This window comes from Cohnella sp. GCM10027633 (assembly GCF_042675445.1).
Classification (GTDB): Bacteria; Bacillota; Bacilli; order Paenibacillales; family Paenibacillaceae; genus Cohnella.
On record NZ_JBHTGV010000011.1, the window covers coordinates 111,513 to 193,186 of the forward strand.

Below are 81,674 nucleotides of genomic sequence, written 5' to 3' on the forward strand. Positions count from 1 at the left end.
CCGAAGCCGTCGAAGCATCGGAAGAAGCTGCCGAAGCGGTAGCCGAAGAAGCCGACGCCGTGGCAGTGGCGGAAGCCGACGAGCCTGCGCTGGCTGAAGTTGCCGCCGACGAAGCGGAAGCAGCGGGCGAAGAGTCCGCCCAGGACTAATTCGTCTATAACCATGATTCATTGGAAAGGGGCTTTCCCGTAAGGTCGAATCGACCGCGGAGAAAGCCCCTTGACGTTAATTGGAAAATAATTCTCAAATCGGTTACTTGGAACCGTTGCTTCGCAACCAAGCCCGAATCGCCCACTTGCGCTCGTGGCGCTTCATGTACCTCGGCAACGTACGGTACAACTGAGCACATTCCCGATAGGCGATCGCCGCGTCTTCGGTTCTGCCGAGACCGGCATAGATCGCGCCGAGGCGATAATAGGCTTCGCAGGAAGAGGAATTCACTTCCTTGAATCGCTGCAGGAAGCCGATCGCCTTCTCAGGATCCGGCTTAGAGAACGATTCGGCCAATCGGATATAAGGTTGCCCGTATTTCACGCGCGGACTAATCTCGATCGCCCGCAGCATCGCCTCTTCGCCCTCCGCCAGCCTGCCGAGCGCCAGCTCGCACGTGCCGAGATCGCTCCAGAACTCGGCGGAGTGGTCCATCCGGTCTTCGATGCCGGTCAGAATTCCTCGCGCCTCCGCATAGCTCTTGCGCTCGATCAACAGCCTGGCGAGCTCGGACTTCGCCGAGACGTCGTGCGGGCTCATCTGAATCTGGCGTTTCCACCGCGCGATGGCGCTTCTGCGCTTCAACGGTCGAATCAAGCTCGGCGTCAAGCCGATATATCGTCTCTCCAAGAAGTAGAAGATCAAGAGCAGCACGATGATCGCAATGAACGGATTGCCGAACAGCCACCATAGCGCCCCGAAAGCGAGCAATTTACTCATAACGTACGCTTGCCTCCTTGTCCGCCTTGTCCGACTCGTTCACTATACCGCGCATCGCCTTGCTACTCCTATTGTATGTCGATGACCCGCGATCCAAGACGGATTCCCCGAACGTTATCTCCGCAGCAAGGTCAGCACGGCGATGTCGTCGGATTGCGGCGCGCCGTCCGCGAACATCCAGACGTGCATGAGCAGCGCGTCGATGATCTCCGCGCTCGACATGCCCGGCGTCATGCCGAGGAATTCCTGCAGCCGTTCGGACGTGTATTGCTCCTGCGCCGCGTTCTCCGCTTCCGTGATGCCGTCGGTATAGAGCAACATCCTGTCGCCCCGCTCCAACGTCAATCGTCCGTCGTGATAAGGCACGTCCTCCATCGCGGCGAGCGGCAAGCTCTTCTTCAGCTTGACCGGCTCGATCGTCCCGTTCGCCCGGACGACGTAAGGCGTGCAATGACCGCCCTCGCTCATGACGACTTCTCCGGTCGAGCACGTGAACACGCCGCACACGATCGTCGCGAACATCGGCGGGTTGTCCCGCGACAGCTCGTCGTTGACCATCGTCAGCAGCTGGCCCGGCGTCGTTCCCGGCGTCATCTTGCCCTTCAGCAGCGTAAGCGTGACGGCCATGAACAACGCGGCGGGAATGCCCTTATCGGATACGTCCCCGAGCACGAAGAACAGATGGTCATCGTCCAGCTTGAAGAAGTTGTAGAAATCGCCGCCTACTTCCTTGGCGGACTTCAGCAGCGCGCATACGTCGTAAGGCTCCTGGGAGGACGGCATCGTCCGCGGCAGGAAGCTCATCTGGATGCCGCCGGCCACTTGAAGCTCGCTCTCCAGCCGTTCCTTGATCGCGGTCGTCTGCTGCAGCGCTTCGAGCGATTGCTCGACCTGCGCGTACAGGCGGGCGTTCTCCATCGCCACGGCCATCGGCTGGGCGACCTGCTCGAGCAGCGCCCGGTCTTTCCGCGTGAACCCGCGCTTGCCGTGCTTGTTGATGACCTGCAAGACGCCTTCGACGCGCCCGTGGTTGACGATCGGAACCGTCAGCAGGTTGCGCGTGCGGAAGCCCGTCCGCTCGGCGACGCGGTTCGACCATCGGCCGTCCGCGGCCGAATCGTTGACGACGACGCTCTCTCCTGTCTGCGCGACGTGGCCGGCGATGCCTTCGCCCGGCTTCAGCCGGATCTCCCGCACCGCTTCGCCCTTCTCGCCTTGCGCCAGTTCGAAGAACAGCTCGTTCGTATCCGGATCGATGAGCAGAACGGACGCCGCCTCTACCGGCAGCACCCGCTTCGCCGTATTCATGATCAACTCCAACTGCTCGCGCCTTCTCAGCGTCGAATTCAGCTGCATGCTTATATCGAACAGCGCGCGCATCCGTTCCATTCTCCGCTTCAGCATAACGTACAGCGCGCCCGCTCCCAGCGCGCCGCCTCCGCATGCCAGGAGCGCCGCCTCTACCCAGTTGCTATCCACGATTATCGTCCACCCGCCTATCGGCAGTTTTCGTCCCGCCTATTGCCTAGAATTGCGCTAACGCTTCTTCCGTAGACGCAGCCGTTTCCAAGATGCTCAGGAAGCCCGACATCTCGAATACGTCCCGCACTTGCTCGCTCATGCTCGCGCATACGAGCTTCCCTTGCAGGCTGCGCACCTTTTTCGCCGCGACCAACACGACCCGAAGACCCGCGCTGCTGATGTACTGCATATTGGCGAAATCCAGCACGAACTTCGTCCGTCCTTCCGAACCCGCCAGCGCCATGAAGGCTTGCTCCGCCGCTTGCGCGTGCTGACCGTCCAGGCGCCCCTCCAGGCTTACGACCGTAACCCCGCCTTGCTCCGTCGATGTAATGTTCATTCTGCGATATCCTCCTCGTCGCTACAGCCTCTTCACCATTCGAAGGCGATTGCCCGTATCCGTTCTTTCATAATGCAATTCGTCCATGAGACGCTTCACGAACATCAGCCCCAGCCCGCCGATCTCCCGCTCGTCCAACCCCAGCGTAATGTCGGGATCGTCCTTCAGCAGCGGATTGAACGGGATGCCTTCGTCCTCCAACGTCACTTCGATGACGTCCGGCAGAGAACGAACGGACAATACGATAGCGTGCTCCCCGCCTTGCGGATAACCGTACGAGATCGTGTTCGTCAACAGTTCGTCGCAAGAGAGGACGAGCTGTCCGTTCAGCTTGGCCGGCCAACCGAATCGGGTGCCGCACGTTTCGAAGAACTCATGCAAACGATCCAACTCGCCCAAGGAGTTGGTTAACCGAATCACGTCCGTCGCCTGCTCGCTTTCCCGCGTCATGTCACGCGCCACCGCCTTTGATTCGCCGGTTTTCGACACCATCTGCCTCAGCTATTCTACATCATATCATATTTCATACCATTATCTAACAACTTTGCGGGCTGAAAAGATAGAGACGATGCCTGCGCGCGGCATCGTCTCTTCATAGAATGGATCCGGTTACTTCCCGGGCGGCTTGGCGCGGCGCGTCGCCTGCGCTTCGAGCGGATCGTCGGGCCAATAGTGCTTCGGATAGCGCCCCTTCAAGTCTTTGCGTACTTCGAAATAGGCGTTGCGCCAGAAGCTGGCCAAGTCTCGCGTAACTTGCACGGGGCGCTGCGCCGGCGACAGCAAATGCAGCGTCAGCGCGACGCGGCCTCCCGCGATGCGCGGCGACTCCGGCAAGCCGAACAGCTCCTGGAGGCGCACGGCGAGAGCAGGCGCGTCGATATCCGAGTAATCGATCGGCAGGCGCGAGCCGCTCGGCACGTTCCAGTGCGTCGGCACGTACGCGTCGAGCTGCCGCCGCTGCTCCCAGCTCAGCATCTCTTCGAGCAGTTCCCTGACGTTAAGCCGCTGCAGATCCGAGCGGCTTCTCAGCCCGTCGACGTACGGCCCGAGCCACGATTCGAGCCGGGACAGCAGCGCTTCGTCCGAGAGATCCGGCCAAGAATCGTCGTGATGCTTCACGAAGACGACGCGTTCTTGATATTGGCGCGCGGCTTTCGTCCACGGCAGCAGTTGGAGTCCCTCGGTGCGAATGCCTTGCAAGAGCGCCTTCGTTACGAGGGGGGCCGGCGGCTTGTGCATCGGCACTTCCTCGAGGACGATGGCTCCGATTCTCTTCCGCGCCCTCGCGCGTACGGACTGAGATACCTTGTCCCAATAGACGTCAGTCTCTTGCATGATGGCTTCTTTGGCATGTTCGGCGAGCTGCGCGAACGAGAGGGGCGCGGCCATGCGGATCGTGCCGTCCGCGCCCGCATCGTCCACGTCGGCGACGACGATCCATTCCTCGGTCGCGAGCAGCGAACCGCCTTTGACGAACGCCGCGCCTCTGCCGCCGCTCATGAGATACTTGCCGCTCTCGCGCTGGCGGGCGATCCGGTCCGGATACGCGAACGCCAGCAGCAGGCCGCAGGCGTCGGCGTCCTTGGCGGCGTCGGCCGGGGACTGGCGGATGCCGAGCTCCCGCTTCAGCCTGCCCGCCTCGTCGAGGAGCCTGCGGCGGGCGCCTTCGTCGAGCTGCACCGGTCCTGCTCCGTGCAGCGCCTCCAGCCGGAACCGGAGGTCGCCGCCGTCCTTCGCTCCGCCCTTATTGGCACTATCCCGTTCGGTCAGGACGACGGCAAGCTCGCACGCCGTCGCTCCCAATCCGAGCGGCACCGCGCGCAGCAGCATGTGCGCGAGCCGCGGATGCGCGCCGAACTCGGCCATCCGGCGGCCGTGCGCGGTAATCGCGCCGGTGGCGGCATCGAGCGCGCCGAGCTGCGTCAGCAACTCCTTCGCTTGCTGCAGAGCCGGCGCCGGCGGCGAGTCCAGCCAAGCAAGCTCGGCCGGATCGCCGGCTCCCCAGACGTTGAGCTCGAGCAGCAACGACGACAGGTCCGCCTCCATGATCTCCGGCGCGTTGCTCGGCGCGAGCCGATCTTGCTCTTCCCGGCTCCATAGCCGGTAACACGTGCCGGGCCGCAACCGTCCCGCGCGTCCGCGCCGCTGATCCGCCGACGCCGCCGATACCGGAACCGTCTCCAGTCGGGACATGCCCGTGCGCGGGGAGAAACGCGACACGCGCATGAGACCCGCGTCGACGACGACCGTGATCCCGTCCACCGTCAAGCTCGTCTCCGCGACCGACGTCGACAGCACGACCTTGCGTTCCCCCGGCTTCGCCGGCGCGATCGCAAGGTCCTGCGCTTCGAACGGCAAGCTGCCGTGCAAGGGATGGATACGGACGTCGCTCATGGCGGATACCAGGCCTCTCAGCTTGGTCTCTACCCATCGGATCTCGCCCATGCCCGGCAGGAAGACGAGCACATCGCCCTCGTGCGCGCGGAGCGCGTCCGCGATGACGGCGGCGACCGCATCGTCCAGATACGCGCCGGCCGCGCGGGGCCGATAGACCGTCTCCACCGGATACGCCCGGCCTTCGCTCACGACGACCGGCGCATCGCCGAGCAGCTTCGCGACCGGCTCCGCCTCGAGCGTCGCGCTCATGACGAGCAGCTTCAAGTCGTCGCGGAGCAGCGCTTGGCATTGGAGCGTCAGCGCCAGACCGAGATCCGCCTGCAAGCTGCGTTCATGGAACTCATCGAAAATAACGAGTCCGACGCCCTCGAGCGAAGGATCGTCCTGCAGCATGCGCGTCAGCACGCCCTCCGTCACCACTTCGACGCGGGTGCGCGTACCGACCTTCGTGTCCATCCGGACGCGGTAGCCGACCGTGCCGCCGACGCCCTCGCCGAGCGCGGAAGCCATGTATTTCGCCGCGCTCCGGGCGGCGAGGCGCCGGGGCTCGAGCATGATGATTTTATGGCCGGACAGCCACGGCTCGTCCAACAGGGCGAGCGGCACCCGCGTCGTCTTCCCCGCGCCCGGCGCCGCGATGAGCACCGCGTTGTCGTGCGCGGCCAATGCTCGCTTCAGGTCGGGGAGCACGCTGTCTATCGGTAGCTTATCTATATTCAATGATCCTGTCGTCCCTTCGCATAAGCCAACTAGCTATCCTTTGCTCTATTATAGCAAGAATGCGGAGAAGAGGCTTGCGGTTGCAGCTCTAACGGTGCGCGGTGCCGATGCTGGGCATACCTGCGACATCCCGACTCTCTAACGGTATGTAGCGCCGCTACAGGTCGCGCCCCCCACCTCCTGACCCGAAGGGATAGTGTCCATAAGGCGCAGATCGAGCTCCCCCACCCACTGACCCGAAGGGATAGTGACCATAAGGCGCGTAACTCCCGCAACAGGCCGCGTCCCCCTCCCCTCCTGACCCGAAGGGATAGTGACCATAAGGCTCGCAAAACGAAAGAAAAAGCCCCCGCGCACGCGCAAGGGCTACGTCCTATCCGTCTACCGTTCTACGAAGCTTCCTCCGGCGATGTCAGCATAATCTTGCCGTCCACCAGCTCGAGCTTCACCTTGTTCGAATCCTTGACGCCGATCGACTCGAGGTACGCCGCCGGAACCTGAAGCCGTCCGGCGCGGTCGAGAATCGCATACTCGACGTGCGAGTCGCCCTCGGCCTGCTTAATGCCGCGCTCGAGCTCCTCGAGCTCCTCGGCATACGACTTGCGCCGCAGCATCTCAGAGGAGATCTTGCCGTCGCGGATCGCGACGACGCGGTCGACCTTCCTCGCCAGCAGCGGATCGTGAGTGACGATGACGATCGTAATGCCGATCGTCCGGTTCAACTCTCGGAACAGGTCGAGAATCTGGTCGGCCATTCGCGAATCGACCGAACCGGTCGGTTCGTCGGCCAGAAGCAGCTTCGGATGGTTCGCCAGCGCGATGGCGATCGCCACCCGCTGCTGCTCCCCGCCCGACAGCTCCTGCAGCTTGTTATGCTTGCGGTGCGACAGCCCGACCGCTTCAAGCAGCTCGAGCGCCCTCATCCGCTTGCGTCTGCCCTTCAGCAGAATCGGCAGCTCGACGTTCTCGAGCGCGGTCAAGTACGGAATCAAGTTACGCGCGTTGTTCTGCCAGACGAAGCCGACGCTCTCGCGCTTGTACTTCACGAGATCGCGCTCGGTCATCTTCAGCATGTTCTTCCCGTCGATCGTCAGTTGTCCCGCGCTCGGCTTGTCGAGTCCGCCGAGCATGTTCAGCAGCGTCGACTTGCCGCTTCCGCTGTTGCCGATAATGGCCATCAGCTCGCCGCTCTCGACCGTCAGGTCGAGCCCTTGCAGCGCGAACACCTCGAGATCCGCCGCTTTGTAGATTTTGACCAAGCCTTCGCAATGAATCATCGATTAGTCCTCCCCTAGCTTCAGCGCTTGATGGACCCGGATGCGGGAGAGCATGTAAGACAGAATGCCCAGCCCGATGAGCAGCATGACGATGACGATCGTGTACAGGCGGATGAAGTCGATCGCCTCGAACATCACCTTGAACGGAGGCACGAGACTGCTCGGATTGAACGCGATCTGGAAGTTCGGCACGTACAGGATGCTGGCGACGTTGCCGACGAGCACGCCGATCAAGATCGCGACGCCGGACGTCAGCAGTTGCTCGAGACCGAGCATGCCGATCAATTGGCGAAGCGACAAGCCGATCGCGCGCATGATGCCGTTCTGAAGCGTGCGTCCCTTGAGCGACAGAATCCAATAGAGCAGGAAGCCGACGAAGCTGATGACGATCGAGATAATGAACCCGAGCGACAGGATGCCGTTAAGCGCCAGCAGGAACGGATCGTTCTTCGCCTTCGTCAGCTCTTCTCTCGTATTGACGATGTTCGTCACGCTAAGCTTGCTGTCCTTGATGCCTTGATAGAAATCGTTCGTCGTCGCGCCCGGCTTCAGCTTCAGCCATACTTCATACGGCTCAAGTTGCAGTTGGAATTGAATGCGCGACAGATGCCCGACGATCAGCATCGGCGCGTTCGAACGTTTCTCGTCCGCCGTGTTGATCGACCCCGTCGGCGGATTCGGATTGAACGTCGGGAAATAATCTAGAATGCCGTAGACGATGAACGGCTGCGACTGAACGTCCTGCCAGCCGACGTTGATCGCATCGCCGACCTTCACGCCCTTCTGCTCGGCAAGCGTCCTCGAGACGAGCACGGCTCGCGAGTCCCCCGCCATCAAGTTCAAATATTCATTGATATGATGATCGAGCAGCTTGTCGGGGAACCAAGTCGCTTTGCCGAAATCGTCGGTATCGATGCCGATCAGCGTCGCGCTGCCCCCTCCGTCGGCGGCGTTGAAGGTCGCGGAGTCCTTCACGAACACCTTCGCCGCCTGCTCGACGCCGGGGAGCTTCGTATACGGATCGAAGGAAGGCTCGAGGTAATGGATGATCTTAGGAGCGGCTGCCCCGTCGCCTGACGCGGGAGGTCCTCCGAAAGACATCGCTTCGGGCGGCTTGTCGTTCGGCCAATTCGACGTCAGGATGAATTCCGCCCCGTTCGCGTACCGGATCCGGTCCTCCGTATTCGTATTAAGCGTTCTCGCCGCGCCCGCGCTGAACACGCCGATCGCGATCGTCATGATGAGGAACACCATGAGGAATTGATATTGGCTATTGGAGCGGCCGACCTGTATAAGCGTCGAATACAGAGAAGGCGGCCACCACTTGCGTCCGATCCAGTAGATCAGTCTTAGTAGATACGGATATAGCCTTAACAACAGCAATCCGGACCCGACGACGAACAGAGCCGGCATGACGAATTGCAGCGGATCGATGTTCAGATCGTCGGCGTTAAGCCCCAGCTTCTGAATGTCCTCCAACCGATTGCGGAACGAATACAGCCCGTAGATCGATACTCCGAGCGTCAATACGTCCAGGAACGACTTGTGCCAGAACGGCATCTTCTGCGATCGCGCCATCTGCTGCTTATGCCCGACGATCGATACCCGCGTCGCGAGCATCGCGGGAACGAGCATCATCGCGAAGGAAACGGCCGCGGCGATCGCTCCATAGAGGTACGCGTCCGAGTTGATCCGGACCGGCATCGCCGTCCGCTGGACGAACTCGAGGAAGCCGTTCGACGAACCGAGCACCTTCGTAAGCCCTAGCCCAATGAACGGACCGGCGACTAGCGCGATGCCGCATAGCAGCGCACCTTCGATCGCGAACGAAGCGAGAATCTGCCACCTTGCCGCTCCCCGGCTTCGCAGAATCGCGATCTCGTTCTTCTGTCTGTCGATGATGAGATTCGACACCATGAACATATAGAAGCCGAGCATGATGAGCACGGGAACGTTCAGCGACCACATCAGCTTGTTCAGTTGCTTCGCCCGCTCGAAGTAGTTCTCGATCGTACCCAGCGCCGGCACCGCGAATTCGGTCTGGAACACGACGATTCGTTGCTGGATGTAGCCTTTAATGTTCTTGTCCGTCGTCAGGAAGCTGTCGACGTTGCGAAGCTCCATCTTGCTGTAGTCGAGCACGAAGAACCAGCCGCTGACCGCGAGGGGGATATGGTTCCCTTTCGTAATCTCGCGGTCGAACATATCGGCGTTCATGATGAACGCGGAATTCCAATCTCCGAGACCGGCGCTGCGGAAGTACGGGTCGTCGTCCTGCTTCTTCGTGAGGATGCCGACCGGCTTGATCTTGATCGTACCCGGCACCTTGTCGTCCTTCACGAGGAATTCGGTCCCGAGCACCGTCTTGAAGTTGCTGAGCGCCTGGTCGGTCACGAGCACCTCGTAGACGCCGTCGACCGGCTCCTTCGCCGGCATGCGGCCGTCCTCGAGCTTGATATGTTCCTCTAATCCGGAAAAAGCGCGGATCGTCGCGCTCGGCTTCGACTTCTTCGGATCTTCCACGCCGGCGGCCGGAACGAACAGGAACGACTTCGTCCGCCGCTCCTTCACGAGCTCCTTGACCGGGATGCCGAAGTCGACGGCGGCGCGCGTCTCGATATAATTGTCGATCTCGTTCAAGACGCGCGTCCGTTTGTCCGCCGTCTCGTTGTAGAAGCCGACCATCGACCAGTGCGTGCCCGGATACGTTCCCTTCTCCGCTTGGTACGTCTCCAGGTCCTTGACCAGCATCCGGGACAGGATCGCCTCGGAATAGATCGGCATCGTGCTGACGAGCGCGACCGTCATGAGAATGCCGAAGAACATGCTCGAGACAAGCCATTTATTTTGAACCATTTTACGAATGATCATGACGAATAAGGCCACGGGTAAGCCTCCCTACCGTTCGGATTGCGGGAATGAATTACTGAAGAACGATCTCTTGGCCTTCTTCCAGCCCTTTGACGATCTCGACCTCGGTGGAAGTCGCAAGACCCGGCTCGACGTCGACCTCGCGCAGCTTGTTGCCTTCTTCCATGATCCGGACGAAGTTGCGGCCCAAGTACGAACGAAGCCCGCTCTTCTGGATTTTCACGACGTCCTTGCGCTCTTGGGTAATGATCTTCACGTCGGCCAGCTTGCCGATCTCGACGTTCGGCGGCAGCTCCGGCATCTCGAGATAGATCGTCCTCGCGTACCGTTCGGCGAGCTGCTTGTTCTCCGTGGTCGGAGCCGACGAAGGCGTCTGAACGACTTTGCCCGCGAACTGCTCCTTGTTGACCGTGACTTCGGCGGCGACGCCGACTTTCACTTCCGCGCGATCGCTCGCGTTATCGACCGGCAACGACAGCCGCAACCGGGTAGGGTCCGAGATGATGACGAGCGTCTGGTACGCGTCGATGAAGTCGCCTTCCTGCAGCGTGTCCGCGTAGGTTACCTCTCCGTCCATCGTGGCGATCAACTGCTTGCTGTTGAATTGCTTCTTCAACCGGTCGTACTTGATCTGCTCGATCTCGAGCTGCAAGCCCGCGATCTTGATCGTCTGCTCGTCTCCGGTACGGGCTTGCTGGAAGTTCATCTTCGCCTTCTCGAGCCCGAGCTCGGCTTCCTTCAATTGAAGGTCGAGACCGTCGAGGATGAGCTGGACGAGCACGTCGCCCTTCTTGACCGCGTCGCCGGCTTTGACGTTGATCGACTCGATGCGTCCGCCTTGGCCAGTGAACTGCGCGATCTCGGACGCGTACGATTCGAACGTGGCGCTTCCGCCGACTGTTTTGACAACCGTGCCTTTCTCGGCTTTGACTGTCGTGTAGTTTTCCTTCGCGGGCTTGACCAGAGGCGGCTTCAGCGACTCTTCTTCCTTGGGCAGCAGGGAGCATCCGGCTAAGGCGGCGCTAACGCACAGGGCAAGGCTTAGCGCGGCGGCTTGTTTAATCGTGCGCGACAATTTGTCCATCCTCCAGTTCGTATACTTGGTCGACGATCTCCATGATGGCCGGATCGTGCGTCGTAAGGGCGATCGTGATTCCGCTCTGCTCGACGAGGTCGCGGAACACTTTAATAATATGAAGACCGGTCCGGCTATCCAGCTCGGCGGTCGGCTCGTCGGCGAGAATGAGCTTCGGCTTGTGCGCGATCGCCCGAGCGATCGCCGTGCGCTGCTGCTCTCCGCCCGACAGCTCGAACGGACGGTGATGCATTCGCGGCTTCAGGCCGACCTGCTCCAGCGCGTGTATGGCGGCCGCCTTGCGTTCGCTCGCGGGCGTGCCGGCGATGCGAAGCACGAACTCGACGTTCTCGTAAGCGGACATGAGCGGGATCAGGGCGAACGATTGGAAGATCAACCCCATCTCGGTTCGGCGCACTTCGTCCCGCTCTTTGTTCGTCATCGCCGTCAAATCTTTGCCGGCGAAGACGATCTTGCCTTCCGTCGGACGATCGAGCGCGCTGAGCAAGTTAATGAGCGTCGTCTTGCCCGACCCCGATCGTCCTTTGAAAGCGACCAGCCGGCCCGCGGGCAGTCGGATATCGACGCCCTTGAGCACGGTTACCGCGCCTGAGCCCCGGCCGAATACGCGTTTGATTCCTTGGGCTTGAATGATGTCCGGAGTATCCGGAATGACTGCAGCCATCTGAATGCGTTCCTCCTTCATCTCGCGTCTCCAATGTCCGCGACCGTGTGCCGTTCCACGAGCTCCGGCGCAATCTTGAGCAATCGCCCCGGCCGCCCGTCGAGCAATTCCTGCAACAGGGGGGCGACCGACGCCTTCCCGTGCCGGATCGTCGTGAGCGGCGGCGAGAGGAACTTCGCGAGCAGGTCGTCGTCGTAACCGATCACCGACAGATCCTCCGGAATTCGATGGCCTTGTTCCCGCATCGCCTGAATGATGCCCGTGGCCATCAGGTCGTTCGCGCAGAACACCGCCGTCATGTCCGGATTCGCCGCCCGCAGCTTCGCCGCCGCTTCGGCGCCGCTCGCCGCGGTGAAGCACCCTTCCGCGACGAGCCGCTCCGCGTGCTCGATCCCGCGTTCCGCGAGAACTTCCTTGAAACCCTCGTACCGCTCCTTGCTAATCCGCAAATGCGCCGGGCCGTTAACGTATCCGATGACGCGGTGCCCGCTTCGCAGCAGCCTTCGGCCCGCGATGCGGCCGCCTTCCCTGTCGTCGGATTGAGCCGACGTGCAGCGAGGGCCGACGACGCCTTCGAAGTTGACGCACGGCACTTGAATCCGCAGCGCCTCCCGCATGATCGGGTGATGCTCGTCGAACGCCGGCAACAAGATGCAAGCTTCCAGATTGCGGGCGTGGACGCTCTCGGTCAATCGTTGCCCGTCGTAATTCGAGAAGGACACGTAATAGAAGATCGCGTCCTTCTCTTGGCTCTGCAAGCCCTTCTGAATCGACGAGAACATATCGAGGAACAACAGGTTCTCGTGATCGAACTCCGGGACGTACACGCCGATCAGGTTGCTTCGTTTGCCGACGAGTTGCTGCGCGCCAAGGTTCGGCACGTACCCCATCGCCTTGGCCTTCTCCTCGACGAGCTTCCTCGTCCCCGGATTGACGCCCGGGACGCCGTTGAGCGCTCTCGATACCGTGCTGGCGGAAATTTGAAGCGCTTCCGCGATCGCTTTGATTCCGACCTCGCGTGCGGCGAGCTCGTCTTTCCGCATACGATTCCTCCTTGCGGCAGCCTATGAACCGAAACATTGCAAACGTTTGCAACAATCACCCTTTTACTATAAATGCCAAGTCAATATCTGTCAAACCTGTTCTGCGGCAACAATTCGCCCTCTCTACCATTCAATCATCGAGGCCACCGGGCGACAAGGTGGCATCCTTGTCGTTTGCTAGGAGAATCGATAACGAATCGCGCGGCGACCGCGCGAACAACGCGTATAGGAGGGAATATCCAGGGGGATACTTTCGTCTAATCGAGGGATAAAATCCCACTGCGAGAGATCTTATGCATGAGAGCGCGGCCGCTTAGCCGCACTAGGCTTCTTTGCCCATTGTGAAAATTAGTTTCATCAATTATATTTAAAATACGAAAATAATTTAACTAAAGAGGCGCGGGGGCGAACATGAGCTTACTGAACGCCATGCAAGAAAAGTTGGAAAGCCTGCATCCGATGGAGCGAAAGCTGGCCGAATGCGTGCTAGCCGATCCCGCTGCGACCGTCCAGATGACCATTACGGACCTCGCGGGACGTTCTGGGAGCAGCACGGCGACGATCTCCCGGTTCTGCAAGCTGTTCCAGTGCCAGAACTTCCCGGAATTCAAGCGCAAGCTGGCGACGGAGCTCGTCCATATCGGCGGGACGACGAACCAATATCAGGACATCGTCGCCGGCAATCCGCTGACCGACATCGTGTCGGCCATAACGACGAACCATATGCGGTCGCTGACCGATACGACGCGGCTGCTCGACTTCGGCCAGTTGCGGACGGCGATCGCGGCGCTGCACGGGGCCGGCCGCATCGACCTGTACGGATCGGGCACGTCCGGCATGGTCGCGCAGGATTTCTTCCATAAGCTGATCCGGATCGGCAAAGCGGCCGCCGTGTTCGTCGACCCGCATCTGCAGTTGACGTCGGCAGCTTCGCTGACGCCGCGCGACGTCGCGGTCGGCATCTCCTATTCGGGCGAGACGCTGGAGACGATCCATTCGCTCCGAACGGCCGCCGAGCAGGGCGCGACGACGCTGTCCGTCACGCGGTTCGGGGCGAACTCGCTCGCCGAGCTCTCGGCGATCCGGCTGTTCACGTCGTCCGCTGAAGCCGGCATGCGCCGCGGCGACATGGCTTCCCGCATGGCGCAGCTTCATATCGTGGACATCCTGTTCACGGGACTCGTCAGCGAGCATTTCGAGGAATACGTACCGCGCCTGGAACGGTCGTTCCAGACGGTAAGACAATACACGGGCAAAGAGGAGAGAACGACGCGATGAACATTCTGACGTTCGACAGCGACGGCAAGCTTAACGAGGCGGCCGCCAACATTATTATCGGCACGGTTCAAACGACGCCGCGCGCGGTGCTCGGCCTGGCGACGGGCGGCACGCCGGTCGGCATTTACAAGGAAGTCGTGCGCGAATACGACCGTGGCATGATCAGCTTCAAGAACGCCACGGCGTTCAACCTGGACGAGTACGTGAACATACCCGCCGATCATCCCGAAAGCTATCATTCCTATATGAATCAGCATCTGTTCTCCCATATCGACCTGCCCGCGGACGGGCGCCATATTCCCGACGGCAACGCGGCCGATCCGGCAGCGGAGTGCCGCCGGTACGATTCTCTCATCGAACGCGCCGGCCAGATCGATCTTCAGTTGCTCGGCCTCGGCCATAACGGGCACATCGGCTTCAACGAGCCCGCCCACGCGCTCATCCGCGGCACTCACGTCGTGGAGCTGGCGGAGGAGACGCTCGAAGCGAACGCCCGCTTCTTCGATTCGATCGACGAAGTGCCTCGGCAAGCGTTGACGATGGGAGTAGGCACGATTCTGAAGGCGAAGAAAATTCTGCTCGTCGTCAAAGGCGCGGACAAAGCCGACATCGTCGCCCGCGCGCTGCAAGGACCGATCACGACCGACGTCCCGGCGTCTTTGCTGCAGACGCACCCGAACCTGATCGTTCTGCTCGACGAGCCGGCCGCGTCGAAGCTGACGATGGACAACAAGCAATGAGCGATCGCATGAACGTAAGCAACGGACGATGGTTGATCGACAACGCGCGGATCGTATGCGCCGACAGGACGATCGGCTGCGGCTGGCTTCAGATCCGCGACGGCATCATCGAGCGGATCGGCGATCGTTCGACCGGGGACGAGCCTCAAGCTCCCTCGCACGAAATCGTCGACGCGCGCGGCGGAACCGTGCTGCCCGGCTTCATCGACGTGCACGTGCATGGCGGCGCTGGGCACGACTTCATGGACGCCGACGCGGACGGCCTGCTGGACATTACTCGTTTCCATGCGACTCATGGAACGACGGGCATTCTCGCGACCTCGTTGACCGCGTCGCGCGACGAACTGACGGCGGTGCTCGAGCGCATCAGCGCGTTCATCGACGGCGGAATGACGTACGCGCAAGTGCTCGGCATTCACTTCGAAGGTCCGTTCATTAGCGAGAAGTGGAAGGGCGCGCAGAATCCCGCTTACATTCTTCCTCCTCAGCCGGAGTGGCTGGAGGCGTGGGTCGCCCGGTTCCCGGGCATTATCAAGATGCAGACGCTCGCCCCGGAAGCCGAAGGCGCGCTCGACTATATCGCGTTGCTGTCGCGGCACGGCATCGTTCCAAGCTGCGGCCACACCGACGCGACGTACGACCAGATCGTCCAGGCGGCAGACCATGGGCTTCGACACGCGGTCCATACGTACAACGCGATGCGGTCTTATCACCACCGCGAGCCCGGAACGGTCGGCGCGGTGCTGACCGATAAGCGTATCATGGCCGAAGTGATCGCGGACGGTCACCACGTCCACCCGGCAGGCATCAAGCTGCTGACCGCGGCCAAAGGCGACGAAGGCGTCATCCTCGTCACCGACGCGATGGCGGCCGCCGGCATGCCGGACGGCGATTACGAGCTCGGCGGCCTTCCCGTCGAGATGAAGTGCGGCGTCGCCCGCTTGAAGGCTTCGGGCAACTTGGCCGGCAGCACCCTGACGATGATCGACGCGTTCCGGTTCATGGTTCGCGAGATCGGCGTATCGCTCGAGAGCGCCAGCCGGATGGCGAGCCTGAACCCGGCGCGCCAGCTCGGCCTGGACGGCGACCGCGGCGACATCGCCCCGGGCAAGCGCGCGGACTTGTTGCTGCTCGACGAATCGCTCGCGCTGCAACGGGTGTGGATCGGCGGCAACGCGCTCGGCAAGTAACGATAAATCTCCCTCGGCTCCGGCGCTCTCGCCGGGGCTTTATTATTTTCCGACATTATAGATGGAAATCATTACATGAACCGACAATTTCACTTATAATATGAGCTAGCCATCCTAATTGATCGGAAAAAGGTGATTTACATTGATCCGAATCGTCATCGCCGATGACCAGCGGCTTATGCGCGACGGACTCCATACGATGCTCGGCCTAACGGAGGACATGGAAGTCGTCGGACTCGCCGAGACCGGAGCGAAGGCCGTCGAGCTCGTCGCCCTCCATCGCCCGGACCTCGTGCTCATGGACGTTCAGATGCCCGAGATGGACGGCATCACCGCCACGCGCCGAATCCGCCAGCAATTCCCCGACACCGAAGTGCTTATCCTGACGACCTACGCGGAAGACGAATATATTATCGATGCACTGATCTACGGAGCGAAAGGCTTCCTGCTCAAGGATCTGCCGGGCGAGACGATCATGTCCGCCATCCGAGACACGATGGAAGGAACGTTGCTGATGCCCGCCGCGATCGCGGCGAAGCTCGCTTCCAGGCTGACGTTCCTCTCCTCGTCCGCCCCTTCCGCCGCCGCTCGCGCCGACATCCCGAAGCAACTCGCGGATATCGACGGCCTCTCGTTCACCGACCGGGAGAAGGAGATCATCGCGCGAATGGCCCAAGGCAAAGGCAACCGGGAAATCGCGGGCGAGCTGTTCGTCAGCGAAGGAACGATGCGCAATTACATCAGCATTATCTATAACAAAATCGGAGTCAACGACCGCCTTAAAGCCGTCACCCTGCTCAGGGAATGGCTGCATCGGGAAGGCGGGCAATGAATGCCTGACCGGAGGGCTTAACGATGTTCGGGGTTTCGTACAAGCAATTGCTTAAAGGGCTGGGATTAACGCTATGCATCCTGCTCGGCTGGCTCGCGCCGATTCTGTTCTTGAACGAGAACGCGGACGCCAGGCTCATGAACTTGACCGAGAAGGGCGAGTGGCTCGTTCACGTCGGGGATCTCGCGTTCGACGAGGCCGGACAGCCGATGAGCGACGAGGCCGATTGGCAACCGCTGGACGATCCCGGCCTGGCGTCGAGAATGGACGAACCCGGCATCTACTGGCTCGGCATTCGGGTGCATTCCCAGGAATGGCGCGATCCCCATCTTTTCGTTCACGACCTGAAGCACTACGAGCTGTATTGGGGTTACGAGCGGTTGTTCGAGTTCAACTTCGTCGACCGCAAGTCTTGGATGCTTCCGTATTACGAGTGGAACCTCGTCTCGCTGCCGTTCGGCTACCCGAACGACCCGCTTCTGTTCCGAGTATACGCCGAGGACGGCATCATTCATCCCGGCGTCGTGCACGCGGGCAACGCCTCGGACTTCATCGTTCGCATCCTCCACCGCGACGGCGACAAGCTGCTGTACACGACGATCTTCTCGTCGATCTTCGTCGTCGCCGTGTTGTTCTACTTGAACACGAAGCGACGGCTGTACTTCTACTTCGGCCTGCTTGCCTTCAGCGCCGCCTACGGCAGCATCTGCCGGACGTTCGCGCTCGGCTTGTTCATCGACGCGCCCGCCGCGATCTACTGGCACGAGCTCATGCTTCCGCTCGGCGTCTACGCGTTCCACGGCTTCTTCGAGCAGATGTTCGGGCTGCGGGAAGTACGCGGGCGAAGGATGATGCGCTACGGGATGCTGCTGTTCACGCTCGTCTGCTTCGTCGCGAGCCTCGTCAGCTTCGAGCTGTACCATGCGCTCATCTACTCCGTCTTCCCGGTCATGTTCATCTTCATGGCGGTCTTCTCGTTCATCGCCATGCTGCGGATCTACAGAGGACGAAAATCGACCGAGACGTTCATCATGGTGTTCGGGTACTTCTCATCGACGCTGACGACGTTGGTCTCCTCCCTGCTGCTGCTCTACCCGCGGCTCCGGGAAGTGCTGTCCGAGCAAGCGCCGTGGCTGTCGCCCTACGTTCGCGAAGACCAGCTTCCGCTGTTCGTCGGCATCTTCATCTTCCTCTGCTGCATGGCGACGATCGTCATGCTGCGGGAGAACGAAGTACACCGGCAAGTGAACGCGTACGCCTCGGAGCTCGTCGAGAAGAACCGTCAGCTGGAAGCGATCGATAAGCTGAAGGACGAGTTTCTCGCCAACACGTCGCACGAATTGCGCACGCCGCTGAACGGGATCATCGGCATTACCGAATCGTTGCTCGACGGCGTCGGCGGCCCGCTGAACGAGCTGACGCGCAGCAACCTGTCCATGGTCGTCGCCAGCGGCAAAAGGCTGTCTTCCTTGATCAACGACATTCTCGACTTCTCCAAGCTGAAGCATGCCGGCATGACGTTGCACATCCAAGGCGTCGACATGAAGCGCACGGCCGAGTTCGTCGCGAACGTGCTGCAGCCGATCGCCCTCATGAAGGACATTCAGCTCGTCAACCGATTGGACGACGGCGCGCCGCTCGTCGCCGCGGACGAGAATCGGGTCATGCAGATCTTGTACAACCTGGTCGGCAACGCCCTGAAGTTCACCGAATCCGGCACGGTAGAGCTGTCCGCGCATCAGGACGACGGCTGGCTCTACGTCTCGATAACGGATACGGGCATCGGCATTCCCGCGGACAAGCTGGAAGCGATCTTCGAGCCGTTCGAACAAGGCGAAGGCTCGGCGGAACGGCTGTACGAGGGGGCGGGACTCGGTCTCTCGATCACGAGAAAGCTGCTCGATCTGCACGGCGGATCGATCGGCGTTCAATCGACTCCCGGCAAAGGCTCCACGTTCACCTTCACGCTTCCGCTGTACGGGGAGCAGGAGGCCGCCGACCTGCCTTCCGGGCTTGTCCTGGAGAGGCCGCACGCGCCGCGGCAACCGATCGTCTGGAACGCCGCTCACGCCGCCGCGGCGGACGCTGCGTCTGCGTTCGATTCGGATGGCATGGACGTCGACGAAGAACCGAAGGACCCCGCGATTCCGCTGCTGTTGCTCGTCGACGACGATCCCGTCAACCTTCAGGTGCTATCCAACTTCCTTGCGACGGAGCCTTGTACGATCGTACGGGCGTCGAACGGGCAGGAAGCCGTCCGCTTGTTCGAGCAAGGCATGCGGCCGGATCTCGTCCTGACCGACCTGATGATGCCGAGAATGACCGGTTACGACCTGTGCAGGTACATCCGAGTTACGTATCATTCCAACGAATTGCCGATCATTCTGCTGACCGCCCGCAACCAGATCGCCGACCTCGTCGAAGGGTTCGACGCCGGCGCGAACGATTACTTGATCAAGCCCGTCGAGAAGCGCGAGCTGCTCGCCCGCATCGCCCTTCACCTGACGGTCGCCCAGCTGACCCGCAACCTGGAGCGCAAGGTCGCCCAGCGGACGAAGGCGCTGGAGGACGCGAACAACCAGCTGCAGGCATCGCTTAAGGACACCGCCGAGGCGCTGGCGGAAGCTTCGGTGCTCGAGGAGCGGAACCGGATCGCCTTCGACATCCATAACACTGTCGGCCATTCCCTAACGGCGTCCATCGCGCAGATGGAAGCCGCCAAGATGCTGATCGCCCGCGGAAGGACCGATGAGGCGATTCCGAAGCTCGACACGGCGCGCGAGCTCGTCAGCAAAGGGCTTAACGACATTCGAGGCACCGTGCGCATGCTGAAGCTCGAGAGTACGGAAGCCGACTTGGCCGGCTCGCTGCGCGGCTTGATCGACGAAACCGAGCGCACGGCGGACGTCCGCATCGAGCGGCGAATCTCCCCTCTTCCCGCGCTCAGCACGGCGCAGAAGCGGGCGTTGTTCCACGCCTTGCTCGAAGGCTTGACCAACGGCATCCGGCACGGCCGGTGCACGAAGTTCCGATTCGACCTGAGCGTACGGGACGGGCAGCTCGAATTCCGGCTCGCGAACGACGGACGCCGGTACGAGCCGACGGTATTCGGCTTCGGATTGTCCGCGATGCGCGAGAACATCGCCCGGCTGGGCGGCGCTCTGACGATCTCTTCTCCCGAGGTAGACGGCACGCTGCTCGCCATCGACCTTCCGCTCGATTGGCGCGCGCAGAACCGCTTCCTCGAGAAAGCGGAGTAATCGCGCGACGACATGTTAAAAAGCGTCCCGGAGGACATCGCTTCGATGACCTTCGGGACGCTTCGCGTATGGAGACTCGGACTCGGTTGTTATACCGCTTCGTTATGAGACGTCTTGTTCTTCGCCAGCTTCAAGTAGCCGTATACGTTCTGCAGCTCGCTGTCGTCCACGAAGCGAAGGCGCATGTTGTCCGCCGCGTCGAGAATGTAAGGCTTCAGCGCCGCGGCGCCGCCGCCGAGCACGTAGAAGCATTGAATGTCGGGATACTTCTTCCAGCGTTTGCGGATCAGATCGACGATCTTCTGCGCCGCGCGTCCGAAGTACGTGTCCACGATCGGCCGAATGTCCGCTTGGCCTTCGCCGACGCGTTGGATGATGAAGTCGTGCCTGCGAATGCGCTGGATCAGCTTCGTGCGGCTCGGGAACCGATAGCCGTATTGATCCTCGATGTCGCGAATGATCGAGTCGAGGTAGGAAGCGAGTCCGAGCTGCTCGCCCGTGCTGAACTGGTTGTCGATGGCCATCCGCTTCACGACCGGGAAGTCCGTCGTCAGCGCGCCCATCTCGCAGATGCCGATAACGCCGTTGTATAGCTCTTCGTCGCGAACTTGAAGGTTCTCGTGCGTCGCCATGTTGAACAGCGCGGCCGCTCCTTCGATCGACACGATCGCGCGGCGGATGTTCACCCGCACCGTGCGCCCGCGCAGCCGCGGCGTCGACAGGAACGTCACTTCGTGCTCGCCGACGAGCCGCTCCTCGAACGTCTGGTGGTATCTCGCGTACGTGCGCACCGGCAGGCCGGTTCCGATCACGTACTCGACCTGCTCGATCGACTGGCCGGGTTGCAGCGTCTGCGCCACGCTCGTCACGCTGGCGTAAGCGAGCGCCGTCAGCGCCACGATCAGCGACTGATCGCTCGTCGCTTTGTTATCCGTCTCTTCGAGCTCCGCGTTGTCCTGGTCCTCGGAAGCGAGCAGGCCGACGAAGTAACGCTGGCTCTTCTTGCGAAGCTTCGGGCTGTAAACCATGACGTCCAGCGCTTTCAGTGGGGAGTCCTCCTCCTGAAGTACGTGTCTCTCGTACCCCGGGGAGATGATGCTAGGAATAATAATCGGTTCGTTGGAACCGCTCACGACCAATTTCACGCTATCGTTGCCGATATCAATGCCTGCTAATCTGATCATATGATCCTCCGATCTATTACGTCCGATTGTCCGAACGATTTAACCGCTCTTCGCACTTATCGTTACTGGATTCGCTTTTTTGCGACAAAATCCTCCTTTTGAAGGATGGATTGTAGCGATTTTTTTCGGTAAAAAAGGATTATACGCTTTTTTAGTCGAAGTTACTTGAAATATTAGCGAAGGATAGAAGGGCTATCAATATGCCTCTAGTCGGATGAACCCCATGAAACTCGTTGCCCTTTGCAGGAGGAAAGTCATGAAATGGAGACGTAAAAGGTTCACGTTCATGGTCATACCGGACGCGAACAGCTCGGTCATTCGATTTCAACTATCGGCGCTCGCGCTGATGATCGGTCTGGGACTGCTCGTCGCGACCGTCGCCGGCGCGGTAACCGCCTACCTGCTCTACCGGACCAATCATAGCCAGATCGGACATTTGCAAGGCCAGCTGTCTTCGGCGACCGGACAATACGAACAGATCATTCAAGGCAAGGACGATCACATCGAAGAGCTGCAGACGGAGATCGTCGGCCTGTCCGAGCAAGCCAAATCGATCAACAGCCACATGACCGACATCAAAGAGCTGGAAACCCAGCTCAAGGAGATGGTCGGCATCGAGGACGCGGACACCGCGGCAGCGAAGCAAGCGAAGAGCGGCAAGGAAGATACCGAGGAAGTATCCATGGACGGCGGCACGGGAGGAGAAGACTTGCCCGTAACCGACGAGGAGATGGACGGCCTGATCGGCGACACCCGCGACATTCTCTCCGTCTTGACGGAGCAGGCGGAGCTGCTGAAGCCCGAGCTGGAGCAGACGAAGACCGCCGTGCTGAAGATGACCGCCAAGCTTCGCGTGACGCCGACGATCTGGCCGACGGATTCTCGCCGATTGACGTCCTCGTTCGGCGTTCGCAAGGATCCGTTCACGAGATACGCGCGGTTCCATGCCGGCATCGACATCGGCGGCAGCACGGGCGATTCGATCTACGCGACCGCGGACGGAGTCGTATTGTCCGCCGGTCGGGACAGCTCGCACGGACTGAACATCTGGATTTCCCATTCGAATGGCATACGCACGCATTATTCGCACCTTAGCAAGATGCTCGCCGAGCCGGGAGACAAAGTGAGCAAGGGCGATATTATCGCCAAGATGGGTTCGACAGGAAGAAGCACCGGTCCTCACCTGCATTACGAGGTCGCGGTCAATGGCAGCAACGTAGACCCGGAACCTTATCTTAAAGCGACTAGAAGGGAAAATTGACGATGTTCAAGAATAGCAAAAAGGCGAAAATAGATCCGAATTCCACCGATACGCTCATCGGCGAAGGCAGCGCCTTCGAAGGCAGAATCAAATCCGAGGCGGGACTGCGCGTCGAAGGACAAATCGTCGGGGACATCGAGTGCGAGGGAGACGTGACGGTCGGAGAGAACGGCATCGCCCGTTCCAACGTCAAAGCCCGCAACGTCATCATCGCCGGACAAGTGACGGGCAACGTATCCGCCTCGGGCAAGCTCACGATCAAAGCGACGGGCAAGCTGCACGGCAACTTGGCGGCGCTCGAGCTGTCGATCGAGTCGGGCGGCATCTTCCACGGCCAGAGCAAAATGGACGTGAAGGATGTTCCGGCGCCCGCGCCCGCCGCGGAAGAAAAGGCGCAATCCTGGGAATCGACGGAGACGAAGCATGCGGCAGCGGCGGCCGAAAGCGCCGCATCCGTTCTCAAAACCTGGTAACCCTTACATAAGACCCGTCTCTCTTCGAGAAAGACGGGTTTCTTCATGGGCGCAAATCGTGTATGATGCATAGAGAAGACCGTACATCCGGGAGAGCAATGGAGTGAACGATATGGAAGAAGAGCTGCAGAAAGCTTACGAGACGCTCGGATTGCCGACCGACGCGACGCGCGAACAAGTCGAGAACCGCTATTTCATCCTGTTGAAGCGAGAGCGCGCGCAGCATCAACGCGCGGGCGAGGGCGACTCCGGAGACGGAAGCCAGGGCGGCACCGATCTTAGCGAGATCAGCAAGGCGTACCGTCTTATTCTCGGCCTCGAGTCGGAGAAGACGAGCACCGAACCGAAGCAAGGCAAAGTCGCGCATTTTTTCTATTACTATAAGGTTCACCTGATCGTCGGTATCATCATCCTTCTGTTCGCCGGCTACACGATCAAAGAGAGCATCGATAAGCGCAACGCGGAAGCGCGTCTCGGTCCGATCGACCTCTCCGTGGCGGTCATGGGCAATTATTACTTCGCGGACACGGAGCTGCTGCAGCAGAACATGCTGAAGCTCGTGCCGGACTGGAACCGAATCAAGACGACGCTGACGTATATTCCGACCGAGATCAAGAGCCAGCAGGATATCGCCTTGCAGCAGAAGAGCGTGCTGGTGCTCATGTCGGAGCACGACGAGATCTACTTCCTGGATCAGAAAAACTTCGACAGCCTCGTCTTCCAAGAGGCGTTCCGCAAAATCGACGATCTGCCCGGCTTCTCGGAGCTCGGCGTGCCGGAAGTCAAAATCGTCCTTAGCAAGACGGAATCGGATCAGACGAACGCCGCCGCATTCGGCATCGACGTGACCGGCAGTCCGATCTTTCAAGGCATCGAAATGACCGGCGAGCGCATCATTATGGCCGTCCGAGCCGATGACGAGGAACTTCCGAAGACGATGGAGCTGTTAAGCCGGATCGTCGCTCAACAATAAGCATTCAATAACAAGGACCTCGCCTCCGCCCAGCGGAAGTCGAGGTCCTTTTATTTCCGTTAGCCGCATTGCTTCAACGTCGGCCGGACAGCTCGCCGACCAATCCGTTCAAGGCGTGCGTCGTCTCCGCGGCGCCCCGAATCGATGCCGCGATCTCCTCCATCGAGTCGTTCTGCGCGTCCGACGACGCCGATACGACGGCGACTTCGTTCAATGCGGCGTCCGCTTCGAGCGACATGTTCCCTAGCGAAGCGGTAATCTGCTCGGCGCTCGCGGACAGCTGCTCCGACGCGGACGAGACGTCGCGGGTGCTATCGGAGATGGCGTGCGCTCTCGCTACGATATCCGCGAACGCCATGGCGGCTTCTCCGACGACGGCGCTGCCGCGTTCGATCTCCCGCGAACCTTCGTTCATCTGCCGGACGACGTCTTGCGTCGCCTCCAGCACGTTCTCGACCAGGGAAGCGATTTGCGCCGCCGATTGCTCCGACAACGACGCCAGCTTGCGAACTTCCCCCGCGACGACGCCGAAGCCTCGCCCGTGCTCCCCTGCCCTGGCCGCTTCGATCGCAGCGTTCAAGGCCAACAAATTCGTCTGCGACGCGATTTCCGCGATCGCTGCCGTTATGCCGCTAATTCGAAGCGTATCCGACCGGAGCCGTTCCGTAGCTTCGGATGCGGATCTCGACGCGTCGCGTATGGCGTCGAACTGCCGGATCGCGGTGCCGACCGCTTCGTTGCCGCGCTCGGCGCCGGACGCCATCTCGGCGGCCGCTTCGCTGACCGCCGACTGCGATTCGGCGATCCGCTGCACGCCGTGAGCCATCTCGTCCATCGTCCTCGCGCTCTCGCCGGATGCGGCCGCTTGCCGCTTCGCGCTCCCTTTCACGTTACGCATCGCCGCCATGATCTCCGAAGACTGGCGCACCGTTGCCTCCGAATGCTGCGTCAGCGAATCGACGATCCCCATCAGCTCCGACGAAGTCCCGGCGAGCTGTTCGGTCGTCGCGACGATGAGACGTTCATGCCGTTCGTTCTCCTGCCGGAGCAAGGCCGTCTGCTTGGTTTTCACCCTTATCTGCAGGATCATGAAGGCCGAAGTCAGCACGAGAAACATCGCGTGAATAAGCATCATGCCGAACGTATATTCGTGGCTTCCGAATACGAGCTCCGGCAATACGACCTCCGCGCCGAGATGCTGCGCGGCGAATATCGCCGTGGAGACGAGCATGAGCGGCACGCTCTCGTAGTAAGCGATCATGGCCAGCACCATGAAGATCGAGAAGTGGTATTCGATCATGCCGTGCGCGCCCGCGACCATCGCGATGCTGGCGAACGTCAGGGCGAGCGTATTCAGCAGCGGCAGGTACGCATTTTTCCCGGAGAAGTACGCATATGCGGCGCCGGCAAGCAAGGCGATCGGAATCGCGAGCAGCAACGCGATGATCCCTTCGTGGGACGAACCGACGTCGGCATGATGCCCCCCTCCTCCCGAATATCCGGCATAGACGAACACCGTTAACAGAACGACGAGCGAAGTAAGCTGGGTCATGAGCTTGTTTCTAGACTGATTCAACCGATAATTCCTCCGATCGGATAGGCAACCGCGTATGATGTAGGTTTTTGTCGAACATTGTCTAACATTGTATCCCTATAACCAATCTTTGTAAATGAACGAAGAGCCCCCTCTTTACAGCAGAGGGGGCTCTTCGGAACTATATCTTTACCAGTATGCGGCGAATTGCACGACGTACGGCGCGTTGTCCTTCGTCGTCTGCAGGGCGTTCCACTCGGCCGCGTCCGTGATGACGTTCGCGTTGAACGTCATTCTGTAATCCCAACCGGGCGTGAAGTAGTTTCCTTCTTGCGAAGGTTTATCCTTCAGCCGCAGCACGACCTCCGTGACGATGCGGTCTTTGTCGTTCAACTCGTCGTACGCGATCTCGATTGCTTTGCCGTCCAACTGCTTGATCGTGAACGCCGCTTCGTCGACGTTCGTTACGGGCTCGCTGAAGATCACTTTAACCCTGTCGTCGTCGAGCACTTTCGCTTCCTTCACGTAAGGAATCGGATTGCCCGCGTTGGTCCCCGCGAACGTGTCCTCGTCTTGGTCGTCGTTCGTGACGAGCGACGCGACGCCGGATACGCGGCCGAGGTAAAGATGGCCGGGCACGAACAGCTTCGGATTCTCGGACTTCGTCCGGAACTGAACGATCGCCGTCTTGTCGTCCTTGCGAAGCGCGAATTGATTCCAATCCGTCATCGAGACGCCGTTGCCGTTGTCCTTCAGAATATACAGCTTCAAATTCTTCACGTCGGCGTCGGAGATCGCGCGGTCGAACTTCACCTCGACGGTGTTGTTGTTGAGCGCCGCGAGCGATTGCAGATCGACCGGAACGTCGGGATCGGAGATGCTCGCGAACGGAATCGTCGCGTTGTCCATGACGTTGCCCGCCAAGTCCGGAATGCCGCCGATCGTCAATCTGTACAGCGTGCCGTCGCGCTGCGAGGTCGTCTTGAGCGTTACCGTGCGGCCGTCGCTTTCCAGCTTCGCCTGCGTGACGGAGAGACCCTTGTCGATCGAATAGCGGCCGGTCTGTTCGGCGATCGTCTTGTCGACCTTCTCGCTGAACTGTACCGTGATCGTGGCGGTCGGATTGATCCATGCCGATACGGTCGGCTTCGTGTTGTCGTTCGCGAACGAGCGGGTCGTCTGGTCCATCGTATTGCCCGAGGTGTCTTTGACGCCGCGGATCGTCAGCTCGTACGTGCCGTTGTTCTGCTGTTCGTTCGTCGTGATCAGCACTCTGCGATCCGAGGTCAATTCGGCTCTCGATACGCGCAAGCCGTTATTGAACCGGTAGTTGTTCGCGTTCTCCGCCGAATCTTCTTCGACGGGCTCGCTGAAGATGACTTCGACCGTCCGGCTCGTCAGTCCGTCTATGGACGACACGACCGGTTTCACTTGATCGTCAGACACCGCATTGAACCGGCTCGTTTCCTTGCCGTCGAAGTAAAGCCGATGTTCCGTGCCGCTGGCGAGCGGCTCCGTGAACAACACGACAGTCAAGCCGTCCGCGCTGATCGAAGATACCGTCACGTCGACGTAACGGCCGTTCCGGTCTCTGATCTCGACGCGGTCGTCCGTAATATTTTTGACCGATTGCTTCAGCGTGATCATGATTACCCGGTTGGAGATGACGGTGAGATTCTTGATGCTGATCGGTTGCTCGTACAGATCGGCGTAGACGGCGTAGATCGCCTCGACGAGCGCTCCGCGCGTCGCGTTCGCGGTGTAATCGCCCATCTGCTGGATTAGGCCTTTGTCGAGGGCGATACGAACGGCGGCTCTCGCCCAAGGCGATACGGTGCCGTGCACGAACCCGGTTCCCGCGTTCTCGTAGCCCGTCGCGCGGACGAGCACGGCGGCGAGCTGTTCGACGGTCACGTTCGTGTCCGGCGAGAACTTCGTGGCGCTGACGCCGTTCATCAGGCCGGACTTGACGACGGCTCTGATCGCGTCGTGCGACCAGCGCGTTCTCGCGACGTCTTCGAACGTTCTCGAGTACGTCGTGTCCGACAGCTCGAACAACCGGTACAGCGTCATCGCGAACTGCTCGCGGGACATCGTCTCGTACAGTCTGGACGATCCGTCGGCGAATCCGGTGAAGATGCCTTCCTTCCTCAGCTCTTCGAATTTCTGCTCTGTGGATAGGGTAGCGGCGGCGGCAACGTTATAGGCGACACTCGCGAGCATCAAGAGGGACAGGAGCAACAGCAACGTTTTTTTCATTTCACAGCCTCCTTTGTACCGCCTTGGAGGGGGCTAGCGTACGTTGTGGCGGTTCATTTCTTTTGACGCAGGAGTGATACGTTTTGTTTCTCTGTTTTTAAAAAAAGTGATAAATGGAGACAAAGTGTAACATCTTGTCCATGGGTTAATGCGGCGGGGGAATGTATCGACGGCGGTCGGTCGTGCTTCCGAGCGCGCAAAAAGAGCCGTCTCCGAAGAGACGGCCCGTCTAAGCTCTCGAGAAGCATGTCGGCCGGTGCTTGCGCGGCTGCGTAATGACGCGGCCGGTAGCAAGCCTGAGCCAGGTGTCGAACGGCTTGCCTTGGCGCAGCCGAATGACGCGGGCGCCGCGGGAATACAGCCATCTGCCGTACGTCGCGTAACCGGTCGCCCGGCCGTAGCAGAGGCGGATGCCGTACAGCTCGCCGACATAGTCGTTGATGTGATCGTGCCCGCAGAAGACGCCCCGCACCGCGCCCGACTCCATCATCGCCGCGAACAAGCCCGAGTTGATCGGCGCGCAATTGACCTTCTCGTGCCGGCGACCGTAACAATAACGAGAGTTCCATACCTCCCTGTATTCCGGTAACGGAATGTGCATGAACGCGAGCGAGGGAACCGGTACGCCGCCGCCCGCCGTACGCAGCGCCGCCGCTTCCCGGCGGAACCAAGCCAACTGGCGTTCGCCAATCCAGCCGTAGCCCGGCGCTTCCGCAAGGTCCGAGTAGCTACCGCTATCGAAGCAATAGAGCGCCGCGGCCAATCTCACTCCGGCCGAGTCCCATACCGGCAACGCGAAGTTGCCGACGCCTTCCAGCTCAGGAGGGCCGAATTCCGCGACCGCTCCCGGCAGCGACAGCTGCGCCCGCATGAGCTGCTCGCGGGTGACGTTGCCCTCGCTGTCGTGGTTGCCGAACAGCGCCGCCCACGGAACGCCGCTGTCGGCCGCGACGGATACCGCGTCCTTGAAAGAACGTTCCGGATCGCGGCACCTGCGGCTCTCGATGACGTCGCCGGTGAACACGATCAGATCCGGCCGCTCGGCCGCGACGACCCGCTCCATCAATGCGCGAGTCCGCATATCCGCTTCTTCGCCGTTATTCCAATGAAGGTCGGTGAACTGCACGATCTTGAACGTCCCGTCCGGACGCATCCGCAGCCGTTCGACCGTCATTCGCGAAGCGCGTCCCGCAGCTTGCTGGACATCGAGGACGCCGAAGCGCCGCCGAGCACGGCGTTCTGAAGCGCCTTGCGCGCCTTGCCCAACTCATCCTTAAGCCTCGCGTTCTCTTCCGCGAGCGCCGCTGCTCCGGCTTCTTCCGGCGTCGGCTCGCCCAGGCGCTTCCCGTTCGCGTAATACGCTTCCGGCGCGTACAAGCGGAACGCGACCTCCATCTCCTCGATGCCGAGCGAGCGCACGTGACGGTCGATACAGGCGGCCGCGCGATCTCTCGCTTCCGCTCCCCGATCGAACCAGTTCACCTCGACGAACGGGTAGGACGCGACGCGCCCTCCTCCGAATACCGCCGTCGTATGCAGGCATTCCAGAACGATATAGTCCGGCGGGCACGCGCTAATATCCGCGAGCTCCGCGACCAGCGCCTCGCTGACCGTCGCGAGACGGTCGGGATCGACGCCCCTTATTAACAAATGCGGCAAAAGCGATCACTTCCTCCTCTATCGTAAATCGATTATCGCCCGAAAACGCGACGCAAATAACCGTTTAATAATATCCCGTCCGGATCCATCTCGTCCCGAACCCGTCCGAACTTCTCCCACATCGGGTAAGCCGCGCTTAACCGATCGGCTTCCAGCGTATGCAGCTTGCCCCAATGCGGCCTTCCCCCGTAACGCAGGAAGATCTTCTCCATGTCCGCGAAGTAACGCTCGTGCGGCATGCCGCGGTACATGTGCACCGCGATGTATGCCGAATCCCTTCCGTACGCCGGGCTGAGCCATATATCGTCCGCCTGAACGTACCGGCATTCGATAGGAAAATGCACGCGGTGCTTCTCCCTGGCCATCGTCTCCCGCATCTCCCGAATGACGTCCGCCATCGCATCCGCAGGGATATTATATTCCATCTCGTTGAACTTCACGAGCCTGGTCGTCGCGTACACGCGATGGCTCGCCTCTACCTTCCTCGACGTCGGTACCGCCGACGCGCACAGCCGGCTGACCGTCGCGCTTAGCGGAGGCACGCGCCGCGCGAGGCCGGACAACGCGCCGAACACGGCGTTCTCCAGCAGCACGTCGCTGACGTAATCCCGCACCTTGCGGGACGTGACCGGTTCATCGGTTTCGTTCATCATTTTCAGCTGGCACGGCTCCGCGTAGGGGAACCAGTAGAATTCGAAGTTGCGGTGCGCCGCCTTCAGCTCCGGAAGCCGGTCCAAGCACTCCGTAAGCGGGACCCGCGAGCTTTCGTAACGCAGCCGATACGACGGACGTAGCCGAAGCGTCACTTGAGCGATGACGCCGAGCGAACCGATCGACACCTGGAGCGCCTTGAACAGCTCCGGATGCGAAGCTTCCGTACAGCTTATGACGTCGCCGGTGCCCGCGACGACCGTCAAGCCGACCACTTGGGTGGCCAGCGTTCCGAAGGCGATGCCGGTGCCGTGCGTCCCGGTACTGATCGCCCCGGCGATCGACTGGACGTCGATATCGCCCAAGTTCTCTTGCGCGAACCCTTCCGCGTGCAGCAGCTCCCCGAGCAACTTCAACTTCGTGCCCGCCCATACGGTCACGGCTCCGGCCGCGGCGTCGACGCTCGCGATGCCTTGCATGCGATCCAGCGACAAGAGCACGTCGTCCGAAGCGGCGATCGCCGTGAACGAATGCCCCGATCCGACGACCCGAAGCTTGCGTCCTTCCTTCCTGCACCGCGACACGAGGTCGGCGATCTCCTCGATCGTCCCGGGGTAATAGACTTCTCGGGGCGTCGTTTGCACGATGCCGGACCAATTGCGCCATTTGCGTCCGCTAGCGATCATAAGAAGTTCTCCCCCATGCCTCTGTACGTCGGGTATTCGTCCACGATGGCGCCGCCTTCTATCGCGTACAGCCTGTCGAACCGTTCGCACAGCTCTCCCGCTTTGGCGTGACGGAAGAACACCGGGTCTCCGACGTCCAGACCTAGCGAAGCCGCCGGCGTACCTTTGCCGACCGCCAGCGGCGTCTGCACTTCTCCCGCGCCTTCGAGCGGGAACAGCGATAGCCCGGCCGGCATATACGGCCGCGGCAGCTTCGTGCCGTCCGCCGCTCCGGAAGCGGTATACCCGCCGCCCATGCACGTGACGATGTCCGCGCGCGGCTTGCGCACGATCTCGACCGCATAGCCGGCTGCCGGCAAGTACCTGAACGAGCCGTAGTTATCGAACAATAACGGCGAATAGAAGCCGGAACCCGCCGTCATCTCCGTGACGACGCGCTCTTCGCGCGAAGTCGCCAAGCTCCCGGTGCCCCCCGCGTTCACGAAGCGAAGCGGCGGCATGCCGAGCTCGCGAATGCCCGCGACCACTCCCGCCCGCCGCTCGGCGACGTCCCTCACCGATCGTCGTTTCAAGTAGCGCACGACGGCGTTCTTCATCCCCTGCCCCGGCACGCGGTCTCCGACTCCGGCGATCTGCGCCTCGTATCCCATGATGCCGTCCAACCATACCCATGACGATTCCATGATCCGTTCGACGACGGGGCGCGCGGTAGTCCAGCCGTTCAACGGCGAACGCCATACCCCGAATCGCAAGCCCGGATAGCTCGCGGACATATCGACGTCGAGGCAGAGCGGAACGCGCACGCCGCGCTCACGCGCCAGTCGCTCCAACTGTTCGACATGAGCGATAGAATCGACCATGAACGTAATCGTACGGCCTTCTCCAATTAACTCTATTAAAGGCATAATGCCTTGCGGGTCCCATGTCGGATAGCCGAGCAGCAAGTCTTGGAAGCCCTGCCGCGCCAGAAAAGCCGCTTCACCCGCGGTGTAGCACATGACGCCCTGGAAGACGTCGTCGGATCGTAAAACGCGGCGCAAAACGTCGACGCTTCGGATCGATTTGCTGGCGATGCGAATCTTCTTGCCCCCCGCGGCCTTCGCGATGTCCCTGACGTTCCTGTCGAGCAGGTCGAGATCGACGAAGGCGAAAGGCATCGGAAGACCTGCGAATATCGTCTTGTACGTGGCGTAATCTGGCGTAGGAATAGGGATCGTCCTCTCGTCGTGTCGTCTGGCTTCCGTCGTCTTGCGTTAGCGAAGCAGCTTGCGGATAACGGACATGCCCCACTTCGAATCGGGGTAGCGGAACGGCGGATCGAACCAGTTCGTCATCTTCAGAATGCTCTTGTAATGGGAAAAAGCCCGGAAGCCGTATTCGCCGTGATAGCTGCCGATACCGCTGCCTCCGACGCCGCCGATCGGCATGTAAGGCGTTCCGAAATGCATGATCGTATCGTTGACGCAACCGTCGCCGAACCTGATCCGTTCGATCAGCCTGCGCGCGAACGCGTCGCTGCCCGTGAATACGTATAGGGCGAGCGGCTTCGGATTCGCTTCGATGACCGCCTCGATCTCGTCCGCGTCCCCGTACTCCAACACCGGAAGGAGCGGACCGAAGATCTCTTCCCTCATGATCGGCGAGTCTAGCCGTACTTGGTCGAGCAGCGTCGGCGCGATCTTCAAGCTCGCTTCGTCGACCCCGCCGCCGAACAGGGCGCGCCCGTCGGCGAGATAGCCCTTGAGCCTGCTCCAATGGCGGGCGTTCACGATGCGGCCGTATTCCGGGTTCGCCATCGGATCGTTGCCATAGAAGCTCTTGATCGCTTCTGCCAACTTGGCGACGAACGCTTCCTTCACGTCCCGATGAACGAGCGCGTAGTCGGGAGCGACGCACGTCTGGCCCGCGTTCGTGAACTTGCCGAACGCGATGCGCCTTGCCGCGAGAGCGATGTCCGCGTCCCGGTGGACGATGCAGGGGCTCTTGCCCCCGAGCTCCAGCGTCACCGGAACGAGCTGCTTCGCCGCCGCTTCCATGACGATCTTGCCGACCCCCGGGCTGCCGGTGAAGAAAATATGGTCGAATGGCTGGCGGAGAAGCTCGGCGCTCGTCTGCGCGTCGCCCTCCACGACCGTCACGTAGTCCGACGGGAACGTCTCTCCGATCAACTCCGCCAGCAGCCCGGACACGGTCGGCGTCAGCTCGGACGGCTTCAGCACGGCGGTGTTGCCCGCGGCGATCGCGGAGACGAGCGGCACGATCGTCAACTGGAACGGATAGTTCCAAGGGGAGACGATGAGCGTCGTGCCGTACGGTTCGGGCACGATGCGGCTGGAAGCGCCGAAGTGCGTCATCGGCGTCTTCGCACGCTTCGGCTTCGCCCACCGGCGAACGCCGCGCAGCGCGACGCGGATCTCCGTCAGCGCGATGCCGATCTCGGTCGCGTATGCTTCCCGCTCGGATTTATTCAAATCTTGCTTCAGCGCCGCCAGCAATCGCGGCTCGTAGCGGACGATCGCCGCGCGCAGCTTGCGCAGTTGTTCGACGCGGAACGCGACCGGTCTCGTCGCGCCTTCCCGGAACGAAGTCTGATGGCGGCTTACGATGTCCGAAAGCGATACGGCGGATGGATGCGAAGTAGGCAAGTCCAATTCTCCCTCCAGCTAGCTCGTCGATAGGAATCTAACTCTCTCTATTGAATTATCGAGCTAACCTAAGCGGCTGTAAAGACTTTTCGGACGATCGCCGTATTGCGCGGTACCGAACCCATGCGATATGATGGGATCAAATTCGGAGGTGCATCATAATGGGAATGTCTACTAGCAAGAAGGCTAGACGCAAGGACGAGAGGGAAGGACGGCCGAGTCCGGAACTGAAACGAGGACAATGGCACCGCAAGCCGTGCACGCAAGTCGTGCGCAATACGAAAGCAGATCAGCGCCGAACGCAATGCCGCCATAAGGGCAGCCGCGACGGCGCTGATTTTTTGTTTACCGATTTATTGCACGAATTCGTTCGCCTGTCCGCTGCGCCCTTGGCCGATCCCCTTCTCGCCCGCCGGATAGCGCATCGCGAGCGGCAGCATCGCCAGAGCGACGACGATCAGCATGCCGATCGCCAAGCCGCGATAATCCAGCAGCGCTTGTACGCCTAACGAGAGCACGACGCCTCCCAAGTTGCCGAACAGCAGAAGCATCCCCGCCACCGTCCCCGCCGTCTCCGGCGACGCCTTCGATTCCGCCGTCACGAGAATGATCGGCAAGTCCGCGAGCAAGAGGAACCCGGTCGCCCCGAGCATCGCGACGAACACCCAGACGTTCGCGCCGATCCACAGCGCGGCGAGCGTGACGACGCTCATCCCGAGCGACGCGCACAGCATGTAGCGGCTGCGCTTGCCGGCCGCCGCCCAGCTCGGCACGACGCCCGCGCCGACGATCCCCGCGACGGTCATCAAGCCGAGCCCGATGCCGACCTGCTCCTCGCTCATGCCCAGCGCGTCCGACAACACTTCGAGCCACGTCGTCAGCGCGATGAACAGCCCGAATCCGACGAACAGCAGCAAGCTCAGATGCCTTACCCAACGCTGCGACCAGAGCGCCTTCATCGAGACCTGCGCCGTCGCTCCCTCCGCGGCATGCAACGGCCGGATGCGAAGCGCGGCCAGGAACGCAAGCGAAGCTGCCGCGGCGAAGATCGCTTGCGATCCGTTAACCGCCTGCATGCCTTGTCCGTCCATGAAGAACGGGACGCTTACGGTCGACAGCAGGATGCCGATGAACAAGCTGGACGACCCGATCGCGATCGCCGCCGGCCGCTTGGCGGGCGCCACGTAGAGCGATACGATCTTGTTGATTCCGTTCACGACGAGCGGTTGCGCGACGGAGATGACGATCTGTCCCGCGAGCGCGTACTCGTAGCCCGGAACAAGCCGGATCAGCGCTCCCGCCGCGGTTAAGCCGGCCCCGACCGCGAGCGAGCCGCGAAACCGCCGGTCCGCCCAATATCCGAACGGCAGCGCCAGCACGACATAGAGAAGCGGAAATACTTGCGCCAGCCAACCGACCGCTTCCTCGGATACGCCCCAATGGGCCGCCGCGGTCGTCGTGATCGGCGTATACGTCACCCACAGCGCTTGCGTCGCGGCGACGAGCGCCGCGTAAGCGAATATCATGCTCCAGCTCGTACGAGATTGCGATTGATCCACGTCTGTCGCCCCACCCTGCGCGTTATAATAATTCCGTCTAGGGTGTATTCCCCGCTCGTCTCCTAAATCCTTTTTCGTTCGACAACGAATCCTCCGTTAGGTCCTTCTATAGCACGTACAAGAGAATGGCGAAGAAGTGCACGACCGAACCCGCGAGCACGAATAGATGCCATACGGCATGATGGTGCGGGAACCCCCGCCATATATAGAACACCGAGCCTACCGTATAGAGGACGCCGCCGATGACGAGCAATCGGATGCCCCCCGGCTGCAATAGCGCTTGCAGCGGATGCCAAGCGAATAGGATGATCCAACCCATGAATACGTAGAAGAGCGTCGACAGAACGAGAAATTTTTTAGTGAAAAACGCTTTGAAAACGACGCCGGCGACGGCTAGCCCCCACACGATTCCGAACAACGTCCAGCCGAGCGGACTTCGTAACGTCACGAGCAGTAACGGCGTGTACGTTCCCGCGATGAAGAGATAGATGCAGGAGTGGTCGAGCGTCTCGAACACGTCCTTCGCCTTGCCCTCCGGAAAAGCATGCACCAGCGTGGAAGCCGTATATAAGAGCAGCATCGTAATGCCGTACACGGTGAAGCTTACGACGTGCCACGCCGTCCCTTTTAAGGAGGCGAACACGATCAGCAGCGTTAACCCCGCGATGCTGAGCGCCGTCCCCAAGCCGTGCGTGATCGCGTTCACGGCTTCCTCCCGCCTCGTGTATACGTGAGTGTTCGCCATCGCCAACGCCGTCCTTTCGACACATGATGTACCTACTATTGTATGCGAAGGCGGGCGATTCGTCATTGCGACGATACCCCCTCGACTCTCTTATCGTCACTATCCCGTCGGGTCAGGAGGAGCGTTGTGCCTGTCCTTTGTCGCCATATTGTCACTATCCCATCGGGTCAGGCGGATGGGTTTATCCTGTTCTCTCCGCGCTTATCGTCACTATTCCGTTAGGTCAGAGATAATTTTTTTAACCAACAACAAATACGAACATATGTGTGCTACAATCAAATTAACCAAACATATGTTCGGAGATGGTCGTATGGGGATCACCATTATCATGAACGCGGCATCACCTGATTATGACTTCGGAGCATTCGAGGATTTTCCAAGCCTAGAGCAATTCACGGCGCATTATCAAGATGAAGAGACGTGCGCTCGAGCGTTATTCCAAGCCAAATGGCCGCGCGGATTCCGCTGCCCCCGTTGTTCGTACTCACGTTATACGATCGTTAACCGGCGCCGTCTCCCCCTATTCGAATGCGGTTCATGCCACCATCAAGCGTCGATTACCGTAGGCACCATCATGGAAAAGAGTCGCACCCCGCTCGTCCAATGGTTTAAGGCCATGTACCTCCATACGCGCAACGAAGGGATCAGCGCCCTCCGTCTGATGACGATAATCGGCACGACATACAAAACCGCATGGCTCATCTGTCACAAAATCCGCGATGCCATTACGCAGTCCGACGCCGACGTGCGATTAACCGGCAACGTTCACATCAACTGCGCGCAATACGGGACCCCCTACAACCCGACGGCTTATCGCCATCCGCAAGAACACCCTCTTCTTGTCGGGGCTTCCGTCGACCCGAACGGCACGATCTCTTATCTGAAAATCAAGCAAGTTGCAACCGATGATCTTTGGGAAGACATGGTTACCCCCAGCGGTCGCGAGACGTTCATTCAGGAGCATGTGGATGCAAGTCGCGCTACGATAACAGCCGTAATTAAAAAATATAGTTTCCAACGCAATCGGCAGCTGTTGGCGCTTGGCCGCCAAGCTTCTTGGTGGATTGACTCCGTTTTCTGCGGTATTGGAGCTAAGCATTTGCAAGCGTATCTGGATCAATATTGTTTCCTATATAATCTCGCTAACAATCGTAAATCGAACTTTATATCGCTTCTTGAACGCTGCGCGACAACCCCGGTGCTCACTTACGCCAATCTCATCAACAAACCCGACAAAACGCCTCGCACCCAAACTCTCGTCGCTCTATACCCAAAACTTGTTCGGCGAACTTCCCGAAGAGCCGGTTAACCTATCTATTTATTCCCGGTAACTCTTGAAAATTATTAGCTCGCTTTCAAATAAATTGCGACTAGGTATGCTACTGTGACTATGTCCACTGACCTGATGGTATAGTGACGATAAGGAGAGACGGATAGGGACGATCATCGGCAATACTCACGACAGAGCTCGAGATCAAGCTAAGTACGACTGACCCGATGGGATAGTGGCCATAAGGAGAGTCGGAGAGTGATATTCACTGCTGCCTCCCTCGCAAAAAAAAAAACGGCCCACGACCTTTCGATCGCGAACCGGTTCCTTATTTTGAGTAGTTTATATTATGCAGCGGCGGAACGAGGGTTTCGAAGCAGCACGCAGCTCAGCAGAAATCCGATCGCCGAGATCGCGGCCATTCCTTCGTACAACGTCCTGCCGCCCCATTCCTCGATCACCCATCCTCCGATCGAAGAACCGACGATGCCCGATACTCCGAAGAACAGCACGGTAAGCATGGTCTGTCCGGTCGACTTCCACTCGTCAGGGACGATCGAATACAAATATTGCATTGCGCCGACATAGAACAGAACGAAGGTTACCCCTTGCAGTACCTGAACGGCGACAAGCTCGTACGGTTGATCAGCGAAGGCGCTCAGCAGGAACCGCACCGCGTACAAGCCCGCGGCCAACGTCATGAACATGCGCTCCTTGCCGGGCTTGATCAGCTTCGCGCTAACGGCGAAGAACACGGTCTCGGTTATCGTCATGACGAACCAGGATAGGCCCGTTAACTGCACGCTGCCGCCCAGCCGTTCCATGTAGAGGCCGATGAACGTATCGTTCATCTTGTGCGGAATGGCAACGACGAGCACGATAAGGAAGAAAACAAGCGTATGCGATTGCATGAAGAACCGCTTCAGATGCTTGAACAGCGCCGGTTTCGGCGAAGCCTGCACGTCGGCGATCGTAAATGCGACGAGAAAAGCCGCTACGCCGATGCCCGCGTATATCCATGCGACGCTGCCCATCCCCCACTGCTGCAGCCCGTAGCCGGCGAGCAACGAGGTAACCGCGTACCCGAGCGCGCCGAACATGCGCACCGAGCCGTAGCTGACGTTCTCCCGCTGGGTCGTCTGGAAGTTGAGGCTCTCGACGAGCGGATCCGTGGGCAGGTAGAAGACGTTCATGAGCGCCACGAATAGCGCCAAGGTCCATAGCTCGGTCGAGCTGTACATGAACGCGCCGGCCGCGATCGAGCAAGCGAGCAGGAAGAGCAGCACTTTGCGAATGGTGCGGGCGCGATCGCTGATCATCCCCCAGAGCGGCTGCGACACGATGCTGATCAGGCTGCCCATGCTCAGGACGATACCGATATGCGTGCCGGATATGCCGATTCCGTCGGCGTATACCGGCAAGAACGAGATGAACAGCGCGAATAGGGAGAAGAACAGGAAGTTGAAGCTTTTTAATCTGGTTGTTACGGACATGTGGCGTTGCGATCTCCTTCAATGAAAAACGAATCCTCTTCAATTAGTCTTCTTCCGTGTGGAACAAGTCGAGCTGCCGCGGAATTTCGCGCGTCTCTTGGCCGAGCATCCGCATGAACTGCTTGGCGTTGCCCGCCGCGTGCCCGCCGGAATTGTTGTTGAACAGCATGCACACTTGCTTCGTATCCCTCAGCAGCAACGCGATGCCGCTCAACCATTCCGTCAGCTCTTCGGCGTTATATTGATACAAATAGCGGATTTCCCGCCAATTCGGCGACCCGCTCTGGTTCCAACCCGCGACGTTGCGGCCGTGCATGCGTACGATCGTCACGTCTTCCGTCGTCGCGGCGAGCACGGTCGGCACCGAACCGACGCCGGCTTGCGGCTCGTCGCAGACGCTATGAATCCAGCCCTGGTCTTTCATGAAGCCGATCGTCTTGTCCCGGTATTCTGGAGCGAACCAGCTCTGGTGACGGAACTCGAGCGCGCAAGGCACGTCTCCCATCCTCGCCTTCGTCTCGCGAAGAACGCGAACGTTGTCCTTCGTGCAGTCGAACCACGGCGGGTACTGGAACAGAACGGCCGTCAGCTTGCCCGCCTCCCTCATCGGTCGCACCGATTCGAGGAACGCCGCGTACATCGCTTCCACGCTCTCGTAAGGAGACTTGCTCGCGCCCCCCCGCTGATGTCCCGTCATCCCTTGGTACGCCTTCACGACGAACCGGAACGACGCCGGCGTGTCAGAGCACCAGCGCGCGGACCGTTCCGGCGGTTGGATCGCGTAGAACGAGCTGTCTACTTCTACGACGGGGAAAAACTCGGCGTACTGCGCGAGCCGGTCCTTGGACGCCGTCCCGGGCGGATACAGCTCGTTATGGTCGCCCCAACCGGCGAGTCCGACGACGACGCGTCCCGGATCGATGCGTCCCCCGCTCATGCGCCCGTAAGGTCCGCCGGGTAGACGAGCCCGATTTGCTTCCGCGCCTCGTCCATGATGCGCATGGCCCCTAGCGAATTCGCCCACGTATTCGTCTCCGACTGGGCTTGTCCGCGCAACACGAGATCGATGAAATGCTCGGTCTCGTAATACATGTGCTTCTTCGGCTGCTGTCTCGTCAGCGTCTCGACGGTTCCTTCCCGGTAGCGGATTTCCACGTGCTCCGGCGTATTGATCTTGTCGATAACCATCGTCGCGTTCTCCCCTTGAATTTCTGCGGGCGCGTACGAGGACGATATTTTCGAATATATGATCGAGGCATTGAAGTCGCCATAGTTAAGCTGCAGGCTGCCTTGGCCGTCGACCCCGGATTCCAGCATGTACGCGTCGGCCTGAACCCGCTTCGGCTCGCCGAACAACGTCACGAGCGGATAGAGGCAATAGATGCCCAGATCCATGAGCGCCCCGTTCGACAACTCCGGCTTGAACGCGTTCAGGACGGTGCCTTCCTTGTACGCATCGTAACGCGAGGAGTACTGGCAATAGCTCGCGAAGTAGCGCCGGATCTTCCCCAGCTTCGGCAAGTTGTCCGCGATCGCTTGGAAATTCGGCAGATGCGTCGTCAGCAGCGCCTCCATGAACGCGACTCCGTTGCGCTCGGCCGCTTCGATCATCCGCAGCAGCTCCGCTTCGTTCGACGCGACGGGCTTCTCGCACAGGACATGCTTGCCCCCGTTCATGCACGCGATGCCGTGCTCCGCATGGACCGAATTCGGCGTCGCGATATAGACGACGTCGAACGCCTCGCTGTCGGCGAACGCCGCCAAATCCGTATAGACGTGCGCGATGCCGTGCTTGTCAGCGAACGCCCGCGCCTTCTCCTCCGTCCGCGAATAGACGGCGGTCAGCGCGAACCGATCGCTCTCCCGCGCCGCCTCGATCCATCGCTCCGTAATCCAGTTCGTTCCGATAATGCCGAATCTGACCATGATGTTCCTCTTCCTCTCGTTAACCTGCGGTACCGATTTATGCCTCTATATTACCGTTATTTTCGCCGAAGATCATCCGTTCTCTACTTGTTGTCGACTTTTCTCTACTAATTGCAAGAACGCCGCCCCATGTAAGCGTTCCCCGCGTTATACTTAGGAGTACGCTACGACGAAGGAGACGGACGAACGGTGGGCTTCCTGCGACGATTGACCTTATTCCCCAAGCTCGTCCTGACCTTCCTGGTCATCGTCATCCCGCTCGTGACGATCAGCTTGCTCATGAACATCCGCAGCGAGAGGCTCGTGCGCAACGAGATTACGAGCTCGATGCAGGCGAAGGTCAACTATTACATGAACGCGCTCGAGGACGACTTCGGTCCGCTCGTGACGCTGCAACAACAATATACGCTGGACGACGACGTCAACAATCTCGCCTACTCTTCCATCATCATGTCCAGCGAGCAATATACGAAGGCGGTCAAGAACGTCCAGAAGAAGCTGCTCATTCTGAAAAACATGAGTCCGTACGTGCAGGACGCCTTCGTGAACTTCCCGGAGCTGAATCGCAAAATATCCGCCACTTCGTTCAACACGTTGATTCCGGACGAAGCCGCGGCGCTGAATACGATGGTTAACCCTTACGAATCGCCGTTCATTACGTACCGCGACAGGTTGTGGATGAGCCTGCCGTATCCGAACACGACGCCGGTCGGCAAAGGGTTCACGATCGCGCTCGAAATATCGGGCAAGGCGATCCGGGAATCGCTGTCCGGCTTCCTGATCGACGGCAACGGCGGCGCGATGCTGCTCAATCAGGATTTCGGCTGGAACGAGATCGGCGGGCGCATCCCGTCCGGGGACCGTCCCGTCCAGGACCTGATCCGGGAACAGATCTCCTCAGGCCGAACGAGCGGTTACGAAATCGTGCAGGGCGGAGGCGACACGTATTACGGCTTCTACGAGAAGTCGGCGAAGCTCGGCCTTACGCTCGCCATCTTCGTCGACGAAGCCAGCTTCATCGGGCCGCTGAAGCAGTACGCCGTATGGCTGTGGGCGATCTCCATCGCCGCGCCGATCTTGATTCTGCTCTTCTCCTACCGGATGTACAAGACGATTCATACGCCGCTGAAGAGACTGGTCCGCGCGTTCAGGGGACTGGAGAAGGGCAATCTGTCCTTCCAGCTGAACTACCGGTCGCGGGATGAATTCAACTACTTGTATTTGCAATACAACCGTACCGTGTCGAGGCTGCAGGAGCTGATCAACGAAGCGTACGTCCATCAGTACGAGATCAAGGTCGCGGAGCTGAAGCAGCTGCAGTCGCAGATCAACCCGCATTTCCTGTACAACAGCTTCTTCAACCTGTACCGACTCGCGAAGCTGCAAGAGAACGACAAGGTGATCGCCTTCTCGAAGCATCTGGGCGAATACTTCAAGTACGTGACGAAGAACGCGGACTTCGTGCCGCTCGAGCAGGAGATCAAGTTCTGCCGCGCCTACGCGGCCATCCAGGGAATCCGGTTCGACGATCACGTCAAGGTCGCGTTCGGGGAAGTGCCCGAACGGGTCGGACAGTTGTCCGTTCCGAAGCTGCTGCTGCAGCCGCTCATCGAGAACGCCTACCAGCACGGGCTGGAAGACAGCATCGATCAAGGCAAGGTCGAAGTCTCCTTCGCGAATCTCGGCGATCGCGCCTCGATCTCGGTCGACGACAACGGCGCCTCGACCGACGAAGCGAAGCTGGCCCATATCGTCGCGCTGCTAAGCGATCCGGATTACAAGACGGACAGCGAAGGGCTGCGCAACGTAGATCTGCGCATCCGGCTCCACTTCGGGGAAGGCGCCGGGCTTGCCGCCGAGCGCAGCCCGCTGGGCGGACTTCGAATGACCATTACGATTCCGTACAAGGAGGACGCGACAAATGCACCGTCTACTGATCGTCGATAACGAACCGATTATCGTCCGCGGGCTGCAACAGCTCTTATCAGAGGAAGCGCCATTCGAGCTGGACGTCTACGGCGTCCATTCCGCCGAAGAAGCGCTTCGGCTGCTCGGCATGATGAAGATCGATATCGCCTTGCTCGATATCCGGATGCCCGGGATGAACGGCTTGGAGCTCCAAGCCCGAATAGCCGAGCAATGGCCGGGCTGCAAGGTCGTCTTCTTGTCGGGTTACGACGACTTCCAGTATATACAGACCGCCCTACGCCAAGGCGGCGTTGACTATGTCTTAAAGATGGACGGCGACGAAGCGATTGTCGAGGCGATCGGGAAGGCGATCGACGAGCTGTCGAAGTCCAGCGCGATGAACGAGTTGCTCGATCAAGCCAAAACGAAGCTCCGGCAGTCGCTGGCACCGTTGCAGAAGGACTACGTCGTTCAGCTCGTTCACGGCCTCTCTCCCGCCAAGCAAGAGCGGTTCGACGAATTGCGGATGCCGCTGGTCGAGGACGAGCCGGCGCTCGTCGTCATTACCCGTGTAGACCGCTGGGAGCCTTCGCATTCCGACGCGGACAAAGCGCTGATGTACTACGCGATCCAGAATATCGCCGGCGAGCTATGGGCCGGATGCGACGCGTTCGGCGTGATGCTCGATTATGCCACGTTGGCGACGTTCGTCCGGCCGCAACCCGGAGACCGCTGGGATCCCGCGAACGAACGATGGGTCCGCTTCGTCCATGGCCAGCTGGAATCGATCCAAGCGGCGTGCAAACGATACTTGCGCCTGCCCGTCTCGTTCGCGGTAAGCTCTAGGCCCGTCGAATGGAACGAGCTGCCGATGAAATACGCAGAGCTGAAGCAAATCTTGTTCTACGGCTTCGGCCAACGCGAGGAGATGCTGCTTACCGACGACGTAAGCCGGAATTTCGCGCAAGGCCCCGCGCAAAGCGAGACGGTCATTAAAGCCCAAAGCTTGCTCAAGCGGCTGCTGTCGTCGGAGATGGCGCTCGAGCAGCGCGTGCTGGGCGACTACGACGAGCTCGCCGAGCTGTCGCGCAAGCTGACCGTCAGGCATCCGTTCCTGTACGAAATGTACAACGGCGTCGCCTACATGCTGCTCGCCGCGATCAACCATCATCCGACGCCGGAACAATCGCACGACGCCGGCGCGCTCGGCAAGCTCGCTTCGTTGGACGCGCATGCTTCGTGGGAAGAGGCTATCGCGTTCCTGAGAGGCATCATCGTCAGGCTGCTGGAAACGCGCAACCAAGAGAGCGAAGCCGGCGCGCATCTGCTCGTGCTCAAGCTGAAGGGGTTCATCGAGGGCCATCTGAACGAGGACTTGTCGCTCGTCCGGCTGGCGGAGACCGTATTCTTGAACCCGACCTATCTGTCGAGACTGTTCAAGCAACAGACCGGACAAGGCATATCGGAATATATCGCGGAGCTGCGCCTTGCCAAGTGCTGCGACCTTCTGAAGTTCTCGAAGTTAAAAATACAGGACATCGCCATGAAAGTCGGGTTCGACTCGGCGACGTCCTTCGGAAGGTTTTTCAAACGGGAGATGAACGCGACGCCGCAGGAATACCGGGATTCCATGTAGCGTCGCCATGGGAGCAGCCGACGTATTAGTCCGCCGTCCCCCAACTTTTGTTCGGACGGTCGCCCATCCGCAGAATGAGAGTTCCGCCTCGCGCGACGTCCTCGTGCGCGAGCCATGGCCGATCGTGCGGCGCTCCGTTCAGCTCGGCGGACTGGATGTACTTGTTCTTGTCCGAAACGCCGATCGCTCGAATCGTGAACGTTCGCCCATCCTGCCCGCGCAAGCGCGTCTCCTCGAAAATCGGACTGCCGATATCGTACCGCGGCTTGCCCGGGCACGTCGGGTACAACCCGATCGCCGACCATGCGTACCAGGACGACAACGCGCCGGCGTCTTCGTCGCCGCAGATGCCGAGCGGGCCGGCTCCGAACCATAACTTCATGATTTCCCGGACTTTGCGCTGCGTCTTCCACGGCTGGCCCGCATAGTTGTACAAGTACGGAATATGGAACGCCGGCTCGTTGCCTTGGCAATACTGGCCGATCAAGCCCGTCGCGTCGGGGAATTGGTTGAGGAATTCGTACTTCGAGCCGCCGTACTGCTCGACGAACAACGCGTCGAGCTTGGCCGCCAACGCCCCGGTCCCGCCCATCAAACCGATCAATCCCTCGATGTCGTGCTGCACATGGAACGTATAGATCCACGAATTGCACTCCGCGAAGTAGTCCCTGCCGCCTTGGCCCCCGCCCCGCTTCGGATCGAAGCCTTCCACCCATTCGCCGTCCGCCGACTTCGGCGCCATGAATCCGATCCGCGAATCGTATACGTTCTTGTAGTTGGAAGCCCGCTTCATGAACAACGCGTAATCGTCCTCGTAGCCGAGCGCTATCGCCAATTGGGCGACGCACCAGTCGTCGTACGCGTGCTCGAGCGTAACCGACACCGCCTGCCTTCTCTCGTAGCCGTCGACCTCTGGCACCCATTCGGTCTCGCCCTTCTTGAGCGCGGGGAAGAACCCTTGCTCCGCGTATACGCGGTCGAGCTCGGTAAGGGGCTGGTTGTCCGTCCACGGAAGCATCGTCGCGTTCAGCGCGTTGTGCCGGACCGCGGCGTACGCCCGTTCCAAGTCGAAGTTCCGTTCTCCCTTCGCGTACGTGTCCAAGACGAACGCGGCGGCGTGATTGCCGGTCATATACGGCCGGTCGCCGTGCAGCGCCGGGAATTGAGGCAGCCAACCGTGCTGCTCGAACATGCGGACATAGGACATGATCATGTCCGACTGCATCGACGGTTCCAAGAGCAATTGCAGAGGATGCAGACAACGGTAGCTGTCCCACAGATTATCCATCGTGAGGTAGGCGTGCGCCCCGGCTTCGTTGACTTGTCCGTTGAAGCCGCTATAATATCGTCCGTCTTCGGTAATGTCGATCATCGGCAACAGCGAGCGGTACAGCGCGGTGTAGAAAACGGAGCGCTGTTCTTCGCTGCCGCCGTCCGTCCCGATGCGACCGAGCGCCTCGTTCCATACGGTACGCGCCTTGTCTCGAATTTGTTCGAAGCCGTCGTCGCCGATCTCGCTATGCAAGTTGCGGCGCGCCTGCTCCGCGCTCACGTACGAGAGGCCGACTCGAACCTCGACAGGCGATTCGTAAGCCGGCTTAAACGCGGCCGCAACCCCCGCATCGGTCTCGTTCGTCCACGCGGCGCAAGATTCGAACGGCCGCGAGAACGTCAGATGGACGTAATGCGGCACGCCCGCCTGCAGCGCATTCCCGCTCAGCGTCCGATCGTCGATCGCCTCGATCGCGGCCCCCTGCGGCATGCGCAGCAGGACTCTCGCGTTCGGACGTTCCGGGAACGAGAAACGGAAGTACGCGCACTTCTCCGTCACCGTGTATTCCGCCCATATATCCGCGTCCTCGAGCAGCACCGAATAATGGTGCGGCGATGCCGATTCGAAGTCGTGATCGTAGCCGGACGCGCAAGCGTCTTGAGCCGTGTCCGCGCGTTCGCACGTCGCCATGAGCGATACGCATCCGACCTGGAAGCCGTGAATCCGGTCGGCCAAGTATCGGTCCATGATGCCCGGCGTCGTCACCGGCGCAACCTGCGCCATGCCGTGCGGCAGCGCGACGTTCGGCGTCGTCGCCGTCAGCAACTGCCCGATCGATCCGATATAAGGATTCACGTAGTCGACGTAATCCCGATTCTTCATGCCTTCACTCCTTGTTCAAGCGCTTGCTCGTCGCCAGCGCGATGCAGCGGAACTCGCCCGCGCCCGCGTCGTCCGGAATGTTCGTCCGGTCTCCCGGCCTGCCGGGTCTGCAAGCGCAATAATAGTGATAGAGCGTGCCGTTCCAATAGAGGACAGATGACTTATGCGCGTGCCGCTCGTCCAGCTCGCCCGCGCCCCCGTGCGGAACGGACGGCTCGGACAACACTTCCCACGCGAGAAGGTCGCGGGAGACGGCCAACGCGCCTTGCGCGCGCTCTCCGTCGAAGCCGAAGCCGAAGTTCAGCCACGCGCCCGCCTCGCGATCGAACCGGATGCACGGATCGCTAAGGTATTGACTGTAGAACGTTCCCGCTTCCGTAGGGAGGACGGGATTGTCCGCATGCCTCGTCCAATGGACCAGATCGTCGGATACGGCAAGACCCGTTTCCTCCGTCCAAGGCCATTCGGGACGGTCCTTGGCGTTGTAGAACATCCAATACCGGCCTTCCGCCTCGATGACGCAGCACTTGTATAGCCCGGCCCGCTCCCAATCTCCGCCGTTCTCGTACGTGAGGATCGGATCGTCCAGCCGATACCAGGTCATCAGATCCTCGTCCTCGCACCAAGCCAGCCCCATCTTCGCGCCGCCGGTCTCATAGCCGAATTCGGGATAGGAATGATAGACCATCCAGTATTTGCCGTCGATTTTCTTCAAGCGCGGCGTCTCGTATAGGTCGTTCGATTCGAGAACGATCCACGAACCCGCCGCTCCGACATGGTCCCAGCGCGAGCGATCCTCGCCCCGGTCCAAGATCACGCCCTCGGGTCGCCATTCGAGCAGGTCGTCGCTCGTCGCGAGCGCCGTCCGGTAGCCTAAGCCGTCGAAGCCGACGTGCATCATATAGAACTTGCCGTTATGCCGGAAGACGAACGGGCAGTCGACCGCCCACGCGTCGTAGCTTCCCGCCTCCCCCGAGCCTTGCAGCGCGGGAACGTCCCGTTTGAAGGGCGTTCGCGCGTGCGCGAGATGATTCCATCCTATTTCGTTCATCGCTCGCCATTCTCCTTCCGATCCTTATTCCTTCACGCTGCCCATGACGACGCCCTTGATGAAAAACCGTTGAAGGAACGGGTACGTGCACACGATCGGCAATGCCGCGAGGAACACCTGCGAAGCCTTCAGCGTGCGGTCCGATACCGAGGCGAGCGTCTCCGCGTCGCCGAGCGTCAGCAAGCTCAGGTCGTGGCTGATGACGACCGTCTGCAGATAGCTTTGCAGCGGGTAATTCTCGGGATTGTTCATGAGAATGAGCCCGTCGAACCACGAGTTCCAATGCCCGACCATCGTGAACAGGATGAGCGTCGCGATCGCCGGCATCGAGAGAGGGACGTAAATTCGCCATAAGATTTTCCAATACCCGGCCCCGTCGACGAATGCCGCCTCCTCGAGCTCCTTCGGCAATCCGCGATAGAAGTTGAGCAGCAGAACGACGTTGAACACGTTCACCGCGCCGGGCAAGATGAGCGCCCCCATCGTGTTGAGCAAGTGCAGCTTCTGAATGATGATGTACCAAGGGATGAGGCCGCCGCTGACGAGCATCGTCAGGACGAAAAACCAGACGTAAAACAGCCTTCCCTTGAACGACGCCGGCTCCCTCGACAGCGGATACGCGAGCGTGATCGTCAGCAGCATGTTCACCGCGAGGCCGATCGCGACCCGTTCCACGCTGACGAGCAGCGCACGCAGAAATTGAGGGCTCTCCAGCACGAATTCATAGGATTTGAACGTGAAGTCGACCGGCCACAGCTTGACCATGCCGGCGTTGGCCGCCGTGCTGGAACTGAGCGACACGGCCAGCACGTTGACGAGGGGGAGCAGACAGAGAAGCGCCAGCAGAGACAGGAACGCGGCATTGCCGAAGCTGAATATTCGCCCGGTCATTGAAGTTGATTTCATCGTATGTCCGCTCCGATCAGAAAATTCTGTAGTTGGCGAAACGATGCGCCAAGTAGTACGAAGTAGAGATCAGCACGACCGATACGGCGGACTTCATGAGCCCTACCGCCGTCGCCAGGCTATACTGCGAATCCACGAGGCCGAGACGGTACACGAACGTGTCGATAATGTCGCCGCTCTCGTACACTTGCGGGCTGTACAGGTTGAAGATTTGGTCGAAGCCGGCGTTCAGCACGTTGCCGAGGCTGAGCGTCGTCAGCAGAATGACGACCGGCAGGATGCCCGGCAGCGTAATGTGCAGCGTCTGCCGCCAGCGGGTCGCGCCGTCGATGACGGCGGCTTCGTACAACGAAGGATTGATGCCGGTCAACGCGGCCAAGTAGACGATCGTGCTGAACCCGAATTCTTTCCACACGTCGGAAGCGACGATGACGCCCGGGAACCAATGCACGCTGCCCAGAAAATAAATCGGCTCGACTCCGAACATTCCGAGGAACTGGTTAACGATCCCCGTCGTCGGAGACAGGATGTCGATGAGCACCCCGCCGAGAATGATCCACGATAAGAAGTGAGGCAAGTAAATCATCGTCTGGATCCACCGCTTGAACGCTTGCTTGCGAAGCTCGTTCAGGAGCAGCGCGACGACGATCGGGACGATCAGTCCGGCGATAATCTTCATGACCGCGATGAACACGGTGTTGCGGACGACTTGCCAGATGTCAGGCAGGTTGAACATATACTCGAAGTTGTCGAGTCCGTTCCACTTGGAACCGAAAATGCCTTTGACGAGAGAAAACTTCTGGAACGCGATGACGAGGCCCCCGATCGGGCCGTAGCTGAAGACGAGAACGAGCAAGAACGACGGCAATACCATCAGATGCAACGGCAACTGCCGCTTGAATTTGGAGCCGAACATGCCGGATCCCCCTTTCTTAAAGGCCGAAAGGCCGGAAGCGATGTCCCGGCCTTCCGATGACGATGCGATCGCCGATTATTTGCTTGCGTACCACTCGTTCACTTCTTGCGTGATTTGCTCGCCGCCGAGCTTGTTCCAGTCGGACACGAACTTGTCGAAGTCGGAGATCGGCGCGCCGATGATGATGTTCGTGAACGTCTCGAGCACCATTTTGTCGAGAATCGCCTTCTTCTCCGTCATGCCCGGCGTCGGAGCGCCGAGGAATTCGTTCTTCACGAGCAAGCCTTGGTCGACGTAGTTGGCGCCGATGACCGCCCAAGAGCCGCCCTCGCCGAATACTTTGTTCGTGCCCCAGTTCGTCCGGTCTCCGCCCTTGAACAAGGTGATCTTGTCGAAGTAGGCTTTCTCTTCCGGCGTCAGCTTGGCGCCGTCGTTCGCTTGCAGCGCAGCGACGACGTTCTTGTGCACGGTCAGCAATCCCGCAGGCGTGCCGAAGCCGTTCGCGAGCATCGCGTACTTAAAGAATTCGATGCCGTCGGCGCTATGGTAGATAGCGGGCTCTGCGTTCTCGCTGACGATCTTCTCGTTGTAGAAGTTGAGCAGCTTCACGATCGCTTCCGGATGAGCCGCGCCTTTCTTGACGACCCAGAACGAGTTGAAGTCTGCGGTCGATTGCGCGCTTGCCGGCGTACCGTCCGCGGAAGGGATCGGGAACGCGCCCCACTCGGCGTTCGGGTCTTTGGTTACGTTGTCTTGCAGCGGCCACAGCGGATTCCACATCGCGCCGAAGCTCATGCCCACGCCGCCGGCCGTCTGCAGCTCGGCCGCCTTGCCGCCGTCCTTGACGCCGAATTCCTTGTCGATGACTCCGGCCTTATACAGCTCTTGCAGCTTGGCGAGCGCGGTCTTCATCTCCGGTTGAATGCTGCCGAACACGAGCTTGCCGCCAGCGTCCTTCACCCAGATGTTCATGTACGCATGGTAAGCGTTCATGAAGCCGGACAGGTCGGGGTATCCGCCGATGACGTCCTTGGAAGCCGCCAAACCGTAAGTATCCTTCTTCCCGTTGCCGTCCGGGTCCTGGTTCGTGAACGCGTCCGCGATCTTCAGGAAGTCGTCCATCGTCTTCGGCTCCGGCAGGTTCAGCTTCTTGAGCCAATCGGTGCGCACCCACAGCAGCGGCGCTCCGCCCAAGTAATCTTCCGCCGGCGGAATCGCGACGAGCTTGCCATCATAGGAGGCGGCGATCTTCGCGTTCGCGCCGCGGTCGATCATCTCCTTGGTCAGCGGGGAACCGTAGTCCGCCACGATCTGGGTCAGGTCTTCGAGCTGATCGTTCTCCGCAAGCTCGCGGAGCTGCTTCGCGTCGACCATGAAGAAGTCCGGCAATTCGTTGGACGTGATCGTCAGGTTCATCTTCTGCGTATACTGGTTGCCTTCGCCGTTGACGACCCACAGGTTCTTCAACTTGATGCCGAGCTCGCTCTCGTAAGCGCGCGTCCAAGCGTTGTTCTCGAGAGATTCGCCTTCCTTGTACTTGAACGAGGAGTCCGTGTAGCGGACGGTCGTAATCTCGATCGGCGGATCGTACTTGGCGTTCGGATCGATTGCCTGCGAAGCCGGAGCCGATTCGGAAGCCGGCGCGGACGCCGACGGCGCTGCCGACGATGCGGACACGTTGTTGCCGTTGTCGTTATTGTTGCCGCATGCGGTCGTAACCGCGAGCAGCAGGCTAAGCGATACGGCTAAGCTTCTATTGCGTAGTTTCCTGTTCATGCTTTGCCTCCCCTAATGTGTGCGAAATAAGGATAGTTAGGAATCGATCCCTATGGGCTTAATGATAAGACACGCCGGCGGGCGATGATATCGTCCGTTGTTGACATCCGGTCGACAAATTTCAACTTGTTGATATCGACTCCGGTAGAGAAAGTACATGTATCTCCCTCCGCAGCTGTTACGGTTGAGAAATCTGAATGGTTAACCCGTTACAAGGTGATTTCTCTACCGTAAAGGCTGACGCTCCGCTCTTCGGGAGACACATGTACTTTCTTTTCGGTCGATTTTATTTCAATAGATTATAGAGCTTATAGAGCATTGCTGCCGTCTCCGCGCGGGTTGTCGTGTCCTTCGGGCGAAGGGAGCCGTAATTGCCTTGAATCAAGCCCGAACGGATCAATGCCGATACGCTATCCTTCGCGTAAGCGGATACTTCGCCGATATCTTGGAACCGGCTCGGGTCCGCCGCGTCGGACTGCGGAACGGTAATCTTCGCCGCAGCCAATGCCCGGTCCGTCAATACCATCATTTGTTCTCTCGTGATCGGATCGTTCGGGTTGAATCGGTTGTCGCCGCTTCCCGTAGCGATGCCCAGTTGTCTCGCCGCCGCCAGCGGCTGGGCGTAATAAGCGTCCTCGGGCACGTCGGAGAACGGTTTCCCGTTCGCGCCTTGCCAATCGAACGTTCTTGCTAGGAACGCGACGAATTCGGCGCGGGTAATAGGCTTGCCGGGGCTGAACTCGTTATCCGCGGTACCGTTAATGATTCCCTTGGACGCAAGCCCTTCGATCGCGTCTTGCGCCCAACCGTACGAGCCGATATCGTCGAACGTCTTACGGACGTAAGCGACCGCATAGGTGCTGAAATGCGTGACGGAGAACGTAACTTGGCCGGCAGCGGCGTCGTAACGCCCATTCGGAACCGCGATCACGTTGCCCGCGCCGTCGATATACCGTACGACGATGTAATCCGGATGCGCCGACTCTTCCGCGGTCGGCGTATACGGTATGCTTACTTTTACCGGAGTTTGCGGGTTGTTCCATTCGATCGTCTTTCCTCCGGATCGTAGACTAAGCTCGATGACCGGACGTTCTCCGATCTGTCGCTTCGCTTCTTCACCCAGTGTATCGGAATTTCCGCGTTCGATATGAACCGCGATCTCTCCTGCGGCCGCTTTTTCGTCCACGATCATGCCGCTCGGCAATTCGACCGTGGCTACGGGAGTCCTAACCTCGACGGTCATCGGGTTGTCGCTGGCGGAGAGCGCGCCGGGAGGCAATTGCTGTACGTATCCGGATGCGGTATTCGGGCTCGCGGAAGGCTTGATCTCAATGGAGATCTTACGGTTGCCGCTGCTAATCATCTTCTCCTTCGCCTGCTGCCAAGTCGTCGCGTCAAGCTTCGCGGTCACCGTGCCGTTATTGACCGACAGCTCGGGCTCGAACACGACCGCATCGCCGGTTATCGTCATCGGAGGCGAATTAGGAGGCGTATACGTCCCCGGATTCGTGTTTGTTTCCGGTTCGGGATCCGGGTCCGTCGGTTCCTCCCCGCTCGGCTCGAATACCCGCACGTAGTCGACGTACATATCGATCTGATCGCCGTACTTGGCCAGATCGATCGGCCATCCGCCGCCCAATGCCAGATTAAGCATGAAGTACATCGGCGTGTTGGCTTGCTCGAAGGATGCATGTCTCCATACTTCGACGTTATCAATGTAATAGATCACTTCCGTCGGGGTAATCTTCGTTCCGTATAAATGCCAAGTGGATGCGCTGTCCCCGTAAGCGAAATTGTCGGAGGAACAATTCGTTGCATGCGATTCCGGATTGCCCGCCCACCAATGCTTCGCCTGGCACGCGCCGCTAGGATTGTGACCGTAGCCTTCCACCGTATCGATCTCGGCGGTCGACGGCAGATGCCCCGCGCCCGAGCTGTTCTGCGACATCAGCCAGAATGCCGGCCATGCGCCTTTGCCCGCCGGCATTTGGATTCTGGCTTCGAAATATCCGTTCGTAGCGGCAATGCCCGTGCCGTCCAATCGGACGGAAGACAGCAAACCGCCGATATATTTGCGGTTCCAACCTTGCGGATCGACGTAGCCTTCCGGCGCTTTGCTCACCCGGATTCTTAAATAATCGTCATCCAAAATCGAGAACGGATTAACGGCGTCCGTCGGATCGGCGAAGATCGCTTCTCCGAACTCCGAGCCGTTCGGCCAATCCGGCTTGAGCGATGCGTATCTCGTACCTTCGCCCGTCTTCGATATCGACAGCGGAGCGGAGAAGTCGTCTTCGTACAACATGCGCATGCCTTCCGTCTGCGCGGGAGCGGCCGGTATACCCTTCTTCCATTCCACTCCGCCTGCATTGTACAACTGAAGGTAGCTTGTCGTAGACTTCGTGAAGTTCGGGTCGCCTTCGGGCGAATCCCATGCGTTCAGGATGACCGTCATCGGGCCGTGCGGCAATCGGTCGGCGGCGATCGTAATCGAACCGTTCCCTTGGTCGTCCAGCGCCGCGTTATCGAGCCAAGCGTCGTAGCCGTTCGGATCGGGATGCTCGGCGTCCGGTTGATGCCATACTCTCGCCCAGACGTTCTTCATGCCCGGCGCGTTGAATTGAATGTCGACCGTACCCGACACCGTAGCTCCGATTGCCGGAGAGGCAATCGCGATAGCGGGTTCTACTTCTACGACCGGCGGGGCGACCGGAACGGGCTCCTTGTTCGTATCCACGTAGGCAACTTCCGTAATCCCCGCGTAAGATCCCGGCTTATGGGTGAGAACGACGCGATAACGATCCGAGATCACCGTATCGAAGGTGACCAGATTGAGCGCGTTGGCCGCAGGCTCGGCAGGCGACTTCACTTGACCCGGCACGCTGCTCCAGTCGCCTCCGTTCCAGTATTGAACGTCGTATGCGCTCGGAGCTTGCACGCCGCCGCCATCGTCGTAGATGAAAATGCCTGCCGCATTTTTCGAGAAGGCGGTTTCATATTGCGTCTGCACGTCGTCGGCGGCGTTCGGCGATCCGTAAGCCGTCCAGCGATTGCGCGGGAAATCGCTGAACGAAACGATTCCGTCGTTGATGTCCGCAATGGAGTCCCCGTTATTCGTATAGGATGCCGAAGCCGTTCCCGCGGAAGGAGGCGCGGGAAGCGATTGCGTGGCGGAGTCGACGTACTGGATTTCGGTTACGCCCGTTTTGGCATCGCCATGCGTGAACACGACGCGGAATTTCTGGGCTTCCACCGCATCGAACGTCGCGAGGTTAAGCGCGTTGCCGAGCGGTTCCGCCGGCGTCTTCTCCTGACCCGTCGCGCTCTCCCACTCGCCGGATCCGTTCAAATATTGAACGTCGTACGCCGTCGGCGCCTTGATTCCTCCGCCGTCGGCGAACAAGTATATCCCGACCGCGTCTTTCCGTTTCGGCGATCCGAAATTCGTCTGCACCCAATCGGACGCGTTCGGCGACTCATAGGAAGTCCAGCGGTTCCCCGTAGCCGCATCGTACGACACGATGCCGTCGTTCATATCGCTTACCTGATCGAGCCGGAACGTATACGACGCGGACGCGACGCCGAGCGGAGATACGGCCGCTCCCGGAACGGGTTCGGTGTTCGAATCGGCGAATACGATTTCCGAAGCGCCGCTCTTCGACCCGGCGTGCGTGAACAGCACGCGGAATTGGGTCGACGTCACGGCATCGAACGCGACGAGGTTCAGCTCGTTGCCCGCCGGCACCTCGGGCGACTTCACCTGGTTCGGCGCGCTGACCCAATCGCTGCCATCGTAATATTGCACGTCGTATGCGCTAGGCGCTTTAATGCCGCCTCCGTCGTCGAAAATATAAATGCCTGCCGTGTTGTTCGATTTGGCGCTCGCGTATTCCAATTGCACCCAGTCCGTCGCGTTAGGCGACTCGTAGGCGGTCCATCGGCTTTTCGGCGTATCGTCGTAAGACACGATTCCGTCGATCGCATCCTCCAGCCGATCGCCGTGGTACGTATACGATGCCGTTACGGATACCGCCGAACCCTCGTCCGCCGCGAAAGCGGAAGGCACGATCGTAAAGCAGCTCGCTGCGAGTACGCAGGATAAAACTAGCGAAATACATTTGCGTTCGAATCGCTTCTTCATTGCCGGTTAGCCACTCCATTCTGCTCGTTGAATGTTCCCATTCCACTCGTCCGGAATGTGGATACGTTTACAATAAGGGAGCGACCGGCTCCGGAAAATCGTCCTTTCGCGACATCGCGTCTACAATTCTCAACTACTTGCCTTTACGTAAAAATCCGGCACCGAAGGGCTTCCCCCTCCGGTGCCGGATCGCTGGATTAGGCTTCGAACGTGACGAGTACCGTCTTGATCTCGTATGGCGATACGTTCAGCTCGATCGGCAAGCCGGTTACGGTTTCGCCGATCGGACGCTCCATCAGATCGCATTCTTGCCACGAGGCGACGGCGAAGTCGCTCAGCAGCCTAACGCTTCCGCGCGCGCCGGTGAACTCGTGCAGCCGGACGACGACGCCGTCGCCGTCCTCCGCCCGCTTCGCGGCGTCGATGAACACGTTATCGCGATCCGCCTTGAACAGGCTCCGGCCGGATTGCGGCGCGCTGCCCGCGATTGCGAGCATCGGACTGTTCAGCGCCCAGGCTTCGCGCACGGTGTTGCCCGCGACCCAATCGCCGCGATGCGGCAGGAGCGAATACGTGAAGACATGCTCGCCCGCGTCCGCCGTCGGGTCCGGGTACTTCGCGGATTTGATGAGCGACAGCCGAATCGTATGATCCTTGATGTCGTGGCCGTACTTGCAGTCGTTCAGCAGGCTGACGCCGTAGCCTCGCTCGGACAAGTCGACCCATTGGTGGCCGACGCTCTCGAACCGCGCGTAATCCCAGCTCGTGTTCCAGTGCGTCGGACGCTTCACGTTGCCATACTGAATGTCGTACGTCGCCTCGGTCGAACGGACCGAAACCGGGAAGGCGACCTTCAGCAGTTGCTGGCGCTCCTGCCAATCGACGTTCGTCTCGAAGTCGATTCTGCGGCTGTCGGCGTAGACGCGCACCGTCTGCACGACCGTCGAATCCATGTACGTCCACTCGAAGCGGACGGCGGCTTCCGCGACGCCCGCACGGACGAGCCGCACGGACTTCAGATCGGCGATTTCCCGCATTTTCTCCTGGTAGAACAGGTCGACGTCCCAAGCCTCGAAGTCCTTCGGCTTATCTTCGAATACTTGAAGCACGTTGCCGCGTTCTCCGTTCGCGAGAACTTCGCGGCCCGCTTCGACGTCGTAGATTCGGGTCAATTGGCCTTGCGCGTTCCATTCGATCTTGTAGAACGGCGTGCGGATGCCGCCTTCGCGATACGAGAACGGCGAAGCCGCCCGCGATGGCTCGGCAGCTTGCGCGGCATCGAACCGGATCGTGCGGCTGCCCATCGACGGCACGCCCTCGACGCGCACGCGCCATTCGCCTTCGGCGTATTCGGCCTGCAGCGTCCGCCCTTGGTCGTCCGTCCAGACGCCTTCGGCCGGCTCGCCCGCGATCGAGACGAGCTCCGTCCGGTCGAACGAAGCGCTGTTATAGACCGTCCACGCACCCGGTTCGCCGGCCTCGCCGCGCAGCGTGCCGGCGGCGCCTTCGACCGCCGCGAGTCCGATCCGCTCCGCTTCCGCGTACTCGACGCGAGAATCCTCGTACACCTCGGGAATCGACGAACCCGGTATGATGTCGTGGAATTGGTTGCGGAGAATGATTTTCCATCCCTCGTTCAGCGCTTTATGCGGATAATCGGCGAACGAACCTTGAGAGGCCGCTGCCAGCGACTGCAGCCATTCCGCGTCGCGGTACAACAGCTCGAGCTTGCGGTTCATCCGCTTGTTGTACGCTTGGCTCGTGTACGTGCCCCGGTGGTATTCGAGATACAGCTCCCCGTCCCACGTATGCACGTATTGATCGGTCGACGCCACCGTCTCGCGAAGCTTCGCGAAGTAGTCGCCCGCGCGGCCGGTGACGACGTTCGGCAAGCCCGGCATGTCGTTCAGGCGCCGGCGCATCTCGAGCATGTCGCGGTTAACGCCGCCTCCGCCGTCTCCGTAGCCGTAGGAGAGCAACAGCTCTTGGTTGACGTTCTTGTCGCGGTACGTGTCCCAGATGCCCTTCACGGCGAACGGTTCGATGAGCCCGTTGTACGTATACCACCATACCGTCGAGCCCGGAATCTCCGGCGTCGTCACGAAGTGCGTCAGCATCTCCGTTCCGTCGATGCCCCGCCAGTTGAACGTATCGTGCGGCATCCGGTTGTATTGGTTCCAGCTGATCTTCGTCGTCATGAACGTCTTGATGCCGGACTTCTTCAGAATTTGCGGCAGCGCCCAGCTATATCCGAACACGTCGGGCAGCCAGAGATAGTCGCATTCGACCCCGAATTCCTCGCGGAAAAATCTCGTCCCCTGCAGCAGCTGGCGCACGAGCGACTCCCCGCTGACGAGGTTGCAGTCGGCCTCGAGCCACATCGCGCCTCCCGCTTCCCAACGGCCCTCGGCAATGCGGGCTTTCATCTGCTCGTAGATCTCCGGATAGTCGTCCTTGATATAATCGTATAATTGCGGCATCGTCTGCAGGAATACGTACTCCGGATAACGTTCCATTAGACGCAGGACGGTCGTGAACGATCTCGCGGCTTTCTCCCGCGTATGGGTCAGGCGCCACAGCCACGCGACGTCGATGTGCGTGTGTCCGATCGCGGTGACCGTCACCGGGTGATGCTTCGGGAGCGCGGCCAATTGCGCGGCCAGTTCTTCGTCGGCCGCGGCGACGGACGCATAGAACGCGTCGCTGCCGGGCTTCGCCCAGTCGATCAGCTTGAAGGCGCGATCGACCGCGACGAGCAGCGATTGCTTCAGAGGGTCGCTATCGGCGAGCAGGTTCGAAGTGTGCAGCGCCGCGCGGCCGGCATAGTACAGATTGTCCGCGGCCGCATCGAGCCAAGCGAGCGAAGCGCGGTTGAACTTATGCTCTTGGGGGGTCTGTTCGCCGCCGCCTTCGAGGCCGGACCAGAGCCGGAACGTGAACTCGAGCTCCGAGCCCGCCGCGTCGTCAGGCAGGAATACTTCCGGATGGTTCGAATCGACACCTTGATACGGCACGCCGTTCAAGTAGAGCAACGATTCGAAGCCGGAGTTATGGCCCCCGCCGGTCTTGCCGAAGTCGAACAAGCCGACGACGGTGCGGCCTTGCCATTGCGCCGGCACGCGAACCGCGCGTTGCGCCCAGACGTACCGGTCGCGGCCGTCCCATCTGTCTCCGATTCGGAACGGTGCCGGTTCGTTAAGCTTAGGGGCGCGTTGCACGCCGTTCGCCTTGTCCTCGTCCTCCTGTCTGCCCCACTCCTCCAGACGGATTTCCTCGCGATACCTCAAGCCCGCCAATTCCTGCAATCTTCGATCCAGCTTCTCTACCGTCCAGAACATTCGACCATCTCCTTTGGGATTGTTAACGAATAATGATTACTCGTGTTATCATTGGGCAAAAAAAGAGACATGCGCCTTAAGCGCTATCTCCCCGCACCCATACGGCGCGAAACTTGCCGTCAGGCGCGGCTCCGTCTACGAAGCCAAGCTCGACCTGCGCCAGTACGCGCTCGACCGCCGCTTCGCCCATCCGGGCGTACGGAATTTCCATGCAGCTGAGCGACGGAACCATGTATCCGCTGCTTCGCCGGGTGTTGTCCGCGGCCATGACGCGCACGTCTTCGCCGATTCTCAGCTTCAAGTCCCATGCCGCCTTGTAGAAGGCGGGTGCGCGATCCGACCAGTTGAGCAAATACGAGACCGGCGTCCCCGGCGCGGAAGACGCGCGGAGCAGCTCTCTGAACGCCGCTTCGTCCCCGCCGATGAACCGTACGATTCGCGGTTCGGCGCCGCGCGCTTCGCACCAGGCGACGTAGCTGTTCGCCCGCTCGCGCTCCGCCCAGTTGCCGCCGGCCTCATTCAACGTCTGCACGAAGACGGGAACGGTCTTTCCACCGCCCGTCATGGCATCGAGCGCGTCCGAGATGCTTCCCGCGTAGTCGGCTTGAACCGACGGAACGTCCGTCGATTCCGCGTACCCTTCGACCGATACGTACGGGATGCCGAGCTCTCGAATTCTCCGGGCCCACTCCGCGTCGTCGTAGCCGACGTGATCCAACGTGACGATGCCGTCGATCTTCTTGCCCAGGTAGAGCGGAAGCAGATCGTAACGGTCCTCTTCTTCCGCATGCCCGCCGAGCAGAATATGATAGCCGTGCTTCGCGCAAGCGCGCTGCATCCCTTCGAGCACTTGCAGGAACAGCGGCTGATCCATATCGCCGAGCGCGGCGATGCACTTGCTTCGTCCCGTCTTCATCGCGCGCGCTTGAACGTCCACGTGGTAATTCAAATCGCCGATCGCCTGAAGCACGGCGCACCGCTTCTCTTCGGACACGCGAATGCCCTTGGTCCCGTTCAAGATCGCGGACACGACGCTTCTGGATACGCCGGCGCGTTCGGCGACGTCGCGGCTGCTGACGCGTTTATCTGCCATGCTCGTTAGCTCCTTTACTTTCAAGAAGATAACACGTGATATCACCGATTGTAAAGAATCTTCTCGTAGTCCGCTAGCTCGCCGTCCACGAACAGAGTCGCTCCCTCTTCGCCGATCGCTGCCGTTAGCCGCCCGCCTTGGAATCGCAAACCGATCAAGCCGCCTCCTTCGATGACGATGCTCCGGCCGGCGTATTCGAAGGCCGCGTTCAACGCGGAGCCGAATCGCGGCATGAGGGTCAATACGGAAGCGTCGCCCTGTAACGCGACCCTCCCGAGCGCGTCGGGAGGCAAGAGCAAATCCCGATACGCCTCCAGCTCGTTCAGCAGCGAATCGAAATACGGCGTCAGCGGCAGCTCGAAGGCGTAGCAAGAAACATTGCCGCGGCGAACCCCGAGCAACCGTCCGTCGTGCTTGATTAGCATCCGCGTATGTTCTCCGCCGTCCCGAAGCTCGAGCGGCGCGCAGCGCATCGGAATCCGATCGCCGGTAAACCACAAATCCCAGGCTACGTATTCGTATTCGCCCGGATATTCGCGTTCCCCGCCGGCCGGTTCCGCACCCGTTAACTCCGCGAACTCGCCGCGAATATCTCTGCCCTCCGTCGTGCACGTTCCCGGAGGCCCGATGAAGACGAGACGCTTCCCGGCGAGCTTCGCGTAGCTTCGTATCCGTTGCCAAGCCGCCTCCGGAAGCATCGCCGGCCAGAGCACGATCAACGCGTCGTATCGGGCGAGATCCTCCTCGAAGCTCGGAACGACGTCCGCCTCGATATGACGAAGCATCAGCTTGTGCAGCAGCGCCTTCATGCTCAGCCGGTGATAATGCATGAACGGATCGTTGCGATAGGCGACCGATTCCCACGCGTACATCACGGCCACCCGCGGACGAGCGACCGCACCGTCCGCGAACCGCTGCATGGCCTTATGCATGGCGACGCAGCGCCCCGCGGTCTTCCAGGTCGGATGATGCGGATATCCCGGCCCGAACGGCCCCGAATTGCCGTAAGCGTGGGCGACCCATCTTACCCCGCGGCAGGCAAGCAAGCGATGGTAGTAGACCATGTTGCCCTCGGTCGGCTTGCGGTCCCAACACATGTTGTACGCCAAGCCGCTGCCGGAATATTTCGCAAGCGATTCGGCCAGCATCGTCATGGACATCATCGTACGTTCCGCGTCGTACTGCGAGTCGACGAATCCGCCGCTCAGATTGTCCGTTAACCGGAAGTAGTCGATATTGCCCGCCCACAGATCGCCGGAATTCCCTTCGCCCCACCACGTGCTATGGAAGCCCGCGAAACGGGCGGCTCCGTAATTCGCCTCGTAGCGATCCTTCGCCAGCTTCTGGATGCGGTAGGTCGTCTCCATCGTCAAGTTGTAGTAGTCGAATCGCAGCTTCCCCGCCGTTCCGTCGCCCGAATCGTTCTGCAGCCAATAGATCCGGTCCAGGAAGTCGTAGCCGTACCGTTCCCGGAAGGCTTGCAGGAACGCCGTGCCCGCCAAGTAGACGCCCTCCGTCTTGCTGCCGGCGCCGAATTCGTCCAAAGCGAAGCCGTCCGGCCTTAACCCCTCGTATCGTGCTAACGACTCCTCGATCGCTTCGGCCATCGCGGGGCTGGCGTAATCGGGATAATCCGTCGAAAAGGCGGCGTACAGAAGAAGCTCGCCGTCCCTGCCGTACGTCCCGCTAAGCGTCGCCTCGTCCGTAAGCATCAGCGAGACATCCCGCAGGTCGTCCGTAATATCCAGGGCTTCCCGGAGAATGCCCTCTTCGCGCCGGACGTAGAACGCCTTGGCGATTCTCTCGAATACGGGCCGGGTCTCGATATGCCCGGCGGACGCAAGCTCGCGCAGCCGAACCTGGAACCTCCCGCCCCGCACGAAGACGCCGTGCTCGGCGATCCAAGTCTGCCGGGCTTCGGGATGCCGCTTCAAGAGACGCAGCCCGGGCCACGGCAAGATCGGGACGAAGCCCAGTCCATGCTTCCGCGCCTCCTCTTCGGCCGTTCGAAGCGCCTTCTGTCCGATTTCGTCCCATTCGTCGAAGCCGCAATTGCGGAATTCCAGCGCGATCGCGTCGAAGCCTTGCTCCGCGATATCCGCGACCGCCTGCCGAATCCGATCCGGCGAGGCCGCCATTGTCGTGTCTAGCAATAACATAATCGGCGATTGTATCATCGTATATCTCCCTTCCCGAGGAATAGCCGCGCCCTCCTTCTCGAAGAGCAGGAGGGCGCGGTTTTAGCCTCGTTCATTCCTCTTTATTTCAAATCTTGCATGTACGCCTCGTTCGCCTTCTTGAAGTACTCGTCCATCTGCGTTCTCAACGCCTCGTCGGCGCCGTTCTTCTCCGCGATGCCGGTGAACTGCTTCCACAGCTCCTCGAAATGCTCGTCGTCGCGCGCCGCCATCGTCTTGGTCAACGCCTTCTCGAAGGCGTCGCGGCCTTTCCAGAATTGGTCGGCATCCGGAATGGCGCCGAAGAAGTTCCAGATCTGCATGTCGTTCGCGAGCGGGATGCCGTGATCGGCGTACGAATTGTCCGGCAGATTGCCCGGGTCGAAGAAGTTCTTCGCTTCCGAAGGCGCCAATACGCGATCGTAGCTATAGAACGGCGATACATTGGAACCGCCCCACATGTAAGTCGGATAATAAGGCCATCCGCTGCCGTACATATTGGTCGAAGCGACCCGCGTATTCGCTAGGTTGTAGTACAGCGATTTGCCGTTGTCCTTGCCGTATACCATCGCGTCTTCGAGGTCTTTGTCCTTGAACGCGCGCTTGCCGTCCTTCTCTTCGAACAGGCCGGCGCTCTTCGGACCCCAGGTATACATCTTCTCTCCGACTTCCGACACCATGTAGTCGAGGAACCGAACGACTTGCGGCAGATCCTCTTCCTTCACGCCGTCCTTGAAGACGACGACGCCGATATTGTTCTTGACTCCGCCCATCGGCGAGATGAATTGCTCCGTGTTCACCGGGGAATCGAGGAACACTTTGCGGTACCGGTACGATTTGCCCGCGGCTTTCATCACGTTCTCGTCCGGCGTGTCGTACAGATACGCGACGGCGTACTGCCCGTTATTGATCTTCTCCAGATGCATCGCGTTGTTCTCGAGCAACGAATTCGGGTCCATGACCTTGTCGCGAACGAGCTTGTTGAAGTCGTGCACGATCGACTTGAAGAACGGCTGATTGAACATGTACTCGATCTGCTGCGTCTTCTTATCGAAATAGGTGAAGTAGTTGCTCCCTTTCGGAATGCGGCCGTAGAAGTTGGCGAGTACGGCCAGCGCGCCCCAGTTGTCTTGTCCGCCGAACGCGTAGGACACTTCGACCGGCTTGCCGTTCTCTTTGATGTTCTCCGTCTTGATCAGGCTCTGCATATCGTACAGGAACTTGTTGAAGTCCTCCGTCGATTTCAGCGGCACGTCATAGATGTCCTCCCGGCTGAACTTGCCGCCCTTCTCCACGTATAACGCGTCGATCTCGTCCTGCGTCTTGGCCGTCGGGTACAGCTTCTTGAGCAAGTCGTCGCGTACCCAGACGAACTGCTCGGTGCTTTCGAGCGCGTTCGGCGTAACGAACGACGGATCCATCATCTTGAGCGAGCGGTCCGGATCCTGCATCTGGGTCGGGAACGAATAGATGCTGCCGTCCTGCTCGTTGTTGGTCGAGAATCGCTTCACGTAAGGGAACGTCTCGAAGCTGAGGCGCTTCTTCAAATTCGGCGCGTACTTCTCGATCGCTTCGGTCAGATCGTAAGCTTTGCCCGCGGCGAACATGTCCTTAAGGCTGCCCATGCCCGAATCGGTCACGAACGCGAGCGCCGGCCAATCGTTGGCCGCGTTGATCATGCCCAGCTTGACGTCGATCGCTTGTCCGGTATTGTCGAACGAGCCGTCCTTGTCGATCTCGATGCCCGTCACCCGCTTGATCTCCGGACTGACGATGTCTTCGGTCGGAACGGGACGCTTCGCGTCTCCCGTGCCGTGAGCGTACCAGATTTTCAGCTTCAGTTGCTTGCCCGTCCAGTCCGGAAGATCGGAGCTGTCGGTCGCTTGGTCGTACAGATCGTAGTAAGCCTTCGCTCCGGCAGCGCTTTCAACCGGTTGGCTGGCGGAAGGCGACGCGCCTTCCTCCTTGTTGCCGTTGTTGCCGTCCGCGCAGCCCGCTATCGCCGACAGCAATAACGCGCCTACAGGGACGAGCGTCAACGCCTTGCGCATCCTTACGTTCATGTCTTGTTCCCCCTAGAATAAGAATGTAAGTTATATCATGCGAACCGGCAAGAGCCGGTCCGGCATCATATCGTTGTTCGGCTTGCCTACTCCTTCACCGCTCCGAGCGTGATGCCCTTGACGAAGTGCTTCTGGAGGAACGGATAGACGATGACGATCGGAATGGTCGTCAGTATAATGTTCGCGGCGCGAATCGCCTGCGGGGTCACTTGAGGCTGCGTGTTCATGCCGGAGGCGATGCCCGCGCGTATCGCTTCTTGGAACAGGCTGGCCATCCGCTCGCCTTCCTTCAGAATCTGCATCAGAATGTATTGCAGCGTGTACAGCTTCTGATCGGTAATGAAGTAGAGCGTCGTCGTCCAATCGTTCCAGTGATACACCGCCGTCCAGAGCGACATGACCGCCAGAATCGGCATCGAGAGCGGCACGTAGATGCGAAGCATGATGACGAACTCGTTCGCGCCGTCCATTCGGGCCGATTCGGCGAGACTCTCGGGTATCGTGAACAGGAACGACCGAATGATGACCATGTTGTACAAGCTGAACGACACCGGAAGGATATACACCAGGAAGCTGTTCAGCATGTGCATCTTGGAGTAGAGCAGGTACACCGGGATGAGTCCCCCGCCGAAGTACATCGGAATCATCAAGAACAGCAGAATGAAGCCTTTGCCCTGCAGTCCTTTCAGCGTGAATGCGTAGGCGCACGTATACTGGATCATTAACGCGAACGCGGTGCCGACGACCACGCGAAGCACGGAGACGACGGTCGCGCGGATGATGTCCGAATTGGAGAGCAGCATATCGAAGTTCGCGAACGACAGCTCCCTCGGGTAGAAGGTTAAGCCTCCGAATTGGGAATCGATCGGATCGTTAAGCGCGTAAGCGAGAACGTTCAAGTACGGGAACACCATGGCCAGCACGATGATCGCGAGCAACGTCGTATTTCCGATTTTGAACAACCGGTAGGACAGCGATTCATGATTCATGTTGCGATTCCTCCTTACCAGATCGAGATGCCGGACGTTCTCTTGGCGATCGAATTGGCGCCGACCGTCAATGCCAGCGCGACCAGTCCCTGCAGGAACCCGACGGCAGCCGCCATGGAATAATCGCCTTGCTGTATCCCGGAGGAATAGACGACGGTCGAGATCACGTCATAGCTGATGAACGCGTTCTGCATCCCGTAGACGAGCTCGAAGTTGCTCGCGAATAACGTGCCCAGCGTGAAAATCAGCAAGAGGATCGCGGTCATTTTCAGACCCGGCAGCGTTATGTAGCGATGTTGCTTCCACCGGTTCGCCCCGTCGATCTTCGCGGCCTCGTACAGGCTCGGATCGATGGTCGTGATCGCCGCCAAGTAGACGATCGTCCCCCAGCCGACTTCCTTCCAGACGCTAAGGAGCAGCAACACCGGCAGGAAGAGCTCTTGCTTGGAGAGGAACATGATCCGCTCTCCCTCTCCTCCGCTCAGCATCAGCTTCAGGTCGTTAAGCGGCCCGTACTGATCGAAGAACGAATACGCGAGACCGACGACGGCGATCCAGGACAGGAAGTGCGGCAAGTAGCTGAGCGTCTGCACCGACCGCTTGAACAATCCGTCCTTCACCTCGTTGATCATCAGCGCCAGTATGATCGGAGCGGGGAAGCCGACGAGAATCGTCAGCACGCTGAGCTCGAGCGTATTGTAGATCGCCTGGCGCAGCATCGGCGTCTCGAATATTTCCCGGATATGCTCCATCCCCGCCCAAGGGCTGCCCCACAAGCCGACGAACATGTTGTAATCCTTGAACGCCGCGATAATGCCCGGCATCGGGAGGTAGGCGAAGATAAAGGTGAGCGCGACCGACGGCAGCATCAGCATGTAGCCGAACGAGTTTTTGCGCAGCGACCGCCATCCGTTCCGACCGGCGGATCTTGCCGGCGCGCTTGCTTCAATCGCTTTGTGCATCTGTAGGTGTTCCTCCCGTCTTCTCGTTGTTGTCCTCATTCTAGAACATCGCCTAAGGCGGAAATAGTAAATATACGGAGCTCCTATATCGCGATATGGACCAGTTGCGGAGTATAAAAAAAGAAGAGCCCGGCGCTCGCGCGCAGGCTCTTCTTCCTTCTTCACGGCAATGAAATTCGATTCGTCCCCTCCGCGGCGGCGGGGATTCGCAGCGTTACCGTGCATCCTCGACCGGGCGCGCTCTCGATTACGATGCCGTACCGCGGACCGTAATACACTTCGATCCGCTTCCTCGTATTGATCATCCCGTAGCCGCCGTACAGGCTGTCGCTCTCGCCTCGCAGCAAGCGCTCCAGCTTCTCCGGCTCGATGCCCTCGCCGTTATCCGTGATCGCGATCCGCACTTCGCCCTCTTGCGACTCCGGCGACTGCTTTCCGTATACGCGAATGTCGATGGCCCCGCCGGATTCTCGGCCGTTGATGCCGTGGAGCACGGCGTTCTCGACGACGGGCTGGAGCAGATGCTTCAGCAGCGGCGTGCCGCCGAGGCCTTCCTCGACGCGGATCGAGAATTCGAAATCGATGCCGTAGGCGAACTTCTGCAAGTTCAAATATTCCCGCATCATCTCGAGCTCTTGATCGATCGTAATGATGCTGCTCCCTTTGTTGAGCGCGATCCGATAATAACGAACCATCGAATCGATGACGCTTCGGATGCGTTCGTCCCCGCTGATCCACTTCATGGTAGACAGCGTGTTATACAGAAAATGGGGATTGATCCGCTCCTGCAGCAACTGCGTCTCCAGCACCGTGCGCTCGGTCTCGTACGCGTTGATCTTCTGGTAATAGTCGCGAATGCGCACGATCAGCTCGTAGAAGACGTTGCCTAACCGGCTGAATTCGTCGTCGGTCGTCGAGAACTTCAAGCTGTCGTCGTTGTTAAGCAGACTGTCTACGGTCGTGTTCATGCGACGGAACAATACCTCGAACTTCTTGGTCAGATAGAACGACACGACTTCCACCGTCGCGAACAGAATGAGCGTCGCCGCCAGCAGCAGCGCGACCGCGTAGAACAGATAAGCGCGCAGCTCGTGGAAGACGAGCTTCTTCGGAACGTACATCGTTACCGAGCCGATGCCGGACTTCAGCGCAAGGCTAAGCTCGTACTTACCCGAGGGAGTAGACTCGACCGCGGTTTCCACCCCGTTGCCGGCGACGAACAATGGCCTCGTTCCGCCGGAAGCCGCGAATACGACGGACGAGCCCGGAGGCAGCTCGTATTCGAAGTATGCCGGGATGGAAGAGAACGGAATCCGAATTTCCGTTACGCCGAGCGGCTCTCGGAAGGACGCGAGCTTCTTGTAGACGTAAATATAGGTTTGCGCCTCCAAGGTCCCATTCCCCGGCAGCGTCGCGATTCTCCATACGAGACTTCCGGTGTCCGAGCCGAGAATCTCCTTCCTCAGCGCTGCGCCGCCGTCCGGCTCGTAGCCGCCCAGACTCTGGACGTTGCGCAAGTAATCTCCGTTCAGCGTCGCTTCGTCCAGCGAATAGACGATCACGCTGTCGTTGGACAGATCCGCCCTTACGGCCCCGATGACGCTCTGCAAGTAGTCGTTGAACGACATAATGCCGACCAGATTCTGGTCGGTCTTCGTCTCCAAGTAATTGTTGATATAGAAGTTGTTGTTGATGAACAACAGCTTATCGATGTTCGAGGTCAGCATATTGTCGACCCCCGCGACGCCGCCGGCGAGCTGGGCCTCGTTCTTGTCGAGAATGTCGCCTACCTTGCCGTTCCATACGTTAAGGAACAGCACCGAGCCGAGGATCAGCATCGGAACGAGGGCGAACAAGAAGATGATCGCGGCGATCTTATGGCGGTATTTCCACTTGGCGAAGCCCGGCATCCGAATATCCCTTCCCGGGCATAACGCCCGCAGCATCCTCTGCGCGCTACCGCAGCATGGACTTGAACTTGTTCTTGTATTCGGCCGGCGTCATGCCGACGTTCTTCTTGAAAGCCAGACAGAAGTAGGACGTATTCAGGTAGCCGACTTCTTCGGCGATTGACGATACTTTGCTCTGCGGGTCCGCCAGCAATTGCTTGGCGATGCCGATCCGGTATTCGATCAGATAATCGAAGATGGTCTGCCCCGTTTCTTTCTTGAAAATATGGTTCGCATGACGGCCGCTGAGGTAAACGGACTTGGAGATGTCTTCGATCGTGAGAGGCTCTCCGTAGCGACGGCCGATCATATCGCGTATCTGATCCGCGATGATCGCGTTCTTGGTCGGGTTGCGCTCCGCGAGCTGATCCCGGAGCGACTGAAAAATTCGCCGCAGCAGCGCGCGGGCTTCCGGAGCGGACGCCAGCCGGTCGACGTTGCCCCACACCGCCGGCTCCTCGCCAAGCAGCTCCTGGAACGACTTGCCAGATTCGGCCAGCAGCATGCTCGTCAGATTCAGCGTCAGGAAGACGAACGCCTTCACGTAGTTTTCGTCCGATGCGCCGGATCTCCGCGGAACCAAGTACGTGTCGAGGAACGCGTCGACCGCGTCATCCCCGCCGTACGATAGCAACGCTTTCACGTCCCCGTACACGGAGTCGAGCGAAGGCATCGTATCGAACGGACCGCGCGCCGAGCGATCCTCGATCTCCTCGTAGACGATGATCGGGCTGCCGTCCTCGTAGTAGGTCGTCATCGCCGCTTCGCGCGCCTGCCGGTACAGCTCCGCCGTTTCCGCCAACGCGGAAGAAGATTGGCTTACTCCGATCGTCATCGGCTTGTCCAGCCGCCCGGCAAGCGTCGTATGCAATCCGACGGCCGTCTCGAGGAAGCTGCCGGGATCGCCGAACAGCAGCACGGCGAAGGAATCGCCCGCCATCTGAACCGGATAGGCCGATGCGACGGGCACCGTTGCTTGGCCGGAAGCCGGATACGCGGCCTGATCGGAACTTGCTTCTTGCCCCAGCGCTTGTATCGCTTTCTTGATCGTATACGATTGGTAATAGGAGTCGACCGCGCTTCGGGAACTTGGATTCGCCGTCCCGCCCGGCTCCTTGACTTCCAAGGCGAGCACGGCGAAGCCCGAATCTTCCGGCACGGGCACGCGCAGGAAATCGATCCGCTCCCGGATGTCCTCCTCGTTGCGGAAGTTGCCAAGGAGCAGTTCTTTGAAGAACTGCTCCTGCACGAGGGGAAGCATGCCCTCCAGCTGGCGAAGCATGCCGGCTCTCTCTCGTTCCGTGCGCTCGCGTTCGGTCATCTCTTGGAGAATGCCGCTCACGGCCTTCTCCAGCTCGTCCGCGATGATCGGCTTCAACACATAGCCGTACACCCCGAGGCTTACCGCGGACTTCGCGAAGTCGAAATCGCTGTGGCAGCTCGTGAAGACGATCTTCACCTCGGGATGAAGCTCCCGCATGCGCTCGGCCAACGCGATGCCGTTCATTCTCGGCATGGCGATGTCCGTCACGATCAGATCGGGCTTCAAGCGTTCTACGTTCGCCAGCGCTTCCTCGCCGTTCGCGAACGCGCCGACGACCTCGATGCCGAGCGCGGACCAGTCCATCGACGATTGAATGCCGAGACGTTCGTATTTGTTATCGTCCACGATGAACAGTCTGAACATGATGTCTTCCCCTTTTCGGCTACGTTTCCGTGAAGCGCTTTCACTTTGATGTTAGTACGCTAATCGTGGAGTTGTCTAGTATAAATCCGGAGATCCGATGCTTCGATCCGGAGCGAATGTCTCTTCGAAACCGTTCTATGAATTATTACAATCCCGTAAAATATGCAACATTTTCGCCCCGCGGACGTTCATTTTACGTTATCCTATACAGAGTTCTACGGGACTTATCCGCGCAATCCAACCAGAAAGGTGTATTTCATCCGATTATGAGAACGACAGAATCGCACGCTATCTCATCTATGTCCCCTATCGAATCCAACCGCCAATCGTCGCCCAGGAAACGCAATCCGGCCATGGCGGTCGTCTTCGTCCTCCTATGGCTCGTGTTGATCGCGGGAGGCGTCACGGGCGCCAAGCTGTATTCCGACCGCATCCAGAACGACGTCGCCGCGAACCTGGAAGCCCAGACGGCATCCCAAATCTCGCAAATGCAGCGCGACTACGACGCGCGGATGACGAAGCTGGAGGAAGACTATAAGGCCCAGCTCGCCCTCATGGAAGGCAAGATCCAGTCGCTGAACGAGCTGCTCGAGTTCACGAAGGACAACGCCGATACGAAGACCGATAACAGCAACAAGCTGTATTCCCAGCTGGCCGACGTCAAGAAGCAGCTGACCGAGCTGAAGAAAAGCCTGGACGTGCTCAAATGAGCGCCCTCGCCATTCGCGGCTTCAACCGGACGATGCTGCTCGCTTGCGCGCCGTTCGTGGGTCTCCTCGCGTGGCTCGCGCTCGGCAGCGTAACCGTCGGCTTAACCGATCAAGCTTTTCCCGAGCATGCCGTCAGCGAACCGGAGCCCGCCGCGATTACCGCAAGCGCGCTCGACGGACTCGCGCAAGCCGAATCGTACGCCGCGTCGACCGGCAAGATGCTCAAGCGCCAGATCCAGCTCTATAACCAGACGAACGCGGATATGACGAAGATCGCCACGATGGCGAGCGCGCAATCGTCGCGGCCTTACAAGATTTACGATCAACGCATCACAAGCCGGATCGGGAAGCCGTCCGCCACGATGGACACGGGCAAGCTTCGCGCCCAGCTGTTCTACTTGCAGGCGGACAACTTCCGCGGCTACGCGGTCAAGATCAAGCTGAAGCAAGGCAACGCGATGAAGCTCGTCCTCGCGGGCGGCGAAGCCGGCAAGTCGGAGACGACGCTGGCCGCCGTCAAACGGACGGGCGCCGCGATCGGCGTCAACGCGGGCGGCTTCGCCGACAGCCGATCCGGCCGGTTCCCGCTGAGCACGACGATCGTCGACGGCGAATACGTCGGCTCGTTCCAGGCGAGCTACAAGGACCTGTTCTTCGTCGGCCTTAGCGAGAGCAACCGGCTCATTGGCGGCAAGTTCACGAGCCAAGCGCAGCTGGACAAGCTGAAGCCGAAGTTCGGCGCCTCCTTCGTTCCGGTGCTGCTCGATAACGGCAGACGGACGGTCATTCCGGCCAAATGGCGCGGCAGCCCGAAGCGGGCGCCGCGAACGGTCGTAGCGAGCTTCAAGGACGATCAGCTGCTGTTCCTCGTCGCCGACGGCTATAACGAGAACGGCAGCTCCGGCGCGACGCTCGAAGAGCTGCAGATGCTGTTGCAACGATACGGCGCGTTGGACGGCTACAATCTGGACGGCGGCGGCTCGTCGACGCTCGTATGGAACGGACGCGTCATCAACCATCCTTCGGACGGACAGCTTCGCAGGCTGCCGACGAATTTCGTATTCTTCAAGTGAACTTAAGAAGGCAGTACGCCGGTCCGGGATCGTTCCCGATGCGGCGTACTGCCTTCTATTCGTTACTCGATATATTCCAATTCGTACCCCAAGCGCTCTAATTCGTCGACTAATCCGTGCTCCCCGACCATATGTAAGGAGCCGACCGCGAACAAGTAAGTGCCCGCGTCTCCCCCGCGCAACGATTCGTCGATCTTCTCGACCATCCCTTCGTTCCGGGCGACGAGAAACGCGTCGTCGAATTCGTCGAACGAGTCTCCCATCGTCTTCTTGCCTTCCTTCAGGTAGGACTCGTGCATTTGCTCCAAGATCTTCAAGTCGCCCAACGTCCACATGTCGAGCAACTGCTTGTAGCCGATCGAGGCTAACGCCGCCCCTTGCACCGTCTGATGGAAGTACAGCCGCTGCAGCTCTTCCGTGAACGTATCGAAAATACCGAGCTGCCCTTCCGCGCTCTCGAGCTCGATGACCGTCTTGCCGTTGTCGTGCGCTTGCTTCGCCAGATGCAAGTCGATGCCGTCCGTCTGCTGATACTTCATCGCCGGCAAGCTCTCCAGCGTCATCGCCGCGTACCACGGCTCGTACTTATCGAACGCGCTCGCCCCGACGATGCCAAGAGACTTCTTCATCGCCGCCTTGAACGTCTCGTAGTCCTCTTCGGACACGTGGTCCTTCAGCGTCGTCCCGTCGGTCAGCAACGCCTTCTCCGTAACGAGCGCGGCGAGCGCGAGCTGGTCGACCTTCGTCAGGTCGAGCTCCAATCCGATATAGTCCGCTTCCGTCACCGCTTGCTCCAAGTCCGGATCGAGCGGATACATCTCCTCCCGTGCCACATGTATCGTGCCGACGAGATAGCCGGGGTTCGCGCCTCCGGACACCCGCCATAAGAACCCTTTGGATCCCGGCTCTTGCGAACCTGCCGTCTCGTTCGGGACGGATGCGCTCGGGGCTGCCTCGCTCGGCTGTACCGTCGCCGTTGCCGCCGATTCCGTCGCCGCTTCGGTTGCTTCGTTCGAGCCCGCGCTGCAAGCGGTCAGCGTCAGTGCCAGCGATAACCCTAGTAACGTTACGATCCCTCTCGCGCGTCTCATCTTTGGTCTCTCCTTCGTCTCCTGCTCCAAGGCGGCACTTTACGAATCGTCTATCCTTGCCGTATCTTCCTCTCGTTCGACATTTCCCGGGCAATGACGACAGGAAGACGACAATCTGCATTTGGAAACTTCTGTATGTCCATTGTGCCAGATCGATCCGGTAACGCGCAACCCTTCGTTTTGCGAAGCATATTTCGGACCGTTGTCTCATAGTGTTCAACATTATCGCGTATCGGGAGGCGATCGTATGCGACCGGAGAGGCTCGCGCTCTATTGTCAGCTGAAGGAAGAACAGAAGCGGATCGAAGACGCGCTCGATAAGCTTCGGGAAGAGATCGTCTCCGCCAACGCGGCGGATGCGGAGTTCAAGCTGCCGAATTATACGCTCAAGATCATCTATCAGGAGAAAAAAGTGTACGACGACCAGCTCGTGTTCGCGGCGCTGCCGGACCCCGAACTCTGGAAAGCGGTATGCCGGGCCGATCCCTCGAAGATCGCGGCGCTCGTCAAGACGAACGTCCTGCCGGAACGGTTGCTCGAAGGCACGTACCGAACGACGCGCACGCCGTATCTATACGTTCATCCGTAATCCCGCGGCTTTCTTTGAAACGCGAAACCGACCTCCGTTCCCTTAGGAACCGGAGGTCGGTCGCTTTAGCGTTCGTTATCGGTTGTTTGATCGTTTGATCGCGATCCGGCGGATAGCCAGACCCGCGATCGCGGCGATGATCAAGGCGTAGCCGAGATAAAGAGTAAGCGGTGCCGGCTCTCCGGTCTTCGGCAGCTTGCCCGGCATGACGCCGTTATCTCTGCCCAAGCCGAGCCCCGACTTATTGTCGCCCCGTCCGCCTTCCGAAGACGATTCCTCGCCTCCATCATTCGTACCGGAGTTACCCAGGCCGCTGTCCCCGCCGCCTTCGCCGTTAGAACCTTCCTCGTTCGGCTCCGGATCGGCAGGCTTCTCTTCTTCGAGAGCGTACAGGCCCGCGTCGATCGTGCGATTATGCTCGCCCGGCAGGAGGGCGATCCGCGCGGTCGCGCCGTTCGCCGCCGCGTTCGAGTCGTTGCCCGCCGCAGCGGAGGAACCGCGCTTCGTGAACGCGTAGCCTTCCGGCAAGGAGAACCTTACTTCGTACTCGCCGTGCGTTAGATTCTTGAATGCGTAGTATCCAGGACCCGTTAACGATACGTTCGCCGTCGTCGTCGCGGCAAGCTCGGTTCCGTTCTTATCATAGAGCTTGACTTCGACGCCGTTCATGCCGATTTCCGATGCGCTTTGCTTGCCGTCCCGATCCGCGTCGATCCAGACGTAATCCCCGATCGAGCCAAGCGGCACGAGGCCGGCGTCGATCGTCATATCTTCGCCGCCCATTAAGGCGACGACGTCGCTCTTGCCGTCCGCGCCCGCGTCGGAATCTCTTGTCGCGCCTTGGCCCGCCTTCTTCGGCGACAGGACGTAGCCTTGCGGTACATGGAACTTGACCGTATAGCTGCCCGGCAAGATCGGATCGAAGACGTAATAGCCCGCCTTGTTATCCGAATCGTACTTCGTGGTCGTCGTGGCGGCGCGAGCGCCGAGCGAGTTGTACAACTCTACCGTCACGCCGTTCAAGCCTTTCTCGTCGGCATCCTGCAAGCCGTCGCCGTTCGCGTCGATCCAGACGTAATCGCCCAGCTTGCCGAACATGATCATCGGCAGCGGCAGCATGCCCGCGTCGATATCCGCGTTATGCTCTCCCGGAGTTAACGTCACCGGATCCGTTTCGCCGTCCATGTCCGCATCGGAGCCGGTCGACGCTGTTCCGGCACCTTTCAACGAGAACATATAGCCCGGCTTAACGGTGAACTTCACCCGGTACGTAGCCGGCATGAGGTTCGCGAACCCGTAGGAGCCGTCCGCCGCGGTCGTCGTCGTGCGCAGCACCGTGCCATCGGCTGCCAGCAGCTTGACCTCGATGTCTTCGATGGCTTCCTCCGTCGCGTCCTGAATGCCGTCGCCGTTCTGGTCGAACCAGACGTAATCGCCGAGCGAGGCAGGAACGACGATGCCCGCGTCGACGGTGAGGTCGTCGTTGCCGGCGATGAGCTCGATCGCGTCGGACAAGCCGTCCGCGCCGACGTTCGAATCGTTCGCCGTCGTCATGCCTGCGCCGGTCTTAAGGCCGACCGTGAACATGTGTCCAGCCGGCAAGTCGAATTTCACCTTATAGAAGCCCGGATACAGATCGTCGAACGAATAGTTGCCGTTCGCGTCGGTGACCGTCGTTACCGGCGTACCGCCGGACAGGATCGGGTCGCCGTTCGTATCTAGCAGCCGAACGGTTACGCCCGAGACGGCCGCCGCGGCGGCTTCGCCTTCTTGCGCGCCGATGCTGCCGTTATCGAGCCACAACGTGTCGCCCAGCTTCACGAGCTTGACGAGACCGGCGTCGATCGTCCGGTTCACCTCGCCCGGAATCAGCGTAACGTTGGCCGTGCGGCCGGACGCGACGTCCGCGTTGGAATCCGCGCCCGTATCCGCTCCCGCTCCTTGCTGCGTGCGCACGTACCCGGCGACCGCGTCGAATTGCACTTGATACGTTGCCGGCACGACGTTCGCGAATTCGTACTTGCCGGACGCGTCGGTCGTCGTCGTGCGCAAGATCGTTCCTACCGTATCCAGCAACCAGACGGTTACGCCCGGAACGCCCGACTCGTCGCTATCCTGGATTCCGTCCAGGTCGCGGTCCATCCATACCGTATCGCCGAGCGTCGCCAGCTTGACGATGCCCGCGTCGACCGTCATGTCATGCGTCGCCGGCGGCAGCGAGACCGCCGCGGTGATGCCCGTCGACGGATCGGCGTCCGAGTCGGTCGCGGCCGTTGCGCTTGCCGCGTGCAGGGCGGAGAACATATACCCCGTTGGCAGGTCGAACTTCACTCTGTACGTGCCTGGAATCAGCTTCTCGAACAAGTAGTTGCCGGAAGCGTCCGTCGTGTCGGTTATCGGAGAGCCTCCCGAGAGCACCGGGTTGCCCGCGTTATCGAGCAGACTTACCGTTACGCCGGCATAACCCGGCTCGCCCGCGTCCCGAACGCCGTCGCCGTCAAGATCGTCCCACAGCAGGTCTCCGACCGAGACGAGCTCGACGAGGCCGGCGTCGATCGTGCGGATGTCGTCGCCGGACGAGAGCGTGATCGTGCCGCTTACGCCCGTAGTCGTATCGGCGTCCGAATCCGTCGCCGTCGTTCCGCTTGCGGAGAAGCTAGGCGAGAAGATGTAGTAGTCGCTAGGCAGGTCGAACTTCACCTTGAAGTCCCCCGGCCACAGGTTCGTGAACAAGTACTCGCCATCCGCGTCCGTCGTCCGCGTATACGGTACGCCGCCGACGCCGATGATGGGATCGCCGTTGCCGTTGAGCAGATGCACGGTCACTCCCTCGATGCCCGGTTCCGTCGCATCCTGCACGCCGTCGCCGTCGAGATCTAACCAGACGAAGTCGCCGATCTGCGTCCTCGTGACGATACCCGCGTCGAGCGTTAAGTTCTCTTCGCCCCATGCGAGCGTTACCGCTTGCGTCATACCGAACGTCGCTGGGACGAGATCGTTCGGATCCGCGTCGGAGTCGGTACCCGCCGCGCCGCTCGCCCGCAATGTGAATTCGTAGAAGGCCGGCAGGCCGGAGAACTTGACCCGGTACGTGCCCGGCAGCAGGTTCTCGAACTTGTACAAGCCGCCGCCAGCAGTAGTCACGTTGCTAATATCGTTGCCGTAGGCGTCGAGAAGGATTTGCGTCGTCCCCGCCGCGTTGTACAGCGCGACCTCGATACCGTCGTAGCCGCTCTCTCCCGCATCTTGCACGCCGTCGCCGTCGGCATCGAGCCATACGCGATCGCCGAGCGCCGCGAGCTTATGGATACCAGCGTCGATCGTCGTATTGTTGTCGCCGTAGGCGAGCGTGACGTCGGCGAGCGCGATCTTCTTATCCGTCTGCTCGATGGCGTCGGAATCGGTCGTATCGTTGGCGTTCGCATTCGCGTTCGCCGTCGTGAACCAATCCTTCGTGCCGGTCGGCAGTTCGAACTTCACCGTGTAGTCGCCTGGCAGCAGATATTCGAACCGATAGGAACCGTTCGCCGGCGTCGTTATCGGAGCGATCGCTTGGCCGTAGGCGTTCTGCGATACCGGATCGCCGTTATCGTCGAGCAGGGTTACCGTTATGCCGCTAACGCCTGTCTCTAAGCCCCCGCTCTGCAAGCCGTCGTCGTTCACGTCGCGCCAGACGAAGTCGCCGACGGCGGCGAGCGGAATCAAGCCCGCGTCGATCGTCGTATCGTTCGTTCCCGGCGGGAGCGTGATCTGATCGGTCTGCGCGTTCGTCGTAGAAGCGGAGCCGGGCACGTTCACGTTGGAATCGGTCGCCGTGTCGCCGCCTTGCGCCTTCGGCGAGAACAGGTAGTTGGCCGGACGTACGACTTCGACGGTGTAATGACCCGGGTACAGGTTGTTGAATGCATACGCTCCGGTTCCGGAAGTCGTCGCTGTCCGATATACGGTCGCTGGCGAAGCGTCTTCGGCATAATACAATCTAACCGTCACGCCCGAGACGCCCGATTCGCCGCCGTCCTGTACGCCGTCCGCGTCGCGGTCGACCCAGACGAGGTCGCCGAGCGAAGAGAGCTGGACGAGTCCGGCGTCCGCGGTCAGATTGGACGTGCCCGGCGTCGTCAGCACGTAATTGTCCGTTCTTCCGCTCGTCTGCACCGTCGGCGACAAGTTCGCCGTCCGGTTCACGTCGGAATCGAGAGTATCGTTCCCGCCTCTATCCTTGCGAGTGAACCCGTAACCCGCCGGCAGTTGGAACTCGACCTTATACGTGCCCGGCAGCAGGTAATCGAACAAATACTCGCCGTCCGCAGCCGTCGTGAACGTACGGTTGGTCGTGCCGTCCGCTGCCTTCACCGGGTTGTTCGAGCCGTCAAGCAGCCGCACGGTAATACCGGATGCTGGCGTATCCGAAGCTCCTCCTTGTACGCCGTCGTAATCCCCGTCGTACCAGACGAGATCGCCAAGCTCGACCGGCTCCACGTAGCCCGCGTCGATCGTATGGTTGATCTCGCCAAGTTGAAGCGCGATGACGTCCGTACGGCCGTTCGCGTTCGGATTCGAGTCGTTGAGCGGCGTCGAGCTAGTATGAGACTTGAAGGTAATAATTTTCTCGTTGCCGGCCGTGCCGACCTTCTCCGGGAATTGGACGCGATAATTGCCGGGCAGCAGATCGGTAAATTCGTAGAACCCCGTACCGTCCGTCGTCTCGATCATCGGATTACTAAGCGCGTCTAACACCGGATTGCCGGATTGATCGAGCAAATGCACTTCGACCCCGGCGATACCCGGCTCTCCGCCGTCTTGGATGCCGTCTCCGTCCGTATCGGCCCAGACGTAGTTGCCGATCGCGCCGAGCGGCGGATAGAGGCCGGCGTCGATCGACACGTCGTCCGTCGCGCCGAGCACGAACGTGTCCGTTATGACAGAAGCACCGATCTCAGGCACGCCGGACGTACCGCCGACGTTCGAGTCTAGCAACGGAATCTCCGCCCGTCTCCTTCAGCGTCCAAGCCGTAATTCGGTTCGCGACGTTCGTACCGTAGCTATATTCGTAGTCCATCGGCAACGCGTTCGGCAGCGTGAATCTGACCCTGTAGTTGCCGGGATTCAAGTTCGGGAAGCTGTAATAGCCCGGATTCCCATTCTGATCGTCGCCGGTCACCGTGAAGATCGGAACGTTATCGACAACGCCGTCGTCCGCGTAGGTTTTATAGTATTGCGTGCCATCCGTATACCGCAGTTCGACTCGTACGCCGTTAACGCCCCATTTGGACAAATCTTCGTCTTGGATGCCGTTCTTGTTAAGATCGATCCAGACGTAGTTGCCCAAGGCGACCTTCGGATCTGCCTTAATGTGTATGCCGACCTTCGGCGGCTCCGCCGGCGCGAGCGCGCTGCCGCCTCCGGCGATCGACGCTTGTTGGCCGAACGAGTTCCAAGCGATCTGGTCTACCGGCGTACCTACCGGCGCTTTCATCGTCCAGACGATGTTGATTTTCTGGTCGGGAGCCAGTACGTAGGACGGCGTGAATACGAATTTCAACCCCGTTACCGTCGTCAAGTCGGCCGGGGGCACAGTATCCCATGCGCCGCCGGTCATTTTCGGATGGTCATCCGTCGAATACCAGACGACGTAATCCGTCCCCGCAGGCAGAGCATCCGTCAGCACGGTGTTCCAAGTCGTGCCGCGTGCACCGAGTAACGCGCCTTCGTCTCCGATTTTCGGCAGCACGTCCACGAGAACGATGTTATCCAGCGGCACATTGCCTTTGTTGTATACGGTCAGCTTATAGTCGACGCGACCGCCCGAGACGGTTCTGCCGAGCGGATCCGGGTCTCCGGTCTGCCAGCCGGCAGGGCGCTGGCCGATCGTCCAATCGCCGTCCAGTTCGCCGCGCACCCGCTTGAACGAGCCGAGAGCGGCCACTTGGTTAACCGTGAATTGCTCTTCATCGCGAATCAGCTTGTCGGTCATGCTGCCGTCGCCATCGTGATCCGCCGTATCGGTCTTCAGGTCGAACCAGTAATCGTTGAAATAAGGATTCGCATTCGACGTTACTTCCGCATAGTTGATATACGTCCCCGGCGTAGCGAACTTCTTCACCTTAGCCTTGTATTGAATCGTGAAATACTGATTCGTTGCCATAGACAAAGGCGAGAAAGTCCATCGGAGCAGTCTTTTGTCGCCGGGCAACGAGGTATTCGAAGGGTCTGCCAACGCGCCGACGCTCAACAGTCCCGGGCTCGAATCTACGATGCTAGCGGAGTTCGCGACGTAATCGAGAGATTCCGGGAGCTCGTCCATGACGATCGGATTGTTGAATAAATCGCTCGACAGCTCCGTGTTGCGTACGCGAATCTGGAACGTAATCTCCTGTTCCGGCGAGAAAGACGAACCGCCTAGCTTCGTCTTCGTCAATTCGACGAGAGGCCGATTGCCCCATAGATAGACGTCGGCCGTGTCGTCGAAATGCTTCGTTGAACCCTCGTAAGTGTAATAAGCGGTCGCGGTATTAATGACCTGCTGACCCGCGACGTTCACCGAATACGCGGAGTCTAGCGTGTATGTAATCGCGAAATCGGACGTCTGCGTGAACGAGATGGGCAGAGCGCCTCCGAACGAGAATTTCAGTCCTGTAATTTTCGAGGGTGCGGGAGAGATCAAAGAAGCGTCCAACGACTCGGAGACTTCGCTGTCGACGTCCTTCCAGAGCGTCCAGTCATCGGCGAGCGCATTCGTTGCGTAATAGACCGAATAGGTTACGCTCGGCGCATCGCGGAACGTCGCAGTCTGGACAGACTTGACGTCGAAGTCGACAGGCGTCCCCCCCGTATCCACCGTTGGCGTCAAATCCACGATGCTTCCGTCCGTCAACGGCACGTTTGCATAGTTGTGGAAGCCGCCGATCGTGAACGTCACGTCTTGACCCTTGGAAATCTCGCGTTGGTGCGTGTTGCGGTTTTTGTAGAATATGCCCCCTAGGCCGTTATCCTGTGGGGTAACCTGGAACCCGTGCGTGACGTTATCCGTTCTTGTCAGAACCGCGGGTTTGCCGAGTTCCGTGTAAGTGACGATCGCCGTATTCGTTACCGAAGGTACAAGATCGAACGTCGGAGAAGGATAGTTGACGGTCACGTAATAACGCGTATCGTGACGCATGGTACCTGAAGGCGTCCATCTTACCGTATGCGTTCCCGCATCGTACGTCCCTCCGCCGCTCGCGGACACGAAGATGGAATCGTCCGGCAGATCGTCGGTCAGGGTCACGTTCTCGATATCTAACTGACCGATCTCCGATGTCGAATTCGTGTTGTTGAACAGAATTTCGTACTGCACGTTGCCGCCTACCATCGGTGTCACTCGCGGCGACACCATACTTTTGGCAAGTGCCCAAGCCGAGGATGCGTTCGCCTCGACCGTAACGTCCGCGGAACGATCTCGCTCGACGCCGCCTTGCGTCATCGTCGCCGCAGTCGTCGTCGTTGTGCCATCAAGCGTTACATAAGGCACGTATCTCGCGTTTACCTGTAAGGTGTAAGAATCTCCTTCGGCCGGAGGAGTCGTCGTATTGAAGGCGAACTTCAACGTCTCGCCGGTGAGCGTACCGTCGACGACCGTACCCGGACCGCCTCTCGTCACGCCTGTAATGACCGGAATAGACACGTAACCCAAATATTGCACCCCTGCGGGGAGAGGCAAATTCAGCTCGAGCGCGTTGAAGTTGATACCGTTGACCGCAAGGCTCGAGAAACTGAACTTGATTTCGTAAGTGAACGCCTTCCCCGTATCGACGATCGGCGAATCGGCGTCCATCGTCAGAATAATGCCGTTCGTTGCGTCCGAATCCGCGTTCACCGACGGCTTGGCGAGCCACCGGCTATCCCATAGCAGAACGACGCAGAGCGCCACCGCGAGTAACGATTTCATAATTTTCATCACATTAACTCACTCCTCTTACGAATTCGATAATGCGGCGGCAGGTTGAAGCTCCGCCTTCACGATCAACCGGTGCGTCGGGTTGCGAATAGGGTGACAGGTAATGAGCGTCAACGTCGACGCTTCGCCGGCATTCTCGAGCACGGACAGATCGTCCGGAAGCACGAGCGACGTCTCCGTGACGACGTAGCGGAACGTTCCGGCCGTCGTCTCGACTTCGACCGCGTCGCCGGGCTTCAGCTCGTCCAGCCGGTTGAAGTGGCGCCCGAACGTACGGCTGCGATGGCTCGCCAGCACGAAGTTCGTGCCGTCTTGCCCGGGCAGCCGGTTCTCCACGACGGCGCCGGCGCCGAGCAGCAGCGTCTTGTCGTCCGCCCCGCGGACGATCGGCTCCTCGAGGTCGATCGACGGAATGACGACGGAACCCAGCATCGCTTGCCCGTCCACGTCCTGCCATTCGGGCAACGGAACGGTCGCCGCGGGCTTAGAGCTTCCCGCATCCGCAGACGCGTCCGCCGGCCTCGCCTCATATCCGCCCCACTGCCGAACTTCCGTGCTCCAATCGGCCAATAACTTGTGTTGCTTCGACATCTGGGCATTAAGATCCATATAGTGGTAGACGACCAACCCCGCTCCGATGGCGAACATGCCCCAGAGCAGGTAGCCGACGATTCTCGTCCTGCGCTTCCTTAATGCCGTTTCCCAATCGAATCGTGCCATTTCGACGATCACTTCCTATAAAACTCGAATTTTCACCTAACTAGTCGATAATACCCGATCGTTCTGTACAAATAATGAACAATACCTACCAAAGACCCACAAAAAAAGAGCCGAAGCATCGCTGAGGCCACTGAATAACCTAGGTTATTCAGCAAGTTCTATTGACTGGCGAAATAAAAAGCGGCACCTGATCCGGATTTTCCGGGAGGTGCCGCTTTTTTCATGGGAAGTTCTCTATTTAGTTAGTCAGCCAGTTTCAATATCCGCTTCAAATTCACCGCGAATATTGCCATTGCCCCCTGTATCTGCATCCCAAGTAGACCCGAGGACG

At 59.9% G+C, this 81,674-nt stretch carries 56 protein-coding genes (1 of these 56 only partly in view); 15 read left to right on the top strand and 41 right to left on the bottom strand.

Annotated elements, in window-relative coordinates:
* A protein-coding gene (locus ACFQZG_RS21105) for a hypothetical protein (RefSeq protein ID WP_378156121.1) crosses the window boundary here: on the top strand, positions 1 to 149 show its final stretch. It extends 229 nt beyond the left edge of the window; the window shows 149 of its 378 coding nt (coding positions 230-378); the start codon falls outside the window, past its left edge; its stop codon occupies positions 147 to 149.
* A 103-nt stretch (positions 150 to 252) separates the two neighbouring features.
* Here ACFQZG_RS21105 and ACFQZG_RS21110 read toward each other — a convergent pair whose 3' ends face one another.
* The 10 genes from ACFQZG_RS21110 to ACFQZG_RS21155 all read right to left on the bottom strand — a co-directional run bounded on the left by ACFQZG_RS21110 (position 253) and on the right by ACFQZG_RS21155 (position 12,859).
* The gene (locus ACFQZG_RS21110) at positions 253 to 930 is read right to left on the bottom strand and encodes a tetratricopeptide repeat protein (protein ID WP_378156122.1); all 678 of its coding nucleotides are present in this window, start codon (positions 928 to 930) and stop codon (positions 253 to 255) included.
* A gap of 114 nt (positions 931 to 1,044) precedes the next feature.
* Positions 1,045 to 2,409: a PP2C family protein-serine/threonine phosphatase gene (locus ACFQZG_RS21115; RefSeq protein ID WP_378156124.1), complete on the bottom strand. Its 1,365-nt coding sequence runs from the start codon at positions 2,407 to 2,409 to the stop codon at positions 1,045 to 1,047.
* A gap of 46 nt (positions 2,410 to 2,455) precedes the next feature.
* On the bottom strand, positions 2,456 to 2,791 hold the full coding sequence (locus tag ACFQZG_RS21120; protein WP_378156126.1) for an STAS domain-containing protein: 336 nt from the start codon (positions 2,789 to 2,791) through the stop codon (positions 2,456 to 2,458).
* Between the two features lie 21 nt (positions 2,792 to 2,812).
* Positions 2,813 to 3,241 (bottom strand): ATP-binding protein, encoded by a 429-nt coding sequence (locus ACFQZG_RS21125; RefSeq protein WP_378156128.1) that lies wholly within the window; start codon positions 3,239 to 3,241, stop codon positions 2,813 to 2,815.
* 159 nt (positions 3,242 to 3,400) lie between these two features.
* A complete protein-coding gene (hrpB, locus tag ACFQZG_RS21130; protein WP_378156227.1) occupies positions 3,401 to 5,902 on the bottom strand; it encodes an ATP-dependent helicase HrpB in 2,502 nt (833 codons plus the stop codon).
* Positions 5,903 to 6,297: 395 nt separating this feature from the next.
* A complete protein-coding gene (locus ACFQZG_RS21135) occupies positions 6,298 to 7,185 on the bottom strand; it encodes an ABC transporter ATP-binding protein (RefSeq protein ID WP_378156129.1) in 888 nt (295 codons plus the stop codon).
* A 3-nt stretch (positions 7,186 to 7,188) separates the two neighbouring features.
* The gene (locus ACFQZG_RS21140) at positions 7,189 to 10,071 is read right to left on the bottom strand and encodes an ABC transporter permease (RefSeq protein ID WP_378156131.1); all 2,883 of its coding nucleotides are present in this window, start codon (positions 10,069 to 10,071) and stop codon (positions 7,189 to 7,191) included.
* Positions 10,072 to 10,108: 37 nt separating this feature from the next.
* Positions 10,109 to 11,140, bottom strand: a complete 1,032-nt coding sequence (locus ACFQZG_RS21145) for an efflux RND transporter periplasmic adaptor subunit (protein WP_378156133.1) — start codon at positions 11,138 to 11,140, stop codon at positions 10,109 to 10,111.
* Positions 11,115 to 11,816 carry an ABC transporter ATP-binding protein gene (locus ACFQZG_RS21150; protein WP_378156135.1) on the bottom strand — a complete coding sequence of 234 codons (702 nt, stop codon included), beginning with the start codon at positions 11,814 to 11,816 and terminating at the stop codon, positions 11,115 to 11,117. The genes ACFQZG_RS21145 and ACFQZG_RS21150 overlap by 26 nt, the downstream gene beginning before the upstream one ends.
* Before the next feature lie 17 nt (positions 11,817 to 11,833).
* Positions 11,834 to 12,859 carry a LacI family DNA-binding transcriptional regulator gene (locus ACFQZG_RS21155; protein WP_378156137.1) on the bottom strand — a complete coding sequence of 342 codons (1,026 nt, stop codon included), beginning with the start codon at positions 12,857 to 12,859 and terminating at the stop codon, positions 11,834 to 11,836.
* A 411-nt stretch (positions 12,860 to 13,270) separates the two neighbouring features.
* Here ACFQZG_RS21155 and ACFQZG_RS21160 point away from each other — a divergent pair, with 411 nt between their 5' ends.
* The 5 genes from ACFQZG_RS21160 to ACFQZG_RS21180 all read left to right on the top strand — a co-directional run bounded on the left by ACFQZG_RS21160 (position 13,271) and on the right by ACFQZG_RS21180 (position 20,159).
* A complete protein-coding gene (locus ACFQZG_RS21160; RefSeq protein WP_378156139.1) occupies positions 13,271 to 14,137 on the top strand; it encodes a MurR/RpiR family transcriptional regulator in 867 nt (288 codons plus the stop codon).
* Positions 14,134 to 14,877 carry a glucosamine-6-phosphate deaminase gene (gene nagB, locus ACFQZG_RS21165; protein WP_378156141.1) on the top strand — a complete coding sequence of 248 codons (744 nt, stop codon included), beginning with the start codon at positions 14,134 to 14,136 and terminating at the stop codon, positions 14,875 to 14,877. Before ACFQZG_RS21160 ends, nagB begins: the two co-directional genes overlap by 4 nt.
* Positions 14,874 to 16,067, top strand: a complete 1,194-nt coding sequence (nagA, locus tag ACFQZG_RS21170; protein WP_378156143.1) for an N-acetylglucosamine-6-phosphate deacetylase — start codon at positions 14,874 to 14,876, stop codon at positions 16,065 to 16,067. The genes nagB and nagA overlap by 4 nt, the downstream gene beginning before the upstream one ends.
* Positions 16,068 to 16,209: 142 nt before the next feature.
* Positions 16,210 to 16,899 (top strand): response regulator, encoded by a 690-nt coding sequence (locus ACFQZG_RS21175; protein WP_378156145.1) that lies wholly within the window; start codon positions 16,210 to 16,212, stop codon positions 16,897 to 16,899.
* A 23-nt stretch (positions 16,900 to 16,922) separates the two neighbouring features.
* The gene (locus ACFQZG_RS21180) at positions 16,923 to 20,159 is read left to right on the top strand and encodes an ATP-binding protein (RefSeq protein ID WP_378156147.1); all 3,237 of its coding nucleotides are present in this window, start codon (positions 16,923 to 16,925) and stop codon (positions 20,157 to 20,159) included.
* A gap of 89 nt (positions 20,160 to 20,248) precedes the next feature.
* Here the strand turns inward: ACFQZG_RS21180 and ACFQZG_RS21185 are convergent, their stop codons facing one another.
* Positions 20,249 to 21,343, bottom strand: a complete 1,095-nt coding sequence (locus tag ACFQZG_RS21185) for a ParM/StbA family protein (RefSeq protein WP_378156149.1) — start codon at positions 21,341 to 21,343, stop codon at positions 20,249 to 20,251.
* Positions 21,344 to 21,599: 256 nt separating this feature from the next.
* Here ACFQZG_RS21185 and ACFQZG_RS21190 point away from each other — a divergent pair, with 256 nt between their 5' ends.
* From ACFQZG_RS21190 to ACFQZG_RS21200, 3 genes are all read left to right on the top strand, one after another.
* Positions 21,600 to 22,604 carry a peptidoglycan DD-metalloendopeptidase family protein gene (locus ACFQZG_RS21190; protein WP_378156150.1) on the top strand — a complete coding sequence of 335 codons (1,005 nt, stop codon included), beginning with the start codon at positions 21,600 to 21,602 and terminating at the stop codon, positions 22,602 to 22,604.
* A gap of 2 nt (positions 22,605 to 22,606) precedes the next feature.
* Positions 22,607 to 23,077, top strand: a complete 471-nt coding sequence (locus ACFQZG_RS21195; protein WP_378156152.1) for a bactofilin family protein — start codon at positions 22,607 to 22,609, stop codon at positions 23,075 to 23,077.
* A gap of 103 nt (positions 23,078 to 23,180) precedes the next feature.
* Positions 23,181 to 24,050 carry a hypothetical protein gene (locus ACFQZG_RS21200; protein ID WP_378156154.1) on the top strand — a complete coding sequence of 290 codons (870 nt, stop codon included), beginning with the start codon at positions 23,181 to 23,183 and terminating at the stop codon, positions 24,048 to 24,050.
* Between the two features lie 73 nt (positions 24,051 to 24,123).
* Here the strand turns inward: ACFQZG_RS21200 and ACFQZG_RS21205 are convergent, their stop codons facing one another.
* The 9 genes from ACFQZG_RS21205 to trhA form a co-directional block, all read right to left on the bottom strand.
* Positions 24,124 to 25,626, bottom strand: coding sequence for a methyl-accepting chemotaxis protein (locus tag ACFQZG_RS21205; protein ID WP_378156156.1), 1,503 nt, complete (start codon positions 25,624 to 25,626; stop codon positions 24,124 to 24,126).
* Positions 25,627 to 25,773: 147 nt separating this feature from the next.
* Positions 25,774 to 27,843 (bottom strand): Ig-like domain-containing protein, encoded by a 2,070-nt coding sequence (locus tag ACFQZG_RS21210; RefSeq protein WP_378156158.1) that lies wholly within the window; start codon positions 27,841 to 27,843, stop codon positions 25,774 to 25,776.
* A 229-nt stretch (positions 27,844 to 28,072) separates the two neighbouring features.
* Entirely contained in the window at positions 28,073 to 29,017 is a 945-nt protein-coding gene (locus ACFQZG_RS21215) for a metallophosphoesterase family protein (RefSeq protein ID WP_378156160.1), read from the bottom strand.
* Positions 29,014 to 29,502: a DUF1904 family protein gene (locus ACFQZG_RS21220; RefSeq protein ID WP_378156162.1), complete on the bottom strand. Its 489-nt coding sequence runs from the start codon at positions 29,500 to 29,502 to the stop codon at positions 29,014 to 29,016. Before ACFQZG_RS21220 ends, ACFQZG_RS21215 begins: the two co-directional genes overlap by 4 nt.
* Before the next feature lie 32 nt (positions 29,503 to 29,534).
* Positions 29,535 to 30,839: a D-arabinono-1,4-lactone oxidase gene (locus ACFQZG_RS21225; RefSeq protein WP_378156164.1), complete on the bottom strand. Its 1,305-nt coding sequence runs from the start codon at positions 30,837 to 30,839 to the stop codon at positions 29,535 to 29,537.
* Complete coding sequence (locus tag ACFQZG_RS21230) at positions 30,836 to 31,996, bottom strand: amino acid deaminase/aldolase (protein ID WP_378156166.1); 1,161 nt, start codon at positions 31,994 to 31,996, stop codon at positions 30,836 to 30,838. Before ACFQZG_RS21230 ends, ACFQZG_RS21225 begins: the two co-directional genes overlap by 4 nt.
* A gap of 96 nt (positions 31,997 to 32,092) precedes the next feature.
* Entirely contained in the window at positions 32,093 to 33,484 is a 1,392-nt protein-coding gene (locus tag ACFQZG_RS21235) for an aldehyde dehydrogenase (RefSeq protein WP_378156168.1), read from the bottom strand.
* Positions 33,485 to 33,837: 353 nt separating this feature from the next.
* Positions 33,838 to 35,043: an MFS transporter gene (locus ACFQZG_RS21240; protein WP_378156169.1), complete on the bottom strand. Its 1,206-nt coding sequence runs from the start codon at positions 35,041 to 35,043 to the stop codon at positions 33,838 to 33,840.
* 106 nt (positions 35,044 to 35,149) lie between these two features.
* The gene (gene trhA, locus ACFQZG_RS21245; protein WP_378156170.1) at positions 35,150 to 35,788 is read right to left on the bottom strand and encodes a PAQR family membrane homeostasis protein TrhA; all 639 of its coding nucleotides are present in this window, start codon (positions 35,786 to 35,788) and stop codon (positions 35,150 to 35,152) included.
* A 310-nt stretch (positions 35,789 to 36,098) separates the two neighbouring features.
* Here trhA and ACFQZG_RS21250 point away from each other — a divergent pair, with 310 nt between their 5' ends.
* The gene (locus tag ACFQZG_RS21250; RefSeq protein WP_378156171.1) at positions 36,099 to 37,097 is read left to right on the top strand and encodes a transposase; all 999 of its coding nucleotides are present in this window, start codon (positions 36,099 to 36,101) and stop codon (positions 37,095 to 37,097) included.
* 308 nt (positions 37,098 to 37,405) lie between these two features.
* Here the strand turns inward: ACFQZG_RS21250 and ACFQZG_RS21255 are convergent, their stop codons facing one another.
* Genes ACFQZG_RS21255 through ACFQZG_RS21265 form a run of 3 tightly spaced genes read right to left on the bottom strand, consistent with a single transcriptional unit; the run spans position 37,406 to position 40,477 of the window.
* Positions 37,406 to 38,551, bottom strand: a complete 1,146-nt coding sequence (locus ACFQZG_RS21255; RefSeq protein ID WP_378156172.1) for an MFS transporter — start codon at positions 38,549 to 38,551, stop codon at positions 37,406 to 37,408.
* 43 nt (positions 38,552 to 38,594) lie between these two features.
* Positions 38,595 to 39,488 (bottom strand): DUF72 domain-containing protein, encoded by an 894-nt coding sequence (locus ACFQZG_RS21260; protein ID WP_378156173.1) that lies wholly within the window; start codon positions 39,486 to 39,488, stop codon positions 38,595 to 38,597.
* Positions 39,485 to 40,477 (bottom strand): Gfo/Idh/MocA family protein, encoded by a 993-nt coding sequence (locus ACFQZG_RS21265; protein ID WP_378156174.1) that lies wholly within the window; start codon positions 40,475 to 40,477, stop codon positions 39,485 to 39,487. Before ACFQZG_RS21265 ends, ACFQZG_RS21260 begins: the two co-directional genes overlap by 4 nt.
* Positions 40,478 to 40,666: 189 nt before the next feature.
* Here ACFQZG_RS21265 and ACFQZG_RS21270 point away from each other — a divergent pair, with 189 nt between their 5' ends.
* Both ACFQZG_RS21270 and ACFQZG_RS21275 read left to right on the top strand, forming a co-directional pair.
* Positions 40,667 to 42,424, top strand: a complete 1,758-nt coding sequence (locus ACFQZG_RS21270) for a sensor histidine kinase (protein ID WP_378156175.1) — start codon at positions 40,667 to 40,669, stop codon at positions 42,422 to 42,424.
* Positions 42,399 to 44,021 (top strand): response regulator, encoded by a 1,623-nt coding sequence (locus tag ACFQZG_RS21275; RefSeq protein WP_378156177.1) that lies wholly within the window; start codon positions 42,399 to 42,401, stop codon positions 44,019 to 44,021. The genes ACFQZG_RS21270 and ACFQZG_RS21275 overlap by 26 nt, the downstream gene beginning before the upstream one ends.
* Positions 44,022 to 44,046: 25 nt before the next feature.
* Here the strand turns inward: ACFQZG_RS21275 and ACFQZG_RS21280 are convergent, their stop codons facing one another.
* The 14 genes from ACFQZG_RS21280 to ACFQZG_RS21345 all read right to left on the bottom strand — a co-directional run bounded on the left by ACFQZG_RS21280 (position 44,047) and on the right by ACFQZG_RS21345 (position 69,224).
* Positions 44,047 to 46,176 (bottom strand): GH92 family glycosyl hydrolase, encoded by a 2,130-nt coding sequence (locus ACFQZG_RS21280; protein WP_378156179.1) that lies wholly within the window; start codon positions 46,174 to 46,176, stop codon positions 44,047 to 44,049.
* 4 nt (positions 46,177 to 46,180) lie between these two features.
* The gene (locus tag ACFQZG_RS21285; protein WP_378156181.1) at positions 46,181 to 47,227 is read right to left on the bottom strand and encodes a hypothetical protein; all 1,047 of its coding nucleotides are present in this window, start codon (positions 47,225 to 47,227) and stop codon (positions 46,181 to 46,183) included.
* A 24-nt stretch (positions 47,228 to 47,251) separates the two neighbouring features.
* On the bottom strand, positions 47,252 to 48,133 hold the full coding sequence (locus tag ACFQZG_RS21290) for a carbohydrate ABC transporter permease (RefSeq protein ID WP_378156183.1): 882 nt from the start codon (positions 48,131 to 48,133) through the stop codon (positions 47,252 to 47,254).
* 16 nt (positions 48,134 to 48,149) lie between these two features.
* Positions 48,150 to 49,049, bottom strand: coding sequence for an ABC transporter permease (locus ACFQZG_RS21295; RefSeq protein WP_378156185.1), 900 nt, complete (start codon positions 49,047 to 49,049; stop codon positions 48,150 to 48,152).
* A gap of 75 nt (positions 49,050 to 49,124) precedes the next feature.
* A complete protein-coding gene (locus ACFQZG_RS21300; RefSeq protein ID WP_378156187.1) occupies positions 49,125 to 50,825 on the bottom strand; it encodes an extracellular solute-binding protein in 1,701 nt (566 codons plus the stop codon).
* Positions 50,826 to 51,111: 286 nt separating this feature from the next.
* Entirely contained in the window at positions 51,112 to 54,891 is a 3,780-nt protein-coding gene (locus ACFQZG_RS21305) for an S-layer homology domain-containing protein (RefSeq protein ID WP_378156189.1), read from the bottom strand.
* Between the two features lie 272 nt (positions 54,892 to 55,163).
* Positions 55,164 to 58,304 (bottom strand): alpha-mannosidase, encoded by a 3,141-nt coding sequence (locus ACFQZG_RS21310; RefSeq protein WP_378156191.1) that lies wholly within the window; start codon positions 58,302 to 58,304, stop codon positions 55,164 to 55,166.
* Positions 58,305 to 58,380: 76 nt separating this feature from the next.
* A complete protein-coding gene (locus tag ACFQZG_RS21315) occupies positions 58,381 to 59,397 on the bottom strand; it encodes a LacI family DNA-binding transcriptional regulator (RefSeq protein WP_378156193.1) in 1,017 nt (338 codons plus the stop codon).
* Between the two features lie 41 nt (positions 59,398 to 59,438).
* Positions 59,439 to 61,574 (bottom strand): hypothetical protein, encoded by a 2,136-nt coding sequence (locus ACFQZG_RS21320; protein WP_378156195.1) that lies wholly within the window; start codon positions 61,572 to 61,574, stop codon positions 59,439 to 59,441.
* An 83-nt stretch (positions 61,575 to 61,657) separates the two neighbouring features.
* A complete protein-coding gene (locus ACFQZG_RS21325) occupies positions 61,658 to 63,637 on the bottom strand; it encodes a type 2 periplasmic-binding domain-containing protein (protein ID WP_378156196.1) in 1,980 nt (659 codons plus the stop codon).
* An 86-nt stretch (positions 63,638 to 63,723) separates the two neighbouring features.
* Positions 63,724 to 64,626, bottom strand: a complete 903-nt coding sequence (locus ACFQZG_RS21330; RefSeq protein WP_378156198.1) for a carbohydrate ABC transporter permease — start codon at positions 64,624 to 64,626, stop codon at positions 63,724 to 63,726.
* A 14-nt stretch (positions 64,627 to 64,640) separates the two neighbouring features.
* On the bottom strand, positions 64,641 to 65,588 hold the full coding sequence (locus tag ACFQZG_RS21335) for an ABC transporter permease (protein ID WP_378156199.1): 948 nt from the start codon (positions 65,586 to 65,588) through the stop codon (positions 64,641 to 64,643).
* Between the two features lie 161 nt (positions 65,589 to 65,749).
* Positions 65,750 to 67,498, bottom strand: a complete 1,749-nt coding sequence (locus ACFQZG_RS21340; RefSeq protein ID WP_378156201.1) for a sensor histidine kinase — start codon at positions 67,496 to 67,498, stop codon at positions 65,750 to 65,752.
* Positions 67,499 to 67,544: 46 nt separating this feature from the next.
* Entirely contained in the window at positions 67,545 to 69,224 is a 1,680-nt protein-coding gene (locus ACFQZG_RS21345) for a response regulator transcription factor (RefSeq protein WP_378156203.1), read from the bottom strand.
* Positions 69,225 to 69,577: 353 nt separating this feature from the next.
* Between ACFQZG_RS21345 and ACFQZG_RS21350 the strand changes: the two genes are divergently transcribed.
* Positions 69,578 to 69,934 carry a hypothetical protein gene (locus tag ACFQZG_RS21350; protein ID WP_378156205.1) on the top strand — a complete coding sequence of 119 codons (357 nt, stop codon included), beginning with the start codon at positions 69,578 to 69,580 and terminating at the stop codon, positions 69,932 to 69,934.
* A complete protein-coding gene (locus ACFQZG_RS21355) occupies positions 69,931 to 71,007 on the top strand; it encodes a phosphodiester glycosidase family protein (RefSeq protein ID WP_378156207.1) in 1,077 nt (358 codons plus the stop codon). The genes ACFQZG_RS21350 and ACFQZG_RS21355 overlap by 4 nt, the downstream gene beginning before the upstream one ends.
* 62 nt (positions 71,008 to 71,069) lie before the next feature.
* On the opposite strand, the gene ACFQZG_RS21360 is transcribed toward ACFQZG_RS21355, so the two are convergent.
* Entirely contained in the window at positions 71,070 to 72,098 is a 1,029-nt protein-coding gene (locus ACFQZG_RS21360; RefSeq protein WP_378156209.1) for a TraB/GumN family protein, read from the bottom strand.
* 247 nt (positions 72,099 to 72,345) lie between these two features.
* On the opposite strand from ACFQZG_RS21360, the gene ACFQZG_RS21365 reads away from it, so the two are divergent.
* Positions 72,346 to 72,687 (top strand): hypothetical protein, encoded by a 342-nt coding sequence (locus tag ACFQZG_RS21365; RefSeq protein WP_378156211.1) that lies wholly within the window; start codon positions 72,346 to 72,348, stop codon positions 72,685 to 72,687.
* Positions 72,688 to 72,762: 75 nt separating this feature from the next.
* Here the strand turns inward: ACFQZG_RS21365 and ACFQZG_RS21370 are convergent, their stop codons facing one another.
* From ACFQZG_RS21370 to ACFQZG_RS21380, 3 genes are read right to left on the bottom strand one after another with little or no spacing between them, the layout of a single operon-like run.
* On the bottom strand, positions 72,763 to 77,664 hold the full coding sequence (locus ACFQZG_RS21370) for an SdrD B-like domain-containing protein (protein WP_378156213.1): 4,902 nt from the start codon (positions 77,662 to 77,664) through the stop codon (positions 72,763 to 72,765).
* Positions 77,624 to 80,623: an SdrD B-like domain-containing protein gene (locus tag ACFQZG_RS21375; RefSeq protein ID WP_378156215.1), complete on the bottom strand. Its 3,000-nt coding sequence runs from the start codon at positions 80,621 to 80,623 to the stop codon at positions 77,624 to 77,626. Before ACFQZG_RS21375 ends, ACFQZG_RS21370 begins: the two co-directional genes overlap by 41 nt.
* 18 nt (positions 80,624 to 80,641) lie before the next feature.
* The gene (locus ACFQZG_RS21380) at positions 80,642 to 81,343 is read right to left on the bottom strand and encodes a class D sortase (protein ID WP_378156217.1); all 702 of its coding nucleotides are present in this window, start codon (positions 81,341 to 81,343) and stop codon (positions 80,642 to 80,644) included.
* Positions 81,344 to 81,674: the final 331 nt, after the last annotated feature.

Coding starts and splice junctions, on each gene's coding strand:
- ACFQZG_RS21110 (WP_378156122.1), bottom strand. CDS start 930: ATGAGTAAATTGCTCGCTTTCGGGGCGCTATGGTGGCTGTTCGGCAAT.
- ACFQZG_RS21120 (WP_378156126.1), bottom strand. CDS start 2,791: ATGAACATTACATCGACGGAGCAAGGCGGGGTTACGGTCGTAAGCCTG.
- ACFQZG_RS21125 (WP_378156128.1), bottom strand. CDS start 3,241: ATGACGCGGGAAAGCGAGCAGGCGACGGACGTGATTCGGTTAACCAAC.
- ACFQZG_RS21135 (WP_378156129.1), bottom strand. CDS start 7,185: ATGATTCATTGCGAAGGCTTGGTCAAAATCTACAAAGCGGCGGATCTC.
- ACFQZG_RS21145 (WP_378156133.1), bottom strand. CDS start 11,140: ATGGACAAATTGTCGCGCACGATTAAACAAGCCGCCGCGCTAAGCCTT.
- ACFQZG_RS21150 (WP_378156135.1), bottom strand. CDS start 11,816: ATGGCTGCAGTCATTCCGGATACTCCGGACATCATTCAAGCCCAAGGA.
- ACFQZG_RS21155 (WP_378156137.1), bottom strand. CDS start 12,859: ATGCGGAAAGACGAGCTCGCCGCACGCGAGGTCGGAATCAAAGCGATC.
- ACFQZG_RS21160 (WP_378156139.1), top strand. CDS start 13,271: ATGAGCTTACTGAACGCCATGCAAGAAAAGTTGGAAAGCCTGCATCCG.
- nagB (WP_378156141.1), top strand. CDS start 14,134: ATGAACATTCTGACGTTCGACAGCGACGGCAAGCTTAACGAGGCGGCC.
- nagA (WP_378156143.1), top strand. CDS start 14,874: ATGAGCGATCGCATGAACGTAAGCAACGGACGATGGTTGATCGACAAC.
- ACFQZG_RS21180 (WP_378156147.1), top strand. CDS start 16,923: ATGTTCGGGGTTTCGTACAAGCAATTGCTTAAAGGGCTGGGATTAACG.
- ACFQZG_RS21185 (WP_378156149.1), bottom strand. CDS start 21,343: ATGATCAGATTAGCAGGCATTGATATCGGCAACGATAGCGTGAAATTG.
- ACFQZG_RS21190 (WP_378156150.1), top strand. CDS start 21,600: ATGAAATGGAGACGTAAAAGGTTCACGTTCATGGTCATACCGGACGCG.
- ACFQZG_RS21195 (WP_378156152.1), top strand. CDS start 22,607: ATGTTCAAGAATAGCAAAAAGGCGAAAATAGATCCGAATTCCACCGAT.
- ACFQZG_RS21210 (WP_378156158.1), bottom strand. CDS start 27,843: ATGAAAAAAACGTTGCTGTTGCTCCTGTCCCTCTTGATGCTCGCGAGT.
- ACFQZG_RS21215 (WP_378156160.1), bottom strand. CDS start 29,017: ATGACGGTCGAACGGCTGCGGATGCGTCCGGACGGGACGTTCAAGATC.
- ACFQZG_RS21225 (WP_378156164.1), bottom strand. CDS start 30,839: ATGATCGCTAGCGGACGCAAATGGCGCAATTGGTCCGGCATCGTGCAA.
- ACFQZG_RS21230 (WP_378156166.1), bottom strand. CDS start 31,996: ATGCCTTTCGCCTTCGTCGATCTCGACCTGCTCGACAGGAACGTCAGG.
- trhA (WP_378156170.1), bottom strand. CDS start 35,788: ATGGCGAACACTCACGTATACACGAGGCGGGAGGAAGCCGTGAACGCG.
- ACFQZG_RS21250 (WP_378156171.1), top strand. CDS start 36,099: ATGGGGATCACCATTATCATGAACGCGGCATCACCTGATTATGACTTC.
- ACFQZG_RS21255 (WP_378156172.1), bottom strand. CDS start 38,551: ATGTCCGTAACAACCAGATTAAAAAGCTTCAACTTCCTGTTCTTCTCC.
- ACFQZG_RS21260 (WP_378156173.1), bottom strand. CDS start 39,488: ATGAGCGGGGGACGCATCGATCCGGGACGCGTCGTCGTCGGACTCGCC.
- ACFQZG_RS21265 (WP_378156174.1), bottom strand. CDS start 40,477: ATGGTCAGATTCGGCATTATCGGAACGAACTGGATTACGGAGCGATGG.
- ACFQZG_RS21275 (WP_378156177.1), top strand. CDS start 42,399: ATGCACCGTCTACTGATCGTCGATAACGAACCGATTATCGTCCGCGGG.
- ACFQZG_RS21280 (WP_378156179.1), bottom strand. CDS start 46,176: ATGAAGAATCGGGATTACGTCGACTACGTGAATCCTTATATCGGATCG.
- ACFQZG_RS21285 (WP_378156181.1), bottom strand. CDS start 47,227: ATGAACGAAATAGGATGGAATCATCTCGCGCACGCGCGAACGCCCTTC.
- ACFQZG_RS21290 (WP_378156183.1), bottom strand. CDS start 48,133: ATGAAATCAACTTCAATGACCGGGCGAATATTCAGCTTCGGCAATGCC.
- ACFQZG_RS21295 (WP_378156185.1), bottom strand. CDS start 49,049: ATGTTCGGCTCCAAATTCAAGCGGCAGTTGCCGTTGCATCTGATGGTA.
- ACFQZG_RS21300 (WP_378156187.1), bottom strand. CDS start 50,825: ATGAACAGGAAACTACGCAATAGAAGCTTAGCCGTATCGCTTAGCCTG.
- ACFQZG_RS21310 (WP_378156191.1), bottom strand. CDS start 58,304: ATGTTCTGGACGGTAGAGAAGCTGGATCGAAGATTGCAGGAATTGGCG.
- ACFQZG_RS21315 (WP_378156193.1), bottom strand. CDS start 59,397: ATGGCAGATAAACGCGTCAGCAGCCGCGACGTCGCCGAACGCGCCGGC.
- ACFQZG_RS21320 (WP_378156195.1), bottom strand. CDS start 61,574: ATGATACAATCGCCGATTATGTTATTGCTAGACACGACAATGGCGGCC.
- ACFQZG_RS21325 (WP_378156196.1), bottom strand. CDS start 63,637: ATGAACGTAAGGATGCGCAAGGCGTTGACGCTCGTCCCTGTAGGCGCG.
- ACFQZG_RS21330 (WP_378156198.1), bottom strand. CDS start 64,626: ATGAATCATGAATCGCTGTCCTACCGGTTGTTCAAAATCGGAAATACG.
- ACFQZG_RS21335 (WP_378156199.1), bottom strand. CDS start 65,588: ATGCACAAAGCGATTGAAGCAAGCGCGCCGGCAAGATCCGCCGGTCGG.
- ACFQZG_RS21340 (WP_378156201.1), bottom strand. CDS start 67,498: ATGCCGGGCTTCGCCAAGTGGAAATACCGCCATAAGATCGCCGCGATC.
- ACFQZG_RS21345 (WP_378156203.1), bottom strand. CDS start 69,224: ATGTTCAGACTGTTCATCGTGGACGATAACAAATACGAACGTCTCGGC.
- ACFQZG_RS21350 (WP_378156205.1), top strand. CDS start 69,578: ATGGCGGTCGTCTTCGTCCTCCTATGGCTCGTGTTGATCGCGGGAGGC.
- ACFQZG_RS21355 (WP_378156207.1), top strand. CDS start 69,931: ATGAGCGCCCTCGCCATTCGCGGCTTCAACCGGACGATGCTGCTCGCT.
- ACFQZG_RS21360 (WP_378156209.1), bottom strand. CDS start 72,098: ATGAGACGCGCGAGAGGGATCGTAACGTTACTAGGGTTATCGCTGGCA.
- ACFQZG_RS21365 (WP_378156211.1), top strand. CDS start 72,346: ATGCGACCGGAGAGGCTCGCGCTCTATTGTCAGCTGAAGGAAGAACAG.
- ACFQZG_RS21375 (WP_378156215.1), bottom strand. CDS start 80,623: ATGAAAATTATGAAATCGTTACTCGCGGTGGCGCTCTGCGTCGTTCTG.
- ACFQZG_RS21380 (WP_378156217.1), bottom strand. CDS start 81,343: ATGGCACGATTCGATTGGGAAACGGCATTAAGGAAGCGCAGGACGAGA.